The sequence below is a fragment of the Comamonas koreensis genome, assembly GCF_021026195.1.
Classification (GTDB): Bacteria; Pseudomonadota; Gammaproteobacteria; order Burkholderiales; family Burkholderiaceae_C; genus Comamonas; species Comamonas koreensis.
In genome coordinates, this window is record NZ_JAJNCT010000021.1 from 127,712 (window position 1) to 236,738 (window position 109,027).

At 62.6% G+C, this 109,027-nt stretch carries 119 protein-coding genes, 3 tRNA genes and 2 pseudogenes (1 of these 124 only partly in view); 82 read left to right on the forward strand and 42 right to left on the reverse strand.

Going from position 1 to position 109,027, the window contains the following annotated elements; all coding sequences use genetic code 11:
* Positions 1 to 229 precede the first annotated feature (229 nt).
* The 3 genes from LPW39_RS16655 to plsY all read left to right on the forward strand — a co-directional run bounded on the left by LPW39_RS16655 (position 230) and on the right by plsY (position 2,649).
* Complete coding sequence (locus tag LPW39_RS16655; RefSeq protein WP_230777778.1) at positions 230 to 1,291, forward strand: aldo/keto reductase; 1,062 nt, start codon at positions 230 to 232, stop codon at positions 1,289 to 1,291.
* Between the two features lie 166 nt (positions 1,292 to 1,457).
* Positions 1,458 to 1,949, forward strand: a complete 492-nt coding sequence (gene ybaK, locus LPW39_RS16660; RefSeq protein ID WP_230777779.1) for a Cys-tRNA(Pro) deacylase — start codon at positions 1,458 to 1,460, stop codon at positions 1,947 to 1,949.
* Positions 1,950 to 2,016: 67 nt separating this feature from the next.
* Positions 2,017 to 2,649 (forward strand): glycerol-3-phosphate 1-O-acyltransferase PlsY, encoded by a 633-nt coding sequence (gene plsY, locus LPW39_RS16665; protein ID WP_230777781.1) that lies wholly within the window; start codon positions 2,017 to 2,019, stop codon positions 2,647 to 2,649.
* A gap of 96 nt (positions 2,650 to 2,745) precedes the next feature.
* Here the strand turns inward: plsY and LPW39_RS16670 are convergent, their stop codons facing one another.
* Positions 2,746 to 3,456 (reverse strand): retropepsin-like aspartic protease family protein, encoded by a 711-nt coding sequence (locus tag LPW39_RS16670; protein ID WP_230777787.1) that lies wholly within the window; start codon positions 3,454 to 3,456, stop codon positions 2,746 to 2,748.
* A 273-nt stretch (positions 3,457 to 3,729) separates the two neighbouring features.
* Here LPW39_RS16670 and LPW39_RS16675 point away from each other — a divergent pair, with 273 nt between their 5' ends.
* Positions 3,730 to 5,871 carry a TonB-dependent receptor gene (locus LPW39_RS16675; RefSeq protein WP_230777790.1) on the forward strand — a complete coding sequence of 714 codons (2,142 nt, stop codon included), beginning with the start codon at positions 3,730 to 3,732 and terminating at the stop codon, positions 5,869 to 5,871.
* Positions 5,872 to 5,946: 75 nt separating this feature from the next.
* Here the strand turns inward: LPW39_RS16675 and LPW39_RS16680 are convergent, their stop codons facing one another.
* Complete coding sequence (locus LPW39_RS16680; RefSeq protein ID WP_230777793.1) at positions 5,947 to 6,432, reverse strand: YajQ family cyclic di-GMP-binding protein; 486 nt, start codon at positions 6,430 to 6,432, stop codon at positions 5,947 to 5,949.
* A gap of 65 nt (positions 6,433 to 6,497) precedes the next feature.
* Here LPW39_RS16680 and murB point away from each other — a divergent pair, with 65 nt between their 5' ends.
* On the forward strand, positions 6,498 to 7,598 hold the full coding sequence (gene murB, locus LPW39_RS16685; protein WP_230777795.1) for a UDP-N-acetylmuramate dehydrogenase: 1,101 nt from the start codon (positions 6,498 to 6,500) through the stop codon (positions 7,596 to 7,598).
* Between the two features lie 24 nt (positions 7,599 to 7,622).
* Here murB and LPW39_RS16690 read toward each other — a convergent pair whose 3' ends face one another.
* From LPW39_RS16690 to LPW39_RS16715, 6 genes are all read right to left on the reverse strand, one after another.
* Positions 7,623 to 8,852 (reverse strand): MFS transporter, encoded by a 1,230-nt coding sequence (locus LPW39_RS16690; protein ID WP_230777798.1) that lies wholly within the window; start codon positions 8,850 to 8,852, stop codon positions 7,623 to 7,625.
* A gap of 161 nt (positions 8,853 to 9,013) precedes the next feature.
* Complete coding sequence (locus LPW39_RS16695) at positions 9,014 to 9,790, reverse strand: ABC transporter ATP-binding protein (RefSeq protein ID WP_230777801.1); 777 nt, start codon at positions 9,788 to 9,790, stop codon at positions 9,014 to 9,016.
* A 19-nt stretch (positions 9,791 to 9,809) separates the two neighbouring features.
* On the reverse strand, positions 9,810 to 10,523 hold the full coding sequence (locus LPW39_RS16700) for an ABC transporter permease (protein ID WP_230777804.1): 714 nt from the start codon (positions 10,521 to 10,523) through the stop codon (positions 9,810 to 9,812).
* Positions 10,520 to 11,206 carry an ABC transporter permease gene (locus LPW39_RS16705; RefSeq protein WP_230777807.1) on the reverse strand — a complete coding sequence of 229 codons (687 nt, stop codon included), beginning with the start codon at positions 11,204 to 11,206 and terminating at the stop codon, positions 10,520 to 10,522. Before LPW39_RS16705 ends, LPW39_RS16700 begins: the two co-directional genes overlap by 4 nt.
* Positions 11,207 to 11,400: 194 nt before the next feature.
* A complete protein-coding gene (locus tag LPW39_RS16710) occupies positions 11,401 to 12,162 on the reverse strand; it encodes a transporter substrate-binding domain-containing protein (RefSeq protein ID WP_230777810.1) in 762 nt (253 codons plus the stop codon).
* A 281-nt stretch (positions 12,163 to 12,443) separates the two neighbouring features.
* Entirely contained in the window at positions 12,444 to 12,950 is a 507-nt protein-coding gene (locus LPW39_RS16715) for a hypothetical protein (RefSeq protein WP_230777812.1), read from the reverse strand.
* A gap of 386 nt (positions 12,951 to 13,336) precedes the next feature.
* Between LPW39_RS16715 and LPW39_RS16720 the strand changes: the two genes are divergently transcribed.
* The 3 genes from LPW39_RS16720 (at position 13,337) to LPW39_RS16730 (ending at position 17,764) form a co-directional block, all read left to right on the forward strand.
* Positions 13,337 to 14,881, forward strand: a complete 1,545-nt coding sequence (locus tag LPW39_RS16720) for an acetolactate synthase large subunit (protein ID WP_230778320.1) — start codon at positions 13,337 to 13,339, stop codon at positions 14,879 to 14,881.
* A gap of 49 nt (positions 14,882 to 14,930) precedes the next feature.
* On the forward strand, positions 14,931 to 15,368 hold the full coding sequence (locus LPW39_RS16725) for a hypothetical protein (protein ID WP_230777813.1): 438 nt from the start codon (positions 14,931 to 14,933) through the stop codon (positions 15,366 to 15,368).
* A 212-nt stretch (positions 15,369 to 15,580) separates the two neighbouring features.
* Positions 15,581 to 17,764, forward strand: a complete 2,184-nt coding sequence (locus LPW39_RS16730; protein WP_230777815.1) for a TonB-dependent copper receptor — start codon at positions 15,581 to 15,583, stop codon at positions 17,762 to 17,764.
* A 57-nt stretch (positions 17,765 to 17,821) separates the two neighbouring features.
* Here the strand turns inward: LPW39_RS16730 and LPW39_RS16735 are convergent, their stop codons facing one another.
* On the reverse strand, positions 17,822 to 18,292 hold the full coding sequence (locus LPW39_RS16735; RefSeq protein ID WP_230777817.1) for a CopD family protein: 471 nt from the start codon (positions 18,290 to 18,292) through the stop codon (positions 17,822 to 17,824).
* A 75-nt stretch (positions 18,293 to 18,367) separates the two neighbouring features.
* Positions 18,368 to 18,865: a flavodoxin family protein gene (locus LPW39_RS16740; RefSeq protein WP_230777819.1), complete on the reverse strand. Its 498-nt coding sequence runs from the start codon at positions 18,863 to 18,865 to the stop codon at positions 18,368 to 18,370.
* 120 nt (positions 18,866 to 18,985) lie between these two features.
* Here LPW39_RS16740 and LPW39_RS16745 point away from each other — a divergent pair, with 120 nt between their 5' ends.
* The gene (locus tag LPW39_RS16745) at positions 18,986 to 19,411 is read left to right on the forward strand and encodes a PaaI family thioesterase (RefSeq protein ID WP_230777821.1); all 426 of its coding nucleotides are present in this window, start codon (positions 18,986 to 18,988) and stop codon (positions 19,409 to 19,411) included.
* A gap of 57 nt (positions 19,412 to 19,468) precedes the next feature.
* Here LPW39_RS16745 and LPW39_RS16750 read toward each other — a convergent pair whose 3' ends face one another.
* Together LPW39_RS16750 and LPW39_RS16755 are read right to left on the reverse strand one after the other, a co-directional pair.
* Positions 19,469 to 20,257, reverse strand: a complete 789-nt coding sequence (locus LPW39_RS16750) for an enoyl-CoA hydratase/isomerase family protein (protein WP_230777823.1) — start codon at positions 20,255 to 20,257, stop codon at positions 19,469 to 19,471.
* Between the two features lie 56 nt (positions 20,258 to 20,313).
* Complete coding sequence (locus LPW39_RS16755) at positions 20,314 to 21,303, reverse strand: Bug family tripartite tricarboxylate transporter substrate binding protein (protein WP_230777826.1); 990 nt, start codon at positions 21,301 to 21,303, stop codon at positions 20,314 to 20,316.
* Positions 21,304 to 21,512: 209 nt separating this feature from the next.
* Between LPW39_RS16755 and LPW39_RS16760 the strand changes: the two genes are divergently transcribed.
* Positions 21,513 to 22,307 carry a crotonase/enoyl-CoA hydratase family protein gene (locus tag LPW39_RS16760; protein WP_230777829.1) on the forward strand — a complete coding sequence of 265 codons (795 nt, stop codon included), beginning with the start codon at positions 21,513 to 21,515 and terminating at the stop codon, positions 22,305 to 22,307.
* Positions 22,308 to 22,322: 15 nt separating this feature from the next.
* Here the strand turns inward: LPW39_RS16760 and pdxR are convergent, their stop codons facing one another.
* Positions 22,323 to 23,759: a MocR-like pyridoxine biosynthesis transcription factor PdxR gene (pdxR, locus tag LPW39_RS16765; protein WP_230777831.1), complete on the reverse strand. Its 1,437-nt coding sequence runs from the start codon at positions 23,757 to 23,759 to the stop codon at positions 22,323 to 22,325.
* 126 nt (positions 23,760 to 23,885) lie between these two features.
* Between pdxR and LPW39_RS16770 the strand changes: the two genes are divergently transcribed.
* Genes LPW39_RS16770 through LPW39_RS16780 form a run of 3 tightly spaced genes read left to right on the forward strand, consistent with a single transcriptional unit; the run spans position 23,886 to position 25,778 of the window.
* On the forward strand, positions 23,886 to 24,323 hold the full coding sequence (locus LPW39_RS16770; protein ID WP_230777833.1) for a carboxymuconolactone decarboxylase family protein: 438 nt from the start codon (positions 23,886 to 23,888) through the stop codon (positions 24,321 to 24,323).
* Positions 24,324 to 24,356: 33 nt separating this feature from the next.
* Positions 24,357 to 25,082: a Rossmann-fold NAD(P)-binding domain-containing protein gene (locus tag LPW39_RS16775; protein ID WP_230777835.1), complete on the forward strand. Its 726-nt coding sequence runs from the start codon at positions 24,357 to 24,359 to the stop codon at positions 25,080 to 25,082.
* Between the two features lie 60 nt (positions 25,083 to 25,142).
* On the forward strand, positions 25,143 to 25,778 hold the full coding sequence (locus LPW39_RS16780) for an FMN-dependent NADH-azoreductase (RefSeq protein WP_230777837.1): 636 nt from the start codon (positions 25,143 to 25,145) through the stop codon (positions 25,776 to 25,778).
* A 253-nt stretch (positions 25,779 to 26,031) separates the two neighbouring features.
* Here the strand turns inward: LPW39_RS16780 and LPW39_RS16785 are convergent, their stop codons facing one another.
* Positions 26,032 to 26,574: a hypothetical protein gene (locus LPW39_RS16785; protein WP_230777839.1), complete on the reverse strand. Its 543-nt coding sequence runs from the start codon at positions 26,572 to 26,574 to the stop codon at positions 26,032 to 26,034.
* A gap of 144 nt (positions 26,575 to 26,718) precedes the next feature.
* Entirely contained in the window at positions 26,719 to 27,435 is a 717-nt protein-coding gene (gene lexA / locus LPW39_RS16790; protein WP_230777841.1) for a transcriptional repressor LexA, read from the reverse strand.
* Between the two features lie 114 nt (positions 27,436 to 27,549).
* Between lexA and LPW39_RS16795 the strand changes: the two genes are divergently transcribed.
* Entirely contained in the window at positions 27,550 to 28,569 is a 1,020-nt protein-coding gene (locus LPW39_RS16795) for an asparaginase (protein WP_230777844.1), read from the forward strand.
* Positions 28,570 to 28,681: 112 nt separating this feature from the next.
* Here LPW39_RS16795 and adk read toward each other — a convergent pair whose 3' ends face one another.
* The 7 genes from adk to LPW39_RS16830 form a co-directional block, all read right to left on the reverse strand.
* Positions 28,682 to 29,338 (reverse strand): adenylate kinase, encoded by a 657-nt coding sequence (adk, locus tag LPW39_RS16800; RefSeq protein WP_230777847.1) that lies wholly within the window; start codon positions 29,336 to 29,338, stop codon positions 28,682 to 28,684.
* Between the two features lie 216 nt (positions 29,339 to 29,554).
* Positions 29,555 to 30,349: a 3-deoxy-manno-octulosonate cytidylyltransferase gene (gene kdsB, locus LPW39_RS16805; protein ID WP_230777849.1), complete on the reverse strand. Its 795-nt coding sequence runs from the start codon at positions 30,347 to 30,349 to the stop codon at positions 29,555 to 29,557.
* Between the two features lie 112 nt (positions 30,350 to 30,461).
* Complete coding sequence (locus LPW39_RS16810; RefSeq protein WP_230777852.1) at positions 30,462 to 31,064, reverse strand: hypothetical protein; 603 nt, start codon at positions 31,062 to 31,064, stop codon at positions 30,462 to 30,464.
* A 189-nt stretch (positions 31,065 to 31,253) separates the two neighbouring features.
* Positions 31,254 to 31,451, reverse strand: coding sequence for a Trm112 family protein (locus LPW39_RS16815; RefSeq protein WP_133858927.1), 198 nt, complete (start codon positions 31,449 to 31,451; stop codon positions 31,254 to 31,256).
* Positions 31,452 to 31,459: 8 nt separating this feature from the next.
* Positions 31,460 to 32,581, reverse strand: a complete 1,122-nt coding sequence (gene lpxK / locus LPW39_RS16820) for a tetraacyldisaccharide 4'-kinase (RefSeq protein ID WP_230777854.1) — start codon at positions 32,579 to 32,581, stop codon at positions 31,460 to 31,462.
* Positions 32,582 to 32,623: 42 nt separating this feature from the next.
* Positions 32,624 to 33,040 carry an ExbD/TolR family protein gene (locus tag LPW39_RS16825; RefSeq protein WP_230777856.1) on the reverse strand — a complete coding sequence of 139 codons (417 nt, stop codon included), beginning with the start codon at positions 33,038 to 33,040 and terminating at the stop codon, positions 32,624 to 32,626.
* 19 nt (positions 33,041 to 33,059) lie between these two features.
* On the reverse strand, positions 33,060 to 33,680 hold the full coding sequence (locus tag LPW39_RS16830) for a MotA/TolQ/ExbB proton channel family protein (RefSeq protein ID WP_230777858.1): 621 nt from the start codon (positions 33,678 to 33,680) through the stop codon (positions 33,060 to 33,062).
* Positions 33,681 to 33,974: 294 nt separating this feature from the next.
* Between LPW39_RS16830 and LPW39_RS16835 the strand changes: the two genes are divergently transcribed.
* The 14 genes and pseudogenes from LPW39_RS16835 to LPW39_RS16900 all read left to right on the forward strand — a co-directional run bounded on the left by LPW39_RS16835 (position 33,975) and on the right by LPW39_RS16900 (position 49,862).
* Positions 33,975 to 34,118 carry a hypothetical protein gene (locus tag LPW39_RS16835; RefSeq protein WP_230777860.1) on the forward strand — a complete coding sequence of 48 codons (144 nt, stop codon included), beginning with the start codon at positions 33,975 to 33,977 and terminating at the stop codon, positions 34,116 to 34,118.
* Positions 34,119 to 34,295: 177 nt separating this feature from the next.
* Positions 34,296 to 35,651, forward strand: coding sequence for an exodeoxyribonuclease VII large subunit (xseA, locus tag LPW39_RS16840; protein ID WP_230777862.1), 1,356 nt, complete (start codon positions 34,296 to 34,298; stop codon positions 35,649 to 35,651).
* A gap of 224 nt (positions 35,652 to 35,875) precedes the next feature.
* A complete protein-coding gene (locus LPW39_RS16845) occupies positions 35,876 to 36,457 on the forward strand; it encodes a superoxide dismutase (RefSeq protein ID WP_230777864.1) in 582 nt (193 codons plus the stop codon).
* A 230-nt stretch (positions 36,458 to 36,687) separates the two neighbouring features.
* A complete protein-coding gene (locus LPW39_RS16850; protein ID WP_230777867.1) occupies positions 36,688 to 38,940 on the forward strand; it encodes a TonB-dependent receptor in 2,253 nt (750 codons plus the stop codon).
* Positions 38,941 to 39,012: 72 nt separating this feature from the next.
* Positions 39,013 to 39,135: pseudogene (locus LPW39_RS16855) on the forward strand (sigma factor); the annotation flags it as partial.
* Positions 39,136 to 39,313: 178 nt separating this feature from the next.
* Complete coding sequence (locus tag LPW39_RS16860) at positions 39,314 to 39,949, forward strand: RNA polymerase sigma factor (RefSeq protein ID WP_230777870.1); 636 nt, start codon at positions 39,314 to 39,316, stop codon at positions 39,947 to 39,949.
* Positions 39,946 to 41,016: a FecR family protein gene (locus LPW39_RS16865; RefSeq protein WP_230777872.1), complete on the forward strand. Its 1,071-nt coding sequence runs from the start codon at positions 39,946 to 39,948 to the stop codon at positions 41,014 to 41,016. Before LPW39_RS16860 ends, LPW39_RS16865 begins: the two co-directional genes overlap by 4 nt.
* A gap of 368 nt (positions 41,017 to 41,384) precedes the next feature.
* Positions 41,385 to 43,748, forward strand: a complete 2,364-nt coding sequence (locus tag LPW39_RS16870) for a TonB-dependent siderophore receptor (RefSeq protein WP_230777887.1) — start codon at positions 41,385 to 41,387, stop codon at positions 43,746 to 43,748.
* Positions 43,749 to 44,374: 626 nt separating this feature from the next.
* On the forward strand, positions 44,375 to 44,950 hold the full coding sequence (locus LPW39_RS16875) for a hypothetical protein (protein WP_230777889.1): 576 nt from the start codon (positions 44,375 to 44,377) through the stop codon (positions 44,948 to 44,950).
* A gap of 284 nt (positions 44,951 to 45,234) precedes the next feature.
* A complete protein-coding gene (gene msrP / locus LPW39_RS16880) occupies positions 45,235 to 46,215 on the forward strand; it encodes a protein-methionine-sulfoxide reductase catalytic subunit MsrP (protein WP_230777891.1) in 981 nt (326 codons plus the stop codon).
* A gap of 9 nt (positions 46,216 to 46,224) precedes the next feature.
* On the forward strand, positions 46,225 to 46,863 hold the full coding sequence (locus tag LPW39_RS16885) for a protein-methionine-sulfoxide reductase heme-binding subunit MsrQ (protein WP_230777893.1): 639 nt from the start codon (positions 46,225 to 46,227) through the stop codon (positions 46,861 to 46,863).
* Between the two features lie 115 nt (positions 46,864 to 46,978).
* Positions 46,979 to 47,689, forward strand: a complete 711-nt coding sequence (locus LPW39_RS16890; RefSeq protein WP_230777895.1) for a response regulator transcription factor — start codon at positions 46,979 to 46,981, stop codon at positions 47,687 to 47,689.
* A complete protein-coding gene (locus LPW39_RS16895; RefSeq protein WP_230777897.1) occupies positions 47,686 to 49,170 on the forward strand; it encodes a sensor histidine kinase in 1,485 nt (494 codons plus the stop codon). Before LPW39_RS16890 ends, LPW39_RS16895 begins: the two co-directional genes overlap by 4 nt.
* A 362-nt stretch (positions 49,171 to 49,532) precedes the next feature.
* Complete coding sequence (locus LPW39_RS16900) at positions 49,533 to 49,862, forward strand: hypothetical protein (protein ID WP_230777899.1); 330 nt, start codon at positions 49,533 to 49,535, stop codon at positions 49,860 to 49,862.
* 450 nt (positions 49,863 to 50,312) lie between these two features.
* Here the strand turns inward: LPW39_RS16900 and LPW39_RS16905 are convergent, their stop codons facing one another.
* Together LPW39_RS16905 and LPW39_RS16910 are read right to left on the reverse strand one after the other, a co-directional pair.
* Positions 50,313 to 51,386, reverse strand: a complete 1,074-nt coding sequence (locus LPW39_RS16905; protein WP_230777902.1) for a phage portal protein — start codon at positions 51,384 to 51,386, stop codon at positions 50,313 to 50,315.
* Positions 51,386 to 53,371: a terminase large subunit domain-containing protein gene (locus tag LPW39_RS16910; RefSeq protein WP_230777905.1), complete on the reverse strand. Its 1,986-nt coding sequence runs from the start codon at positions 53,369 to 53,371 to the stop codon at positions 51,386 to 51,388. The genes LPW39_RS16905 and LPW39_RS16910 overlap by 1 nt, the downstream gene beginning before the upstream one ends.
* Positions 53,372 to 53,512: 141 nt before the next feature.
* Between LPW39_RS16910 and LPW39_RS16915 the strand changes: the two genes are divergently transcribed.
* From LPW39_RS16915 to LPW39_RS17055, 29 genes are all read left to right on the forward strand, one after another.
* Positions 53,513 to 54,340 carry a GPO family capsid scaffolding protein gene (locus LPW39_RS16915; RefSeq protein ID WP_230777908.1) on the forward strand — a complete coding sequence of 276 codons (828 nt, stop codon included), beginning with the start codon at positions 53,513 to 53,515 and terminating at the stop codon, positions 54,338 to 54,340.
* 67 nt (positions 54,341 to 54,407) lie between these two features.
* Positions 54,408 to 55,439: a phage major capsid protein, P2 family gene (locus LPW39_RS16920; RefSeq protein ID WP_230777911.1), complete on the forward strand. Its 1,032-nt coding sequence runs from the start codon at positions 54,408 to 54,410 to the stop codon at positions 55,437 to 55,439.
* 92 nt (positions 55,440 to 55,531) lie between these two features.
* Complete coding sequence (gpM, locus tag LPW39_RS16925; protein ID WP_230777914.1) at positions 55,532 to 56,239, forward strand: phage terminase small subunit; 708 nt, start codon at positions 55,532 to 55,534, stop codon at positions 56,237 to 56,239.
* Positions 56,240 to 56,365: 126 nt separating this feature from the next.
* On the forward strand, positions 56,366 to 56,854 hold the full coding sequence (locus LPW39_RS16930) for a head completion/stabilization protein (protein WP_230777916.1): 489 nt from the start codon (positions 56,366 to 56,368) through the stop codon (positions 56,852 to 56,854).
* The gene (locus LPW39_RS16935) at positions 56,851 to 57,072 is read left to right on the forward strand and encodes a tail protein X (RefSeq protein ID WP_269075865.1); all 222 of its coding nucleotides are present in this window, start codon (positions 56,851 to 56,853) and stop codon (positions 57,070 to 57,072) included. The genes LPW39_RS16930 and LPW39_RS16935 overlap by 4 nt, the downstream gene beginning before the upstream one ends.
* 7 nt (positions 57,073 to 57,079) lie before the next feature.
* Positions 57,080 to 57,748 (forward strand): hypothetical protein, encoded by a 669-nt coding sequence (locus LPW39_RS16940; RefSeq protein ID WP_230777918.1) that lies wholly within the window; start codon positions 57,080 to 57,082, stop codon positions 57,746 to 57,748.
* Positions 57,745 to 58,185, forward strand: coding sequence for a hypothetical protein (locus LPW39_RS16945; RefSeq protein ID WP_230777921.1), 441 nt, complete (start codon positions 57,745 to 57,747; stop codon positions 58,183 to 58,185). The genes LPW39_RS16940 and LPW39_RS16945 overlap by 4 nt, the downstream gene beginning before the upstream one ends.
* 19 nt (positions 58,186 to 58,204) lie before the next feature.
* Positions 58,205 to 58,690 carry a glycoside hydrolase family protein gene (locus LPW39_RS16950; protein ID WP_230777924.1) on the forward strand — a complete coding sequence of 162 codons (486 nt, stop codon included), beginning with the start codon at positions 58,205 to 58,207 and terminating at the stop codon, positions 58,688 to 58,690.
* Positions 58,687 to 59,283, forward strand: coding sequence for a lysis system i-spanin subunit Rz (locus tag LPW39_RS16955; protein WP_230777927.1), 597 nt, complete (start codon positions 58,687 to 58,689; stop codon positions 59,281 to 59,283). Before LPW39_RS16950 ends, LPW39_RS16955 begins: the two co-directional genes overlap by 4 nt.
* On the forward strand, positions 59,249 to 59,764 hold the full coding sequence (locus LPW39_RS16960) for a phage tail protein (RefSeq protein ID WP_230777930.1): 516 nt from the start codon (positions 59,249 to 59,251) through the stop codon (positions 59,762 to 59,764). The genes LPW39_RS16955 and LPW39_RS16960 overlap by 35 nt, the downstream gene beginning before the upstream one ends.
* 3 nt (positions 59,765 to 59,767) lie before the next feature.
* Positions 59,768 to 60,244, forward strand: coding sequence for a phage virion morphogenesis protein (locus LPW39_RS16965; protein WP_230777933.1), 477 nt, complete (start codon positions 59,768 to 59,770; stop codon positions 60,242 to 60,244).
* Between the two features lie 85 nt (positions 60,245 to 60,329).
* Positions 60,330 to 60,944 carry a phage baseplate assembly protein V gene (locus tag LPW39_RS16970; RefSeq protein ID WP_230777936.1) on the forward strand — a complete coding sequence of 205 codons (615 nt, stop codon included), beginning with the start codon at positions 60,330 to 60,332 and terminating at the stop codon, positions 60,942 to 60,944.
* Positions 60,941 to 61,300, forward strand: coding sequence for a GPW/gp25 family protein (locus LPW39_RS16975; protein WP_230777938.1), 360 nt, complete (start codon positions 60,941 to 60,943; stop codon positions 61,298 to 61,300). The genes LPW39_RS16970 and LPW39_RS16975 overlap by 4 nt, the downstream gene beginning before the upstream one ends.
* Positions 61,297 to 62,148: a baseplate J/gp47 family protein gene (locus LPW39_RS16980; RefSeq protein ID WP_230777941.1), complete on the forward strand. Its 852-nt coding sequence runs from the start codon at positions 61,297 to 61,299 to the stop codon at positions 62,146 to 62,148. Before LPW39_RS16975 ends, LPW39_RS16980 begins: the two co-directional genes overlap by 4 nt.
* 2 nt (positions 62,149 to 62,150) lie before the next feature.
* Positions 62,151 to 63,113: a phage tail protein gene (locus tag LPW39_RS16985; protein ID WP_230777945.1), complete on the forward strand. Its 963-nt coding sequence runs from the start codon at positions 62,151 to 62,153 to the stop codon at positions 63,111 to 63,113.
* A 5-nt stretch (positions 63,114 to 63,118) separates the two neighbouring features.
* A complete protein-coding gene (locus tag LPW39_RS16990; protein WP_230777947.1) occupies positions 63,119 to 63,616 on the forward strand; it encodes a hypothetical protein in 498 nt (165 codons plus the stop codon).
* A gap of 16 nt (positions 63,617 to 63,632) precedes the next feature.
* Entirely contained in the window at positions 63,633 to 65,804 is a 2,172-nt protein-coding gene (locus tag LPW39_RS16995) for a DUF4815 domain-containing protein (RefSeq protein WP_230777949.1), read from the forward strand.
* Positions 65,794 to 66,843, forward strand: coding sequence for a virulence-associated protein (locus LPW39_RS17000; RefSeq protein WP_230777951.1), 1,050 nt, complete (start codon positions 65,794 to 65,796; stop codon positions 66,841 to 66,843). Before LPW39_RS16995 ends, LPW39_RS17000 begins: the two co-directional genes overlap by 11 nt.
* A gap of 9 nt (positions 66,844 to 66,852) precedes the next feature.
* A complete protein-coding gene (locus tag LPW39_RS17005; RefSeq protein ID WP_230777953.1) occupies positions 66,853 to 67,326 on the forward strand; it encodes a hypothetical protein in 474 nt (157 codons plus the stop codon).
* Between the two features lie 2 nt (positions 67,327 to 67,328).
* Complete coding sequence (locus LPW39_RS17010) at positions 67,329 to 67,847, forward strand: hypothetical protein (RefSeq protein ID WP_230777955.1); 519 nt, start codon at positions 67,329 to 67,331, stop codon at positions 67,845 to 67,847.
* Complete coding sequence (locus LPW39_RS17015; RefSeq protein WP_230777957.1) at positions 67,847 to 68,380, forward strand: hypothetical protein; 534 nt, start codon at positions 67,847 to 67,849, stop codon at positions 68,378 to 68,380. The genes LPW39_RS17010 and LPW39_RS17015 overlap by 1 nt, the downstream gene beginning before the upstream one ends.
* Positions 68,381 to 68,555: 175 nt before the next feature.
* Complete coding sequence (locus tag LPW39_RS17020) at positions 68,556 to 69,761, forward strand: phage tail sheath protein (RefSeq protein ID WP_230777960.1); 1,206 nt, start codon at positions 68,556 to 68,558, stop codon at positions 69,759 to 69,761.
* 39 nt (positions 69,762 to 69,800) lie between these two features.
* Positions 69,801 to 70,310: a phage major tail tube protein gene (locus tag LPW39_RS17025; RefSeq protein WP_230777963.1), complete on the forward strand. Its 510-nt coding sequence runs from the start codon at positions 69,801 to 69,803 to the stop codon at positions 70,308 to 70,310.
* Positions 70,311 to 70,435: 125 nt separating this feature from the next.
* Positions 70,436 to 70,807 (forward strand): phage tail assembly protein, encoded by a 372-nt coding sequence (locus tag LPW39_RS17030; protein ID WP_230777964.1) that lies wholly within the window; start codon positions 70,436 to 70,438, stop codon positions 70,805 to 70,807.
* A 26-nt stretch (positions 70,808 to 70,833) separates the two neighbouring features.
* Positions 70,834 to 70,962: a GpE family phage tail protein gene (locus tag LPW39_RS17035; RefSeq protein ID WP_330166620.1), complete on the forward strand. Its 129-nt coding sequence runs from the start codon at positions 70,834 to 70,836 to the stop codon at positions 70,960 to 70,962.
* 20 nt (positions 70,963 to 70,982) lie between these two features.
* Entirely contained in the window at positions 70,983 to 71,243 is a 261-nt protein-coding gene (locus LPW39_RS17040; RefSeq protein ID WP_230777966.1) for a hypothetical protein, read from the forward strand.
* A 27-nt stretch (positions 71,244 to 71,270) separates the two neighbouring features.
* Entirely contained in the window at positions 71,271 to 73,835 is a 2,565-nt protein-coding gene (locus LPW39_RS17045) for a phage tail tape measure protein (RefSeq protein WP_230777968.1), read from the forward strand.
* Positions 73,836 to 73,847: 12 nt separating this feature from the next.
* Positions 73,848 to 74,342, forward strand: coding sequence for a phage tail protein (locus LPW39_RS17050; protein WP_230777971.1), 495 nt, complete (start codon positions 73,848 to 73,850; stop codon positions 74,340 to 74,342).
* Between the two features lie 3 nt (positions 74,343 to 74,345).
* Positions 74,346 to 75,431, forward strand: a complete 1,086-nt coding sequence (locus LPW39_RS17055; RefSeq protein WP_230777974.1) for a contractile injection system protein, VgrG/Pvc8 family — start codon at positions 74,346 to 74,348, stop codon at positions 75,429 to 75,431.
* Between the two features lie 44 nt (positions 75,432 to 75,475).
* Here LPW39_RS17055 and LPW39_RS17060 read toward each other — a convergent pair whose 3' ends face one another.
* Genes LPW39_RS17060 through LPW39_RS17075 form a run of 4 tightly spaced genes read right to left on the reverse strand, consistent with a single transcriptional unit; the run spans position 75,476 to position 77,325 of the window.
* Complete coding sequence (locus LPW39_RS17060; protein ID WP_230777976.1) at positions 75,476 to 75,829, reverse strand: hypothetical protein; 354 nt, start codon at positions 75,827 to 75,829, stop codon at positions 75,476 to 75,478.
* Positions 75,826 to 76,056 (reverse strand): hypothetical protein, encoded by a 231-nt coding sequence (locus LPW39_RS17065; protein ID WP_230777979.1) that lies wholly within the window; start codon positions 76,054 to 76,056, stop codon positions 75,826 to 75,828. The genes LPW39_RS17060 and LPW39_RS17065 overlap by 4 nt, the downstream gene beginning before the upstream one ends.
* Positions 76,057 to 76,059: 3 nt before the next feature.
* Entirely contained in the window at positions 76,060 to 76,542 is a 483-nt protein-coding gene (locus LPW39_RS17070; protein WP_230777983.1) for a hypothetical protein, read from the reverse strand.
* Between the two features lie 33 nt (positions 76,543 to 76,575).
* Positions 76,576 to 77,325 (reverse strand): S24 family peptidase, encoded by a 750-nt coding sequence (locus LPW39_RS17075; protein WP_230777985.1) that lies wholly within the window; start codon positions 77,323 to 77,325, stop codon positions 76,576 to 76,578.
* 104 nt (positions 77,326 to 77,429) lie between these two features.
* Between LPW39_RS17075 and LPW39_RS17080 the strand changes: the two genes are divergently transcribed.
* The 16 genes from LPW39_RS17080 (at position 77,430) to LPW39_RS17155 (ending at position 86,104) form a co-directional block, all read left to right on the forward strand.
* On the forward strand, positions 77,430 to 77,645 hold the full coding sequence (locus LPW39_RS17080; protein ID WP_230777987.1) for a hypothetical protein: 216 nt from the start codon (positions 77,430 to 77,432) through the stop codon (positions 77,643 to 77,645).
* A 36-nt stretch (positions 77,646 to 77,681) separates the two neighbouring features.
* Positions 77,682 to 77,918 carry a hypothetical protein gene (locus LPW39_RS17085; RefSeq protein WP_230777989.1) on the forward strand — a complete coding sequence of 79 codons (237 nt, stop codon included), beginning with the start codon at positions 77,682 to 77,684 and terminating at the stop codon, positions 77,916 to 77,918.
* Entirely contained in the window at positions 77,893 to 78,363 is a 471-nt protein-coding gene (locus LPW39_RS17090) for a hypothetical protein (protein WP_230777991.1), read from the forward strand. The genes LPW39_RS17085 and LPW39_RS17090 overlap by 26 nt, the downstream gene beginning before the upstream one ends.
* 52 nt (positions 78,364 to 78,415) lie before the next feature.
* Positions 78,416 to 78,853: an ogr/Delta-like zinc finger family protein gene (locus LPW39_RS17095; protein WP_230777992.1), complete on the forward strand. Its 438-nt coding sequence runs from the start codon at positions 78,416 to 78,418 to the stop codon at positions 78,851 to 78,853.
* A gap of 110 nt (positions 78,854 to 78,963) precedes the next feature.
* Complete coding sequence (locus LPW39_RS17100) at positions 78,964 to 79,116, forward strand: hypothetical protein (RefSeq protein WP_230777994.1); 153 nt, start codon at positions 78,964 to 78,966, stop codon at positions 79,114 to 79,116.
* 10 nt (positions 79,117 to 79,126) lie between these two features.
* A complete protein-coding gene (locus tag LPW39_RS17105) occupies positions 79,127 to 79,591 on the forward strand; it encodes a hypothetical protein (RefSeq protein WP_230777996.1) in 465 nt (154 codons plus the stop codon).
* Between the two features lie 73 nt (positions 79,592 to 79,664).
* Positions 79,665 to 81,578, forward strand: a complete 1,914-nt coding sequence (locus tag LPW39_RS17110) for a replication endonuclease (protein WP_230777999.1) — start codon at positions 79,665 to 79,667, stop codon at positions 81,576 to 81,578.
* A complete protein-coding gene (locus tag LPW39_RS17115) occupies positions 81,575 to 81,841 on the forward strand; it encodes a hypothetical protein (protein ID WP_230778002.1) in 267 nt (88 codons plus the stop codon). Before LPW39_RS17110 ends, LPW39_RS17115 begins: the two co-directional genes overlap by 4 nt.
* 5 nt (positions 81,842 to 81,846) lie before the next feature.
* Entirely contained in the window at positions 81,847 to 82,068 is a 222-nt protein-coding gene (locus LPW39_RS17120) for a hypothetical protein (RefSeq protein WP_230778005.1), read from the forward strand.
* Positions 82,069 to 82,072: 4 nt separating this feature from the next.
* Positions 82,073 to 83,212: a DNA cytosine methyltransferase gene (locus tag LPW39_RS17125; protein ID WP_230778007.1), complete on the forward strand. Its 1,140-nt coding sequence runs from the start codon at positions 82,073 to 82,075 to the stop codon at positions 83,210 to 83,212.
* Between the two features lie 21 nt (positions 83,213 to 83,233).
* The gene (locus LPW39_RS17130) at positions 83,234 to 83,440 is read left to right on the forward strand and encodes a hypothetical protein (protein ID WP_230778009.1); all 207 of its coding nucleotides are present in this window, start codon (positions 83,234 to 83,236) and stop codon (positions 83,438 to 83,440) included.
* Between the two features lie 3 nt (positions 83,441 to 83,443).
* On the forward strand, positions 83,444 to 84,409 hold the full coding sequence (locus LPW39_RS17135; protein WP_230778012.1) for a phosphoadenosine phosphosulfate reductase domain-containing protein: 966 nt from the start codon (positions 83,444 to 83,446) through the stop codon (positions 84,407 to 84,409).
* 14 nt (positions 84,410 to 84,423) lie between these two features.
* Positions 84,424 to 84,915: an adenine nucleotide alpha hydrolase family protein gene (locus tag LPW39_RS17140; RefSeq protein WP_230778014.1), complete on the forward strand. Its 492-nt coding sequence runs from the start codon at positions 84,424 to 84,426 to the stop codon at positions 84,913 to 84,915.
* Complete coding sequence (locus LPW39_RS17145; RefSeq protein ID WP_230778016.1) at positions 84,912 to 85,391, forward strand: hypothetical protein; 480 nt, start codon at positions 84,912 to 84,914, stop codon at positions 85,389 to 85,391. Before LPW39_RS17140 ends, LPW39_RS17145 begins: the two co-directional genes overlap by 4 nt.
* A 72-nt stretch (positions 85,392 to 85,463) precedes the next feature.
* Positions 85,464 to 85,691, forward strand: a complete 228-nt coding sequence (locus LPW39_RS17150; protein ID WP_230778019.1) for a helix-turn-helix transcriptional regulator — start codon at positions 85,464 to 85,466, stop codon at positions 85,689 to 85,691.
* 29 nt (positions 85,692 to 85,720) lie between these two features.
* Positions 85,721 to 86,104 (forward strand): hypothetical protein, encoded by a 384-nt coding sequence (locus tag LPW39_RS17155; RefSeq protein ID WP_230778021.1) that lies wholly within the window; start codon positions 85,721 to 85,723, stop codon positions 86,102 to 86,104.
* On the opposite strand, the gene LPW39_RS17160 is transcribed toward LPW39_RS17155, so the two are convergent.
* The 5 genes from LPW39_RS17160 to LPW39_RS17180 all read right to left on the reverse strand — a co-directional run bounded on the left by LPW39_RS17160 (position 86,094) and on the right by LPW39_RS17180 (position 89,417).
* Positions 86,094 to 87,305 (reverse strand): tyrosine-type recombinase/integrase, encoded by a 1,212-nt coding sequence (locus LPW39_RS17160; RefSeq protein ID WP_230778024.1) that lies wholly within the window; start codon positions 87,303 to 87,305, stop codon positions 86,094 to 86,096. The genes LPW39_RS17155 and LPW39_RS17160 overlap by 11 nt on opposite strands.
* Positions 87,306 to 87,483: 178 nt before the next feature.
* Positions 87,484 to 87,574: transfer RNA gene (locus LPW39_RS17165), tRNA-Ser, on the reverse strand.
* A gap of 87 nt (positions 87,575 to 87,661) precedes the next feature.
* A tRNA-Ser gene (locus tag LPW39_RS17170) sits at positions 87,662 to 87,752 on the reverse strand.
* Between the two features lie 119 nt (positions 87,753 to 87,871).
* Positions 87,872 to 88,786: an SPFH domain-containing protein gene (locus LPW39_RS17175; RefSeq protein ID WP_230778027.1), complete on the reverse strand. Its 915-nt coding sequence runs from the start codon at positions 88,784 to 88,786 to the stop codon at positions 87,872 to 87,874.
* Between the two features lie 190 nt (positions 88,787 to 88,976).
* Positions 88,977 to 89,417: an NfeD family protein gene (locus tag LPW39_RS17180; protein ID WP_230778029.1), complete on the reverse strand. Its 441-nt coding sequence runs from the start codon at positions 89,415 to 89,417 to the stop codon at positions 88,977 to 88,979.
* A 158-nt stretch (positions 89,418 to 89,575) separates the two neighbouring features.
* Between LPW39_RS17180 and LPW39_RS17185 the strand changes: the two genes are divergently transcribed.
* Positions 89,576 to 92,134 carry an arginine/lysine/ornithine decarboxylase gene (locus LPW39_RS17185; RefSeq protein ID WP_230778031.1) on the forward strand — a complete coding sequence of 853 codons (2,559 nt, stop codon included), beginning with the start codon at positions 89,576 to 89,578 and terminating at the stop codon, positions 92,132 to 92,134.
* Positions 92,135 to 92,244: 110 nt separating this feature from the next.
* Here the strand turns inward: LPW39_RS17185 and LPW39_RS17190 are convergent, their stop codons facing one another.
* Entirely contained in the window at positions 92,245 to 93,141 is an 897-nt protein-coding gene (locus LPW39_RS17190) for a DNA ligase (protein WP_230778033.1), read from the reverse strand.
* Between the two features lie 132 nt (positions 93,142 to 93,273).
* Positions 93,274 to 95,094 carry a lipid A export permease/ATP-binding protein MsbA gene (gene msbA, locus LPW39_RS17195; RefSeq protein ID WP_407928865.1) on the reverse strand — a complete coding sequence of 607 codons (1,821 nt, stop codon included), beginning with the start codon at positions 95,092 to 95,094 and terminating at the stop codon, positions 93,274 to 93,276.
* 121 nt (positions 95,095 to 95,215) lie between these two features.
* Between msbA and tolB the strand changes: the two genes are divergently transcribed.
* From tolB to LPW39_RS17220, 5 genes are all read left to right on the forward strand, one after another.
* Positions 95,216 to 96,529, forward strand: a complete 1,314-nt coding sequence (tolB, locus tag LPW39_RS17200) for a Tol-Pal system beta propeller repeat protein TolB (protein WP_230778035.1) — start codon at positions 95,216 to 95,218, stop codon at positions 96,527 to 96,529.
* Positions 96,530 to 96,587: 58 nt separating this feature from the next.
* Positions 96,588 to 97,124, forward strand: a complete 537-nt coding sequence (gene pal, locus LPW39_RS17205; protein WP_133859074.1) for a peptidoglycan-associated lipoprotein Pal — start codon at positions 96,588 to 96,590, stop codon at positions 97,122 to 97,124.
* A 9-nt stretch (positions 97,125 to 97,133) separates the two neighbouring features.
* Positions 97,134 to 97,895 (forward strand): tol-pal system protein YbgF, encoded by a 762-nt coding sequence (gene ybgF / locus LPW39_RS17210; RefSeq protein ID WP_230778037.1) that lies wholly within the window; start codon positions 97,134 to 97,136, stop codon positions 97,893 to 97,895.
* Between the two features lies 1 nt (position 97,896).
* Positions 97,897 to 98,697: a tRNA threonylcarbamoyladenosine dehydratase gene (locus LPW39_RS17215; protein ID WP_230778039.1), complete on the forward strand. Its 801-nt coding sequence runs from the start codon at positions 97,897 to 97,899 to the stop codon at positions 98,695 to 98,697.
* 74 nt (positions 98,698 to 98,771) lie between these two features.
* Positions 98,772 to 98,847: transfer RNA gene (locus LPW39_RS17220), tRNA-Lys, on the forward strand.
* A gap of 494 nt (positions 98,848 to 99,341) precedes the next feature.
* Here the strand turns inward: LPW39_RS17220 and LPW39_RS17225 are convergent.
* Genes LPW39_RS17225 through LPW39_RS17235 form a run of 3 tightly spaced genes read right to left on the reverse strand, consistent with a single transcriptional unit; the run spans position 99,342 to position 105,254 of the window.
* The gene (locus LPW39_RS17225) at positions 99,342 to 100,811 is read right to left on the reverse strand and encodes an efflux transporter outer membrane subunit (protein WP_230778041.1); all 1,470 of its coding nucleotides are present in this window, start codon (positions 100,809 to 100,811) and stop codon (positions 99,342 to 99,344) included.
* On the reverse strand, positions 100,804 to 104,007 hold the full coding sequence (locus tag LPW39_RS17230; RefSeq protein WP_230778328.1) for an efflux RND transporter permease subunit: 3,204 nt from the start codon (positions 104,005 to 104,007) through the stop codon (positions 100,804 to 100,806). The genes LPW39_RS17225 and LPW39_RS17230 overlap by 8 nt, the downstream gene beginning before the upstream one ends.
* An 11-nt stretch (positions 104,008 to 104,018) precedes the next feature.
* Positions 104,019 to 105,254 (reverse strand): efflux RND transporter periplasmic adaptor subunit, encoded by a 1,236-nt coding sequence (locus LPW39_RS17235; RefSeq protein ID WP_230778043.1) that lies wholly within the window; start codon positions 105,252 to 105,254, stop codon positions 104,019 to 104,021.
* A 167-nt stretch (positions 105,255 to 105,421) separates the two neighbouring features.
* Between LPW39_RS17235 and soxR the strand changes: the two genes are divergently transcribed.
* A complete protein-coding gene (gene soxR / locus LPW39_RS17240) occupies positions 105,422 to 105,892 on the forward strand; it encodes a redox-sensitive transcriptional activator SoxR (protein ID WP_230778046.1) in 471 nt (156 codons plus the stop codon).
* A gap of 136 nt (positions 105,893 to 106,028) precedes the next feature.
* Here the strand turns inward: soxR and LPW39_RS17245 are convergent, their stop codons facing one another.
* Both LPW39_RS17245 and LPW39_RS17250 read right to left on the reverse strand, forming a co-directional pair.
* Positions 106,029 to 106,352: a hypothetical protein gene (locus LPW39_RS17245; protein ID WP_230778048.1), complete on the reverse strand. Its 324-nt coding sequence runs from the start codon at positions 106,350 to 106,352 to the stop codon at positions 106,029 to 106,031.
* 439 nt (positions 106,353 to 106,791) lie between these two features.
* Complete coding sequence (locus LPW39_RS17250) at positions 106,792 to 107,232, reverse strand: hypothetical protein (RefSeq protein WP_230778050.1); 441 nt, start codon at positions 107,230 to 107,232, stop codon at positions 106,792 to 106,794.
* A 223-nt stretch (positions 107,233 to 107,455) separates the two neighbouring features.
* Here LPW39_RS17250 and LPW39_RS23625 point away from each other — a divergent pair.
* Positions 107,456 to 107,554, forward strand: a pseudogene (locus LPW39_RS23625) (hypothetical protein); the annotation flags it as partial.
* Between the two features lie 556 nt (positions 107,555 to 108,110).
* On the opposite strand, the gene LPW39_RS17255 reads toward LPW39_RS23625, so the two are convergent.
* Positions 108,111 to 108,329 carry a hypothetical protein gene (locus tag LPW39_RS17255; protein ID WP_230778052.1) on the reverse strand — a complete coding sequence of 73 codons (219 nt, stop codon included), beginning with the start codon at positions 108,327 to 108,329 and terminating at the stop codon, positions 108,111 to 108,113.
* A 388-nt stretch (positions 108,330 to 108,717) separates the two neighbouring features.
* Here LPW39_RS17255 and LPW39_RS17260 point away from each other — a divergent pair, with 388 nt between their 5' ends.
* Complete coding sequence (locus LPW39_RS17260; protein WP_230778054.1) at positions 108,718 to 108,948, forward strand: hypothetical protein; 231 nt, start codon at positions 108,718 to 108,720, stop codon at positions 108,946 to 108,948.
* Between the two features lie 69 nt (positions 108,949 to 109,017).
* On the opposite strand, the gene LPW39_RS17265 is transcribed toward LPW39_RS17260, so the two are convergent.
* Positions 109,018 to 109,027, reverse strand: partial view of a hypothetical protein gene (locus tag LPW39_RS17265; RefSeq protein WP_230778056.1) — the 3' portion only. The gene runs 200 nt beyond the window's last position; the window shows 10 of its 210 coding nt (coding positions 201-210); its start codon lies beyond the right edge, outside the window; its stop codon occupies positions 109,018 to 109,020.

Genomic DNA, 109,027 nt, shown 5'->3' on the forward strand with positions numbered 1-109,027 from the left:
AAAAGGTGAAGCTTCTATAGAACTTACGGGCGGTTGGCGGCTGATGTAGATCAAAAGAGGGCTGAATGGTGCTTGACAGCTGTTGGGGTAGTTGCAAGGTGCAAGATGGGCGGGGGTAGCATCAGCGGTAGTGCGCCCCGGGGCCGCCGCAGATGGTGGCCATGGCCAGCAAGGTGTCAAAAAATGCTTTTACACTTGGTTTTTTGACCGACTTCGCCGAATTTTTCTTATGCAAGACATCCTCCTTGGCCGCAGTGATTTGAAGGTTTCGCCCATTTGCCTGGGCACGATGACGTTTGGCGAGCAAGTCAGCGAAGCCGATGCCCATGCGATGCTCAGCCATTCGCTGGAGCGCGGCGTGTATTTCTGGGACACGGCGGAGATGTATTCGGTGCCCGCCCGCGCCGAAACCTATGGCGCCACCGAGACCATCATCGGCAACTGGTTCAAGGCCAATCCGGGCCTGCGTGACAAGGTGGTGCTGGCCAGCAAGGTGGCCGGCCCGTCGCGCGGCATGCCTTGGGTGCGTGAGGGCAAGGGCATGACGGCGGCCGACATCGTGGCCTCCTGTGACGCTAGCCTGCGCCGCCTGCAGACCGATGTGATCGACCTCTACCAGATCCACTGGCCCGAGCGCCATGTGCCGGCCTTTGGCAATCTCTACTACGACCCCAAAAAGGAAACCAGCGAGACGACGATTGGCGAGCAGCTGCAGGCGCTGGCCGGCCTGGTGAAGGCGGGCAAGATCCGCCACATTGGTCTGTCCAACGAAACGCCTTACGGCGTGCACGAATTTGTGCGCCTAGCCGAGCAGCATGGCCTGCCGCGCGTGGCCAGCGTGCAAAACCCGTACTGCCTCATCAACCGCAGCTGGGAAAACGGCCTGGATGAGACCTGCGACCGCCTGGGCGTGTCGCTGCTGGCGTATTCGCCGCTGGCCTTTGGCCTGCTGACTGGCAAGTACGACGACAGCGGCATCACCGGCCCGCAGGCGCCCCAGGGCGCACGCATTGCCAGCTATGAATCGGTGCGCAAGCAGCGCTGGGGCCGCCCTGAGGCACTGGACGCTGCCAAGCGCTACAACCTGCTGGCCCGCGACCATGGCCTGACCCCCGCCGCGCTGGCCCTGGCGTTTTGCTACAGCAAATGGCAGGTGGGCAGCACCATCATCGGTGTGCGCACCATGGAGCAGCTGGACGAGGACCTCAATGTCTGGGGCACGCAGCTGTCCGAGGCCTTGCTGCAAGAGATCGACGCACTGCGCTGGGCGCTGGGCGATCCGGCGCAGTAAGCTAGACGGTCCCCTAACGGGCTGTTGACGGCTATGACCCGCAGGCCCTGGTGCAAACCAGGGCCTTTGGCGTTGCGAAGGCCGCTAGGCTGGGCAGCGCTCCCGCCCATTTTTTCGAGACAATAGGGGCAGATTTTGAAGGGCGCCTGCCGCCATCCAGTGAGCTATGAGCAAAAAAAACCATATCAGCGAAACGCCGGCCACCCAGTTCTTGAAGGCGCACAAGGTGGCGTTTACCGAGCATCCCTACGACTATGTGGAGCACGGCGGCACATCCGAGTCGGCCCGCCAGTTGGGGCTGGATGAGCATGTGGTCGTCAAGACCCTGGTGATGCAGAACCAGGATGCCAAGCCGCTGATCGTGCTGATGCATGGCGACTGCAAGGTGTCGACCAAGAGCCTGGCGCGCCAGATTGGCGCCAAGAGTATTGAGCCCTGCACGCCCGAGGTGGCCAGCCGCCACAGCGGCTACCTGGTGGGCGGTACCTCGCCGTTTGGCCTGCGCAAGGCCATGCCGGTCTATATCCAGGAGACGATTCTGGCGCTGCCGCGTATCGCCATCAACGGCGGGCGGCGTGGTTTTTTGGTGCAGATCGACCCCAAAGCATGCGTTGAGGTGCTGGGTGCCCAGCCGGTGCAATGCGCGCTGGCAGAATAATGCCTGTTTTTGACCTAGATACACCAGTGCGCGCCGGCCGCCCAGGCGCGCAGACAAGGGGAGCAATTTGAGTACCGTTTATTCCATCCTGGCCACCATCCTGGCCTACCTCATCGGTTCGCTGTCATTTGCGGTGATCGTCAGCCGCACCATGGGCTTGAGTGACCCGCGCACCTATGGCAGCAAAAACCCGGGCGCCACCAATGTGCTGCGCTCGGGCAGCAAGGCGGCTGCCGTGGTGACCTTGCTGCTGGATGCCGCCAAGGGTTGGCTGCCGGTGGCGCTGGTGGCCTGGTTTGGCAAGCCTTATGGGCTGGAAGAGGGCACCATCGCGCTGGTGGGTATTGCGGCATTCTTGGGCCATCTCTGGCCGGTGTTCTTCAAGTTCGAGGGTGGCAAGGGCGTGGCCACTGCGCTGGGCGTGCTGCTGGGCTTTAGCGGCTGGCTAGGTTTGCTGACCCTGCTGGCCTGGGTGGCGGTAGCCGCCATCTGGCGTTATTCGTCGCTGTCGTCGCTGGTGGCGGCGGTGCTGGCGCCCGTGTTCTACATCCTCATCGGTGGCGAGCTCTGGGATTTTCATGCCGAGATCTTTGTCGCGATTCTGGCCATGTCGGCCTTGCTGGTCTACCGCCACAAGCTCAACATCCAGCGCCTGGTGGAAGGCAAGGAATCCAAGCTGGGCCAGAAGAAAACCAAGTGATGCAACGCGCTGCCCACGGGCAGACAGCAGAAGGGCTGAACACCATCGCGGGTTCAGCCCTTTTGTTTTGCCGAGGTTCAGCGCGGCGGTCCGGCGCTATTTGATCCGGTCCAAGGTCATCTGCGGGCCGGCGCGCTTCATCTCAAAGGCATTCAGAAAACTGTTGCCCAGCAGCACATAAGGCATGTTGGCGGAGGTCACCACGGCATCCACATTGCGCAGCTCCACATCGGAGATGCGCACGCTGCTCAGCTGGAGATACCAGCCGTTGCTGACGCCATTGGCGGTGCCCATGCGCACCGCGCGGCCCTGTTTGTAGTCAATGCCCAGCTTGAGTGCTTCGCTCATCCCCAGGCTGACCGTCGTGGCGCCGGTATCGACCAGAAAGCGCGTGGCCTTGCCATTGATCATGCCGGCCGTCATGAAGTGCCCGCTGGCATCGGCCGCCAAAACAATGCGGCCGGTGTTGCTGACGGGCAGCGCCGCATCGGCCACGCTGACGGGCGATTCGCCCATGCGCAGGCTATGCGCGACGCCGGCAATGCTGACCTGTGCCTGCCCATCTTGGACCTTGAGGACCTGCACCTGCTGGTAGCTGCTGCCGGCAGCCACGGCCTTGGGCGCCCGGCCATCAATGACGAGCAAGGCCTTGTCGCCCAGAATGCCGGCGAGCGCCACCGAGCGGGGGCCTTCGGCTGCATCTTGGGCATGGGCTGCCCAGCTCGCGCTGCCACACAGGGCCCATGCCAGCAGCCAGCGGTGCAGGCGGGCGGGCGCGGGGCGGGCTGGGGAGAACAAAGGCTTCATGGGTGGCGGGACAGACGTGTGGGTGTAGGCGCTCGGGCAGTGCCGAGTCCCATGGCGGCCATCGGCGGGCCGACGGCTTTACATCGTAAACGAAGCGGCATGGTCCATGACCCGAGATTTATTTTTTGACCCAAGGACTAGACCGTTGTTTTTTGGAAAAGTAACTGTGGGCAGAAGGTTAATGCATTGCTATTGATAATCGTTATCATTAGCATCCCTGACTCAAATTTACAGGCCGTTAACCAAGCGGAATTATTGTTTCAGGAGTTTTCAATGATCCAAGCCCTTCGCAGCGAGACGCTCGCGCGTACAAGAGGCGAGCGCGCCGGCCTGTCGGTCGCCGCGCTGTTGATGCTGGCAGCGATGCCGGCCATGGCGCAAGAGCACACCTTGCCAACGGTCCAGGTGTCCGCCGACCAGTTCGATCCCGATGATGTACGCCCCGAAGGCGTGACCACGGCGACCAAGACCTATATGGCGCCCAAGGACATCCCCCAGACCATCGACACCTTGGAAGTCAACAAGTACAAGAGCTACGGCATCAATGACCTGTCCGTCATGCTCGATGGCGTGCCGGGTGTCAACACCAGCTATGACATGCGTGGCGAGGGGGTGATGATCCGGGGCTTCAATGCCGACAGCGGTGACATCTACCGCGACGGGGTGCGCGAATCCGGCCAGGTGCGCCGCAGCACCGCCAATGTGGAGCGCATCGAGATTCTGAAAGGCCCCGCCTCGGTGCTGTACGGCCGTGGCGCCGGCGGCGGTGTGGTCAACATGGTCAGCAAGCAGGCGCGCTTTGATGGCGTCAGCAGCGTCACACTGCGCGGTGGCTCCTGGGAGAATGTGGGCGGCACCATCGACATCAACCGGGTGATCAGCCCCAACGTGGTCATGCGGCTGACGGCCGACCGCGAGCAGGCGCACAGCTTTCGCAGCGGCATCCGCAACCGCAACGAGATGGTCTCGCCCAGCATCCTGGTGGATACGCGCACGGGCCTGCGCTGGACGGGCCAGTACACCTATGACAACGTCTGGCGCGTGCCGGACCGGGGGCCTTCCTACGACCAGATGCCGCCGGGCATGTCGCTGCGCCAGGGCTTTGCCCAGCCGGGCGACTTTGTCGAGGACCGCTTGCGCGTGCTGCGCTCGGACCTGTCCTATGAGTTCAACAAGGCCTGGAGCGTGCGCTGGGTGGCCAGCAAGCGAGAAGCCAGCCAGGACTTTGACCACTACTTTGCCGGCACCTACTGCAACCCCCAGGGCCTGACCCCAGCGGGCGCCAAGTGTGCCAACCCCGGCCTGCTGCGCCAAAGCTATGCCTGGCAGCAAACCGAGAACCGCACCACCACCCACACCGTGGACCTGACCGGCAAGCTGGACCTGGCCGGCATGCGCCATGAGCTGTTGCTGGGCGTGGAGCACAGCGAGGAAGAGCGCGCGCCGCGCCTCTTCAGCACCGCCAGCAGCAATGGCTATGTCGACCCAAACAACCCGGTGTTCGATGCCGTGCGCCCGCCCCAAGGCGCGCCATCGCAGCACAACCTGCACAAAGGCACGGCCCGCGCGCTGTATGTGCAGGATCTGATCAGCCTGAGCGACCAGTGGAAGCTGCTGCTGGGTGCGCGCTATGACAACTTTGACTTCAACAGCAGCAACCAGCTGAACAACGCCAGCCGCAGTACCGACGGCAACTCGGTCAGCCCCCGCGCCGGCCTGGTCTGGCAGCCGGTGCGCGAGCACAGCCTGTATGCGTCCTGGAGCCGCAGCTTCTCACCCTATGGCGGGCGCGGCATGCTGTTGGTCGATACTGCTCCTGGCGCGGTGCTGGACGATGAACCCCAGCATTCGCAGCAGTTCGAGATGGGTGTGAAGAGCGATTGGCTCGATGGCGCGCTGTCCACACAGCTGGCCGTCTACCAGCTGGAGCACTACAACATCCGCTACCGCCCCGATCCGGACAACGACCCCTTCACCTGGGCGGTGCGTGGCAAGGAGCGCTCGCGCGGTATCGAGTTCAGCGCGGCCGGCCGTGTCGCACCGTTCTGGTATGTGCGTGGCGGCGTCGGCATCATGGCCGCCAAGGTCACCGAGAACAAGGCCAACCCGGCGCTGGAGGGCAACTACCTGGCCAACACCGCGCGCCGCAATGGCAATGTCTTTCTGCGCTATGCGCCCGCAGGCAACTGGTACGCCGAGCTGGGTGTGACCCACACCAGCGCGCGCTATACCAACGACGCCAACACCAGCCGCGTGCCCGGCTACACCCGCTGGGATGGCCTGGTGGGCTGGCGCGCCGCGCCATGGACCGTCACCCTGGCGGTGTCCAACCTGACCAACAAGGAATACTGGCGCAGCAGCAGCATGCCCGGCACGCCGCGTGGTGCTTTGCTAAGCGCGAACTACCAGTTCTAAAAGGCTAGACGCCATAAAAACAGGCCGCGCTGCATGATTTGCAGCGCGGCCTGTTTGTTTTTGATCGAAGGTGGATCAGTCGCGGAAGTTGTTGAACGACAGTGGCACGTCGTTCACGTCCTTCTTCAGCAGCGCCATTGCCGCTTGCAGATCGTCGCGCTTGGCGCCGGTGATGCGCACGGCATCGCCCTGGATGGCGGCCTGCACCTTCATCTTGCTGTCCTTGATGAGCTTCTGGATCTTCTTGGCCAGCTCCTGCTCGATGCCGTTGCGCACCTTGATCACTTGCTTGACCTTGTCGCCGCCGACCTTTTGCACATCGCCCTTGTCCAAAAAGCGCACATCCACATTGCGCTTGGTCAGCTTGTTGCGCAGGATGTCTTCGACCTGCACCAGCTGGAAGTCGGCATCGCCGTACATGATGATCTCTTTGTCCTTGAGCTCGATCCCGGCCGACGTTCCCTTGAAGTCGAAACGGGTGCCAATTTCCTTGGCGGAATTCTCAACAGCGTTTTTCACCTCGACGAAGTCGGCTTCGCAAACCGTGTCAAACGATGGCATAAATACTCTCCTTGCAGGCCAGGCTGAGCGCCTGAGTGGGTCGCGACAAGTGCGACAATCTAGCGATGTTAGTCGAGAAAAATGCCCCGCTGCAGCAATACAACACCTTTGGCATCATGGCGCGGGCCATGAACCTGGTGCGCGTGCAGGCCCCGCAGGATATCCGTGATTTTCTGGCCCAGCCCCCGTTGGGCGCCAGCCGCCAGGTGGTGGTGCTGGGAGGCGGCAGCAATATCGTCATCACGGGTGATGTCGAGCCCACCGTCTTCAAGATGGAAATCATGGGCAAGCGCCTGGTCGAAGAGACCGACAAGCACTACATCATTGAGGTCGGTGCCGGTGAAGTCTGGCACGAGGTGGTCGCCTGGAGCCTGGCCCAGGGCTACCCCGGGCTGGAGAACCTGGCACTGATCCCCGGCACCGCAGGCGCGGCGCCCGTGCAGAACATTGGCGCCTATGGCGTGGAGCTGCAAGACCGCTTTGACTCGCTCGATGCCATCGACCTGAGCAATGGCGAACACTTCAGCCTGCAGGCCGCGCAGTGCGCGTTTGGCTACCGGGATTCGGTGTTCAAGCATGCGCCGGCCGAGACCATGTCGCTGACCATGATTGCCCGCGCCACCGGCGTGGCCGAGCCCCGTGGCATGGGCCTGGCGGGCCGCGCGGTGATCACCCACGTACGCCTGCGCCTGGCCAAGGATTGGAAGCCCGAGCTGGGCTACCTGGACCTGGCCCGCAAGCAGGCCGAAAAAGGCATTGCGCAGCCCACGGCCCAGGATATTTTTGACTGGGTGGTGGAGATACGCCGCGCAAAGCTGCCCGATCCGGCGCAGATCGGCAATGCCGGCAGCTTTTTCAAGAACCCCCAGGTAACGGCCGACCAGTGCGAGGACATCATCGCGCGCGAGCCCAAAATCGTGCACTACCCGATGCTCGATGGCAGCATCAAGCTGGCTGCGGGCTGGATGATCGATGCCTGCGGCTGGCGCGGCAAAAGCATTGGCAAGGCCGGTGTCTATGACCGCCAGGCGCTGGTGCTCGTCAACCTGGGCGCGGGGGAGGGCAGCGTTACCGGTGGCGAGGTGGTGACCTTGGCGCGCGCGATCCAGACCAGCGTCTATGAGCGCTTTGGGATACAGCTGGAGCCGGAACCCGTCGTCTGGTAGCTGCGTTAGCGCGGGCTCGATGGCTCAGCGCTTGGCCGGCGGTATCCAGCGCGCCAGTGCGGCGGCCGCACCCCAGGCCAGCAGGCCAATGCAGGCAATGCCGCTGGCCAGCGACAGGCTCCCCGCCAGAAACGACAGCAGCGCTGGCCCCAGCGATGAGCCCAGATCTGCCGCCAGGCGCCACAGCCCCAGAAAATGCGCGCGCGCATGGCGCGGTGCGTGGTCGGCGCCCAAGGTCATGATCAGGCCCGAGCCGATGCCATTGCCAAAGCCCAGCGCCATCGCGGCCAGCAGCAAGGTCGTCACGCTGCCCGTCAGCGGCATCAACAGCATGGCGGTTCCCATCACCAGCATCGACGGCACGGCCACCCAGCGCCGGCCTTTCAGATCCATCAGCTTGCCCGCAGGGTAGAAGACCAGCATGTCGATGGCGCCGGCCAGCCCGTACACCAGCGATGCGGCTGCAGGCGCCAGGGCCAGATGGTCGGCCCACAGCGGAATGACCACCTGGCGCGAGGCGCGGACGGCGCTGACCAGCAGCACGCCCATGCCCAGGGTGAGAAACAGCCGGTGGTGGTCACGCAGAATGCCGGCGATAGACGGTGCCTCGGTCGGCAGCGGCTGGCCCGGCAGTGCCGCGGGGGCCGCCAGATCAGGCACACGCAGCCCAATGGCCGCCGCGCAGAGCACGCCCACAATGCCCACCGCAAAGGCCGCATGCAGGCCCCAAGCATGCATGGCCCAGGCGCCAATAAAGGGGCCGATGAACATGCCGATGCGCATCACCCCGCCCAGGGTGGACAGCGCTCGTGCGCGGTAGGACACGGGCACCGCCTCGGTCAGATAGCTTTGCCGCGCCAGGTTGTAGACCGCCTGCGACATGCCCACCATCAGGCAGCCCAGCGCAAACAGCCAGAGCTGGTGGGTGGCCAGGCAGATGGCCATGCCGATGGCGCTCCACAGGCCTGCGGCCACAATCGCCCAGCGCTCGCCCCAGCGGGCAGTGATCAGCGATGCCGGGATATTGCTCAGCAATGAGCCAATGCTGACCAGCCCCACCACCAGCGCTGCGATGGGCACCGAGGCGCCCAGATCGCGCGCCATCAGCACAATCACCGGCAGCACCGCACCTTCGCCAATGCCAAACAGCAGCGAGGGGCCAAAAGCCGCCACGGCAATGCCGCGCAGCGAGAATGCTGCGTCGCTGTCTGCAACCCGATCGGATGCGGGAGGAGGAGAGCTGGGCGTGCCCATGTTGGGGAGGAGGGGGAGCGAATCTGCGCTGACGGGCCGGTAGGTAATGGGTGCTGCTGAAAACCTACTCCAGGTTCTCGGCGGCACCGGGCCCTATTTTGCGCCTGCCCGGTGCTGGGGTGTCGCTGATGCTGTCGCGGGCAGAACTCGGCCCGCGCCGCTTATTTCAGGCTTCCCGAGAGGAAGCGTGCCAGGCGCTCGCTCTTGGGGTTGGCCAGCACCTCGCGCGGCGGGCCTTGCTCTTCGATCAGGCCCTGGTGCAGGAAGATCACGTGGTTGGAGACCTCGCGGGCAAAGCCCATCTCATGGGTGACGACCAGCATGGTGCGGCCTTCCTGGGCGAGGACCTGCATCACGCGCAGCACTTCACCGACCAGCTCGGGGTCGAGGGCCGAGGTGGGCTCGTCAAACAGCATCACCTCGGGCTCCACCGCCAGCGCGCGGGCAATGGCCACGCGCTGCTGCTGGCCGCCGCTCATGTGGTTGGGGTAGCTGTCTTCCTTGCCTTCCAGGCCCACCAGTTGGAGGTACTTGCGGGCGCGGGCGACGGCCTCGTCCTTGCTGATGCCCAGCACATGCACCGGTACTTCGATGATGTTCTGCATCACCGTCATGTGGGCCCAGAGATTGAAGTGCTGGAACACCATGGCCAGTTTGCTGCGCAGGCGCTGGAGCTGCTTGGGGTCGACCGCGTCCAGCGCGCCATTGCGGCCGGTGCGCAGCTGCAGCGCTTCGCCTGCGACGATGATCTGGCCCTGCTGTGGTTGCTCCAGCAGGTTGATGCAGCGCAGGAAGGTGCTCTTGCCCGAGCCAGAGCTGCCGATGATGCTGATCACGTCGCCAGCACAGGCATTGAGCGAGACGCCCTTGAGCACCTGGTTGCTGCCATAGCTCTTGTGGATGTCCAGTGCCTGCAGTTTGTAGTTGGATGCGTTCATATCTCGATGCTCAAATGTCTTAGGCCTTGCGCGGGGCCAGGTAGCCCAGGAAGCGGCGCTCCGCCAGGCGGAAGATGCCAATCAGGATGAAGGTGATGCACAGGTAGATCACCGCTGCGGCGATATAGGCTTCAAAGGGCAGGTAGTAGTCCGAGTACACCCGGCTGGCGGCGCCGGTCAGGTCCACCAGCGACGGTACGGTCGATGCCAGGCTGGTCGAGTGCAGCATCATCACCACTTCATTGCTGTAAGCGGGCAGCGTGCGGCGGATGGCGCTGGGCAGCACGATGCGGCGCATCAGCTGCCAGCGGCTCATGCCCATCGCGCGGGCCGCTTCCACTTCGCCCTTGTAGGTTTCGCGGATCGAGCCGGCCAGCATCTCGGCCGTGTAGGCGGCCGTGTTCAAGGTGAAGGCCAGGAAGGCGCAGAAGAAGGGCTCTTTGAAATAGGTCCAGGGCCAGACCGCATCCCAGCGCGCCTGCACCCATTCGAGCTGCGAGAAGCCGTAGTAGATCAGGTAGACCTGGATCAGCAACGGCGTGCCGCGCATGAAATAGGTGAAGGCGCCCACGGTTTTGCGCAGCAGCCAGGAGCGGCTGACCAGGGCGAGCGCGCCCAGCAAGGCCAGCACCGCACCAATGGCCAGGCTGGAGAGCAGCAGCTTGAGGGTGGTGACCAGGCCCTCGCCGTACAGCGCAAGGGTGTCCGGCTGAAAAATGACTTCCCAGTTCATAGCTGCACCTTTTCGGTTCCCAGGCTGTAGCGGGCATTGAGGCGGCCCAGCGCCCACAGCGATACCGACGTGTAGATCAGGTACAGCGCAGCGGTGAACAGGAAGAAGATGAAGGGCTCGCGCGCAGCGGCGCTGGCCTGCTTGGCCAAATAGGTCATGTCTTGCAGGCCGATCAGGCTGACCAGCGCGGTGGCCTTGATCAGCACCAGCCAGTTATTGGTAAAGCCAGGCAGCGCATAGCGCACCATTTGCGGCAGGGTGATGCGAAAGAAGGTCTTGACCGGGCTCATGCCGAAGGCCCAGGCCGCTTCCATCTGGCCCTTGGGGATGGCCAGGATCGCGCCCCGGAAAGTTTCGGTCATGTAGGCGCCGTAGATAAAGCCGATCGTGAAGGAGCCGGCGACAAAGGGGTTGAGGTCGACGGAGCTTTCGCTGCCCATCTTCTCCAGCAAGGTATTGAGGCCGATGGCGCCGCCGTAGAAGATCAGCAGCATCATCACCAGCTCGGGGATACCGCGCACGATGGAGGTGTAGACGGTTGCCAGCACCACCAGCGGGCGCCGCCCTGAGAGCTTGGCACTGGCGCCCAGCAGCCCCAGCACGGTGGCAATGGCAGCCGATGCCAGCGAGACCGCCACAGTGAGCAGCGAGCCCATCAGGATCGATTGAAAGTAATCACTCATAGTTTTTGGCCTTAGGCGCAACGATTGCGGTGCGCAATCGGGCCCATGGATGGCCTGGTGTTTGCCTCAGGAAGGCGCTGCAAATAGGCCTGGCACCATGGAATTGCGGCGCGATTCATCCAGTATGAAGACTCTGGAGCAGCGCGCCGCTTGGTGTTAGCCCTGAGCAAAGGCGCCTGGGCGCCTTGCCAAGATCAGTTGCCGTAGGGGTCGAAATCGAAGTACTTCTTCGCAATCGTGGCATAGGTGCCATTGCTGCGGATGGTCTTGATCGCTTCGTTGATCTGCTTTTTCAGATCGCCCTGGTTCTTGCGCATCGCAATGCCGATGCCGTCACCGTAGTACTTGGTTTCGTACTGGTCCGGGCCCTTGTAGCCGTAGTCGGCACCTTCGGGCTTGCGCAGGAAACCGCCATTGACTTCCACCTTGTCGGCCACGGTGCCGTCGAGGCGACCGGACTTGATGTCCAGGTAAACCTGGTCCTGGGCTTCATAAGGCACGATGGTCGCACCTGCAGGCTTGAGCTCGCCGTTGGCCCACTTCTCTTGGGTGGAGCCTTTGAGCACGCCAATCTTCAGGCCCTTGGCAGAAGCGGGGCCCTTGTATTCCACGCTCTTCTTCAGCACCACGGCGCTGGGAGTCTTGTAGTAGCGGTCGCTGAAGTCCACCACGCGGCGGCGCTCGTCGGTCATCGACATGGAGCTGACGATGACGTCATATTTCTTGGCTTGCAGGCCGGGGATCATGCTGTCCCAGACTTGCTCGACAAAGACGCACTTGCGCTTGATCTGCTCGCACACCGCCTTGGCGATGTCCACATCAAAACCGGTGACTTCGCCTTGTGGCGTTTTGAAGGTGAACGGTTCGTAGGTCGGGTCGACAGCTACTTTCAGGTCTGCAGCAAAGGCAGGGGCTGCGATAGCGGCCACTGCCAATGCGATCAAGGTTTTACGCATAGTGAATCCTCGGATCCTAATGTTGATAAGGTGGCTAGCATGCTAGTGCTTTTGCTGCCCGCCGTCGGGGTCTCAAATCGGCTTGTGGCGACCCGGCGACAGCCCTGCGCCGTGCTTTCAGGCAAAGCGGCGAGCTTGTGCGCATTATCACCAGCCTAAATGGCCATTGAGCGCAAAAATCGACGTTGAAGCGTCAATTTTTACGCCCTATCCAGGGAAACACTAATAAGTATTTGTTGTGACTGCCGTTTTGATGGCGTATTTTGCCGAAACGTTCGTGCTTACTTCTTCCAGTAGCCGGGGCGGATCAGCAGGCTGTGGACGCGGTAGGGCGCCTTTTCCTCGATGCCGATGTCCATCGGCACATAGGCCTTGTCACACTGCAGCAGGTAGCTGGTGATGTAGGGCGTGGGGCTGGTCATCTGGGCGCCGACCTTGCAGCTGCCAACGCTTTGGTGCACATCGTTGAACACCTGCTTCATCTGATCGGCCGTGACCTGCTTGTTGAAGTCTTCGGTAAAGGTTTTGGAATCAGGAACGGCGGCCTTGCCTTCAAACGCGGCCAACAGCGCCTGGAAGCGCTGGGCCAGGGCCTTTTCTGCGGCCGGGTTGGGCGCGGGCGCCTGGGGTGCTGCCTCAGCGGCGGGCGGTGCGGCCGCAGGCGCTGGGCTGGCCGCCTCCTGGCTGCTCTGGGCCTGGGCAGCCAAAGCGGCGCAGGCCAAAGTGGTGGACAACAGGGCGTGGCGGGACATACGGTGCATGCGGTTTTCCTTGGTGTGGTTTTGCATCGGGCCATCCTAGGCGCTACAGCAGCGCTGGTGGTAACACTTGGTGTTCAGATGCAGGGGGATGAACGGGGGCGCAGAAGGCCTTTTCGAGGCTGGTCCTGCAGTCTTAACGGGCGAGCAGCCAATCGGGTGCACAAGTCGATCTGCGCGGTCTCTCCACTGTGCACCTTCATCACTGCAATCGCGCGCCGTCCAACGCCGTAACACAGACTGAGAATTGGCCTACATAGTCAGTCGATGCAAAACCGGGCCAGGCCAGCATCCATGCGCTTTTGCGGCGCACGCATGCGGCTTGGCGCGGCCCGCTTTCATCTTGGCGACCCGGTTTGGGCGGGCTTGCGGCTAAGGTGTCGCGCAATGATATGCAAACCCTGAAGGACATCGAGATGAATGGCGCACACAGTCTGGTCAAGACCTTGCTGGCGGCAGGTGTGGACACCTGCTTTGCAAACCCCGGCACCAGCGAGATGCACTTTGTAGCAGCTTTGGACCAGATACCGGGCATGCACTGCGTGCTGGGCCTGCAGGAAAACGTGGTGACCGGCATGGCCGATGGCTACTACCGCATCGCGCGCAAGCCCGCCTGCACCTTGCTGCACTGCGGCCCGGGCTTGGCCAATGGCCTAGCCAACCTGCACAATGCCCGGCGCGCGCGCAGCGGCATCGTCAATATCGTCGGCGACCAGGCCACCTACCACCGGCCTTTTGATGCGCCGCTGACGGCCGACACCGATGGCCTGGCCCGCACGGTATCGGCCTGGGTGCATACCAGCACCCACAGTGCGGACCTTGGCCAGGATGCCGCGATGGCGGTGCGTGCCGCCTCGGCCTTTCCCGGCCAGATCGCCAGCCTGATCCTGCCGGCCAATGTCTCATGGGACGAGGGCGGCGTGGTGGCCCAGCCGCTGCCGGTGCCTGCGCCGCCAGCGGTGGATGGCCAGGTGATTGATGGTGTAGCAAGGGTGCTGCGCCAGGCCGGCGGCAAGGCCTTGATTTTGCTGTCTGGCGCGGCAGTATTTGCGCCGGCCCAGGCGCTGGTGTGGCGGCTGGCGCAGGCCAGCGGCGCGGCCGTGCTGGCCGAGTACGGCGCATCGCACCTGCAGCGCGGCCAAGGCCGCATGGCGCTGGAGCGGGTGCCCTATGGCATGGAGGCCGCGATCAAGACCCTGGCCCGGTTTGAGCACATCATCCTGGTGGGGGCCAAGCCGCCGGTGGGCTTTTTTGCCTACCCGGGCATGCCATCCACCCAGTACCCGGACAGCGCCCAGCTGCATGTGCTGACGCGCCCCGAGCAGGAGCCAATGACGGCATTGCAGGCCCTGGTTGATGCACTGCAGGCGCCGCAGGCCGCCATACCCGATGCCGGCCCACGGCCCGAGGCGGCCACCGGCGCGCCCACGCCCGAGGGCCTGGCACGCACCGTGGCGGCGCTGATGCCCGAGGGCGCCATCGTCTCGGACGAGAGCATCTCGTACGGCCGGGGCTTTTACCCGCACACCCATGCCGCAGCGGCGCATGACTGGCTGCACCTGGCGGGCGGCGCGATTGGTGATGGCATGCCGGTCGCGACGGGCGCCGCCATTGGCGCGGGCAAACAGCGCCGGGTGATCAACTTGCAGGCCGATGGCTCTGCTATGTATTCGCTGCAATCGCTGTGGACGCAGGCGCGCGAGCAGCTGCCTGTCACCACCATCGTGCTGAACAACAGCCGCTACAACATCCTGATTGGCGAATACAAGGGCGTGGGCGCCACGCCGGGCGCCACCGCCATGCAGATGCTGGACCTGGGCAACCCATCGATCTGCTGGGTGAAACTGGCCGGCGGCATGGGCGTGGAAGCGGCGCGGGCCACCAGCATGGAAGAGTGCGCCAGGCTGATGCGGGCCAGCTTTGCCCAACCCGGCCCTTTTTTGATTGAACTGATAATTTAATTAATTCTGAAAGTTCAACTTTGGATCTCACCTACACTGCTGCCTGACCATGCTCCAACGCCTGCGCAGCCGCCCCCGCTTTTCCGCCCTGATTACGGCGGTTTTTGCGTTGCTGCTGCTGGTGGCATCGGTAGCGGGTGTGCAGGTGCGCGTGCTGGCGCAGCCGATTACGGCGGCGCTGGCGGCCGATGTCTGTAGCGTCAATGCGCCGGCGCTGGATCTGGCGCTGGCCCAGGCCGACCACCTGGCTCCGGATGATCTTCTGCCCGATGGCAGCGACAGCCATGCCAACCACAGCGCGCACGGTGCCCATGGCGCCGATTGCGTGCTCTGTATCGCCATGGCGCTGCCGCAGGCCTTTGCCCCCGATGTGCACCGGCCAGCGGCCCCTGCCTTCCACCACCAGTGGCAGGCCCAGACAGCGCACAGCCTCCACGCGCCGGGCGCGCCACTGCCTGCGCGCGGACCACCACCTGTCCTCGTCTAAGTGTTGATGCCGCAGTGATGCTGCCGCTGCCACCTCTGCGCTTTGCGTGCGGAGGGCAGTGCTTCAGCCTCTGCGGCCCATGGGCCTTTTCGCCATGCTTTTGATGCCTGCTTGGACTGCCTTGGCTGCAGCCGGCTGGGCATGGCTGCGAGCGCCCCCACCACATTTCTGCAAGCCGCTGCGCCCTGCAGCGCTTGCTGCGAGAGACCTTGATGACTTCCTACTTTTTGGAGGCAGCGCCCAATCTGCGCCTGCCTGCCCCACCGCGCGCCCGTTTGCAGCGACCGCAGATGGCGTTATCCGTACTGATGCTGGCTAGCAGTGCTGCCTGGGCGCAGACGCCAGATGCGGCCGATGCCCCCGTGCTTGCTGTGGCCAGCGCGCCTGAGATCAGCCTGCAGGAGACCGTGGTGACTGCGGTGCATGAGCATTCGCCGCTGCAGGTGGTGGCCGACCCCAAGCAGCCGCGCCAACCGGTGCCGGCCAGTGATGCGGCCGACTACCTCAAAAGCATTCCGGGCTTTTCGGCGATCCGCAGCGGTGGCTCCAACAGCGATCCGGTGTTCCGGGGCCAGTTTGGCTCGCGCCTGCCGATCCTGACCAATGGGCAGACCTTGCTGGGCGCATGCCCGGCGCGCATGGATTCGCCCAGCTCCTATATATCGCCGGAGACCTACGATGTGCTGACGGTGGTCAAGGGCCCGCAGACGGTGATCTGGGGGCCGGGCGCATCGGCAGGGGTGGTGCGCTTTGACCGCGAACGGCCTGCGTTGGACAGCGGCCAGGTGCGCCTGTCTGCCAGCCTGCAAGGCGGCACGGCCGCGCGCAGCGACCAGAACATCGACCTGCTGGCCGGCAATGCCGAGTACTACGTTCGCCTCACGGCCAACCATTCGCAAAGCAAGGACTACCGCGATGGCGATGGCCAGCGCGTGCCCTCGCACTGGGACAAATGGAACACCGATGTGGCGATTGGCTGGACGCCCGATGCCAACACCTGGCTGGAGCTGAGCGCCGGCCAAGGCGATGGCGAGGCGCGCTATGGCGGCCGGGGCATGGATGGCTCCCAGTTCAAGCGCGAAAGCTATGGCCTGCGGCTGGAGAAAAAGAACCTGAGCGAGCGATTGACCAAGCTGGAAGCGCAGCTGTACTACCACCGCGCCGACCATGTGATGGACAACTTCAGCCTGCGGCCCTTTGTGCCGGAGGGAGGCATGTCCATGCCGATGGCGGCCAATGTGCGGCGCACCACCACCGGCATGCGGGTAGCGACCACCTGGCAGCTGGGCCCGCACACCGAAGCGGTGCTGGGCGTGGATGCGATGGGCAGCCCGCATGACAGCCGCTCGGGCACGGAGATGCAGTCCTACCGCTACAAGCCCTGGGCGCGGGATGCCAAGTTCAGCAACCAGGGTCTGTTTGCGCAGGCCACGCAGCACCTGGGCAGCGAGGACAAACTGGTGGCCGGCCTGCGGCTGGACCGGGCACAGGCCTGGCGCTACCCCAGCGGCAGCGGCATGGGCGGCATGGATGGTATGGGCGATATGGGCGGTATGGGGGGCATGCAGGCCATGGCCGGCATGGATGGCCGCATGCCCGCCACGGCCAGCAACCACCGCGAACGCAGCGCCATGCCCAGTGGCTTTCTGCGCTGGGAGCGCGCCCGCGCCGACGGCAGCACGCTCTATGCCGGCATTGGCCATGTGCAGCGCTTTCCGGATTACTGGGAGCTGGTATCGCCCAGCAACAGCGCCGCTGACCAGGGTGATGCCTTCAACCGCCTGCGGCCGGAGAAAACCACGCAGATCGATGTGGGCGCAAGCTGGAAGGGCGCGGACTGGTTGCTCTGGACCTCCGCCTATGTCGGCCAGGTGCAGGACTATCTGCTGTTTGACTATGCCGGCATGGCCGCCAACGTGCGCAATGTGCAGGCGCGCACCGCTGGTGCCGAGCTGGGTGGCAGCTACCAACTGAGCCCCGGCCTGACCGCCCAGGCCACCATGGCCTACAGCTGGGCCCGCAACCGCAGCGATGGCAAGCCCTTGCCACAGGTGCCGCCGCTGGAGGCCAAGCTGGGCCTGGACTACCGGCAAGGCCCCTGGAGCGCTGGCGCGCTGTGGCGCCTGGTTGCCGCGCAGCACCGCTATGCCATGGGCCAGGGCAATGTCGTGGGCCAGGATCTGGGGCCCAGCGCTGGGTTTGGGGTGCTGTCGCTCCATGCGGGCTACAAGATCAACGAGCAGCTGCGCCTGACTGCCGGTATCGACAACGTCTTTGGCAAGACCTATGCCGAGCACCTGAACCTGGCTGGCAATGCGGGCTTTGGCTTCCCAGGTGGGATGCGCATCAACGAGCCGGGGCGTACCTTGTGGCTGCGGGGCGACTTCAAGTTCTGATGCAGGCCTGCGCCGCTGCCTGCTAGGTTCTGGTGGCGGCGCGCGGCTTTGTACCAGTTACAGCGGCACGCGCAAGAAAAGCACAATCACGACGCCCAGCGCCAGGTTCAGCGCAACGAGCTGGCGGATCTGGCCCAGGGCCTTGCCGCCTGCGGGCCAGTCCTTGGCGTTGACGGCCTGGTCCAGCCGTTTGAACAGCGCAAAACGGATATGGCCAAACACGGCCATCATCGCCAGGCCCAGCACGGCCATCACCATCCAGGAGACGGGCATGCTGAATTGGGCACCGGCCTGCGCGGCCATGGAATGGACCAGGCCCATCATCGCGATGCCCGACAGCAGCACGGCGGCGATGATGACCAGCACCACGGCAAAAAAGCGCTGGAGCACATCGCGCATCAGCACCAGGCGCTGGGGCGGCTCCAGCTGTTGCAGGGCGGGGCGCAGAAAGAAATGCGCAAAGGCCATGCCGCCCAGCCAGACGATGATGGACAGCAGGTGCACGGTTTTGAGAATGATGTAGAGCATCGGGGGCGGAATATTGTGGTGTGGGGATGCCCTATGGTACGCGCCAAGCCGCCCCGGCTGGGGTGCGGGCCTGCTTTAAAAAATACCCATGCTGATGCCTGCGGCCATGGCCTCGCCCAGCTCGCGGCAGCGCTGCAGATCGTCTGCGCCAATCTGTTTGGTCGCCGCAATGGCCTCGGGCGTTTGGGCATGGGTGCAAACAATCAGCGGCTCTGCGATGGGCTTGAGCCGCCAGCCGGTGGCGATGCGGGCGATCTGCCTTGCCGCATTGCTGCCATCGCTGCCGGCGCAGACAAGGCTGGCATAGGGGCGGCCCTGGATGCGATCGAGCGCCGGGTAGTAGCTGCGGTCAAAAAAGTCCTTCATCAGCCCGCTCATAGCAGCCAGGTTCTCGGGGCAGACAAACAGGTAGCCACTGGCGGCCAGCAGGTCGGCCGGCCCGGCATCGGGTGCGCAGAGCAGGCGCACCTGCACACCTGCCTGGCTGGTGGCCGCCGCGCGCGCGGCCTCGGCCATCTGGCGGCTGCCGTCCGTGTGGCTGTGGTAGACGATCAGGAGTTGGGGGCTGTCCATGGCCGCAAGCATAGTGGCAAAGGCGGCTGTCATGTGCAGGACGCGGGGCCATGCCAGGGGCTGCGCTGCATGCTAGATTGGCTGATCGCTATTCGAGGCTTGGCCACAAGGCATACGACCATGAACGACCTGTTTGAACGCATCTCCACCAGCTTCCATGCCCAAGGGCTGATGCAGACCCTGGGCGCGAGCCTGCTGTCCGTGCAGCCGGGGGAGGTGCAGATTGCGCTGCCCTACCAAAAGGCGCTGTCGCAGCAGCATGGCTTTTTGCATGCCGGCGCCGTCAGCAGCGTGGTGGACAGCGCGGCGGGCTATGCAGCGCTGACGGTGGCGGCCGAGGGCTATGAGGTGGTCACGGCCGAGTTCAAGATCAACCTGATGCGCCCGGCGATTGGCGAGCGCTTTGTCGCCATCGGCAAGGTGGTGAATGCCGGCAAGCTGCTGACGGTGTGCAGCGGCGAGGTGCTGGCCTACGGCGCAGATGCGGCAGTGCCACCCAAGGTGGTGGCGCTGCTGCAGGCGACGATTGTCAATGTGAAGTACTAATGCCGCCCGCCCGCCAGCAAGGCCCTGGCGGGTTACGGGTGGGGCCTCAGCCTGCGCTCAATCCTGCCACTGGAACAGCGGCGGCTGCTTGCCGACAAAGCGGGCAATGGCCTCCTGGTGGAAGGCGCTTTCACGGCACAGCGTCTGGGCCAGTGCTTCTTGCTGGTAGATCTCGTCACGCTGGGTCTCAAACGCGCGGTTCATCACACGTTTGGTGTAGCCCATGGCCTCGGTCGGTGCGCTGGCAAAGCGCTCGGCAAAGGCCAGCGCGTCGGCCAGCACGTCTTCGCTGCCGATCTTGTAGACCATGCCCATCTGCTGCGCCTCGGGGGCGGCCACGACGCGGGCGGTAAAGGCCAGCTCCTTGGCGGCCTGCAGGCCGACCAGGCGCGGCAGCAGATACATGCCGGCCAGGTCAGGCACAAAGCCGATCTTGGCAAACACGCAGCAGAACTTGGCAGAGGGCGCTGCCAGCACAAAATCACCCGCCAGCGCCAGCGACAGGCCGGCGCCAAAGGCGCTGCCTTGCACGGCGGTGATGACGGGCTTTTCCATGTCCAGCAACTCATCAAACCAGCGGTGCAGACCCAGCATGCGGTTGCGGCTGTCAAACACATCCTGCTTGCCGGCGACAGTGGCCTGCATGCTCTTGATGTCGCCACCGGCGCAGAAATGGCCACCGGCACCCGTCAGCACCACGGCCTTGATGGCGCGGTCATCGCGCACCTGGGGGATCAGGCGGCTGAAGTCTTCGCGCATCTGCTCGTCGAGCGCATTGCGGGCCTGGGGGCGGTTCATCGTCAGCACGGCGGTGGTGCCATGCATGCTCAGGGTCAGGGCGGTCATATCAGTCGGTTTTCAAAATAAAGCGGTAAGGCGGGCCAGCGGCGGGAGCGGGGGTTTTATTCGGCACGGATGCCCAGTTTCTGGGCCACCGGGATCCAGCGTTCGCGCTCCGAGGCCACAAACTGCCCCCATTCTGCGGTGCTGGCTGCCATCGGCTGCGCACCTATGCGACGCAGGCGCTCCTGCGCCTCAGGCTTGGCGAGGGACTGGTGGATGGCGCGGGCCATGCGCGCGACCGCATCGGCCGGCGTACCGCTGCGCGCCACCACGCCAAACCAGGCGCTGGCCTCGGTATCGCCAAAGCCCAGCTCGGCCAGGGTGGGCACCTGGGGCAGCGCTGCGAAACGCTGCTTGTCCAGAATCGCCAGCGGCACAATGCGCCCGCCAATCGCCTGCTGCATGCAGGAGGGCAGCGCGTCGAACATGATGTCCACATTGCCGCCCATCATGCTGGTGATGGCCGGTGCACTGCCAGAGAACGGCACATGGGTGACCTGGAAGCCCATGCGCTCGCTGGCGTATTCGCCCGCCAGATGGGTGATGTTGCCGCTGCCGGCCGAGCCCATGCTGAGCGTCTTGCCCTGGCGCTGTGCCTGCTGGGCCAGCGCGATGAGGGTGCGCAGATCGCTGGCGCCCAGGTCCTTGCGGGTGACCAGCAGCAAAGGCGCCTTGCCCAGGCCCGCGACGGGCACAAAATCCTTGACCGGGTCGTAGCCCATCTTGGCGTAGATGGCGCTGTTGATGACCAGTGGCGCATTGGAGCCGACAAAGAAGGTGAGCCCATCGGCGGGGGCGCGCAATGTCGTCTCGGCCGCAATCATGCCGGCTGCCCCGGCCTTGTTCTCGATGACGATGGGCTGGCCCGTGCTCTGGCCCACATCCTGGGCGACGATGCGCGTGATCTGGTCGGCAGCACCGCCTGCGGGGTAGGGCACGACCCAGCGCAAGGGGGCATCGGCTGCGCGTGCCAGCCAGGGGCTGACCAGGCTGGCGGCTGCGCCCCATTGCACAAGACGGTGGTGGAACTGGCGTCGGGATACGGGCATCAACTGTCTCCTAGGCAGCATCTAGTTATGGGCATGTGGGGCGCTGCCTGCCCCAGCATCCATGCAGGCTAGGGCCGTTTTTGGGCAGCGTCCAATACCAAATTGCACTCAGCTGATATGCAGTCGCATGCGGCCTTTACCCGTATGCTGGCCCGTGATGCGCACAGCGCTGACTGCATCGAGACCTACCGGAACCAGGAGCCCTTTCCATGACTGCATTTTTGAATTACGAACAGCAAGGCCATGTCGTCACCCTGACGATGTGCCAGCCCGAGCGCCGCAACCCGCTGACCGGCAACACGGCGGTGGCCGAGATCCTGGCCGCCTGCGAGAAGATCGCGGCCGACAGCAGCGTGCGTGCGGTCATCCTGACGGGCGAGGGCCCGGCGTTCTCGTCGGGGGGCGATATCAAGACCATGCAGCAGCAGTCCTTTGGCGATGTGGATGGCATGCGCATCCGCGATGACTACCGCAGCGGCATCCAGCGCCTGCCGTTGGCGCTGTTCAATCTGGAGGTGCCGACCATCGCGGCCATCAATGGCGCGGCGGTGGGCGCGGGCCTGGACCTGGCCTGCATGTGCGATCTGCGCGTGGCCTCGGACAAGGCCAAGTTTGCCGAGAGCTTTGTGAAGATGGGCATCATCCCCGGCGACGGCGGTGCCTGGCTGCTGCCCCGGGTGATTGGCATGGCGCGCGCGGCCGAGCTGTCGCTGACCGGCCGCATGATCGATGCCGCCACCGCCTTGCAGTGGGGCCTGGTGTCGCAGGTGGTGCCGCCCGAGGAGCTGCTGAACGCCGCGAACGCCTTGGCCAGCGAAATTGCCGCCAACCCGCCCCAGGTCACCCGCATGACCAAGAGGCTGATGCGCGAAGGCATGCACCAGAGCCTGGCTTCGTTGCTGGAGCTGTCGGCTGCCTACCAGGCGCTGGCGCACCAGACGGCCGACCACCGTGAAGCCGTGAGTGCCTTTTTGGAAAAGCGCACGCCTGAGTTCAAGGGCTAAGTCGCCCTTCGCCCGCTAGCCAAAAGCCTGTTGGATCTGCCGAGCCAGCTGCAGGGCCTGCGCCTCGCTGCTGATATTGGCAAAACCCATCAACAGGCCTTGGCGCGGCGCGGCATCGATATACCAGCGCGACAGCGGATGTGTGGCCAGGCCTAAAACTCGGGCGCGCTGGGCCACCAGGCTGTCGTTGTCGCCGTCCTGGATCTGGCCGAGCAAGTGCAGACCGCCGGGCTGCAAGTCAATGCGCAGGCGATCGCCCAGCACATGCTGAAAACTGCGCTGCGCCACCGCACGGCGCTCGGCATACAGCAGCCGCATCTTCTTGAGGTGGCGCGCAAAGTGGCCCTGGGCCATGAAGTCGGCCACGCTGGCCTGCAGCAGATAGGGGCAGCCGGCATTGAGGTTGGAGCTGACGGCCTGAAAGCGCGGCACCACCTCCAGCGGCACCACGGCGTAGGCCAAGCGCAAGCCGGGAAACATCACCTTGCTGAAGGTGCCGGCATAGATCACGCGGTCCTGCCGGTCCAGGCTTTTGAGGGCGGGCAGGGGCCGGCCCTGGTAGCGGAACTCGCTGTCGTAGTCGTCTTCGATGATCCAGCTGCCGGCCTCACGCGCCCAGTCCAGCAGCGCCATGCGCCGCTCCAGCGACAGGGTCACGCCCAGCGGGCTTTGGTGCGAAGGCGTCACCATCGCAAACCGGGCATAGGGGCTCAGCTGCCGGCCCGCTTCCACCTGCATGCCCTGGGCATCCACCGGCACCGGCACGATCTGCACGGCGGCATTCTGCAAAAAGGGGCGTGCCAGGATATAGCCCGGGTCCTCAAACCAGAACGCATCGCCGGGGCTGGCCAGGCTGCGCAGGCTTAGCTCCAAGGTGTTGCGCAGGCCCGTGGTGATAAACACCTGCTCGGGCACGCAGGTGACGCCACGCGAGACCGCCAAGTAGGCTGCTATGCGCTGGCGCAGCTCCTCATCGCCCTGCGGGTTGGGGTAGGCCAGGCGGTAAGGCTCGCTGCTGCGCAGCCGGTGGGTGACCAGCCGGTTCCAGACCTTGCGCGGAAAAGCATCGATCGCTGGCAGCCCCAGCTGCAGCGGGCGGGGTTGCAAGCCGTCGTGGTCCACGATATCGGCGGCCGGTGGCTGGGCGATGGCTTGTGGCGCAGGGGCCGTAGCGGCTTGGGGCAGGTTCGGGGAGATAACCGTGCCCGCCGCCCCGCGTACCTGGAAATAGCCTTCATCGGCCAGGATGCGGTAGGCCAGATCGACGGTGCCGCGCGACAGGTTGAGCTCGGTCGCCAGCGCCCGTGCCGCAGGCACCCGGTCGCCCGCACGCAGATGGCCTTGTGCAATGGCGGTCTTGAAGCGCTGGCAGATCTGCAGGTACATGGGCAGCTGCAGGCTGCGGTCTACCTGCAGCTGCAGCGCGTTTACGGGGAGGGTGGGGTCGGACATGCAGGCACTCCTACTATCTTGGCCTAGTCATTTTTGCATTTCTTGGCTCTTTTGGCTTGGCCAAGACCATCGCATACTGGCTACCAGCAAGGGAATTCACCGACGCAACCCTGGATGGAGATAGATATGCAAACCCGACTCGACTTCTACACCGCTGACCCCGCCATCATGAAAGCGCTGCTGGGCGTGGAAAACCAGATTGCAAAAGGCAGCCTGGACATTCTGCTCAAGGAGCTGGTACGCCTGCGCGCCTCGCAGATCAATGGCTGTGCCTTTTGCCTGGACATGCATGTGACCGATGCGGTAAAGGCCGGCGAATCCAGCCGCCGCCTGGCGACCGTTGCCGCTTGGCGCGAGACCCCTTTCTTCAGCGACCGTGAGCGCGCTGCGCTGGCGTGGACCGAGGCGCTGACCCTTGTCTCGCACGACCATGTGCCCGATGCTGTCTGGGAAGCCGTGCGCCCCCACTTCAGCGATGCCGAGCTGATGGAACTGACCGCCGTGATCACCTCGATCAACAGCTGGAACCGCTTTGCGATCGCCTTCCGCAAGATGCCCGTTTAAAAAGCGGGCTCCCGGCACGGCGCAAGGCGGCCTATGAAAGTCCTGGTTCTGGGCGGCTGCCAGCCACTGGGTGCGAAGGTGGTGGGCAATCTGCGGCAGCTGGGCTACCCGGTGGTCGCCGATGCAGACCCCAGGCTGCCAGCAGCGCTGCATGGCATTGAAGTGCTGATCGATCTGCGCGAGCCGCCTGTGGTGGATACGGCCGATGCGCTGGAGGATTGGGCGCGCGCATGCCGGCAGCTGAATGCCGCCATCGCTGCTGCCGCTGTGGCGCACCATATTGCGCTGTCTGCCTTGGGTGTGCCACGCTTGCAGAGCAGCAATTACTACCAGGCCCTGGCGCTGCGAGAGCAGCTGATCCAGGCAGGCAGTACGCCTTTTACCGTGTTGCGTGCGGCACCCTTGTACGAAAGCCTGGCGCAGCTGGCACACAACGGCGCAGCCGCTGCCGAGCTAACGATACCCGTGGCGCAGATGCAGCCAATGGCGGCAGAGGATTTGGCGATGCTGGTGGTCGATGCCGCGCTGGCGCGGCCCTTGGCGGGCTGCATGGACGTGGCCGGCCCCCAGAAGATGGCGATGGCCGACTGGGTGCAGCAGTACCTGCGCTTGCAAGGCGATCCTCGCGTGGTGCTGGGCGATGCCGATGTGCCTTACCAGGGTGCGCTGCTGGACGATGACTGCCTGGTTCCGGCGGGGCCCGCACGCCTGGGGCGGACCACGCTCGCCGCCTGGATCTGCAAATCCCGGGCGGTTTGATGCCGCACAAATTGCGGCTCAAGCCAACTTTGCCTAACTATTCAAACGATTGGACAAACCATGACCCGTACCTTGCTCTTGAACTGTGGCCCACATGGCCAGGCCAGCCATGGCTACCAACTGGCGACCGACATGCTGGCTGAGCTGGGACTTGCGCAGCAGCCGCTGCTGGAGCGCGATCTGGTGGCGACCCCCATACCGCCCATCAGCCGTGACTATGCGCTGGCGATCACCTCGAATGCGAGCGCCGATGCGCCCGCGCTGGCCTGGTCGGAAACATTGATTAAAGAGCTGGAAGACAGCGATCTGCTGATGATCCTGACCCCCATGCACAACTTTGCGGTGCCGGCCACGCTCAAGCTCTGGCTAGACCAGGTGATCCGCATCCACCGCAGCTTTGCATCGACGCCCGAAGGCAAGGTCGGCTTGATGAAGGACAGGCCTACCTTGGTGCTGGTGAGCTCCGGCGGCTTCCATGCAGGTCCCCGGGCGCGTCAGGAGGACTTTTTGACGCCTTATCTGCGTTATGCGCTGGCCTCCATCGGCATCCGCAATGTGCATTTTGTGTTGCTGCAAGGCCTGGTGTTTGGGCCCGATGCGGTGGCTGCTGCAGTGGATGGCGCGAGGGATGCCTTGCGCGAGCAGCTGACGCCTTTCAAACAGCTGGCGTTGGAGGCTGCTGCTGCCGCGCGTTGAGCGAACGGCAGACGAGAAAAAGCCGCCGGCAGTGCGGCGGCTGTCATCGCTTAGTGGCCGTAAGCAGCTGGTTGAAGGCTGAGCGCCGAAGGCGCCGGGTTGGCGCATGGTCCAGTAGGGCGATAACGACCAATGCGCTCAGCGCCTACCTTGCCGCAGCATGCCAATCTTGCTGCTCCCCCATGCCATCACCAGCAGCCATGCAACTGCCAGCAGGCTGGTCACAACGCACCAGCCCGGGCTTGGCACCGGCTTACACCGCGTGCAGATGTTCCAGCCGTTCCAGGCGTTCAAGCTCGGCACAGATATCGGCCATGCTGCCCGACATGGCCCAGCGCATGCCCTTTTGGCGGTGCAGGCTGGCCGGTTGGGCCCAGTACATCTTGATGGGGGCATCGTTGGCGGCCTGGGCGCTGCAGCGCTGTACCGACAAGAACGGGCGGTTATGGGACTGGGCGGCTACCGAGAGGCGGCGGCGCGCAGCGGGTTTGCGCGGCAGGCGGATGCGGTCGATGGGGCGCTGTACGGGGGCCTCATCGGCAGGGCTGTCCACCCCTGGCTGAGCGTTGGGGCCATCGAGCAGGCTCAGTTGCTGCACGGCACCGCGCTGTGCTGCAGCACTGGAGGCGGTGGCAAAGCAATGCACCTGGGCGGCAAGCTGGCCGTCATTGGCGGCGCCATGGCCTGGGCGACGGCGGCTGTTGCGCACGATGGCGCGTTGGATGGACTGGAACCAGGGCAGGCCAGCGACGAGGGAAAAGGGCGCAAGTGCGCGCAATGCATCTGCTACGAGCATGGGAGACTCCTTGGTGTACGGCTGACAGCAGGATTGCGCAAGGCGAGCGCACTCCCCAGGGTTGTGGGCCGGGTGCCCACAACGCCCGCTACCTGGGGTTGCGCAGAAAGGGAAGGGCCGAAGTGGCCGAAGGGGCCGCTAGGCCTAGTTCAGCATCGTGTTGCGGATCAGGCCGACAGCGATGCCTTCGATTTCGAAGGGCTCGCCCGGCTGCACGATGATGGGCAGGTAATCCGGGTTTTCGGCCAGCAGCTCAATGCCATCCTTGGTGCGCTGCAGGCGCTTGACGGTGACGTCATCGCCCAGGCGCGCGACGATGATCTGGCCATTGCGGGCCTCGCGGGTGGCTTTGACGGCCAGCAGGTCGCCATCGATGATGCCGATATCGCGCATCGACATACCGCGCACCTTGAGCAGGTAATCAGGCTGCTGCTGGAACAGGCCGCCTTCAACCGTATAGGTTTGGTCGACATGCTCTTGCGCCAGGATGGGCGAGCCAGCAGAGACGCGGCCGATCAGCGGCAGGGCCAGCTGGGCCAGCTCTTGCACCACACGGCCCAGGCCGGCAGTGGCGTTGGACACGCCACCCAGCGGCGACGAAAAACGCGTGCCGCGCGCCGCATTGATGGAGCGCACGGTATCGCTTTGCAGGCGAATCCCACGGGAGGTACCGCTGACCAGCTCGATCACGCCCTTGCGGGCCAGCGCCTTGAGGTGGTCTTCTGCCGAATTGGCCGATTTGAAGCCCAGCTTGCTGGCGATCTCGGCGCGCGTTGGCGGGGCGCCGGTGCGCGAAATGGCGGTCTGGATCAGGTCCAGAATTTCTTGTTGGCGCGCGGTCAGTTTGGGATGGTCTCGCATAAGATCTCCGTGTGATCTGCGGTGCGGGGCAGAAGCCGAGCTACTGTGCATCCCAACACCTGTATATCAATCCAGTACCTGTATTTTTAACCAGTTTTTTGCAGGAGGCAAGCCTTGCAGCCAAAAATTTTGATCATCGGCACCGGCGGCACCATCGCCGGCATGGCCGATGACGCCGAGAAACCCGGCCAATACCGCGCAGCCCAGCTGTCCATTGCGGCCTTGCTGGCGGGTGTGAGCGGCATTGAGACAGCTGCGGCAGGCCCGCTGGACGCCGTACAGATAGCGCAAATTGATAGCAAGGATATGAACGACGAGGTCTGGCATGTGTTGCTCAAGACCTGCGATGCCGCGATGCGCGATGAGACGGTGCGTGCTGTTGTTATCACCCACGGAACCGACACGCTCGAAGAGACCGCCTGGTTCCTGCACTGCGTTTTAGGGCGCCTGGCCAAGCCCGTGGTGCTGACCTGTGCGATGCGCCCGGCCAATGCCTTGATGCCCGATGGCCCGCAAAACCTCAAGGATGCCGTGGCCGCTGCAGCGGCACTGGATGCGGATGGCCAACCGCTGCTGCGTGAGGTGGTCGCCGTGACCGGCGGGGGCGAGCTGCACAGCGCGCGCTGGTTGCAAAAGCTGCACCCGCACCGCTTGCTGGCCTTTTCATCGGGCGAGCAGGGCCCGCTGGGTTGGGTGGATGGCACGACCGTGCGCCTGCGCCATGGCTATGCGCCCCAGGCAGCAGATACTGCGGGCGACTACAGCGGCAGCGCCTGGCTGGCTGCCTTGCCCGCGCCGGCCAGCACGCCATGGCCTTGGGTGGAAATCGTGACCAGCCATGCCGGTGTGCGCCCCGGCATGGTGGAGGCTTTGCAGGCCCAGGGCCTGGATGGCCTGGTGGTGGCAACCACCGGCAATGGCACCGTGCATGAGGTGCTGCTGGATGCCATGGCGCGCGCACGCCAGCAAGGCCTGCCCGTGTGGCGCAGCAGCCGCTGCAGCGATGGCCTGATCAGCGATGCGGTGTTGCCCGGGGTGGCTGACCTGGACAAAGACCTGGCGGTGGCCTTGACGCCCTACAAATGCCGGGTCAGCTTGCAGTTGGCGCTGGTGCAGGCTAAAGCCAAGGTCTGAGTATTGGCATGGGTGACGGCGGTAGTTGCCTATCCGCTTATTAATCAATAGACAGGCATAAAAAAGCCACTGTCGCAAGACAGTGGCTTAGTAGATTAGGCAGGGTTGCTTATCAGGCCTGCAGGGCGGCAATCGCGCGCTGCGTGATCTCTTCGACCGAGCCCATGCCGCTGATGGCGCGATACTTGGGGGCAGCGGCCGGGTCTTGTGCAGCCCAGTTGCTGTAGTAATCGACGAGGGGGCGGGTCTGGTTGCTGTAGACGTCCAGGCGCTTCTTGACGGTTTCTTCCTTGTCGTCTTCGCGCTGCACCAGGGGCTCGCCAGTCACATCGTCCAGGCCTTCGGTCTTGGGCGGGTTGAACTTGACGTGGTAGGTACGGCCCGATGCGGGGTGGCTGCGGCGGCCGCTCATGCGCTCGATGATGGCTTCAAACGGCACATCGATTTCCAGCACGTAGTCGAGCTTGACGCCGGCCGCCTTCATGGCGTCGGCCTGGGGGATCGTGCGGGGGAAACCGTCAAACAGGAAGCCATTGGCGCAGTCGGCCTGGGCAATGCGTTCTTTGACCAGGTTGATGATCAGATCGTCGCTGACCAACTGACCGGCATCCATCACGGCCTTCGCTTGCAGGCCCAGCGGCGTGCCAGCCTTGACCGCTGCGCGCAGCATGTCGCCGGTGGAAATCTGGGGAATACCGTATTTTTGGCAGATGAAGGCAGCTTGCGTACCTTTGCCGGCGCCGGGTGCTCCCAAAAGAATTAATTTCATGGCGGTCCTTGGAGAATAAAAAACTTGCACGGCAAAAGCGGGCATCAAAGCCCGCTTTTACACAAAAAACTGGGCTTGAGCATATCACGCATCGGGGGAGAGCCAGCCGACTGCAAGGCAATGCGCTGTCTCGGGGGCGCAATCTGGCATCCTGCGCCTTTTAGCTTACGGAGCGCTTGCAGTGGATCCAGTGGGAAGAGGGCCATCTGCGCCCGCCTACATGGTTGCGCCGAGCAGCTGTCGCACACGCACCAGGTCCTCGGGGGTGTCAACCCCGGAGCCCGGTATTTGCCGCGTCACATGCACAGCAATGCGGTAGCCATGCCAGATCGCGCGCAGTTGCTCGAGCATCTCGATCTGCTCGGTAGGCGCCTGGCTGAGCGTGGGGAAGGTATGCAAAAACTGGGCGCGGTAGCTGTAGATGCCCATATGGTGCAACGGCGCAAAACCGGGCGTGCCGGTGGTGCCGGGGTTCTTCCACCAGGCCATATTGACAAAATCACGGCCCCACGGGATAGGCGCGCGGCTGAAATAGCTGGCTAGGCCCTGGGCATCGAGCACCACCTTGACCACGTTGGGGCTGAGCAGCGATTCCAGATCGGCCATCGGATGGGCGACGGTGCCCATGCTGGCCTCGGGCCGCTCGCTGAGCAGCGCGGCGACCGCATCGATCAGCGCTGGCGCGATCAAGGGCTCGTCCCCTTGCACATTGACCACGATGTCATCGCCACCCAGTTGCAGCAGGCTGCAGGCCTCGGCCAGGCGGTCGCTGCCGCTGGGGTGGCTGGGCGAGGTCATCACCGCTTGCACGCCATGCTTTTTGCAGGCATCGATGATGCGCTCGTCATCGGCAGCCACCACCACGCGCTGGGCAGCGCTTTCTTGTGCGCGCTTGGCCACGCGCACCACCATGGGCAGGCCGGCAATATCGACCAGCGGCTTATTGGGCAGGCGCGAGGAGGCCATGCGCGAAGGAATCAGGACGGTGAACGGCGCGGGTGCGGATGCCATGGTGGGAAAGGTGAAGAGAGTGGAGCCGGCTGGAATTGTAGCGAGCCAGCGCGGTGGGCCGGGCGCAAGCGATCCAGGCGGGTAGCGACTGTGTTGGTGGCGGTGCCGGGGCTCAGGGCGCAGGTTTGACGGGGGTGTTGGACTCGCTGCTGCCAAACAGAATGGCCTCGATGGGGCGCAGTTTCTTGGCGTCGATCACCTCGCGCAGCTTAGGCAGGATGGCGACCAGGCCGTCATAGCCCTGGGCTTTTTCCAGCTGCAATTGCAGGCGGAAGCCCTTGAGGCCCAGGCCGCTGACCAGCTGGCTGGCTGCGGCATAGGCCTTGATATAGCGTTCGCTGTGGTTGCTGATGGCAGCGGCTGCGGGGGCGTTGCTGGCGGTGGCTGGCGCGGCAACCGGTGCAACTGCGGCGGCTGGCGGTGGCATGGGCGCTGGCACGGCCAGGCTGTCGATGATGTCGCTGGCGTTGGAGGGCGGCTGGCCCGCATCGCTGGGACGCAAAAGCTCGAGCAGGCCTTGCTGCAGCAGCTGCTTGATGTCTTCCAGCACCTGCAATTGTCCGCCCGCCGAGGGCGCCAGGGCCATCACCTGTTCAATGCTTTTTTGGCCATCAAACATGATGAAGGCCGGGCGCATGCGATGGGGGAGGGAAGGATCCCGGGCGCGCAGCGCCTCCATGCCTTTGTCGGTTTTTTTGAGGATCAAGCTTTGCATGGCAACTCGCTGAAATAGATGGATGCAATCCAACAGGCCAGCCCTGGGCAACATGTCTTCCGAACATGCGATGCAGGACAAATGCCTAAAAATTCAGCAAATTGTGTCTGTTTTTTACAAAGCTGCTATTGGGGTTTGCCTGTGCGGCCCGCCATGCGGCCCCTTTTTGGGGCGCAACTTCATCCATCTTTAATCTGCCGCAGCCAAGGCTTCGATTTCTTCGTCGCTGAGCGGGCGTGCTTCGCCTTCGAGCATGATGGGCATGCCATCGCGCACCGGATAGGCCAGGCGCGCGCTGCGCGAGACCAGCTCCTGGCGCTCGCGGTCATAGCGCAGGGGGCCTTTGGTGACGGGGCAAACCAGCAGTTCGAGCAGTTTCGGGTCCATAGCGGCAATCAGTCTTTCTTAACAGGGGGCGATGCGGGCTGGCGCTGGCGCAGCAGTGCGTCGGCATGCTGGCCAAAGGCGGGGTCGATGGCGACCTCCAAGGGCACAGCCAGTGCATGCGGGGCAATGCGCCAGAGCTTGTGCGCATCCTTTTCGGTGCACAGCAGCACGGGGGCATCCGGTGCGTCTATTGTAGGTGCGCCGGTCGCTGCAATCCCCAGCCTGGCCAGCCAGGCCGGGTCGTCCAGCGGTGCATGGTCGGGCAGCGCATCGCTGCGGGCCAGCTGCAGGCCCTGGGCTTGCAGCATCGCAAAAAACTCTTGGGGGTAGGCAATGGCGGCCAGCGCATGCACCGGCCGGCCACGCAAATCGGCCAGATCAAGGCGGCGGCCATCCTGACCAACGGCATAGCGGGCCAGGCTGCGCTGCAGCGGCCAGGCGGCAGCGCCGCTGGCTGCCAACTGCTGGGGCGGTGGGCCGGCGTAGAGCACGATATCCAGCGGCCTGGGCCAGGGCTCGCGCAGCGGCCCGGCTGGCAACTGCCAGCCATTGCCAATGCCTTGGGCGTTGAAGACGGCAATCTCCACATCGCGGGCCAGCGCCAGGTGCTGCAGGCCATCATCGCAGACCAGCACATCCACATCGGGGTGGGCCTGCAAGGCGGCCTGGGCGGCGGTGGCGCGCAGCGCAGCCACATACACCGGCACGCCACTGCGCTGGGCGATCAGCAAGGGCTCGTCGCCCACCAGGCGCGGATCGCTGCCGGGGCTGACGGCGATAGCCTTGGGATCTTTGCTGTTGTCGCGCCCATAGCCGCGCGAGATGACAGCGGGCCGCCAGCCCTGGGCTTGCAAGGCCTGCACCAAGTGCAAAGTGACGGGCGTTTTGCCGGCGCCGCCAGCAATCACATTGCCGACCACCACCACCGGCACTGGCGCGCGGTAGGCTTTGCAAAGGCCGGTGCGGTAAAGGGCGCGGCGCAGCCCGCCCAGTGCCGCATAGCACCAGGACAGCGGCAGCAGCGCCACGGCCAGTGGGCCTTTGCGCTGCCAGGCATCGGTAATGCCTGCCGAGCGGGGGCGCGTGGCAGCAGCAGAGGGCGCGGGATGGGGAGGGGGCGGGACGGTCATGCAGGCTGCATGCTAGCACTGCCCAGGCGCGGGGCCTGGGCTTTACTGTGCGGCCGTCTGGGTGGCGAAGGTGATCTGCTGCAGGCCCACGCGGCGGGCTGCTTCCATCACCGAGACCACCGACTGGTGCGGTGCCAGCGCATCGGCGCTGATGATGATCACGCTGTCCTTGCCGGCAGTGGCGGCATTGCGCAGCGCTTCGGCCATGTCGGCCACGGTCTTGCCTTCCAGCGCGACCTTGCCCACGGCATAGCGGCCATCGGCAGCCACGGAGACGATGATTTCCTTGGGCCGGTCGCGCAGCTGCTCGGCATTGGCGGTTGGCAAGGTCAGCTGCAGCTCGGTGAATTTGCTGTAGGTGGTCGAGAGCATCAGGAAGATGATCACGACCAGCAGCACATCAATGAACGGGATCAGGTTGATCTCGGGATCCGTTGTGTTGCGGGGGCGAAAGTTCATGCTGGCTCCTGCCCGGCGATCAGCTGCGGCGCAGCTTGTTCAGGTGGCGCAGGAACTGCTCGGCCGACAGCTCCAGGGTGAGCAGATAGCCATCGACCCGGCTGCGGAAGTAGCGCCAGAAGATCAGCGCAGGGATGGCCACCATCAGGCCGAAGGCGGTGTTGTACAGCGCGATCGAGATGCCATGGGCCAGCATGCTGGGATTGTTGCCGCCACCGCTTTGCGAGCCAAAGATCTCGATCATGCCGATCACCGTGCCCAGCAGGCCCAGCAGAGGGGCAGCGGATGCGATGGTGGCCAGCGCGGTGAGGTATTTCTCGAGCTTTTGCGCTTCGCGGCGGCCGGTGCTCTCCAAGGTGGCGCGCAGATCGGCTTCAGAGATACGGGGCTCCAGGGTGATGGTGCGCAGGCCGCTGGCCAGCACTTCACCCAGCGACGAGTTCTGGCCGAGCTGGTTCACGACTTCGGCGCTGGGTACGCCATTGGCGGAGACGGAAATGGCTTCCTGGAGCAGGTTGGCCGGGGCGACTTTGGCAGTCTTCAGGGCCACAAAGCGTTCAACGATCAATGCCAGGGCCAGGATGGAGCAGGCAATCAAGGGCCAGATGGGCCAGCCTGCTGCTTGGATGATGGAAAACAAGATTCTCTCTCCGCTCTTTCTTTTTTCAGCGGCCATTATGGCCCAAGGCCACTGCCGATCCGCCTAAAATCAGGCCAGGCGCTGCGTCCAGCCCACAGTCCCCGGATGCCGGAATGGCCGAGTCATCCACAAAAAATGTGGATAACTTTGTGGGTAATGTGTCATCAGCCGGAAAAATTGCCCAATTTACGGGGTTTTTCTTAGATTGCTTAAAAAATAAGCTGATAAAAATATTGAAAAATCAAAAGCTTGTACGTAGGTTCAATATTTTGTGCTACAGAGTATGACGTATGCATGACGCTGTCACAGAGCCGCTTTCTTGTGGACTACTGGCCGTTTGGGGTGTGGGAAAAGGCGATTTTTGAGCGGCTGCACGGCGTCTATGTCGTTGTTGTGACGGGAGAAAATACCCCTGCGAGTGGTTGCTTTGGCAGCTAATTGGCAGCCCGTTGGATAGCGGATTGGCAGCATCTGGCGGCTGATGGCCAGCCCGCTGTGTCGCTGGCGCAAGTGCCAGCCGCTACCATGTCTGCTGGATGCCGCACTGCGGCGCAACCAACACCCACCTCTCCTGATTTCTGCCGCGCCGAGCTTGCCGCTCAGCCGGCCATTTTTATGGACACCACACACTACCCGCCCAGCACCGCTGCCAACGCCGCCCCCAGCCCCCGCATCTGGGAGGTGGGCGCGCTGTGCCGGGCAGTAGCCGATGCGCTGGCGGCGCGCTTCAACCCGGTGGAGGTGCGCGGGGAGCTCAGCGGTTTCTCGCGGGCGGCCAGCGGGCACTGCTACTTCAACCTCAAGGATGCCAATGGCCAGGTGCGTTGCGCGATGTTCCGCCGCTCCGCGCAGGCGCTGGACTTCAATCCCCGCGATGGCGAGCTGGTCGAGGTGGTGGGCAAGCTGGGGGTCTATGAGCAGCGCGGCGATCTGCAGCTGATTGTGGAAGGCATGCGCCGGGCCGGGCAGGGGGCTTTGTTCGAGCAGTTCCTGCGCCTCAAGGCACAGCTGGAATCCGAGGGCCTGTTTGACAGCGAGCGCAAGCGGCAGCTGCCTTTGATGCCGCGTGGTATCGGCATCGTCACCTCGCTGGGCGCGGCGGCGCTGCATGATGTGGTGACCGCTTTGCGCCGCCGCGTGCCGCAGCTGCCGGTGGTGCTGGTTCCTGCTTTGGTGCAGGGCGCGCAGGCCGCGCCGTCGATGGTGGCGGCGCTGCAAAAGCTCTACCGCCTGGCGGAAGCCCAGATCGCCTATGACGCCCGCCTGAGCATTGACGCGCCGGCGGTCGCCATCGACACCATCTTGCTGGTGCGCGGAGGTGGTTCCCTGGAGGACCTGTGGGCCTTCAACGATGAACAGCTGGCCCGCACCGTGGTGCAAAGCCCGGTGCCGCTGGTAAGCGGCGTGGGGCATGAGACCGACTTCACGATTGCTGATTTCTGCGCTGATCTGCGCGCGCCCACGCCGACTGCTGCCGCCGAGCTGGTCTGCCAGCCGCGCGATGTCTGGCTGGGTGCGCTGCAACTTGCGGAGCAGCGCCTGGTCGATGGCGTCGAGCGCCACCTGGACCGCCAGCAGCAGCGCCTGGACATGGCAGCACGCCAGATTGGCAGGCCATCCGCCTTGGTGCACGGCCAGCAGCAGATGCTGGACCGGCTTGGCCGCCGCCTGCAAAGCGCTGCGCAAAGCCAGTTGCATGGGCAGGACAAGCGGGTGCAGCAGCTGGCCAGCGTGTTCCCGACGGTGGCCGGGCGCCATCTGGAGCGCAGCGAGCAGCGCCTGGCGCAGCTGCATGCGCGGCTGGAGCTGCTCAACCCGCGCCAGGTGCTGTCACGGGGCTATGCCTTGCTGACCGACATGCAAGGCCAGGTGGTGAGCTCGGTAACGCAGGCGACACCGGGCAAGGCCATGCATGCCGAGCTGGCCGATGGCAGTGTCGATGTGGTGGCGACCCAGCGCTTGCTGGTCTAAGCCGCTGCGGCATGCCGGCGGGTAGGAAATCGATTGGCGGTGCATTCTGACGCCGTGCCGTCTGGCTCGCATGCTATCGTCGTCATAGTAAATTGGCTGAACCCGTATTCATAAACGGGTCGATTTTCCTTTTTACAATCGACCACTGAGGCTGCAGGCTGGCCGGTGTTTCGCAATACCGCCTCGCCCGGCTTTGAAACCATACCAACCACGAGGAAACCACGATGGAACGCACTCTGCCACCACTGCCCTATGCGATTGATGCGCTGGCCCCTGCTTACAGCCAGGAAACGCTGGAATACCACCACGGCAAGCACCACAAGGCCTACGTGGACAAGCTCAATGAGCTGCAAAAGGGCACCGAGTTCGAGAACCTGGAACTGGAAGCCGTGATCAAGAAGGCCTCCGGTGGTATCTACAACCAGGCCGCGCAAATCTGGAACCACACCTTCTTCTGGAACTGCATGACCCCCGGCGGCGGCGCTGAGCCAAGCGGCGCGCTGGCCGATGCCATCAACAAGAAGTGGGGCAGCTACGCCGAGTTCAAGAAGGCCTTCCAGGCGTCGGCCGTTGGCAACTTCGGTTCCGGCTGGACCTGGCTGGTCAAGAAGCCTGATGGCTCGGTGGACATCGTCAACACCGGTGCCGCTGGCACCCCGCTGACCACCGACGACAAGGCACTGCTGACCGTCGACGTCTGGGAACACGCTTACTACATCGACTACCGCAATGCCCGTCCCAAGTTTGTCGAAACCTTCTTCGACAAGCTGGTGAACTGGAAGTTTGCCGAAAGCAATTTCGCCTGATCGTCGCTGCCCGGCCTGTTGCCGGGCATAGGCGATCAGACAAAGGCCGGACGGTGCGCTGCACCGCATCCGGCCTTTTGCTTTTGGGGGAGGGCAGCGCAACCGCGCCAAAGTTGTCACCTACAGGTAACACTTGCCTCTGGCAAAGCCCCTGGTTTGCGCCAGTTTGCCGGGGCGCTCAGGTGCATGATTGATAATCAGTCTCATTTGCTTCTTGGCTGGTTGTCTGTATGTTTTTTGCTTCCCGTTTTGCGCTCCACCCGGTGGCTGGCGCAGTTGCCCTGCTGGTGTCTTTTGCTGGCGCCCCCGCTTTGGCCCAAACCCAGGAGGGTGCTGCTGACACAGCCCCCGCCACCGCCGCAGCGGCCCCAACTGCCAGCGGAGACACCGTCTTGCCGACGGTCACCGTCAACGCCAGTGCCGATGCCTCGGCGCAGGGCCTGTCCAAGGCCTATGCTGGCGGCCAGGTGGCGCGCGGCGGCCGCGTGGGCATTCTGGGCACCGAAGACATCATGAACACGCCGTTCTCGACGACGGCCTATACCCAGGATCTGATCCGCGACCAGCAGGCCCGCAGCGTGGGCGATGTGCTGCAAAACGATGCCTCGGTGCGGGTGTCGCGCGGTTTTGGCAACTTCCAGGAATCGTATTTTGTGCGCGGCTTTGTGCTGGGCTCGGACAGCATTGCCTACAACGGCCTCTACGGCTTGCTGCCGCGCCAGTACGTGTCGGCCGAGCTGTTTGAGCGCGTGGAGCTGCTGCGCGGTGCCAGCGGCTTTTTGAATGGTGCCTCGCCCGCCGGTGACAGCATTGGTGGCGCCTTGAACCTGCTGCCCAAGCGTGCGTCGAACGAGCCGCTGACGCGGGTCAGCGTGGGGGGCTCCAGCGGCGCGCAAGGCTATGCTGCGGCCGACATCAGCCGCCGCTTTGGCCCCGACCAGGCCACCGGCCTGCGCCTGAATGTGGCCAAGCGCAAGGGCGATACCACGATTGATGACGAAGGCGTGGATCTGAGTGTGGTCTCCCTGGGCATGGACTGGCGCTCCAGCAATCTGCGTCTGTCGGCCGATGTGGGCTACCAAAGCCACAAGCTGACCACGCCACGCCCCAATGTGACCCTGGGCGCAGCGGTGACCCAGGTGCCCAGCGCTCCGGACAACAGCCGCAACTTTGCCCAGCCCTGGACCTATTCGAACGAGCGCGACAGCTTTGGCTCGGTGCGCGCCGAGTACGACATCAACAGCCAGCTCACGGCCTGGGTGGCCGGCGGTGCACGCTTTGGCCGCGAACGCAATTCGCTCGCCAGCCTGACCCTGAACAACGGCAGCACCGGCAGCGGCACCCAAGGGCGCTTTGACAATACCCGCGCCGATGACATCTTCACCGGCGAAGTGGGCCTGCGCGGCAAGCTGACGACGGGCAGTATCGGCCACAGCCTGGTGCTGGCGGCCTCAGCCTTCTCGGACAAGCGCAAGAACGCTTTCTACTCGCAGCCGGCAGCCGGCGCGCTGGCCACCAATCTCTACAACCCCGTCTATGGCGCTGCCCCGCCTTTGGGTACCAGCTCCAATGATCTGGACGACCCGGCCGTGCAGGCCCGCATCAAGCTGTCGAGCCTGGCACTGTCGGACACGCTGTCGATGTTCGACGAGCGCCTGCTGCTCACCCTGGGTGTGCGCCACCAGACCATCGAGACGCAGACCTTTGCCTACAACACCGGCATTGCCGCGCCCAAGGTGGACAAGAGCCGCACCAGCCCGATGGCTGCGGTCGTGTTCAAGCCGGCAGGGCGGGTATCGGTCTATGCCAACTACATCGAAGGCCTGACCCCGGGCGAGATTGCACCGGCGCTGTCTTCGGGCCTGCCGGTGGCCAATGCTGGCGCGGCGCTGGCACCCTATGTCTCCAAGCAAAAGGAAGTAGGCCTGAAGTGGGACGGAGGCGATATCGGCGCCGGCCTGGCCTGGTTCACCACCGACAAGCCGCGTGTGTTCCGCAACTCCATCTCGGGCGTTTATGGCCCTGAAGGCATGGACCGCCACCGTGGCCTGGAGCTGAATGTGTTTGGCCAGGTCACACGCGGCCTGCGTGTGCTGGGCGGTGTCACCTGGCTGGATGCCAAGCAGCTGGCCGATGGCCACAACCCCAATGCCGGCAAGCGCGTGATTGGCGTGCCCCGCCAGCAAGGCAATCTGGGCCTGGAATGGGATGTGCCGGGCGTGCGTGGCCTGACCCTGGATGGCCGCGCCGTGGCCACCGGCAGCAGCTATGCCAATGCGACCAATACCTTGCAGGTGGCAGGCTGGACCCGCTTTGACCTGGGTGCGCGCTACCTGACCGAAATCGATGGCCGCCTGGTGACCCTGCGTGCCCGCGTGGAAAACGCAGCCAACCGCAACTTCTGGGCCTCGGTCGGTTCCACCGGCTACCTGGTGCTGTCCAACCCGCGCACCTTCACGGTTAGCGCCAGTGTGGACTTCTAAGCGCTGACAGCCGGACGGCGGTGTGCGACCATGACTGCGACCAGCCCCGTGCCCCTCAGCCCTGCAGCGGCCATGCCGGATATGGCCGCGCTGTATGTGGCGCACCATGGCTGGCTGCAAGCCTGGCTGCGCCGCCGGCTGGGTGATGCCCACCAGGCGGCGGACCTGGCGCAAGACACCTTTGTGCGTCTGCTGAGCCCCGTTGCGGGCGGCACGGCCCTGCCGCCGCTGACGGGCATGAGCAAGGAAATTGGCATCAAGGGCGCGCTGCTCGATGGCAAGCTCAACACCTCGTTCGCGCTGTTCCAGACCCAGCAGGACAATGCGGCCCAGTTCAGCGCGGGCGAGTATGCATGGGCCTACGTGGTGCCGTATGCGGCCTGATTGGTTGCCCCGTGGCGAGGCCGGTGCGCCGGAGTCCGCTGGCGGGCACCTGGCGAGCCTGTACCAGCGCTGGCGCACACCGGTGATGCGCATGCTGCGGCGCCATTTTGGCAATGCCGCCGATGTAGAGGATGCCACCCAGGAAGTGTTTGCGCGGGTGGCCGCCACCGGCAAGGTGCTGCAGCCCGACGAAGAGCAGCCCTATTTGCGCAAGACCTTGCAAAGCGTGGCTGCGCGCGATTGGCAGCACAGCCCGCAGGCCCAGGGGCTGGAGCTGGTATCGGGCGATGAACACCCGCAGGCGCTGGAGGCCCAACTGCACAGCAGTGCCGAGGAGGTGAACCAGCAGGCGGCCCAGCAGCAGCGGCTGCGCCGTTTGCACCAAGCCATCCAGGAGCTGCCCGAACGCCAGCGCCAGGCCTTTGTGCTGCACCGGGTCGAAGGCCATACCGTGCAGCAGACGGCCGAGCAGATGGGCATCTCGCTGCGCATGGTGGTCAAACACCTGGCGCGTGCCGTCGCCTATTGCGAGACCCGCGTGCAATTTGCCAGTGCACAGCAGATGCAGCAGCTGCAAGCCCAGCAACTGGCGCTGAGCGCTGCCGATGAGGAGCCACACGTATGAGCGCAACGCAGACGCCCCGATCGCTGCAGAGCCTGACACCTGCGCAGCTGCTGGCGCTGAACCATGCCGCCGGCGACTGGCATGTGCGCCGCCTGCAGTCCGACTGGACGGGAGCCGATGAACGGGCCTTGAACGCCTGGCTGGCCGAGGATGCGCTGCATGCGCAGGCCTTGGCGAGCATCGCCCAGACCTGGCAGGATGCGCAGGCGCTGCAGCAGATGTTTCCAGCTTCTTATGCCGCAGGCCAGACTGCGGCGCCGGACACGAAGGGCAAAGCCGCTGCAGTCGTGCAGCGCCCACGGCAAGCCACTGCGCAGGGCGCCAGCCTGGGCTGGCGCTGGCCGGCCCAGGCCTTGCTGGCGTCCTTGCTGCTGCTGGTGATGGCCGGCATGGGCTGGCAGCACTGGTGCAACACGGCTTACTACAGCCTGGAGGCTGCGACTGGCACCGGCGAGCTGCGCGATCTGGCCTTGCCCGATGGCAGCCAGGTGGCGCTGAACGCCAACAGCCGCTTGCAGGTGCATTACTACCCCTACCGGCGCGAGACGGTGCTGGACAAGGGCGAGGCATTTTTCAAAGTGGCGCCCGATGCGAACAAGCCCTTTACGGTAACCAGCGGGCACAGCGAGGTCCGCGTGGTGGGCACGGCCTTCAATGTGCGGGCTGCGCCGCCGGAGGTGGTGGTGCAGGTGCAAGAGGGGCGGGTGGCGCTGCGCTCCACGCTCCCGGGCAGCCCGCAGCCGGTGACGCTGACGGCGGGTATGGCCATGGCGCTGGAGCCCGCCAGCGGCCATTACCGCCAGTTGCTGGTGAAGGCCGACGACGTGGCCGAATGGCGTACCGGCCAGGTGTATTTTCAGCGCCGGCCGCTGGCGCAGGTGGCGCAGGAGCTGGCCCGTTACCTCGATGCTCCCGTCGAGGTGGCTGATCCGGCGATCCGTGCGATCCCCATCTCTGGCCTGCTGGCCTTGGCCGATCCGGAGCGCTTTTTGCTCGCCTTGCCCAGCGTGGCCGAGGTGCGGGTGCAGCGCTTGCCCGAAGGGGGCTGGCGCATTCGCCGGCAATAAACACAATTTGTTTCATTTGCCTGGGTTCCATGTTTTGGGCCTTTTGTGCTTCTTCATAAGGTGGGCGCCAGAGATCTGAGCGCCACACGGGCTGCCAGCCACGGATCCAAGCCTTTCGCTTTGTTATTCCCAGCCAATGGCCGCAAACCACAGCGGCCCCTGGTGCAAGCGCCCGCTCCAAGCCTGTCCACTCGGGCCTGGAGCGGGAAAGCTGCCCGGGCAGGGCCGTTGTCATTGATGCTGGAATACACAGGAGTGCGAGAGCCATGGGATGCGAGATGTTGATGGGGGAAGAGGGCGGGTGCCCGTTGAAGAAGGCGGTGCGCGGGAACGCGCAGGCCCCGGTGCTGCGGCCACGATGGCTGGCCGTGTTAGTAGCAGCTGCAATGGCGGGTGTCAGCGTGCTGCCCGCCGCTGCCCAGGCGCAAGCCGCTGCGCAGGCGGCACGCCAGCGTTTCAATCTGCCGGCCCAGCCGCTGATTGATGGACTCAAGGCCTTTGGCCGGCAAACCCAGCAGCAGGTGCTGTTTGACGATGCGCTGGTGCAGAGCTTGCGGGCAGCGGCCGTCAGCGGCAATCTGACGGCGCAAGAGGCGCTGGCGCGCATGCTGACAGGGACGGGCTTGACGGCAGTGAGCACGCAGCCGGGCAGCTTTACGTTGCAGCGCATGCCCACAACGCCCCAGTCGATGACCCTGGAGACCGTGACGGTGACTGCCGATGCGCTGCAGGATGGCCGCACAGAAGACACCGGCAGCTACACGCAGCGCGGGCCGAGCGCCACAGCCACCGGCCTGGCATTGACCTTGCGCCAGACGCCGCAGTCGGTCAGTGTGATGACACGCCAGCGCATGGATGACTTCAAGCTGCAGACCTTGACCGACGTGATGGAGCAGACCCCCGGTGTGACGGTGGACCGCCAGGGTGATGGCAACAACTTCATGGTGCGGGGCGACAACGTCAACCTGCAGATCGATGGCCTGCGCCAGATGGCCAGCGGCTGGTATGCCAATACCCAGATGCTCTACACCATGGACGACATGGCCGAGATCGACCGCATCGAGGTGCTCAAGGGCTCGTCCGGCCTGACCAATGGCGATGGCAAGTATGGCGCGACGGTAAACATGATCCGCAAGCGCCCGACGCAGGAGTTCCGCGCCAGTGTGGGCGCAGGCGTAGGCAGCTGGGACAACTACCGCGCCGATGTCGATGTGGGTGGCCCGCTCAATGGCAGTGGCAGCCTGCGCGGCCGCCTGGTGGCCGCTGCATCGGATGGCCATGACTTCCGTGACAACGTCAAGCGCAGCAACCAGACCTTGTACGGCACCCTGGACCTGGACCTGAGCCGCGATACCTTGCTCAACATCGGCTTTGTGCACCGCCACCGCGAGTACTATGGCGCGGGCAGCACGAGCATGATCCAGGCCTATGCCGCCAATGGCGACTTCCTGGGCCTGCAGCCGCGCTCCTTCAACATCGGCGCGCCCTGGTCGGGTTATGAGCAGGACACCGATACCTTGTTTGCCAGCCTGGAGCACCGTTTTGACAACGGCTGGACGGCCAAGCTGCGGGCCAGTACCGAAAAAACCAAGATGCCGTACGGCGAAACCGGCTCCTGGTTTACGGCATCGCCCCAGGTGGTGGACCTGAGCCGCGCCGAGGACCATGCCAACCGCAACCGCAGCATCGCGGCCGATCTGCGTGGCCCCTTCGAGCTGCTGGGCCGCAGCCATGCGCTGATGCTGGGCGCCGATACCGCCCGCACCAGCTCGGACACTTACTCGGCCAACAAGCGCTTCACCAATCTGGGCCTGGACTACAGCGATGGCGGCAGCGCGATAGTGCGGCCCGATGACATCGTGAACTATCCCGTCGACAACCACAGCTATTTCAGCTCCAGGCGCAGCTCGGTTTATGGCGCGGTGCGCCTGGATGTGGCCGATCCCGTCAAAGTGATTGGCGGCGCCCGCATCACCAACTACGAGCAGTACGACCTGACGCCGTACGCCTACTCGAACTACGACTTCAAGAAGAACAATGTCGTCACCCCTTACCTGGGGCTGGTGGTGGATGTGCATGAGCAGGTCTCGCTCTACGGCAGCTATGCCAGCATCTTCAAGCCGCAAAGCGCGCTGGATGCCAGCGGCAAGACCTTGGACCCGGAAGAGGGTCAGACCTACGAGATTGGCGCCAAGGGCGAGTTTGTGGACAAGCGCCTGAACGCCAGCCTGGCCTATTTCTGGATGAAGACCGACAACGTGGCCGACGCCACGGGCGAAACCATGCCCGATGGCACGCCCATCTACCGCTCGGTCTCTGGTGTCAGCAAGCGCGGCTATGAGCTGGAACTGTCGGGCGAGCTGGCCCCCGGCTGGCAGGCACAGGGCAGCTATGTGCTCAACAGCACCAGCCTGAGCAACAGCAACTACCTGCCCCGCAACCAGCTCAAGCTGGGCAGCACCTACCGCATGGGCGGCACGCTCAGCGGCCTCACCATTGGCGCCGCTACCCGCTGGCAAAGCAAGACCTCCGCCGGCCCCTTGCTGCAGCCGGCCTTCTGGGTGCTGGATCTGATGGCGCGCTACCAGGTCAACCAAAAGCTCAGCGTCAACCTGAACATCCGCAATGCGCTGGACAAAAGCTACTTTGCTGGCATGCGCGATTTTGGCCGGGTGCAGTACACCTGGGGCGCGCCGCGCAGTGTGACGGCGAGTGTGCGTTACGACTTCTGAGTAGCGTTCTCATAGGTTCCAGAGATAAGCCAGGGCCTGTTCCAAGTTCAAGCCCTGGCTTGCAGCGGCCCGGTGATATTGCGGCGACTTGGATTAGAGGTATTTGCTAGGCGTATTTGTTTATACGTTTAGATTTGGTTGAGTCTTTGGGGTTTGAATAGCCACTTGGTTGATGGTGTCTAATATCTAAAATTATAAGTAACCAATTTTTTTATATTTCTTCGGCGTTTTAATTTACGCTTGTCAGAAATAGCTGCAATGCTAGAGCTTGGTTTCTTGTGATGTTGTTGAATGTTATAGAAATTTCTTTTGATTTTTCAATGCAATAAGTTGCTGAGGATAGATATATAAATTAATCATTTAAGAATATTGATGAATTTTATGCTGTGATTAATGTCGTTTTATAGGTCAGATGGCTGATGATTGCGGGAGCTTTCATTTTTCAACAAATGCGATGAAGATAATCAAGGCCAATCGTTTATTATTTAAATGCCCCGCGTGATAATCACTAAGGGTATTTGTAAATGTCATGGTTATAAAGGAGTAAATGTATGTTTATCCGATCCATCACTACGACCGCGATACTGTTGGCATGCAGTGCTGCCCACGCACAAGCAGCAGGCCCCATGTCTGATGCAGCTCTCAACAATGTTTTCGCCGATCCAAGCTACGAATTCCCGGTGGCCGAGGCTATGCCTGACGTGAAGTGGCCCAATGCCTTCGCACAGCCCAATGCGTTGGAAGAACGTCCGCGTGACGAGCGCGGGTACCGTCAGGGTTGGGAAGAAATATCCAAGCTGCCTGGCGCTGCGATGCCGCCGCTGTGGATGGGGCGCGAGGCTGATCAGAACTACAAAGAGTTCTATGTCAATGCCGATACGAACATGGCGCATCCATCAATGACCCGTTATTACGACCAGCGATGGGACGCCCCAGCCCATGCGACGCCCCTGGACCTTCCGCCGGAAACGCAGTCCCATGCAGATCCTCGATCCCAAGGCGATCCGCGCATGGGTGTGGCGATGCCTGAGAACTTCCAAGCCAAGGTAAACCCCCTCGGTCCCGCCTATGCACCGATGCGATCATGGGATATGTCGTTCGCTGAGGATCGCAATGCATGGTCGTGCATCGCTTTCAACGGGCAGGCCTGTCCGCCTAGCATGCACCGCGTAGCTCTGGCATTTTGGCCGCAGTGGGCATAAAAGGGGATTGCAGCTATCAGTGCTTGTCTGATAGCTTTAGCCGCCCGGCCATCCCAGAATGGGGTGGCCTCTTACCGTGCGGTGTGCGCTGCTTAGGCCTTAGGCGCTGTTGAGCCGCCGGGGGCATCATCAGACCTCCCTCTCTGACCATTTATAACTTTTTGTTTAACAAATACTGAGCAGCGCTTGACATCTTTGCGCTGCAGATGGTGTCTATTAGAGGTAACCGAGGCAGGCCCGCCGGCCTGCCTCATCTGCATCTACCGACTTCAGGAGCGATACCCATGCTGATACGTACCAACAACGCGGGCTTTGACCACGGAACCAGCAGCGACATCACGCCTCAGCACCTGTATTTGAGCCGTCGCGACCTGCTCAAATTTGGGGCCGCTGGCGGCACGGCTCTGGCCGCAGGGGGGGCCTGGGCGCAAGCGGCCAAGTCCGATGGCACGCAGCCGATCAGCACCGTTCGCTCTACGGTGCCGGGCGCGATATCTATGGAGACGCCTACCTCCTTCCAGGATGCCAGCACCTACAACAACTACTACGAGTTCGGCCTCGACAAAAGCGACCCCGCGCGCTATGCCCACACCTTGCAGACAAGACCCTGGACGGTGCGGGTCGAAGGCCTGGTCAACAAACCCAAGACCTTTGATATTGAAGAGCTGCTCAAGCTCAGCGCCCAGGAAGAGCGCATCTACCGGCTGCGCTGTGTGGAGGGCTGGTCGATGGTGATTCCGTGGGTAGGCTATTCGCTGTCCAAGTTGCTGGCGCAGGTGGAGCCGCAGGGCAGTGCCAAGTATGTGGAGTTTGTGACCCTGGCCGACCGCAAGATGATGCCCGGCCTGAACAGCAGCGTGCTGGATTGGCCTTACACCGAGGGCCTGCGCATGGACGAGGCCATGCACCCGCTGAGCCTGCTGGCCTTTGGCATGTACGGCAAGACCTTGACCCCACAAAACGGCGCGCCGGTGCGCCTGGTGCTGCCTTGGAAATACGGCTTCAAAAGCGCCAAGAGCATTGTGACTATCCGCGTGGTGGAGAAGCAGCCCGGCACCGCTTGGAACAAGGCGGCGCGCAATGAGTACGGCTTTTACTCCAACGTGAACCCCGAGGTGCCGCACCCGCGCTGGAGCCAGGCAACCGAGCGCCGCATTGGCGAAGGCGGCCTCTTTGCCAAGCGCCACAAGACCCTGCTGTTCAACGGCTACGAGGCCCAAGTGGGGCAGCTGTACGCCGGTATGGATCTGCGCAAAGACTACTGATACCTGCCCATGCCCAACACCTCGCGTTTCTCGGTCAAGTCCGTACAGCGGCTGCTGCTGCACCTGTTGTGCCTGGTCCCCGCTGCCTGGCTTTTTTACCTCGCGGCAACAGATGGGCTCGGGGCAAATCCAGCTGAGGCATTGCTGCGCTCGCTGGGGGATTGGGCCATCCGCTTTATCTGCATTGCGCTGGCCGTTACGCCGTTGCGCCAATGGCTGCGCTGGAACGGGCTGGCAGCCTACCGCCGCATGCTGGGCCTCTATGCCTTCTTCTATGCCAGCCTGCACTGGCTGGCCTATGTGGTGTTCGACATGGGCGTGGATTGGTCCGCGATCGTCGACGACCTGATCAAGCGCCCCTTCATCCTTGTGGGCACCTTGGCCTGGCTGATCCTGCTGGCGCTGGCCGTCACTTCGGTCCCCAGGATCATCCGGCGCATGGGCGGCAAGCGCTGGCAGATGCTGCACCGCGCCGTGTATGGCGCGGCTGCATTGGCGGTGCTGCACTTCTGGTGGATGCGTTCCGGCAAGAACAACTTTGCCGAGGTGTGGTTGTACGGGCTCATCCTGGCCGGTTTGCTGGCGGCGCGCTGGGTGTTCCAGAAGCGCAAGCAGATGCAGGCGGCGGCCAAGGCCGCTCGGGCTTGACCAGCGACAGTCCGCTTAACACCTTCTTCGCAGCGGCTGCCTGCAGCCATGATGGCCTGGCTTGCAGCCGGCTGCCGATGCCAGCAGGCCATCGCCCGTACCGCACAATGACAGCATGAATCCCAGCAAACGTATCTTGATCGTGGAAGACGATGCCCCCATCGCGGAGCTGCTGCAGTTGCACCTGCGCGATGAAGGCTATGAGGTGGTGCACATGGCTGACGGCGATGCGGGCATGCAGGCCTTGGAGCGGGGCGGTTGGGATGCGCTGGTGCTGGATTTGATGCTGCCCGGGGTGGATGGCCTGGAGATCTGCCGGCGTGCCCGCGCGATGGCTTATTACGTGCCCATCATCATCACCAGTGCCCGCTCCAGCGAGATGCACCGCATCCTGGGGCTGGAGCTGGGCGCGGACGATTACCTGGCCAAGCCGTTCTCGGTACTAGAGTTGGTGGCGCGGGTGCGCGCGCTGCTGCGCCGCAGCCAGGCCCTGGCGCAAAACGCCCGGCTGGATGCGGGTGTGCTGGTGCTCGGCAATCTCGAGATCGACCCGATATCGCGGGAGGTAAAGGTGGATGGCGCCCAGGTGGAGCTGACGCCGCGAGAGTTTGACCTGCTGCATTTTTTTGTGCGCAACCCCGGCAAGGTGTTCTCCCGGTTTGACCTGCTCAACCAGGTCTGGGGCTACCGCCATGATGGCTATGAGCACACGGTCAACACCCATATCAACCGCCTCCGGACCAAGATCGAAGCCGATCCTGGCAGCCCCAGGCGCATCTTGACGGTCTGGGGCCATGGCTACAAATGGGCGGAGGAGACGCCATGAAGCGCGCATCCACCACCCTGGCGCAGCGCCTGAGCGCGGTCTTTGTGCTGCTGCTGTTGGCCTGCAGTGCGGCCACAGTCTGGCTGCAGATGCGGGTATCCGACCAGCGCGAGCAAGAGGTAGTGCAGCGCCTGTCGCAGGATCTGGCCGCGCGCATTGCCCGCTACCCGGAGCTGATGCGTGCCGATGGCCTGAACGCTGGCGCCAGCCGCGAGCTGTTTGGCAAGCTGATGCAGGTCAACCCGAGCGTGGAGGTCTACCTGCTCGACGACAGCGGCGCCATCCAGGCCTACGATGCGCCGCAAGAAAAGATACTGCGCCAAAAGGTCGATCTGGAGCCCTTGCAGCGTTTGTTCAGCGGCGCTGCGCTGCCGGTATTGGGTGACGACCCCCGCAGCATGACCGAGCGCAAGGTGTTCAGCGCAGCGCCTTTGATGCAGGGCGGCCAGCGCTCAGGCTATGTCTATGTGATCCTGCAAGGCCAGGGCCGTGACAGCCTGGCAGCGCGCGTCAGCAGTGACGGCGCGCTCCGCACATTGCTCTGGTCGCTGCTGGTCGTCGTGGTGCTGGGCGCAGTCGCAGCAGCCGTGGCCTTTGGCATGATCACCCGGCCGCTGCGGCGCCTGACGGCAGCCGTGCAAGAGCTGCAAACCGACGGCCTGGCCGATCTGCCCCAAGCCCAGGCCAAGCTGCGGCAGGCAGCGCACGGCGGTGCCGATATCGCTGTGCTCAGCCAGGCCTTTGCACAGCTGGCGCAACGCACCTGGGAGCAATGGCAAAAGCTGCGCACGCAAGACCAGCAGCGGCGCGAGCTCTTCGCCAATATCTCCCACGACCTGCGCACGCCTTTGACCTCCTTGCATGGCTATCTGGAAACCTTGCAACTCAAGGCCGATGTGCTGTCGACCGACGAGCGCCGCCGCTACCTGGGCATTGCGCTGGACCAAAGCCGCAAGGTCGGCGACCTGGCGCAAAAGCTGTTTGAGCTGGCGCGGCTGGAATACGGCGTGGTCAAGCCCGAGCCCGAGCGCTTCTTTCTGCCCGATCTGCTGCAGGACGTGTTCCAGAAGTTTGAGCTTGCCGCCGAGGCCAAGGCGCAGCGCCTGCACGCCGTGATCGACCCGGATTTGCCCCCCGTCACCGCTGATCTGGGCATGCTGGAACGCGTCCTTGTCAACCTGATCGACAACGCCATCCGCGCCACGCAGCAAGGCGGTGATATACAGGTAGAGCTGCGTGCCGCAGAGCAGGGCCGCATCAGCGTGACCGTGCAGGACAATGGCCCAGGCATCCCTCCCGCGCTGCGCGACAGCCTGTTCGAACGCCCCACCTTGAGCCGCATGCACAGCCGCAGCGATGGCCGCTCTGGCGGCTTGGGCTTGATGATCGTGCACCGCATTCTGCAGCTGCATGACAGCTCGATTGAGCTGTTGAGTGGGGCGGGGGATGTGGGCGCGCGGTTTAGGTTTTATTTGCGCTAGGGCTACCGAAAAGCGTCACGCTAGAAACAAGAAAGGCTGCAAACCGAAATTTGCAGCCTTTGTTTTGTGCGCTATCTGGTAGCGCTGGATTCGAAAGCCTTTACGTTCTTTTGAACCGATCATTTGTGGCGGAGAAGGCGGCCGCCGCGTTATGGCTAAAAATAAGGCTTTTACGCAATTTTAAAGCTCTACAGGCCAACGAACAGGCCAACCTTTTTCAGCCTCGTCGGGCATGAGTTCCCGCGCTTTTGTTGTGCAAAAACCATAGGCCAGTTGAGAGTTGCGAAGGAAGAATTCTGTTAGTGCGCACTTCGGGGACTTCGGAAATACTGTATAAATAAACAGTGTTACAGGAGGCCATCATGAAGCTTGAGAAACAGTACTTTTGGAAGATCCAGGTCTTTGGGAAGTGGAAGACAACCCGATTCCGCTGCACAGAAGAACACATCAAAGACGAACACCCAGAAGCGATATGCATACCTGGGTCGCTTGTTGAGCTGTCGGTGCCGGAGACAGAAGAAGAGATGTGGGAGCGGTACCGGACAAGCTCGACCGGCAACGCGCTGATGAACCACCTACCGTCTATTTCGCAGACTGAGCCACCCGAAGCACGGCCGGCGCATGGCCTGAAGACCTCGATTGGCATACCCGCTGACCTGCTTGCATCGTTGGAAAAGGATGTGCCGTTCTAGTCCGCGCGACGCCTTTCTTCCCGCATTACGAAACCCGACGTTTCCCGACACTTAAACAGGGGGTAAAAATGCCCCGCCAGGCCCCGCCAGTGCTGGAAAGCGGCCTGGTCGGCGGTGCCGACGATTGCGACCTATTAAGCGAGCGGGCGCGGCGGGGTCTCGACCGCGCGCAGCGGGGGTATGCAGGGGGTGGGCGGGCAGGGCGGGCGGGGGCGGGGGTGCCCCTGGGGTGCGTGCGTGGGCCAGGGGCCGCGCCTGCGGGCCGCTGTGGGGCTGCGTGCGCTGGGGCAAGGGGTGGGGCGCCCATGCAAAGGCCCGCGCTGTGGCGGGCCTGTGGTGCAGGGGCGTGGGGGCGGGCTGGGCGTGCAGCGCGGGCTGGCCCCTGGTGCCGGGCCTGGGCGCGGCCTAGTGCGGGGGCCGCGCTGTGCTGGGTGGCGTGTGGAGCTGGGGCTACTCGGCGGCCTGGCCCTCGTCCAGCTTGTAGGGCTTGAAGCGCACCACCTCCCGGCCGGCCTGTTCGTTGATCGACCCGGCTATGTCGCTTTGCAGGGTGGTGATCTCATTGCGCGCAAAAACCGTTGCAGCCTTTTCCACATCGCCGAAGCCGCCCGTATTGTTTGGCAGCATGCCGATCAGCTGCGGCGGAACCCGGTGCGCGGCCAGCACATCGTCGCGGCTGCTGTTCTTGATGTTCAAGAAGTCATCTTTGGCGGCCACCTCACTGATGGGGATCAGCTGCAGGCCGTCTTTCTTGCCGCCTGGCGCGTAGAAGAACACGTTGCGGAAGTTGCCGCCGTTCTTTGTCTGGGTCAGCTGCTTGCGCAAGGCGTCAATGTCCCCCTGGCTTTGGGCCGGGTCAGTCGCGTAAAGGATGAAGCCTGCGTGCGATCCGTTGTTGTAGTAGCGGCGGCGGAACAGCGTTGCGCTTTCGTTGAGCTGGGCCGACTGCATGGCGCCCAGGTAGCCCGGCACGCCGTAAATTTCCTGATGCAGATCGGGCTCGCGCAGGTGCAGGATAGATCCGGCTTTGAATTCGTGCGGCGACTGCAGATCTGTCACGAAAAAGAACCGCCCAGGCTCGATGCCCACCCGCATGTATTTGGCCAGGGCGTGGCGCAGTACCAGCTTGTCGCCCAGCTGGTTTTCGCGCCATTCCAGATAGCCGTTGCCCAGCACGCAAAAGTTAAACGCCATGGCCTTGAAGTCGGCGGCGCTGAGCCACTGGGTGGGAATGAATGTGCTGGCCAGGATGTTGACCTTGCAGCGCAGGGCAGATTCATGGTGCGCACCCACGCGCAGCAGGCGGGCCAGGGCGGCCAGGCTGACGGGTGGCTCGTACCAATCGCCGTTCTGCACACACTCGGCATACTCCATCAGCGCGCTGATGCCGCCTATCACCGGCTCGGGATCGCCAAAGCTGAACGCCTGAACATTGGATGACTCGCCCGCCTGGGTGGCAGGCGCGGGCGATGGGGCGGCCATTGCTGCCGTGCGCTGGGGCTGCGCGGGTTTGCGTTTTCTCATTAGGAATAGACCTCGATAAAGGATTGCGTCTGCGGCGTGGCCAGGCCGGTGCCGACTTCCAGCGCTTCGTTGCTGAGCGCGTTCATGCACGCCCATGCCAGATCGGCGTGGCCGGTATCTTTGCTGCGGCCCGCCGCGTAAGTCACGCTGCGGCCGCTGGCCGTCATCTCGCGCTTGATGGCCATGAATGAGGCGGCCAGTTCTTTGTTGCCGGCGTCCCACTGCAGGCGCTGGGCCTTGATAACTTGCTGAGCTTTCATCACCAGCAGTGTTTTGCTTTCCACGCTGTAGTTGATGCCCCGGGCGGCCGGGAAGAACTTCACCACCAGCTGGTAGACGGCATTGCCGATGCTGGTCTGATCGATGGTGAGCTGCTGCACGTTGTAGGTGTCGCAGACCTTCTTTATCTCGGCCGCCTGTGCTTCAAAGTCCAGCCCGCGCAGCTGGCGGGTGTACAGCACGCGCAGCGGGCCGCCCGGTGTCTCGGGCGGGGCCAGCACTACCAATCCCGCGCTGTCGCCGTTCAGGCTGGGGTCATAGCCCACCCATACTGGCTGCCAGCCAAAGGGCCGCTGGGTGAATGCTTTGAAGTCTTTCCAAATCTCCCAGCTGTCAACCATGCAGGGCTGCAGATTGGTCAGCGGGAACACGCTAAACGAGTCATCCACAAAGCCGCACATCAGCAGGTTCTCAAACTCCGGGTCGGAGTACTCCAGCCGCAGTTCGTCCAGGTCGAAAAGATCGCAGCCCCCGGCCTCGGCGTCCAAGATGTTGACGATGTGGCGCCAAACCTTGTCTTCGCCCGTGAAGCCGCCCGCCAGCTTGCCGTGGGTAATGTCGACATCGGTGTTGAACTTGCGCGCAAACTTCTTCGCGCTCCACAGGTCATAGGCCGCGTGCTGGATGCTCGATGGGGTGCTGAAATAGGTTTTGCGCCACTTCTTGTGAATGGCCATGCCGCTGGCCACCTTGTTTAGGCGCTCGAAGTCGGTTGTCCAAAAATACTCATCGAAGTAGAAATTGCCGTGGTAGCCCTGGGCTGTGCGCGCATTGCTGCCCAGGAAGTGCAGCTGCGCGCCGTTCGCCAGAATGATCGGTTCGCCTTTCAGCTCCACCTGGCAGACCTCAAAGACAAACGCCTGGATGTACTGCTTGAAGATGTGCGCCTGGGCCTTGCTGGCAGACAGGAAAATCTGATTGCGGCCCGTCTCCAGCGCATCAATCAACGCTTCGCGGGCAAAGTACCAGGTGGCGCCGATCTGGCGGCTTTTGAGAATCTGGCGTGTGCGCTGGTGGCTGTTCTGCCACCAGGTGAGCTGGTACTTAAAGCACGATTCAATGAAGGCATCGCGCAGCTGCTCGATCTGTTCCTGCGATAGGAAGTTTTTGACAGGCTGCTTTTTGGCGGCTGCGTTGCGCGCATCGATGTTGGGATTTAGATCGCGCTCGCGGCCCGACTGGCGGTAGTTGCTGATGCGCGCGAAGCGCTCCATTTGCCGCCCGAGTAGGTCAATTTCCTTGTAATCGCTGCCCGTCTTCTCCACCTTGGCCACCAGCTGCGCGTAGCGCGTCTCCGTCACGCCTTCGGCGCGCTGCGTGGGGCTGGCCTCTGCCCAGCGCTCGGCCTTGTGCCAGCCGTGCAGGGTGGCGCGGGCCACGCCCAGCTTTTCCGCAATGTGGGTCAGCTTCCAGCCCTGCCAATACAGGTCACGGGCCTGGCGCCGCTGGCCGGCACCGCCATCGGTGACGGCGCTGCACTCGCCAGCGGGCAAGCCGTCAAGCGCGAAGGGCAGACCCTTCCCCTCGGGCGATATCTCTTTGAGAGCAGCAGCGGTAAACGCCTGCTCGGGCGTAACTGTGGTGATGTGCGGCCCGCATTTGCTGCGCGACTTGGCAAGGCGTTTGACGGCGCGCGCCGGCGCGCCGCCGTCGGCGGTGCCGGTGGGCGCTGGGCTGGTTGGCGGCTTTCGCGGTGCTACTTTCATTCCGCCAGTGTCTGCCGCGCGCGCGCGGAAATCGACAAGTGCAAACTGTCCGAAACGCAGCCACAGCGCGCGGTGATTGCTACAAAAACAGGGTGAGCGGAACATAGCGATAGATCAACAACCGCTTAACCGAGCCGCACCATGCCAAGCAAATTCTTTCGAGTTGCCACAGAAGGCGCTACCACCGATGGCCGCACCATCCAGCGCAGCTGGATCGAACAGGCTGCCGCCAACTACAACACCGGTAAATACCAGGCCCGTGTCTGGCTGGAACACATTCGCGGCGTGATGGCCGACAGCGCCTTTGCGGCGCTGGGCGATGTGACTGCGCTCAAGGCTGTGGCCAATGCCGAGGGCAAGATGGAGCTGTTTGCCCAGGTGGAAGCACTGCCCGCGCTGGTGGCCATGAACAAGGCCAAGCAAAAGATCTTCACCAGCATTGAAATCGACCCCGACTTTGCGAAATCCGGCCAGGCCTACATGGTCGGACTGGCTGTCACGGACAGCCCCGCAAGCCTGGGGACTGAGGTGCTCGCATTTTCTGCTGCACACCCCGATGCCAATCCATTCGCCAAGCGCAAAACCAACCCGTCCACCTTGTTCACTGCTGCCCTGGAAACCGATCTGGGCCTGGAAGGTGACGCCGAGGGGATCGCCAGCGCGATGCTGCAGAGGTTCAACGATGTGATCGACAGCATCAAGGGCCTGGCAGCCACTAAGCCCGCAGCCGGCGATACCAGCTTTGCAACCAAGGTCATGGAAGCAATGAGCGTGACCGGTACAGCGCTGCAGAACATGGCCACGGAAAACGCCGAACTGCGGGGCAAGTTCAATGCCCAGGGCACTGAGCTGGCTGGACTCAAAAAGGACTTTGCCACCCTGAAAGCCAAGCTCGAAGGCACTGAGAGCCACAGCGGCCAGCGCCCAGCAGCCACCGGCAAGGATGCCTCGGAGCTGGCCGACTGCTAAGCCAGTTACAGCCGCTCAATAGCCGCTCTCACCAACAACCGACACCAGTTTTTATAGGGACGCAATCATGCGCAACGAAACCCGCCTGAAATTCACCGCCTACGTCGCACAGCAGGCCGCGCTGTCCAACGTGGCATCCGCTGCCGTCAAGTTCGCCATCGCGCCCAGCGTGCAGCAAACCCTGGAGCAGCGCATTCAAGAGTCCAGCTCGTTCCTGGGCAAGATCAATATCGCCCCCGTGGATGAAATGATGGGCGAGCGCTTGGGCCTGGGCGTGAACGGCCCCATTGCCAGCCGTACCGACACCAGCGGCAACGATGAGCGCAAGCCCACCGATGTGTCGGACATGAACAGCCATAAATACATGGCAGTGCAAACCAACTACGACACCGCCATTCGCTATGCCAAGCTGGATATGTGGGCCAAGTTCCCGAACTTCCAAAAGCTGCTGTCGGGCGCCATCATCCAGCAGTGCGCGCTTGATCGCATCATGATTGGCTTCAACGGCATCAGCGCGGCAGCTAACACCAACCGTGCAGCCAATCCCCTGCTGCAGGACGTAAACAAGGGCTGGCTGCAAGACCTGCGCGAGAATCGCCCCGAAGGTGTGATGAAGGCTGGCCAGACGGCGGGCAAGGTCAAGATTGGCATGGATGCTGCCGGCCAGAAGCTGGCCGATGCGGACTACGCAAGCCTGGACGGCTTGGTGTACGACGCCCGCCATGCGCTGATCTCGCCCATCTTTTCCGAAGGCGCTGACCTCGTGGCCATCGTGGGCCGCGACCTGATGCATGACAAGCTGTTCCCCATCGTGGACGGCCAAAGCGCACCCACTGAGATGATCGCCGGTAGCCTGGTGGTCAGCCAAAAGCGCCTGGGCGGCCTGCAGGCTGTCACGGTGCCATTCTTCCCGCCCAACGCCGTGCTGATCACCAGCCTGGACAACCTGTCCATCTACTACCAGGCCAGCGCACGCCGGCGCATGGTCAAAGACCAGCCGGAAAAAGACCGCATCGCCACGTTTGAATCGTCTAACGATGCATTCGTGATCGAGAACCTGGAAAAGGCTTGCCTGGTCGAAAACATCGAACTGGCCTAAGCCCAAGCGCACCGGCCTGCCATCGGCGGCTAAAAAAATAGGCCGCTCTTTAGCGGGCCGGTGCCCACCAACACCAAGCGGGGAACATCCACATGCGACAGACACCAGCCCAAGCGCACTACATGCGCACCATGGCTGCCCTGGCGGCCAGCGCTGGCAGTGCCGCCGACGCCCATGGCCAAACCATCGGCACCGCCTACGAGCTGCAGCTTATCCAGCTGCACCAACACCGCATTGCGCTGAAGGACTTCAAGAGCAATGAGCGCAAGGCCGAGGCCAAGCGCGCCATGCTGCCCGAATACGACGCCTACCTGGCCGGGGTGTTTGACACCAAGCCAGGCACGCAGGACGAAGTGGTAGCGACCATCCTGATCTGGGCCATTGACGCGGGCGACTACGTGCGCGCCATGCCTCTTGCCGAATATGCCCTGGCCAGCGGCATCAACCCTCCAGACGACTACAAGCGCGACATGGCCAGCGTGGTGGCAGAGGAAATCGCAGACGCCGTTCTGGTTGGCCGCTTGACGGATCAGGACGCCATCGCAGTCACCCAGCGCGTGCTGGAGCTGACCGCCGAGGCCGATATGCATGACCAGATCAAGGCCAAGCTGAACAAGGCCGCAGGCTGGGCGCTGCTGGGCAAGACCAACAGCCAAGACATTGCCATGGATGCCAAGGGCCGCACCTTGCAGGTGTGCAGCGCGGCCCTGCCGTACCTGCAACGCGCTATGGAGCTTGATCCAGCGCGCGCAGGCGTCAAAAAAGACATTGAGCGATTGGAAGCGCGCCTTAAAAAGTAGCGCCCCCGTCGCCGCACCAGTCGCACCCCGCGAGCCGTGGCGGCCCCAGGGCAAAGGCAGCATTGATTTGCCACCGCCTGACGCCCTGGGCCACCGCCACACCTAACACCCTGAAAGCCTAACGCCGTGAGTTCGCCCTTTGTCGCTGTCGCCAACCCGCCTATCAAGGGCACCGAAGCATCGGTGGTTAATGACGGCTGGTGGCCCGATGTGAACTGCGAGAAGCTGCGCGAAGACGCCCGGCTCGATGGCACCGTGACGCCACCCCGCCTGCTGCTGGCCGTGGAAGAAGCCATGCTCAGTGTCAACAGAGAGCTGGCCGACTGGCAGGCCGCCCAGGTGGCGGCGGGCTATGCGAGCTTGGCCGATGTGCCCGCCACCCAGCTGGGCGGCCAGAGCGTGAAGCTCAAGCACTACCTGCGTGCCATCCAATCGCATGTGCAGTCGCAGCTGGCCAGCGCCTACCGCGACATTGACACGCTGCCAGATGGCGCGGGCAAAGAAAGCCGGGTGCGCAGCGCGCTGGAGATCCGGCAGGACAGCCTCGACACCCGCACCCGCCATGCCATTGCCGACCTGCAGGGCCTGCCCCGCGTGATTGCAGAGCTGCTATGACCGGCACGCAAAACACCATCACCGTGCGGGCGCTGCAAAGCGATGTGCTCGATGCGCTGGTAAATCGCCATCTGGGCAGCACAGCGGGCCACGTAGAGGCCACGCTTGCCGCAAACCCGGGCCTGGCCAAGGTGGCCATGGATATTCCCATGGGCATGCCCGTGCGCCTGGTCAAGGCCGCGCAGCCCGTACAAGACCGCATCAACCTTTGGGACTGACAACACCATGAACAAGCTGCAAACCTATTTGACCGAAGCCGGTGTACCGGCTGAGCTGCATGCCCAGGCCCTGGCCAGCCTGCAAAGCGCGCGCAAGCCCGCACTGATCCGCTTTTGGGTGGGCCTGACCGCGCCCATCGTCTGGGCGTTCATTGCAGCACTTCTGCCCCGCGAGGCCGAGCAGCTGCCGCGCTGGCTGCGCTGGTACGACAACAACATCAGCATCAACGGCGACCGCTCTGACTGGGCGCTGATTGATGGGCGTCATGTGCGCATGCCGGCGCCCGATGAAGATGTGGTGCATGACGATGGCCAGCATGTGAGCTACTGGCCGCCGTACAGCCCGCGCAGCTTCTTGCCGCGCTGGAATTTCAACGGCATCCGCAACCGCTGCGGCTGGCTGGCCAAGAAGTGGGGCATGCCCCTGGAAAACATCGCCTATCGCGCCGGGCTGCCGGTGCTGGATGGCGAATGGGGCAACCCAGAAATTGGCCGCCAGGTGATGGGCATCCGCGTGGCTTGCGCTGGCGGCGTGTGGCAGCTGGTGCGCACCAGCAAGCTGTGGGGCGGCACCAAGACCGAGAACTACGGGTTTGAAGTTCTGAACGCCAACACCATCGACCGTTTTGCGACTTGCACATGGACGGCATGGAGCTGGAAGGGGCCCAAAAAATGAGCCTCAAAGCCCTTTGGGTGGAAAGCCGCACCTTTGTTGTTGGGCGCATCAGCGCAGGCGCTACCTATGTTTTCGGAAGCCTCACGACGGCAGGTGGCGCGGCCAAAGCCGCCACCGACGCCAACGTGGCGCCGGCGTGGTTTCCTTCTTTCACGGTGGACACAGTGCTTTTACTTATCGGCGCAGCTATGACGGTGGCTACCGGCCTGGTATCCATTTGGGCGCAGCGCCAGGGCGTGAAAGCCAAGCGTGCTGAAAAGCGTCGCAGCGACCGGGCCGAAGAGCGCAACCGCATGGCCTGGGTGATGGAAATGCTGGAAAAGCACGGCGAAGAAAAGATGGTGGTCGCTTTTGGCGCGAACTGGCGCGAGCGTGAGATTCAGATTCAACGCCACCCCGGCAATGCCGCTACTGACTTCGGAGCGCTCGATGAATAAACGCAGGCCCGCCGCCGCGATGGCCGTTACTTCTGCAATCCTGGCCGCTTGGATGTTGGCCGAGGGCTTCAGTGCCGAACCCATCATCCCCACCAAGGGTGATGTGCCCACCATCGGCCACGGTGCTACGCATTACGAAGACGGCACCCGTGTGCGCATGGATGATCCGCCCATTACCAGGCAGCGGGCCTATGACCTGGCCTACAACATCCTCGATAAGACCTATGCCGCATGCGTGCGCAAGTCGCTGGGGGAAACGCTGGTATTGCCGGAGGAGTTCGGCATCGCTGTGGACTTTGCCGGCCAATATGGGTGTGCCAAATGGAACAGCAGCAGCATGCGCAAGAAAACCCAGGAAGGGGACTACAAGGGCGCCTGTCATAGCTACCCACTCTATAAATTTTCCGCAGGCTACGACTGCAGCACGCCAGGGAATAAGCGATGCGGTGGCGTGTGGGCGCGCAGCCTCAAGCGCGAGGCCGACTGTTTGAAGGCCCAGCCATGAAAAGGCAAACCGGCGTCATCGACTGGCTGACCGTCATCGCGTGCGCCGCGCTGCTGGCGGGGCTATGGGTGGGCCATGGCTGGGCATACCGCAAGGGCTATGCAGCACGTGACCAGATCGCCCAGCAGGACGATGCCAAGCGCCAAGCAGCCGAGCGCACCGAGGCCACCCGCCAGGGCGAGGCCAACCGCACGGCAGACAACCAGCTGCGCGACCAGGCCGCAACCCTTGCCCGTGAACTACAGGAGAGCAAAGACCATGCAAAAACTATTGAAGCTGAGCGCGACCGCGCTTTGCGTGCTGGCCGTCAGCGGCTGTCAGTCCGCACCACCAGCTGCCCCGCCCCCGCAGTACCTGCTGAGCGAGCCACCCAGCATGCCGGCGTTGGGCCTCAAGAAGCGCGAGCTGAACTACTGGCAGAGGATGCAGCCGATATTGCAGCCATCACCGCCGACGCCGAAGACGCCACCCGCGAACTGAACAGCTGCATAGACCAGTACAACGCGGCCAAGCAGGCGCTGGACGATTGGAAAAACACCATCTGGAAAGGCGCCAAGCATGTGGAAGCTGCAAAGCCTGCGCAACCTCATTGAGGCCGCAGTCCCCGACCTCAAAGCTAACCCCGAGAACCTCATAGTCCTGGCCAGCGCAGGCCGGGCTGTATCGGCCATGGGCAAAAGCCTGTCGTTTGAGTACGCCTACACCATCGAAGTGTCGGTGCTGGACTTTACCGGCCACACCGATGCGTTGTTTGTGCCGCTGATCGCCTGGCTGCGGGTCCACCAGCCTGAGCTGCTGCTTAACCCTACCAGCCAGGCCACCGGCCTGCAGTTTCAGGTGGAGCTGCTCAACACTGCAGGCGCCGATATCGGCATACGTGTGCCCGTCACCGAGCGCGTGATTGTCACCCCCGACCCTGACCACCCCACACGCCTGATTTGCGACCACCCCGCAGAGCCCCAGGTGATTGGAACCAACCGCCTGCCCGAGCATTGGCAGCTGTGGCTCAAAGACCAGCTGCTGGCCGAATGGGACATTCCCACCCCGCCAGAAGAAGCGCGGTTTGTGCTGTAGCCCATGGCAGACTTTCGCGCCATTGAAGACTGGGCCGGCCACCTGCTGGCCAAGCTGGACGGCACCGCGCGCCGGCGCCTGGCCGTGGACATTGCGCGCAAGCTGCGCACGGCCAACACCCAGCGCATGCGCGCCCAGACTGACCCCGATGGCAACGCCTGGACACCCCGCAAGGCCCCCAGCGGCGCACTGCGCAGCAAGCGCGCCCAGGTGCGCCAACAGGCCCAGCAGCGCAAGCCCATGTTTGCCAAGCTGCGCATGCAGCGCAACATCCGGGCGCGCAGCGACGGCGGCAACGCGGCAGTAGTGGAGTTTGTCGGCCGCGCCCAGCGCATCGCCCGCGTGCACCACTACGGCGAAACCGATCTGGTGAATCCAGGCGGGCCGAGCTACGACTACCCAGCCCGCGAGCTGATCGGCATCAGCAAAGACGACACCGATTGGCTGCGCGAATACCTGCTGGACTACCTGAGCAAGTAGCAGCCACACGCTGCAAAAATTGTGTGAGGCGCAGCCACAGTGCCCGCTGCTGGCCTTCCGCGCGCGCGCGGCCGACACTGGCCGCATGCCCCCAAACACCAGCCCAGAAACCAACCCGCTAGAGCTGTCGCGCCAACTGGCCAACGTGGCCCGCATGGGCACGGTTGCGGCTGTTGACCTGGCCGCCGCGCGCTGTCGCGTCAAGACCGGCGACAACGAAACCGATTGGCTGCCATGGTTTACGGGCCGCGCCGCAGGCGAGAAGGGCAGCCAGTGGTGGCCGCCCGTCAAGGGTGAACAGTGCATGGTGCTGGCCACGGGCGGCGACCTGGGCCAGGGATGCGTACTGCTGGGCGTGTACAGCGACCGCATGGCCGCCCCCAGCAAGCAGGCAGACACCTGCCGCGACCAGTTCAGCGAAAAGGACTACAGCGAAACTGCCAAGGGCGAACACCTGCTGCACATGGACAAGCGCGTGCGCTTTGAAGTGGCAGAGGGCTGCAGCATCACCATGGAGTCGGACAAAATCACCCTGCAGGCCGGTGGTGCCACGCTCACCATCGGCCCGGGCGAAATCACGGCCAACGTCAATGTGGTGGGTGATGCCGATGTGATCGCCTCGGGCATCAGCCTGGTGAGCCACCCGCACAAGGGCGTCCAAAAGGGTCAGGCATTGACGGAAGGCCCGGTGCCAGCATGATGAACGCCCAGACCGGCACCCGCATGGATGCCATCAGCCACCTGCGCCAATCGGTGATGGACATCCTGACCACGCCCATCGGCAGCCGCGTGATGCGCCGCGACTATGGCAGCCTGCTGCAGGCGCTGGTCGACCAGCCCGACAACCTGCTTGCGCAGACCCGCGTTTTCTCCGCCATCCAATCGGCGCTGATGCGCTGGGAGCCGCGCATTGAGGTCAAGCAGATCAAAAGCCTGCGCGACCCTAGCCGCCCCGGCTATGCCGAGTATCAGATTTTGGGCACCTACAACAGCGACTTTGGCGCAAGCCAGCCGCTGCGCCTGTCGGTGCCCATTGCGTGGGGGGCCTCCGCATGATCGACCTGGCCACACTGCCCGCGCCTGATGTTGTCGAAGCCCTCAACTACGAAACGATTCTGGCCACCAGCAAAACCGACCTGGCTAACCTGCTGCGCCCACACCTGCCCGCCGTAGACGATGTGCTGGCCCTGGAGAGTGAGCCACTCACCAAGCTGCTGGAATCCTTTGCCATGCGCGAAATGGCATACCGTGCGCGCGTCAACGACGCCGCCCGCGCCCACCTGCTGGCCTTTGCCCGGGGTGCCGACCTTGACCACCTTGCGGCCCTGGTGGGCGTCACGCGCATGGATGGCGAGGCAGACACCCGACTGCGCACCCGTGTGCAGCTGCGCATTGCGGCGCTGTCCAGCCAGGGAACGCGGGAGTACTACGAGTACCAGGCGATGACCGCCAGCCTGAACGTGCGCGCGGCCATGGCCACCAGCCCGACCGCAGGCAGGGTGCAGCTGATGCTGTGGTGCGTTGACCAGGCGCAGGCGACGGCCACCCAGCAGGCTGTTGACGCGCTGGTAAACAGCGACGGCGGGCGCATGCTCGGGGTGCCCATCACCGTGGCCGTGGCTCAGCCCATGGCCATCAACATCACCGCCAACATCTACCGCGCGCGCACCGCACCGGCCAACCTGCTGCAGCTGCTCAATAGCCGGCTGCAGACTGCCTTTGCCGGCATGGCTGATTTGTCCGCAGCGGTGGGCCGCAGCTACATCACCACGCTGCTGCATGTGGAGGGGGTTGCGCGGGTGGAATACCCAGACAGCACGGCGCCTGCCGAGGTGACCGCCATCCCGGTGGGATACTTCCCGACCCTGGGCCAGGTGCTGCTGGTGGACATGGGGGTGGCATAGCCATGGCCGGTCCCAAAGTCTCCCAGCGTCACCGCAGTGTGCTGCCGCCCAATGCCAGCTTGCTGGAGCGGGCTATTGATGGCAATTTCCCAGCCGACTGGGGCAGCCTGGCCGACCAGGCCGAGCCCGCCGCCGACCCTGATGTGCTGCAGCCTTGGGTGGTTGCACATTGGCAGCTCAGCCAGTTTGACCGCTACTTTGCTGACCCGCGCGAGCTGCTGGCCAAGGGGCTGCCCTGGCTGCGTGAGCGCGGCAGCGCGGCCGCTGTGCGCCGGGCTATGGGCTGGCTGGGCTATCGCGGGGTCAAGATCGAAGAAGACGGTGCGCTGTTGCACATCGATCCGGGCCGCGAAATCACCGCCGCCGACCTGCGCTACCTGGCGCATGTGGTCAAGGCCAGTCTGCCGCTGCATGTGCGCTTCTACCGGGTGTTCCACCGCCTGGACCGGCGTGTGCTGCGCACCAACAGCCGCCCGGGCCTGAACCATGGCCTGCTGCAGGCCGACAGCGGCACGCCGATGGATGCGGGCGACGGCACCACCATCATCGTGAGCCAGGGGGCATTCAACGGTGGCACCGCGCCGCGCCTGACGGGGGCGCGGATACCGGGCGGGCATTGCACCGCCAAGGGTGGCCGCATGCGCCGCACTGACTGGCCCTTGCTCAACCTCTACCGCCTGGGCAGCCCGGTGCGCAAGCCATTGGCAGGCACAGCTGCAGCCACCCATGGCGGCGCAGCGCCTGCCTATGTGCGCCTGGCGTGCTATGGCGACACCACCCCCCGCAGCGCGCCCAGCAACGCCATTGCATCGCCGCTGGGCCAGCCCCTGGGCGCAGCAGCCAGCCAGGCGGGCCGCGACCTACCCCGCACGGTGCCAGACCGCACCTGGGAGACGGGCGGCTGGGACGGCGACACCTGGCAGACCACCGACATTGCCGGTGGAAACATCGTTATTCAGGAGTGACAGACATGATCGTTTTGCAAGACACGGGCCGCATTGCCCTGGCCAAGGCCCTGGCGGCCATGCCCGCCTACTTTGCGTGGGGCCGGGGTGATGGCGCTTGGCAAGAGCCGCCCGCCGTGCCCATTGCTGGCCAAATGCGCGATGAGATCGGCCGCAGCCTGGCCACCATCGTGGAATACGTGGTGCCGGCTACGGAGGCCGATTACGACTACATGGCCCCCGAGGGCGTGGGCGACAACATCCTCTATTACAAGAAAAGCGCCGAGCCATCGCAGTGGCTGTACCTGCAGGCGAACTTTGGCTTTTTTGATGCAGACGGCGAGACGGTGCGCGAATGCGCGCTGTTCTTTGGCACCACGGTAACGCCCGACACCCCGCCAGGTCACCGCTACATCACCGCCGACCAGGTGGCAACGCCTGGCGATATGTACACGCTGGAGTACCGCAAGCCATCGCCACGCGAGCGCAAGCAAGAAACCGAATTCCTGATCCTGCCGCTGTGAGGGGAGCAACCAGAAAATGAACGACAAGAATTACACCGGCCTGCAATTTCGCCTGGGCCGCCCCGTGCAGGCCCGTGAGCTGGACGAGGTGCAGGACAATGCGGCGAGCGCCCTGCGCGGCGTGGCCGATGTGCTGTTTGCCGAAGGCGACATTGCGGCCGGCGCTGCCTGCGCAGTCAGTAGCACCGGCGCTTGCACCCTGGACGCTGGCCGCATCTACTTGGCGGGCCAGGTTCGCGACGTGCCCGCCGCCAGCTTGGTGGTGGCGATGGTGGGCGAAGTCAGCGTGGGCGTCTACCTGCTGCAGGAAACGGTCACCGCACTGCAAGACCCTGACCTCTATGACAATGAGCTGGCCAGCCCGACGCGCGGCGAGGCGGGCGCAGACCGCACCCGCACCACCTGCACCTGGGGCCAGGCGGGCAGCGGCGAGGCGGGCGACTTTTACCCCGTGTGGCAGATCATTGATGGGGTGGTAACGCCCCGCGAGGCCGCGCCGCAGCTGGCAGCCACCACCAAGGCCATCGAGAACTATGACCGTGAAAGCACGGGCGGCGGCTACTACGTGATCGAGGGCATGGAAACCACCATGCTCGACGATGACGCCGAAGGCCGCCAGGTGTTCAGCCTGTCTGCCGGCGCGGCGCGCGTGGGTGGCGTGGCGGTGCGCAGTGGCGCCGCGCGCCGGCTGGTGTTTGCGGCGGTGCCCGATGTGATGCAGATCAGCAGCGAGCCGCACAGCAGCGCAACCCTGGACACCCAGCGCGTGCGCTTTAACCGCACCCCCGTGCTGCAACAGGCCACGGTGCGGGTGCAACGCCGCCGAACGGTGGAGCTGACCCACGGCCCCTTCGCAGGCGCGGCGGATGTGCTGCCAGAAAACAGCGTGGTCAAAATCAACAGCGTCACGCAAGGCGCAACCACCTACACCCAGGGGGTGGATTACAAGCTCAACGCGGGCCAAGTCGATTGGAGCCTGCCAGGCGCCGAGGTGGCACCGGGCAGCAAATACATGTGCGACTTTGAGTACATGAGCACCGAGCCGGCGCAAGACCAGACCACCTATGACTTTGCGGTCACTGGCGCCGTCAAAGACACCACCATGCTGGTGGACTACACCCCGGCGCTGCGCCGTATTGATGTCATCGTGATCGATGCCAAGGGCGCGCTGAACGTGGTAAAGGGCGTGCCTGCGCAGTGGAACCCGGTTGCGCCATCGGTGCCCGCTGGCTTGCTGGCCCTGGCCAATATCTGGCAAAGCTGGGACAGCACGCGCGGCGTGATCGTGGACCAAGTGCGCCAGGTGAGCATGGCCACCTTGCAGGGCTACCAGCGGCAGCACAACCAGCACAAGCTGGAGCTGGCCGAGCTGCGCCTGGCGGTGGATGTGTCGGGCCGCTATGCGGGACTCAAGCGCGGCAGCTTCGCCGATCCGATGCTGGACAACAGCATGCGCGACCAAGGCATGGAGCAAACCGCGCTGATCGCAGGCGGCGCGCTGCAGCTGGCCGAGCCGATGGAGGCCATGCCGCTGGACGATGGGGCCACCACCCACACGATGGCGCACAGCCTGGTAACGCTGTGGGCGCAGCTGGCCACCAGCGAGGCCACCACCGTGGCCGCGCCGGCGCCCGTGGTGCCCAACCCGCCGCCACCCACCCCCATGCCTGCCAAGGTGGTGCTGTCCCCCAGCGTTGACCGATGGATCAACGAAACCGAGCGCACTTATCCGGGTGGCTACTACTACAACATTCTGGGCATGACGCCAGGCGACCAGGTACTCAAAGCCCGCGATGAAGCGCGTGACAAGTTCCTGGAAAGCCTTGACCTGTCCAAGCTGAGCGGAGGCGCCATCTTTATGCGCAGCATCCCGGTGCAGTTCACCATCGACGGCTTTGCCCCTGGGGAGCTGCTCACCACCTTGGGCTTTGATGGCATTGCCCTGCAGCCGCTGCCCGTGCCGGGCGGCAGCCTGGTGGCCGATGCGGCGGGCCAGATTCGCGGCACCTTCACCGTGCCCGCCAACCTGCCACCCGGCAAAAAGATGGTGGGTTTCTCTGGCAACCAGGGAGGCTCATGCATGACCACATTCACGGGCGAAGTGCAACTGCAAATCCGCGTCAATACCACCTACTCCGGGCTCAATGGCCGGGGGTTTGGCCCCGAGGTAATCACCCATGTCGTTTAACACTCTTTTCCAGACCTTCAAAAGCCCGGCCACGCACCAGGACGGTGGCGTAAAGCTCTATTTCTCTGCGGTGGGTAGCAAGGCCATTGCCTACCTGACCAAGGTGGACGGCGCGACGGGCGGACCCGGTGAAGTGCTGGCCGAATGCCATATTGAAAAAGACGCCATCCCGACCAACGGCCAGGCCGTGAAGGCGGTGTGGCCCGCACCGGTGCTGCTGACCGAGGGCATGGAATATGCCATTTGCGTGCAGTGCAACGATACCGGCACCGCGCTGCACACCGCCCAGGTGGGCAAGGCCAACACCGCCAGCGCGGGCCAGCTGGTGACCGCATCCCCAGCGCTGGGGCAGCTGGCCCGCATCACCCCCGCCGGCGCCGTGGCGCCCATCGCGGGCAGCATGCTGCGCTTTGAGCTGCTGGCCGTGCAATATGCGCAGCCATCGCAAACCATCGTGCTGGGCACGGAGGAGGTGGAGGGCGCCACCATGCTGGCCATTAACGCCGGTGCCGCCTCGCCCGAGGCATCGGCCCGCATCACCTACCTGTTGGAGCTGATCGACCCGATCAAATCGGAAGTGGTGGACAGCTACAGCGTGGACGCCATGCAGCCCGTGGGGCTCAACACTGCGTTCACTGGCCAGGTGCGGGTAAGCGCAACCCTGCGCGTGGGCGATACCGGGCTGGGCGCTGTGCTGGAGCCGGGCACCATGCTGCTGGTGGGCGTGCTGCAAAGCAGCGGCACCTGCATCTATCCGGCCATCAGCACCAACGGCGGCACCGAGCTGCGGGTGATCTACGAGGCGGATATGCCCAGCGGCGCAGCCTGCCCGGTGCATATGCAGATCGACGGCCAATCCAACTGGGTGGAGGTGCCCATTGATGCGGCGGCCAGCGGCACCAACAGCGTGGGGGTGGTGGAGATTCACCACAAGCTCACCGGCATCAACGCGGCAGCGCTGCGCGTGCGGCTGACCCCCACCGGCACGCCCACAGCGCGGCCCTATATCCGCAACCTGCGCGCCGTGGTGCTGCAGTAGGGGTAGAACATGGCGCAAGACATCAGCGTTATCACCAAGAACTTTGGCTTTCCGCTGCCCAGCCCGGGCAACAAGCTGCGCGCCGATGTGCAGCGCCTGGCTGACCTGGGCGCCGGCGTCGATGAAGAACTGTTTGAGCTGCTGCAGGCTCTGGAGGGCCAGCGGCAGAAGATCAACGAATTAACCGCCGACAAGGTGGAAACGGTCAACGGCAAGACCGGCCCCGATATCACGTTGCGGCGCGAGGATCTGGCCCTGGGGCCTGCCAACGGCGCCACATCGGTGGCCTTTGTCTACAACGCCCAAGGCCAGGTTGAAAAGGTGACCGAAACCATCGACGGCAATGCCGCCGTGGCCAACTACACCTACAACTCCGAAGGCACGGTCAAGACCATTGCCACCACCTACAAGGGCCGCACCCGCACCGAAACCTTTGAGTACGAAGGCGGGCGCATCAAGGCCATCACTGCCAGCGAGGTTTGACTATGAGTGGAAGTTTAGGAGCCGTCATCTACGGCGAGCTGCGGGCGGTCGCCACCCAGGTGGCCACCGCCATTGCCAACATCGCCGCCGTGAAAGCCGATATCGCCACGGCGCGCGGCGAGGCCACGGCCAACCGCGACAGCATCAACGGCAACACCAATGCGGCGCGCGACAACATCAATGCGGTAACCAACGCGGCCCGCGATAACGTCAAGGCGCATGTGTCGGCTGCGGTTGCAGGCGTGGGCGGCATCCGCAACGTGCAACATGCGGTGGGCACCAATGCGAACTGGACAAACGGGGATGAGGGGACGGGTACGGCCAGATATCTGGACGTTCCGATTTCTGCGGTCAATCCGGCAAAAACTTTCATCATTCCCATCCGCACAGTTTGGATGGGCGGGGCCGGCCCTGTGCCTATGTCCTATCGGCTGATAAATGCATCGACAGTGCGGTGCTTGGCCTATAGCAACGGCAACAACCCCGGTGCTTATGGATTTTGTGTAGTGGAGGGTGTCTGATGGCGAAATATGCATTCATTGACGCGGCCGGCGTATGCGGTGGGGAGGGCAGCTATATGCCCGCCCTCGATCCTGTGCCAGATAACGCGATTCCGATTGGCGATGACGACAGCCGCCTGGGCCAGCGCTGGACGGGCAAAAAGTGGGTGAGCGTGCCCAAGTCCAGCGATGTGCAACCCACCATCGTGCTGGAGAGCATTACCGCTGACCACGCCCACGACACCCAGACCATCGTGGCCGACACCATGAGCGAGGTGCGCACGGTGGTGGGCGCCACGCTGACCCTGGCCGTGCGCATGGATGTGGCGGGCCAGCTGTACCCGGTCAATGAGTCGTTTGACCTGCCCCTGAGCAGCAGCGATGGCCGCGTGCGCCCGGTGCGGGTGATGTTTGAAGATGGCCGCGCACTGTTTCCGGTGGCCATGACCGAAGCCCGCATTTGGAACGTCAGCCAAGAAATGATCAACAGCGGCCTGCCCCCTGAAAAGCACATGCACTTCGCCGGCCTGCGCGTGGTGGCCGCCGAGATTTAGGGGCGCTTCCCATCCCATTGACAACCCGCCCAGGCGGGTTTTTTTGTGCCTGCCGCAGCCACAGCGCCCGCTGCTGGAGTTTCGCGCGCGCGCGGCAGACACTGACGGCTACAGAGAAATCAAGCGCGCCCATGCAACGGCTTGCGCACCCATTCACCCTTTGGAGTATCCGAATATGGCGACAGGAAACCTGGCCAATTACCACCACGGCGTGCGCGTAGTCGAAGTCTCGGGCGGCACCGCTGAACTGCGCATTCCATCGACCGCGGTTATCGGCATGATGGTCACCGCCCCAGATGCAGACCCGGCTGTTTACCCGCTGGACAAGCCGGTGCTGTTCACCAGCATCAGCAAGGCCCAGGCAGCAGCTGGCAGCACTGGAACGTTGCCCCTGGCGCTGGCCACCATCGCCGATCAGGTGCGCCCGATCATCATCATCGTGCGCGTTGCCGAGGGCGTAGGAGAGACTGAGGAAGAAAGGATTGCCGACCAGACCAGCAAGGTGGTGGGCGACTACATCAATGGCAAACGCACCGGCATTCAAGCGCTGCTCGATGCACAGTCCCAGCTCAAGGTAAAGCCGCGCATCCTGGGCGCGCCAGGCCTGGACACCAAGCCTGTGGCCGAGGCGCTGACCGCAGCCGCTGAGAAGCTGCGCGCCATGGCCTATGTGTATTGCGATGGGTGTAAGGATGTGAGCGAAGCGCTCGAATATGCGGACGGTTTCGGCAAACGCGAAACCATGCTGATCTGGCCGAACGTGATGCGCTGGGACTCGGCCGCCAAGGCCAACGTGGTGGCGCCTGCTGTGGCATTCGCGCTGGGCGCCCGCGCCAAGATCGACACCGAGCAAGGCTGGCACAAAACCATCTCCAATGTGCCGCTCAACGGTATCACCGGCCTGGAGCATGCCGTCTTTTTTGACCTGCAAAGCACGGCCACCGATACCGATCTGCTCAACGAAGGCAAGGTAACTACCTGGATCGCGCAGGATGGCTATCGCCTGTGGGGCAGCCGCACCTGCTCGATTGAGCCCGAATTCACCTTTGAAAGCGCGGTGCGTACCGCGCATGTGCTGGCCGACACCATGGCCGAGGGCCATTTCTGGGCGGTGGACAAGCCCATGCATCCGAGCTTGGCCAAGGACATCATCGAAGGCATCAACAGCCGCCTGCGCAGCCTCAAGAATCTGGGCTACATCCTGGGCGGCTCTGCCTGGCTCGATACCGAGGTGAACACTACCGAAACCCTCAAGTTCGGCAAGCTCACCATCGACTACGACTACACGCCAATTCCACCGTTGGAGGATTTGGGCTTTATCCAGCGCATCTCTGACAAGTATTGGGGCGACTTTGCCCAGCGCGTGGCCTCGGGCCTGTAAGCGCATCACCAACGCCACCACGCATAAGGACGCAACACCATGGCATTGCCCCGCAAACTCAAAAACTTTGCCGTCTTCAAAGACGGTATCAGCTACCTGGGCCAGGTGCCCGAGCTAACCCCAGCGGTGCTCACCCGCAAGATGGAGGACTACCAAGCTGGTGGCATGGGCGGCCCGGTTAAACAAGACTTTGGCATGGACGCGTTGTCCATGGAATACAAGATGGCCGGCTGGGCCGATGGTAGCCACAGCGGCTTCGGTGCTGTGCGCCACGATGCCACCATGCTGCGCTTCTCTGGCGCCATCGATAACGAGGACACCGGTCAGGTGGATGTGGCGGAGATCGTTGCACGCGGCCGCATCAGCGAAATCGACAAGGGCTCGGCCAAGGTAGGGGAGGCCACCGAGCACACCTACAAGATCGAGCTGAGTTACTACAAGGAAGTGCTCAACGGCCAAACCATCGTCGAAATCGACTTTGTGAACATGATCGAAGTGATCGACGGCGTAGACAACCAGGCCGCCGTGCGTGCCGCGCTGGGCGTTTAAACCGCCAACCCTACGCAGCTTTGCCAAGCTGCTGGGCGTACCCCGGAGCAGGGCCGCCCAGTTCCAACAGCGGGCCGCGCATCACACCGTGCGCCCGCTGTCTTTTTGATAACCCGGAGAAGAACATGCAAACAGCTGAGCAAAACCACCAGGCCGATGAAATTCTGACGGCCGAAGACGCGATCAATCAGGCATTGGGGGAAGAAGTCGTCATCAACGGCCGCCCTGCGCGGCCGGTGGAGCTGCAGGAACCTATCAAGCGTGGTGAGCAGGTGATCGACAAGGTGCATGTGCGCAAGCCACGAAGCGGAGAGCTGCGCGGCGTCTACATGGAAGAGCTGCTCAGGGCCAAGACCGATGAAATCTTGAAGGTGTTGCCCAGGGTGACGGTGCCGCCGCTGCTCAAGCATGAGGTCGAAAACCTTGATCCCTACGACCTGGTCGTGTTTGGGATGGCGTTGGTAAATTTTTTCGCACCGAAGACGGAGATGCCGTAGCGATACCCCCAACCGTAGAAGACGCCATCGCAGATGTTGCCTACCTTTTTCACTGGCCCTTAGAGAGTTTGGAACGCATGGATCTGGCGGATTTGATGCGCTGGCACGGCCTGGCCGTGCAGCGGCATAACGCAGCACACGCCCTTCCAGAATGAAAGCGTTAAGATGCACCCCTATGGATACCCTCATCACCGTTTCACTCGCAGCCCTGGGCTTGTCAGCCGTGGCCGCCGCTGTGGTCATGGCCTTGCGACTGGCGGGCATGTTGGGCGGTGCAATAGTGGGGCGTTCGATGCGCAACAGTGGATCCACCTGTGCGCCCTTGAATGCGCCCACAACGCTGCCCACGCCAGAGCAGCAAACAGCGCTGGCCGAGATAGAGCGCATCAACGCTGCAGTGCGCCGCTACGACGAGGCCATGGCCGCCAAACCCTAAGCGCGCAGCCGGCGCAGGTGGTGCGCCATGGCTGAGAAATTACGCCTAGAGGTACTGCTGGCAGCCGTTGACAAAATCTCTGGCCCGCTACGCAATATCGCCACCGGCAGCAAGGCCACGGCGCAGGCTGTGGGAGCGACAGAGCTAGCCATAAAGAAAATGCAGGCCCAGCAGCAAATGCTGCAGCGCCTGCAAAATGCCGCCCCGGCCGTCAACCGCCAGCGCCAAGTATTGCGGGTGATGAAGGAAGAACTCGCCTTGATGCAGAAATCAGGGCAGGCCTCCACCAAGCAGATTGCAGACCAAGAGCGTGCTATCACCAAGCAGACGGCCGCCTATGAGCGGCAGCGCGCTGCCGTGATGCGCCTGCGCTCGGACGTGAGCGCGCTGGGCCTGGGCAAAGTATCTCAGGCGCAAGCCACCCTGGCCACCAACATAGCCAGCGCCAATGCGCAGATCGACGCGCAGCGCCGCAAGATGGAGCAGCAGCGCAAGGTGGAAGAGCGGCTGGTAGCTCTCAAAGAAAAGCACGCAAAAAGCATGAAGCATGGCGCCATGGTCACCGCTGCCGGCGCCGGCGGGCTTTATGCGGGGCAGCGCATGGCGAGCCGTTCCTTTGAATCCATGAAGGCCGGCGCCGACTTTGAGCAGACGCTCAGCAAGGTGCAGGCGCTGACCGGGCTTGACAAGGCCTCTGAGCAAATGCAGGCCATCCGCATGCAGGCGCGCAGGCTGGGCGCCGAGACCATGTTCAGCGCCACCCAGGCCGCAGAGGGGCAGGCGTTTTTAGGCATGGCCGGGTTCAAGCCTGATCAAATCATGGCGGCCATGCCTGGTGTGCTGGACATGGCCAAGGCGGGTGACTTGGAGATTGCGCGGGCGGCAGACATCTCGTCCAACATCTTGCAAGCCTTTCGGATGCAGGCCGAAGAGATGGGCCGCGTGTCCGATGTGTTGACCAAAGGGTTCACCAGCTCCAACGTGACCCTGGAGATGCTGGGCAACACCATGACCTACGTGGCCCCCATCGCTACCGAGTTTGGGGCCAGCATTGAAGACGCCACCGCCATGGCGGGGCTGCTGGGCAATGCCGGTATCCAAGGCGAGAAAGCGGGCACCGCCTTGCGCTCTGCCTTTACCCGCTTGGCCAAGCCTCCAAAAGATGCCGCTAAGGCGCTTGACGCCTTGGGCGTCAAAACCATGGACAGCGCGGGCAATATGCGCCCCATGGTGGAGATCCTGGGCGAAGTGGCCAAGCGCACCGAGAAGCTGGGCAACGGCAAGCGGCTGGGAATCATTGCCGAGATTTTTGGGTTGGAGGCTGCATCGGGTGGTGCATCGCTGTTGAAAGAAGCCACCGGCGGCAACATCGAAAAGTACACCGACATTCTGAAAAACTCGCAGGGCGCCGCCGCCAAAACCGCCAAGACCATGGCGGACAACTGGCGCGGCAGCATGGACGAAATGTCCAGCGCCTGGGACGATGTGAAGATTGGCCTGTTTGAGCAAAACGCCGATAGCCTGCGCGCCCTCACCGATACCGTTACGGAGAAAATCCGCGCAGTAGGCAGCTTTCTCAGCCAAAACCCCATGCTGGGCAAAGCCATCTTTTGGGCAGCCATATCTGTCACGGTGCTGACCACGGCGGTGGGCGCCTTGCTGGTGCCCGTGGGCCTGTTCTTGGCCAAAGGCTTTTTGCTGCGCTTTTTGCTGGCCCGCTTGGGGCTCAGTTTTGCCGGCATGGCCTTGGCCGGTGGCAAAGCCAGCGGTGTCATGGGGTTGCTGGCCCGAAGTGGTGGCGCCGTAGCCAGCATGTGGGGCTTGGCAGGCAGGGCCGTGGGCGGCGCGCTGGGCTGGTTTACGAGGATCGGGCAATGGGTGGGTAGTTTGAGCGCCTACATTCCTACCGTGTTGCGCTTTGGTGCCACCTTTGCGCGGCTGCTTGGCCCCATTGGCCTGGTGATCACTGCAGCCACCATGCTCTACCAGCGCTGGGACGATGTAGTGGGCGGCGCAAAGCTGCTTTGGGAAGACCTGACCTCTGCCATTGGCAGCGGCCTGCAGGCTGTCATGGGGCTGACCAGCCAGTTTTTTAACGCAGGCGCCAACATCATTCAGGGCCTGGTCAGCGGTATTACCAGCCGCGTTGCGGCCGTGCGCGATGCCGTGGGCGAAGTGGCCAGCAGCAGCATTGGCTGGTTTAAAGAAAAGCTGGGCATCCACAGCCCGAGCCGCGTGTTTGCGGAGCTGGGCGGCTATGTGGGTGAGGGCGCAGCGCAAGGTATTACTGGCAGCTCTAGCTTGGTGCGCACTGCGGCGCTGGGCATGGCGGCGGCCACTCTGGTGCCGATGGGTGCCATGGCGTTGCCGATGGGCGGCATGCTTCCCATGCTCCATATGGCGAGCATGGCGGCTGCGTCTCCGGCCGGTGGGGCTGCTGCTGGCAGCGGCGCCAGTAGCTACACCATCAACATCACCGTGCAGGGTAACGCCAAGGGCGATGAGATTGCCACCGCCGTGCGGGCGGAGCTTGAGCGCTTCGAGCGGCAAAAGGCCGCCCGCCGAGGCAGCAGGCTGACGGACATTGACTAGGAGTAAGCAACCATGATGGCAGCCCTTGGCCAATTTGTATTTGGCCTCTCGACCCTGGCCTACAACGATCTGCAACGCAGCCAGGAATGGCGCCACCCCAGCAGCAGCCGGGTGGGCGACCGGCCGGCGCGCCAGTATGTGGGGCCAGGCGATGACAAGATCACGTTGACCGGCCTGCAGGTGCCCGAGTTCATGGGCGACCGCAAGGCCCTTGACCGTTTGGCCGACATGGCCGATGCAGGCAAAGCCTACAACCTGTGCACCGGTACCGGCGAGGCGCTGGGCGCATGGGTGATTGAAAGCCTCAACACGACACGCAGCGTTTTCATCCGCGAAGGTGCCTCGCGCAAGATCGAGTTCACGCTGTCCCTGGCCCGAGTGGATGCGCAGCAGGTTGACCCGTCTGGCGGCCTGGACACCGGGCCGGACGGTGGCGCAGGTGACAATGATTGGTACGGCGGCGATCCCTGGGATTGGTGGCTGAATGGTGACGGGGAATGGTGGTAGCCCATGGCAGACGCAACCCAACAACCCGAAGCACTGGACGCCGGCAGCGAATACCGCCAGCCCACCTACCTGCTGACCATCAACGGCCAGGACATCACGCCCAAAATCAATGGCCGCTTGATCCGCATCGCGTTGACAGAGAGCCGGGGCGAAGAAGCCGACCAGCTCGATGTGGAGCTGAGCGACCATGACGGAAAGCTGGCCATTCCGCCCAAGGGCGCCACTGTGGCCCTGCGTTGGGGCTGGGTGGGCCACGGCCTGGTGGACAAGGGCGAATACACCGTGGACGAAGTGGGCCACGACGGCGCGCCGGATGTGCTGAGCTTCCGCGCCCGCAGTGCGAACCTGGGCAAGGGTCTGCGCAGCCGCACCAGCCGCAGCTGGCACGGCACTACCCTGGGCCAGATCGTGCAAGACGTTGCCAAGGCCAATGGGCTAGAGGCCAAGGTGGGCGCAAGCCTGGCCAGCAAGCCCGTGCAGCACATCGACCAGACCAACGAAAGCCCGGTGCATTTTCTGACCCGCATAGGCCGCCAGCATGATGCAGTGGCCACGGTCAAAATGGGCGTGCTGCTGTTCCTGCCAATCAACGGCGCAGCGACTGCCAGCGGCAAGGCCATGCCCGCCGTTGTGCTGACCCGCCGCGCCGGCGACCGGCACAACTACAGCAGCTCGGAGCGCGATAGTTACAGCGGCGTGCGGGCGTACTGGGGCGACACCAACAACAGCCAGCGCCGGGCAGCAATCGCGGGCACTGAAACCAATTTGAAAACCCTTAAAGACACCTATGCCACTGAGGCCGACGCGCTGGCGGCCGCGCAGGCCGAGATGGGCCGTATCGTGCGCGGCAAGGCTACGCTGCAGATTAGCCTGGCTATCGGCCAGCCGGCGCTGGCGGTGCAAACGCCCGTCAAGGTCAGCGGCTTCAAACCCGAGATCGATGGGGAGGATTGGTTGATTAAGACGGTGACCAGCGAGCTGAGCGGGGACGGAGGGTTTACCACCGAGCTGGAGATGGAGCGGAACGGGGAGGGGGATGCACCAACGCGCACAAATGACCCTGATGATGTTTCCGCCGATGACGAATAGCAAGACAAGAAAAAAGCCACTTTAGAGTGGCTTTTTCCGGTAGCTTATGGCGTGGGGCCTAGAATTTTAGGCAGCCAAGTGGCGAGCACGGGGATAAGTTGGCTGAAAACGACAGCACCAACTACCCATTTAATGATGGTGGATGTTGAGGTAGCTACGGTAGTCTTGACGGCCTCAACGTCAGCCTTGGTGGCAAAGTGGCGGGCGAACTCTTCTTGCTTTTGCAAGATAAGTGCCGAGCTTTTCTCAAGCGCAACAAGTCGCTCGCTAGTCTTCTCGGCAAGGGTTTCAAGTTTGGCTACGCGTTGCTCCATATCCCCATTATCTGGGGGCTCAGTGCCCGAAGGCAAGGAGTCCTTGAAGCGATCAAAGAGGGGATGAACGTTGTTACCGCTCATGTAAGATCCTTAAGCGTTTTCAAGTATTCCGAAATGTAGCGCATGCCCTCTGCATTATCGACGTCGCCAATTGAGGACATGACTTGAGAGAAATACTCTTCACGTGATAGCACGCCTTTATCAAACAACATTTTTAGCATAGTGCCTTGCGCACTAGCTACAACTGCAAAGTGGGCAGCAATGAATACCTTCATCTGCATGTCGTAATCATCGGAGTCTGTTGTCATTTTTTAGTCCAATATGGAGTCGTACAAAACGCCGGATTCGAGTAGTTCAGGAAGATGCGTCTCCGATACGATGTAGCAGCCCTGTACTCTGGCCTTAGCCACTTTAGCAGGGCCTGCATTGGGGCCTGCACACACGAACACCAATCGCTGAGTAACAGTTTTAACCACAGCGAGGCCTGCGGCAGCGGTAGCGGTTTCGAGCTCAGCCCGGCGAGCAGCGCCGAAGCCGGTAAACAAAATTTGCGGCTTGTTCGCTTCTGGGGCTGATATGTCCGGCTTGGGAGGTGGATGTTGGAACGGATCGGAAAGCAATGCCTCGCACCCATTCAGGTACCGGGCGATGCGATCTTTACGAAAGGTGCGGGGAGCACCGTTGGCTGCAACATCGTAGCCGGTGATGTAGTGACCTTCTTCAGCCCAGCGATCCAGCGCTCGTGCTTTGCTTTCACCCGATGAATTGACGTAGACGAACTCCAAGAATTGCATGATTCCCCTCTGAGTGGTTTGCTTGGATGCGGGTTAAAAGCGCCGACCATTCCACCCGTAAACCACCATGCCGCAGATCCGCACCTCGTGGCCGCCGTTCAGAATGTCGGTCTGCTTGATCGCCGGGTTGTCGCTGCTGATCTCGTACCTGCCGTCAATGCGCTGTCTCACTCGCTTGATGAACAAGCGTTGGTGCGCCTCCAGGACATACACCCCATCGGCGTCAACTGAATGGATATCGGTATCCACAAGGGCAAAGTCACCGCTTTCCAGGGTGCCGCGCATGCTATCGCCGTAGGCATGCACCAGGCGCAACGCTTCGGGCCGGCTGCGCGGCAGGTTCATCTGCACCCAGGTTAAGGACACGGGCACATCACCCATCACCACATCTGCGGCCAGCGCTTCGCTGCCTGGGCCCATGCTGCCGGTGGCGCTGAGCAGCGGAATGTAGAGGGTGTCTTCTGAATGTGCCGGTGTCGGGGCTGGGCCGGTGAGGGCGTGACGACTGGAAGCTAAAACATCCTGGCCTTCTGCTGCCCGCTTGCCGGTGATGATGAATTGAACATCCATCCCGGCATCAGCTGCATGAGACAGAAATGCAGCAGGGGGAGAGTTGTCCCCCCTCGCCCAGGCATAGATGGTGCCTTTCGCGTAACCCTTGCCAATGTCAGAAAAATAATCGGCCTTGAGGCTAAGGCGCTCAAGTTCGGTTCGTAATCTTGAACCGATTCCTTTAGCTAGGCCGGAATCCTCAACTGATTCAGTTTCTTTTTTTGAATTCATTGTTGCTTTGTTCGGAATTCTGAACTATCATTCAGCCGTAACACCAAATTACGTCCTGTAGAGGGATGGTACACGACACCGCCGTAGGCGGGGAGGCTTGGCAGATGGCATACAAGAACCCGGATCACGCACGCACGGCCAAGAAGACCGTGCGGTTTCGCCCAGAGGATTGGGCCATGTTGGAAGTGATGGCCCTGCGCCTGAAAACCGAACCGGCCACGCTTGTCTACGACATGACCATGCGCCGGGTGGACACCGAGCTGGAGGCCTTGGGCCTGGGCGACATGCACCACCAACACAGCGCCGGGGCCGCCTGCTAATTGGCGGCACCCGCACAACAAGAGCGGCAATGTTCCATGCAGCTTCCCATCGAGCAGATCGGCTACAGCCCAGAACAGCTTGCAAAGCTGGAGCGGTACCGCCACGCGATGCAGCTGCCAAGCATTGAAGCGGCTATAGAGCAGCTCAACCGCAGGCAGTTAGACACCATGGTGGCGGCCATGACCGGCAAGCGGCCAGGCCCGCAGCTGGCAATCAACAACACAACGGCAAAAGCCGGGAGCGCAGATGACAACAGCAACAATCCAACGTGAGCGCCTGACGCAACTGGCGCGCGGCCGCAAGCCGGGCGCCCTGGTGGCCAAGGCAGAGCAGCCCGTCAAGAAATTGACCAGCATGCGCCTGTTCGAGCGCGAAATGCAGGAGGCCGACGCGCTGGCCGGCGTCAAGTGCTGGAACCGTGGCTTTTTCCTGCGCACCGTGTTTTTGATGGGCTGGCAAAAGCTGCAGGCCCAGGAAGACCAGCTGCAGTATTTCTTCGCTAGCGGCGTTGACGAGAAGCCCCCAGGTGAAGCGGCCAAGCACCCCAACGTGCTGGCCGGTCTGCGCATTTTCCCGTCTGAGCAACAGAAGGCCATGCAGATGGCCCACAGCCTGGGCCTGGAGCATGCAGCGCCGTTCCTGCGCTTTGTCTACCTGCTGGGCCTGCAGCAATACAAGCAGCAGCGCGGCCAGGTGCAATTTTTTGCCAAGCAGTGAGCGGCTATTGAGCGGCTCAAAAGTGGCTATATCGACTGCACAAAGGCACACCATGATGCACACCACAGCAGAACAAAAGGCATTGCACAAGGCGGTGCTGAAAACGGCCGAGGCCCGCAAGCCACGCGGCAACCACACGGGCCGCCGCCTGCGCATGGAGGGCACCCGCATGGAGTGCCCCCACTGCAAGGCAACCTGCGAAATCCGCACCAGCAAGCCGGTCAGCGCCACGATGCGCGAAACCATCTACCAATGCACCAACGTGGAATGCGGCCACACCTTTGTGGCCACCACCGAGATTGTGCGCACGCTGAGCCCCAGCGCCACGCCTGACCCCACTGTCAACCTGCCGCTGTCCACGCATGTGCGCCGCGACATGATGCGCGTGGTACTCGACAACGCAGGCGAGGCGGCCCATGACGCGCTGTACACCCAGCCGGTGACCGGCGATCTGTTTGCAGGCGACAAGCCGGCAGGCGCTAGCAGCTAGCGCCCGAGCCGCTCAATAGCGGCCACCCCCACCACCAACCCCAACCAATTTTTGCAAGGCCTGCGGGCCTGGCAGGGGCTTTTTTTGCCAAAAAAACCTTGGATCACCAAATGCGTACCTTCCAAATGACCTACCTAAAAGACGGCGAGCAAAAGGCCCGCTGCATTCTGGCTTCCGGCATTGGTGCCGCCTACGACCGCGCATTCGATTACTTTGAGCGCATTGGCTGCCAGCGTGGCGGCTGCACCGTGTATTTGGCTTGAGGTCAGCGGAATGAAGCAAGACAAGGCCGAAGCCAGCGCAGTGGCAGCCGCATTGCCCTATGGCCTGCGCAAGCTGCCTGTGCGTGATGTGCGGCAGATGCAGTACCTTGCGCCTGAGCTTGACCTGTTCCCCAAGGCGCCTGCGCGCGCCGAATTCGTCGGCCCACCTGAAAAGGGCATTCCACGGCGTGAACGTGCGCGCTTTATGAAGAACCGGGACTTCTTTGTGGAGAAGGCCAGCCGGGGCATGTACGCCGGCGCGGACCATGCCGAGTGGGCAAGCATCCCCGTGTCATGGCGCGTCATGATGTTGATGGCGGGCGGCATGGGCGACATGAACACCATCGACTACCTGGCTGGCCGCAGCTGGCAGGAGATTCCGCCCGCTGAGCGCGAGGCAGTGAAGTTCTTCATTCGTGAGGCGAAGCGCCTATTTGGCAGACTGCACGCGCTGACCTTGCGCACGGTGGAGTAAGCGCACCATGCCGGCAATCCTGCGCACCCTGCCCACTGCTGGCCTCTCTGATTGGGAGGCCAACAAGCCGCGCATGCAAATGGTTCAACACCACCTGCAGCGCGTGCTGGAGGCCGCGCCGAAGAGCTGGCAACAGGCTATCCGCACCCAGCTGGGTGGCGGCATGTTGGTCGATGAAAGCCTGGAGGCCCCGCCCGAGTGGGCACAAGCTTGGGACAAGCTGCAGCAGATCGCTGGCTTTGATGCGCGCTATGGGAATGCATCGCGTCTGAATCTCAGCGATTTTGAGATCTGCACCTGGGCCAAGCGTCTATCGGGTGCCGTTGGCGAGTTCCTGGCCAGCTGCCAAGCTGCCGGCATGGCCACGGGTGCCCGTGAACAGTACCAAGCCCTGGTGGTGATGCTGCGTGGTACGGGTGCGCTGTCCGATGAAGACCTGGATAGCCTATTTAAATTTCAGCATTCGGACACGCAAGAGGATTGGGAAAAGAAGGTAGCTGCGGCTATCGAGCGAGCCTGTGATGGCGCATGGTGGCGCCGCAAGCTGCGCCGCCATGTGGCGCGCGTGGTGGAGGCAGGCGCCATTCGCCTGGGTCTGGTCAATGTGGCCAGGGGCCGTTACATCAGCCACGACGGCCTGCAGCGCCGCCAAGCCCAGATCAAGCGCAACATCGATGTGCTGACTCGCAGCCTGTACCGCAATGAGGCGGGCCAGGTGTACACACTGGCCGAGCTGGCGGCCCTGGGCACTGCCAACCCCACTGTGCGCGGCGGAGAGCTGATGACACGCATTCGCGGGGCCGAGGAGTACGCCGACAGCCATGGCCACTTCGGTCTGTTCATTACCCTGACGCTGCCCAGCAAGTACCACCCCGTGGCATTCAGTGGCGGCAAGACTAGGCCCAACGAAAAGTACCAGGGCGCCACGCCGCGCGATGGCCAGCAGTGGCTTTGCAACACCTGGGCCAAGGCCCGTGCCCAGCTGGGCCGCAAGGGCATCAAGATTTATGGTTTGCGCGTGGCAGAGCCGCACCACGACGGCACACCACATTGGCATGCCTTGCTGTGGACTGAATCCCTGGAAGATGCGCAGCAGCTCGAAAGCACGCTGCGCCGCTACTGGCTCAAGGAAGACGGAAACGAGCGCGGCGCCCAAGAGTACCGGGTGTGCATCAAGCGCATGGACAAGGGCGGTGCGGCGGGCTACGTGGCCAAGTACATCGCCAAGAGCGTTGGCCACATTGCTTTGGCAGACCACCAAGACCTGGTAAGCGGCGAGCAGATCGCCATGAACTTCGGCGCCGAAGAAAGCCAGGGCCACCAGCGCGTGGACGCATGGGCTGCCTGCTGGGGTATTCGCCAGTTCCAAACCATTGGCATGCCGAGTGTGACGGCCTGGCGCGAGCTGCGCCGCGTCAGCCATGACCAGCTGGAGCTGTTCGCCAAAGAAGGTGACCAGTTGACCATGCGCGCATACCGCGCCTGCCACCGCCATGGCGATATCAAGGCTGATTGGCGCGTGTTCATGGAGGCCATGGGCGGCCACGCCCGCCGCCGCGACGATTGGCACCTAAAAACCGTCAACCGCATGGTCGAAGACGGCCAGGTCAACAAATACGGCGAAGAAGTAAAGGTGGGTCGCATCGTCGGCCTGACGCCGCGCAAGGGCCGCATGTCGGGCCGCTGGCTGGTGAGCCGCCGCATTGCCTGGGTGCCTGTTGCTGGTGAGTCCAGCACGCATGCATCCCATGACTTTGACGCCGCCAAAAACGGCGATGCAGCAGAACAAGCGCAGGGCACTGGCATGGCAGGTGCCCGCGCGCCGCAGGCGCGCGCTTGGACTGGTTTCAATAACTGTACGGCCCGCATCACCGGCGAGCTGCGCCGGGCCATTTTGGGCGTCAGCGAGCGCGAAAAAGCGCCTACCTATCCCCAGGAAACCATCGACTACTTCCGCCGCCTACGGCAAATGGAGGCCCAGCAGTGAAAACCACCACCGCCAAACCCACCCAGGCGGGCCGTCGCATGCGCGCCGTCAGCCCAATGCTGCAGCAGGCCCTGGATGCAGGCCGCCGCGTGTGCGACGACATGCAGGACGGCCCAGAGGCCCGCCAAGCCATGAAGCGCGAGATTTTGGAGATTGCCGACACCGACGAGCGCCTGCTTGTTGGCTTGGTCGCAGGCCTGACCCACCCGCGCCTAAAGCGAGCCGATTTTTCCACCACCACAACCCAGCAACCAAAGGAGTAAGTGCCATGAACGCAAAACGCACCGAGCCCCGCACCCACACCTACCAGCGCAAGCCTGGCGCCTATGTGGGCACCGGCCACGACGCCAGCCATCTGGCCGCAGTCTTCGCGGCCGAGCGCGAGCGCCTGGCCACCGAAGCAGCCAAGGTCAAGCGCCGCCGCAAGCCCAAGGCCGAAGCCTTGGCTAACCCCGACGAGAACCCCAACCAGCTGCGTCTGGTGGGCTGAACACATGTTGATCAAGCCCGCCTACTACAACGAAATCGACAAATTTGCCGCGCAGACGCTGCGCAATCTCATCGCTGCGGGCCACATCGCCCCCGGTGATGTGGACGAAAGGAGTATTGAAGATGTTCACCCCGATGACCTCAAGCCCTACACCCAATGCCACTTCTTCGCAGGCGTTGGTGTTTGGTCCTACGCCCTCCGCGCCGCTGGCTGGCCAGATGACCGATCTGTTTGGACCGGTTCCTGTCCTTGCCAACCTTTCAGCCAGGCAGGCCAAGGCTCTGCGTTTGATGACGAGCGGCACTTGTGGCCAGCCTTCCACCACCTCATCAGCGAGTGCCGCCCTGCAGCAATCTATGGAGAGCAGGTTGCAAGCAAGGATGCAGACCCTTGGCTCGACCTTGTACACACTGACATGGAAGCCCTGGGTTATGCCTTCGGGGCGGTTGCGTTCCCGTCTGCGGGCGTCGGTGCGCCGCACATCCGCGACCGAACCTACTGGATCGCAGTGCGTGGAGCTGGGCGGCGTTTGGGTGCCGGTGGTGCTGCTGTCGGGCTGGCGTACACCCAACACAGTGGACGCGAAATTGGGCAACCGCCTAGGGCCGGGGCAAGTGCAGCTTTGTCATCAGGTGCTGCTGTCCGGCTGGCCAACAGCCACCAGCACGGACGGGCTGCGTTGTCCCTCGATCGAGGCCACGACCAAGAACATCACCTTGAACCATGCAGCCAACTTGGCGGGCTGGCCCACGCCTCAGGCACGCGACCACAAAGGCGCGAATCTGCCGGGGAACGATCTGGCGCACAACTCCAGACCGCTGAACGAAGTGGCGCGACTTGCGGGCTGGACAACCCCGAGCGCCTCGGACTCGACCAGATCGGGGAGGGGGATAACGGCGGGAATGACGGGCAGCTCCCTGGCCCAGCAATGCAAGGAAGCGCAGGGCCCGGCCCGGTTAACGGCCTCTGGCGAGCTGCTGATTGGCTGCTCTGCCGGGATGGAAAGTGGCGGCCAGTTGAACCCGGCACATTCCCGCTGGCTCATGGGGCTGCCGCCCGAGTGGGACGCCTGCGCGCCTACGGAAATGCCATCAACGCGCAAGCCGCGCAAACCTTCATTGAAGTCACGCAAGACCTGATCTGACCACCATCGAAAGAACAAACCATGATTCAAGCAACCAACATCCAACCCATGCGCAGCTACCGCGCATTCGTCTATCCCGTAACGGCCAGCACCTGGGACTTGGAAGGCGAGGAAGGCAACAAGCTGCTGCAGTTCGTGCAGCTCAAGGCCGCCAACAGCGAAGACGCTGAGGCGAAGGCCATGTGGGTGACCGGCATGAACGTCTACACCGTTGAGCGTAAGGACTGAGCCATGCCAAAAACCATGCATGTGATTTCTGTGAGCGGCGGCAAGGACAGCACAGCTGTGTTGCTGCTCGCTCTTGAGCGGTGCCCACCGGGCAGTGTTCTGCCGATCTTCTGTGACACCGGCAACGAACACCAGGCCGTCTATGACTACCTGGACTATCTGGAATTGGCGCTGGGGGTGAGCATCACCCGCTTGCGCGCAGACTTTAGCCGTCAGCTGATGGCCAAGCGGCTTTTTATCGCTCGGGATGTGCGCACCGGCCGCGACAAGGCAGGGCGTCGGTTGCGTTGGTCTAACAAGGCAAAGCGCCGCGCCTTGTCCGTCATGTTCCCGAGTGGCAACCCTTTCCTCGATCTGTGCATGTGGAAGGGGCGATTCCCCAGCCGCATGGCTCAGTTCTGTACCGAAGAACTCAAACGCAACATGGCGGTTGGCTTTCAGCTCGATTTGATGGAGGCCGGGCACCGGGTTATCAGCTGGCAGGGAGTTCGCCGGGATGAATCAGCGCGCCGCAGTAATGCGAAGAAGGCCGAGCGCGTAGCACCGGCTCTGCGGATCTTCCGACCCATCGTTGAGTGGACTGCGGCCCAGGTGTTTGAGCTGGCCGCTTCCAGGTCGGTACAACCTAACCCGCTCTACCTGCAAGGAATGGGCCGCGTGGGTTGCATGCCATGCATCAACTGCCAGAAGGATGAACTTCGCCAGATTGCTGTGCGCTGGCCAGCGCATCTTGAGCGAGTGGCCGAGTGGGAGCGCAAGGTGAGTATGTGCTCTAAGCGCGGGTTCTCTACCTTTATGGCTGATGCCCATGGCGCACGCGACAGGCGCGAGATTTTCAGCGACCTGAATATCTGGGCGCGCGTTGAGTGGGCCAGGACAACCCGAGGCGGCAAGCAGTTTGACCTGCTCGCCCAGCTGGATGAACCAAACACCTGCGCATCGGCATATGGCCTGTGCGACCAAGCCTGATAGGAGACAGCAAGATGCAGAAAATCACCATTCAGCCACGCAGTGCCGGCAAAACATCCAGCATCCGCGCCGCCATGAGCGCAGCTGCGCGCTTGCTGCGCAAAGCCGGTTACACCTGGGAAAACGGAGAGTGGAAGGCACCAGCACGCCGATTAATCACGATCTGGGCGCGCAATAGCGGCTTCGACCTGATGAGTTTTCGTGATGAATGGGCGCGTGCCATGGCGGTAGACAGTCGAATGCCAGGCCTGCGCCTGATCGACCTGGCAGAGGTTCAGGCTGAGTCGGTGCCAAACCTAACCCCGAGTGCAATCGCTGCAGCTGTTTGCCAGCGAGTGGCTGAACTCGATGACCGCAGTAGCCCGGCAGATTGGCCAGAGGCAATGCTGGTAACGGCAGAAGAACTGCAGGCGATCCTGCTCGAGGAACTTGCAGCAGCCTTGCCAGTCCCCCAGGCCAAGCCCGCTGATGCGCTGGATGCAGCCCAGGAAGGCAGCAAGCAATGACGAAACTGCACAGCCGCGCCATGAAGAGTGGCCTCTACCGCAAGGCGGCGCCGATGATGGCGCTGATGGTGCGCAAGAACATGGAGGCCGAATACACCAGCGTTGGGCTGCACTGCGTGCAGGCCGATCACCAGTCAAACCAGACCGAGCTGCTTGCCCGCCTGGCCTACCTGCTTGGGATAGGCGCAGAGATTGCGCGAGCCATCCCGGTGGCCGGAGACAACCGGCCAGGCCTGCACCAGGCGCTGGCCACCGTGGTGGGCATGGCGGTCGACGGGCACCGCTGGGATTCCAGCTGGGGCGCCCAGTTGTCGCATGCCGTCGATATCAGCATTGATCTGTTCTGTAGCTACCGCAACCTGGCAAGCCAGTTTGAGCCTGGAGCGCGGATGCTGGCGGACGATGTGATTGCGGGGAAGGTGCGGGCCGATGTGATCCGGCCCTTGGAATTCCCGAACGGGAATGAAATGGCATAAGTGGTGGGCCTGGCCGCTGAATATTCCCGCTCGGGAATACCAGCGGAATCAACGAAGCGTAAACAGGGAGATATGGCCATGGGCATTTACCGCATGAACAAAGAAGAAGTACTGGCAGAAATGGACGTGGCCGAAATGACGCTGCGCAACCTGATCGAGAATCACGGATTCCCACACCCGCGCAAGGCTGGGCCGCAAAAGCTGTTTTGGCTGGTCAGTGAAATTGTGACCTGGCTGGAGAGCTGTCCTAAAGCTTGGGGCGGGGATGCCGGCGAGAGTTCTCTCACGAAGCCTGCATAATCGATCAACACTTTAGTGGAACGGATCAAATGACAGTGATTGATGAAGTTCGCAATTTGACTGATCGCCAGCTGTTGGCGCTTGTTGCTGACGCATGCGGCGCTAGCCGATATCCAGAGACTGGCGATTGGGAATACTTCTACATCAGGCAATCGCAGGAGCGAGGGGGTGATGGGTTGGAATTTGAGGCGTGGAACCCGCTGGAGGATGATGGCGACGCGCTGCGGCTAGCTGTTGGCTTGAATATTCACATTGAACAAAATACAGCATTCAGCCGTGCATGCGCGCTCTGGTATGGGCAGGGAGTCTTGCGCGATGAGTTGTTTGAACCATGGGGCAATGATAAGTTTGCAGCGACCAGGCGCGCCATAGTGCTTGCTGCCGCTGCAATCCAGAGCCAGGCTACGAGTTAGCCAAAACCATCTGCACCGGGGCCGCATAGTCGGCCCACTCTTGCATAATCACCGCCCTTTTTTCCAGCATATCGCCGCGTCTATACGCGGCTTCTGTTTTTGTGTCGATGGCATGCGCCAAGCACAGCTCTATCGCATCGCGTGGATGGTGCGTGCATTCCCCGGCCCAATCGCGGAATGTGGAGCGGAAACCATGCGGCACGGCCTCGGGGTAGTGCCGGCGCATCACCGCAGTAAGGGACATATCGGATAGCATGCCGCCGCGATTGGAAACAAACACCAGGTCATCCGGCTCGCCTGGCTTCAATTGGCTCAGCATGGCAAGTGCCTGCGCAGGCAAAGGCACGCGGTGAAGGCGTTTGCTTTTCATGCGTTCAGCGGGCACAAGCCATAGGCCAGCAGATAGATCTAGTTCTCCCCAGCGCATGCCGCGCAGTTCACCGGATCGTGTCGACGTCAGGATGAGCATCTGCAGCGCGCGGGCGCTTTGGCCTTTCACACTGCAAAGGCGCTGGTAAAAATCAGGCAGGGCGGCGTAAGGCACGGCGGGGTGGTGCTGAACGGGTGCCACCTTGTTGGGGTTCGCTAGAACGTGTTCTAGCAAGCCCTTCCATTTGGCAGGGTTAGGCCCGCTGCGGTGACCGTGGACGGTTGACCAATCAAGGATTTGCTCGATGCGCCCGCGCACTCGCGTGGCTGTTTCCGTCTTAGTCTTCCAAATTGGCGACAGGACACGCAGCACATGCGCCTGTTCAATGTCTGCCACGTTCAGATGGCCAATGACGGGGAAAGCGTAGGTTGCCAGTGTGCTGCGCCACTGGTTGACGTGCTTTAGATTGCGCCATGTACTCTCATGCTCTTTGATAAATTTCTCTGCTGCCTGCTCGAATGGCATCTGGTAGGAGGCTGCAAGGCGGGCGGCCTCACGTTCAGCGGCCCGCGCACGCAAGGGATCAACGCCAGTGTTCCGCAAGGTGAGGGCTGATCGGGCGGCATCTCTGGCAGCTGCCAGCCCCACAGCGGGATAGCTGCCCAAGCCCATGCGCTTACGCGCCCGGTGGTGTGTGTACCGATAGACCCATGAACGAGAACCGCCGATGATCTGCAGATACAGCCCGGTTACCCCTCCAACTGCGTGTGCACCTTCTTCGCGTAGGCGAGAGACTTCCAAGGCAGTTTTTTCGAGAATGCGTTTGGGCATAGGACAGTTCCACAGGCCATCAGATGGGCCATAAAAATTTAGATTGGGGTAGTTAGGCGTTCCAGATAAATACTGTATATAACACCAGTGAACTGAGCGTAACACGTTGGAGAATATAGAGCAATAGGCCGCGAATGGGCATAAAAAAAGCACCCTCAAGGGGTGCTTTTCAGTGTTCTGGCGGAGAAGGCGGGATTCGAACCCGCGGTGGGCTATTAACCCACACACGCTTTCCAGGCGTGCGACTTAAACCACTCATCCACCTCTCCGCATGTTTTGTACGTTTTACGTCCTGTGGTGGCCAGGAAATAAAAAGCCAAGCGTGGACAGCTTGGCTGACAATTTCACCTGTTGACTGGCGGAGAGGGCGGGATTCGAACCCGCGGTGGGCTATTAACCCACACACGCTTTCCAGGCGTGCGACTTAAACCACTCATCCACCTCTCCAGTCGGTGAAGCGTGTATTCTAGCCTGAAATTTGGCGGCTTCCTGCAAAGAGGGTGGATGTTTGGAAAAAATGCAGCGCCGCCCGATGGGCGGCGCTGCAGGCAGGCCGGCCAAGCGGTTTACTGGCCCTTGCCGGTCTGGATCATGCGCATGGCCGAGGTGATCAGGCTGGAGACCTCGGTCATGTTGCTGGGGACGACCAAGGTGGTGGTCGCGTCGCTGGCCAGCTTGCCGTAGGCATCGACGGCTTGCTCGGCCACCTTCAGCTGCACGGCTTGCTCGCCGCCTGGCTGGCGGATGGCGGAGGCGATGCGCTCCAGCGCTTGCGCGGTTGCATCGGCCACGGCGGTGATCGATGCGGCCTCACCCTGTGCCTTGTTGATGGCGGCTTGCTTCTCACCTTCGGAGCGGGCGATGAAGGCTTCGCGTTCACCGGTGGCAATATTGATCTGCTCCTGGCGGCGGCCTTCGGATGCGGCGATCAGCGCGCGCTTCTCACGCTCGGCGGTGATCTGGGCTTGCATGGAGCGCAGGATTTCTGCCGGTGGCGTCAGATCCTTGATTTCATAGCGCAGCACCTTGACGCCCCAGTTCAGCGCAGCCTCGTCGATCGCCGAGACGATCTGGGCATTGATCATGTCGCGCTCTTCAAAGGTCTTGTCCAGCTCAAGCTTACCGATCACGCTGCGCAGCGAGGTCTGTGCCAGCTGGGTGACGGCCATGATGTAGTTGGACGAGCCGTAGCTGGCGCGCATCGGGTCGGTCACCTGGAAATACAGGATGCCGTCCACCTGCAGCTGCGTGTTGTCGCGGGTAATACAGATCTGGCTGGGCACATCCAGCGGGATTTCCTTCAGGCTGTGCTTGTAGGCCACTTTGTCGACAAAGGGGATGATGAAGCGTGGGCCGGGGGCCAGTGTGCCGGCGTAGCGGCCCAGGCGCTCTTTGATCCAGGCGTGCTGCTGGGGCACGATCTTGACGGACATCGCGATGAAGATGATGGCGATGACAAATATGATGATGGCGACTTCCATGGGCTCTCCTCGTGTGGGCGCAAGCGTTGAGGCATGCGCCGGTTTTAGCAGTGATGGGCTGGGGGCGGGCCCCTGGCTCAAAGGGCCTGGCCATTACACCATGCAGGTGTGACGGACCAAGCGGGGGTGGCGGGGCATGGGTTGGGCAACGCCTGTTATGTTGGTATGCCCCAGTGATTGCAAGTGGCTCTTAGTGTGCGGCGGGGCCTGCGGGTTCCACCAGCAGGCGGTTGCCTTCCAGTCGTACCACGCGGTAGGCGCCGGGCAGTGCCGGGTGCTGGCCCAGCAGGGTGGCCGTCCAGGGCGCACCACGGTAGCGTACCTGGGTGGTGCGGTCGGCATCCCAGTGCTCGATCTCGAGCTGCTCGCCAATGTCCAGATGCATGTCCTGCTCGCGCTCACCGGAGAGCAGCGACCCACGGCGCTTTTGTCGCATGTAGCAGGCCAGCACGGTGGCGGCGCCCACGATGGCGGCGATGAGGATCTGCGCCACTTCGCTGGCACCCAGGTGCGCAGCGATGGCAGCGGCGGCCATGCCGATCGCGACCATCAGCAAATACAGTGTGCCGGTGAGCAGCTCGGCGACGACGGCCAGGCCAGTCAGCAGCCACCACACGGTTGAAATCTCCATAAGTCCCCCTCGTTGGATTAGGTTTGTAGGCCGATTGTGCGATATGCCGACCAATTTTGCGGCAATTGACGCAGGATACATAAAAAGGGCGTGCAAATTCCGTACACTTCGCGGCTGTTTCGATTGTTTTAGTGAGGCCCGCCCGTGCGGGAACGCCCATGAAGTTTCGCTTTCCCATCGTCATCATTGACGAGGACTTTCGCTCGGAAAACACTTCCGGCCTGAGCATTCGCGATCTGGCGCATGCCATCGAGGAAGAGGGCTTTGAGGTGCTGGGCGTGACCAGCTATGGTGACCTGAGCCAGTTTGCGCAGCAGCAAAGCCGCGCCAGTGCCTTCATCCTGTCGATCGACGACGAGGAGTTCCAGCTGGGCGGTGGTGATGACCCCATCATTCACAACCTGCGTGACTTCATCACCGAAGTGCGCCGCAAGAACCCGGATGTGCCGATCTACATCTACGGCGAAACCAAGACCAGCCGCCACCTGCCCAACGACATCCTGCGCGAGCTGCACGGCTTCATCCACATGTTCGAGGACACGCCTGAGTTCGTGGCCAAGCACATCCTGCGCGAAGCCAAGAACTACCTCGAAGGCATCCAGCCGCCTTTCTTCAAGGCGCTGCTGGACTACGCCGAAGACGGCTCCTACAGCTGGCACTGCCCCGGTCACGGCGGCGGTGTGGCCTTCTTGAAGAGCCCGATTGGCCAGATGTACCACCAGTTCTATGGTGAGAACATGCTGCGCTCCGACGTCTGCAACGCCGTGGAAGAACTGGGCCAGTTGTTGGACCACAATGGCGCGATTGGCGAGAGCGAGCGCAATGCGGCGCGTATCTTTAATGCCGACCACTGCTTCTTTGTGACCAACGGCACCTCGACCTCGAACAAGATGGTCTGGCACCACACCGTGGCGCCAGGCGATGTGGTGGTGGTGGACCGCAACTGCCACAAGTCCATCCTGCACTCCATCATCATGACGGGTGCGATTCCGGTGTTCTTGAAGCCTACGCGCAACCACTTCGGCATCATCGGCCCGATCCATGAGAGCGAGTTCTCGCCCAAGACCATCGAGGCCAAGATTGCTGCGAACCCGCTGCTCAAAGGGGTCGATCCAAAAACGGTCAAGCCCCGTGTGCTGACCCTGACGCAATCGACCTACGACGGCGTGCTCTACAACACCGAGACCATCAAGCAAAAGCTCGATGGATATGTCGACAACCTGCACTTTGACGAAGCCTGGTTGCCGCATGCGGCCTTCCACCCCTTCTATGGCAGCTACCACGCCATGGGCAAAAAACGCGCGCGCCCGAAGCATTCGGTGGTGTACGCGACCCAGTCCATCCACAAGCTGCTGGCCGGCATCAGCCAGGCATCGCACGTGTTGGTGCAGGACAGCCAGACCCAAAAGCTGGACTTCAACCTGTTCAACGAGGCGTACCTGATGCACACCTCGACCAGCCCGCAGTACAGCATCATCGCCAGCTGCGATGTGGCCGCTGCGATGATGGAGCCGCCGGGCGGTACCGCGCTGGTAGAAGAGTCGATCCTGGAAGCGCTGGACTTCCGCCGTGCGATGCGCAAGGTGGACGAGGAATTTGGCGAGGACGACTGGTGGTTCCAGGTCTGGGGCCCGGAAGCCCTGGCCGACGAAGGCGTGGGCTCGGCCCAGGACTGGATCATTCGTGGCCCGGATGCATCGCGCAAGACCAAGGGCAAGAACGGCAAGGAATTCGACAACTGGCACGGCTTTGGCGATCTGGCCGATGGCTTCAACATGCTGGACCCGATCAAGTCCACCATCGTGACGCCCGGTCTGGACCTGGACGGCGACTTTGACGAGACCGGCATCCCCGCGTCCATCGTCACCAAGTACCTGGCCGAGCACGGTGTGGTGGTCGAGAAGACAGGCCTGTACTCTTTCTTCATCATGTTCACCATCGGCATCACCAAGGGCCGCTGGAACACCATGCTGACGGCGCTGCAGCAGTTCAAGGACGACTACGAGAAGAACCAGCCGATGTGGCGCATCCTTCCCGAGTTCTGCCAGCAGCACAAGCGTTACGAGCGCATGGGCCTGAAGGACCTGTGCCAGCACGTGCACAAGCTCTACGCCAAGTACGACATCGCCCGGCTGACGACGGAGATGTACCTGTCGGACCTGACGCCTGCGATGAAGCCATCGGACGCGTTTGCGCACATCGCGCGCCGCAAGACCGAGCGTGTGGAGATCGACCATCTGGAAGGCCGCGTTACCGTCGGTCTGGTCACGCCATACCCACCCGGCATTCCGCTGTTGATCCCTGGCGAAGTCTTCAACAAGAAGATCGTGGACTACCTCATGTTCGCGCGTGAGTTCTCCAAGCTCTGCCCAGGCTTTGAGACCGATATCCACGGCCTGGTCGAACTGGTGGACGAAGAGAGTGGCGAAGTGCGTTACTACGCCGACTGCGTGGCGATGGATGCCAGCGACCAAGCGATGCAAACCCAGGTGGTGTCCGCGCCCGTGGCTTCGTCCAAGAAGCGCAGCCCCATGCTGGAAGGCAAGGCGCCCGCATCGTCGGCCAAGAAGCGCACAACTGCTGCGATGAAGAAATCCCTCAAGGCAGAAAAGCCTCTGGGTGATGCCAGCGGCGGTGTTGTGTCGCCCGTGGCCAAGACGCCACAAGCAGCGCCCAAGCCACGTCGTGTGGCCAAGCCGCGCTCGCCCAAGGTCTGATCGGGCAGGTGGGTAGTGGCGGGGGATGCAGAGTCCCCTGCGTCACTCCCACATCACCACAAAAGCAGCGCATAGGCGCTGCTTTTTTATGCCCGTTTATCGCGCATGGCTCATGGCGTGCTTGCCAATTCCGCCGCTGGGGAGGGCGGCATGCCTTCTTCACGTACGCGCCAAAAGCTGGCAAAGCGCGGCTTGCCGCTGTCGTGCAGGCCCCGGTAGCGGTAGGTGACCCAGCTGCCGATGGCGGGTGGATCACGGCGCTGCGCATCACTCAAGCCACTGCCAAGTTTGAAGTCGATGCCATCGACCGTGCGGACCAGCAAGGCGCCAGTCATGCCTTCGTATTTGCCACGCCCCGGTGCATAGCCTAGCACCTGGGCTTCGGCATCTTCATGGGGTTTGAGCTTGAGCACATCGCCGCTGCGACCACTGCGGTAGATGGCGCTGGCCTTGTGCAGCATCAGCCCTTCGCCACCTTCGCGCACCATGCGCCGCATCTGCGCCATCAGGCGGGCTTCGTCGGTCTCTCGCCATTGCGGTGTGGCCTGTACCCAGGGCTGCTGCACAGCGGCTACAAACTGCGCAATCGCCTGCAGGCGCTCGGTAAAACTGCCGGGTGTGGCAGGCGCATCAAACACCATAAAGCGCAGGGCCTGCCAGTCTGCATCCACCGGCGTGGCTTTGCTGGTGATGGACTGGGCACGCGCAAACTGGCCGCGCCCGGCCCATAGCTCGCCCTCCATCGGCGTGGCCGGCCAACCAGCGGTGTACCAGGCCGGGGCGGCAATCGCAGTGCCTTGGCGGGTCCACAAGGCTTGGCCATCCCAGTAGCCGCGCACACCGTCGTATTTCTCACTCACCCAGTACTGCTGCAGGTCCAGGCCACCGGGGTATTTTTGCGCAAGCCACAAGGCGGGTTTGTTGCTGGCCTGGGCCAGTGCCGCCCAGCAGCAGAGCAAGGCGGCCAGCCAGAGCTGGCGCCATCTGGGTGAGATATGGATATGCATGCAGCCCCCTCCAATAGCGACCGGGATGGTCGTCTATCTGCATGCTAGCGGCGATAGCGCAAGGCTGTCACCCGCCGCTGTGGTTCTGCGCGGTAAGCAGATGTTGGGGCATTGTACTGAGGCCCCCTCGGATCAGTGGGGCCGCGATTGCAGGCGCGCATACAGCCCGCCCAAGTCGATCAGTTGCTGGTGCGTGCCTTGCTCCACGACCTGGCCGCGCTCCATCACCACCACGCGGTCGGCGTGCTCGATGGTGGACAGGCGGTGGGCGATGACCAGGGTGGTGCGGCCTTGCATCAGGCGCGACAGGGCTTCTTGCACCAGGCGCTCGGATTCGGTGTCGAGCGCCGAGGTCGCTTCATCCAGGATCAGGATCGGCGCATTTTTGTACAGCGCGCGGGCAATGGCCAGGCGCTGGCGCTGGCCGCCCGACAGCTGGTTGGCATTGTGGCCAACGATGCTGTGGATGCCCTGCGGCTGGCGTTCGACAAAGTCCGTCAGATTGGCTGCAGCCAGGCATTCGAGCAGGCGTTTTTCGTCCACATCCTGGCCCAGCGCCACATTGGCGGCGATGGTGTCGTTGAACATCACCACATCCTGGCTCACCATTGCAAACTGGTTGCGCAGGCTGTGCAGGTCCCAATCAGACAAGGCCACGCCATCGATGCTGATCTGGCCTTCGCTGGGCTCCACAAAGCGCGGCAGCAGGTTGACCAGGGTGGTCTTGCCAGCGCCGGAGGGGCCCACCAAGGCCACCACTTCACCGGGGTGGATGGTCAGGCTGAGGTGGCGCAATGCAGGGGCCTTGTCTTCGCCAAAGCCCACGCTGACATCCTGCAGCGCAATGGCGCCACGTGCCTGCTCTGTCTTGTAGCCACCGCCTTGTTCGGGCGGGATTTCTTCGAGCAGGCCCAGGCCACGTTCCAACGCAGCAACGCCCCGGGTCAGTGGGTTGGCCACATCGGCCAAGCGGCGGATCGGGGCAATCAGCATCAGCATCGCGGAGATAAAGGCGACAAAGCCGCCGACGGTCACATCCTTGGCATTGATGCCGGTGGTGCGGCTTTGCCACAGCGCGATGCAGATCACTGCAGACAGCGCAACGGCGGCCAGCAGCTGGGTGAGTGGCGTCATCGCCGCCGATGCGATGGTGGCCTTGATGGCCAACTGGCGCAGCTTGCGGCTCAGAATCTGGAAGCGGCCCGACTGGCTGGCCTGGGCGGCGTGGATGCGCACCATGCGGTGTGCCAGCACGTTTTCTTCGACCACATAGGCCAGCTCATCGGTGGCTTGCTGGCTGGCCTTGGTGATGTGGTAGAGGCGCTTGGAGAGCTTCTTCATGATCCACGACACGCTGGGCAGCAGCACGGCGACGATCAGGGTCAGCTGCCAGTTGAGGTAGAGCAAATACATCAGCAGCGCGATGACGGTGAAGCCATCGCGTGAGAGCATCAGCAAGGCCTGCACGATGAGGGTGGAGCCGTTCTGCACCTCATACACCACGGTGTTGGACAGCGCACTGGCCGACTGCTTGGTGAAGAGACCCAGGTGCGCATCCAGCACACGGCCGAAGAGGTTCTCGCGCAGGCGCATCATGCCGTCATTAGCGATGCGCGCCAGTGCATATTGGTTGATGAACTGGGCCAGGCCGCGGATGAAAAAGACGCCGACGATGGTCACCGGCACGGCCCACAGCGGCAGGGTGCCGCCGGTAAAACCTTGGTCCAGCAGGGGCTTGAGCAAGGCCGGGATGGCGGGCTCGGTGCCTGCTACGACGATGGTGGCAAGGATGGCGAGCACCCAGGTCCAGCGTTGGTAGCCAAAGTAGGGCGCCAGGCGCGACAGGCGTGCGCGCAGTGGCATCTGCGCAACGCTGCCAGCCGGTTTGTTGCCTTCGGTGCTGGCAGGTGCCTCCGATGCACGCGAAGAAGATGGTTTTTCAGTTGTGGACATGTAGAGGTGATTCTAAAATGCACGGCTGTCGGCGTTGGACGATAATAAAGAATTTGTGGGGTGTGTAACATCCTGCAGCCTTCAAGGCTTGTCATGCATAGCGCATTTATGATGGTCGGTAATGACTAAAACACGCTTCCCATCTCTCATCTCGGAGGCGGCCAAGCCGCTATTCCATCGTCGTCACGTTCTGGGTGCTGCGCTTGCGGCCCCTGCAGTTCCCGCCCTGGCGCAGTTCCGGGTTGAGATCAGCGGCGTTGGCATTCGCCAAATCCCCATTGCCTTGCCCAAGTTCCGGGGCGAAGATGCGTCTCCGCAAAAGATCTCTGCCATCGTGCAGGCCGATCTGATTCGCAGCGGTCTCTTCAAGCCCGTCGATGCATCGGGCGAACAGTTGGACGAAAGCTCGCGCCCCGATGTCGCCAAGTGGTCGGCCGCTGGTGCGGAGTACCTGTCGGTTGGCAGTGTGACGCGTGGCGCCAACGGCTTTGATGTGCGCTTTCGCTTGTGGGATGCCGTCAAGGGCGCCGATATGGGCGGTCAGAGCTACAGCGTGCCGCAGGCCGATCTGCGTTTGGTAGCGCACAAGATCTCGGACTACATCTACGAAAAGATCACCGGCGAAAAGGGCGTGTTCTCGACCCGCATCGCCTACGTGACCAAGGCCGGCCCCCGCTACACCTTGTGGGTGGCGGATTCGGATGGTGAGAATGCACAGTCGGCACTGGCCAGCCCAGAGCCCATCATCTCGCCCACCTGGTCGCCTGCTGGCACGCAATTGGCCTATGTGTCGTTTGAGTCGCGCAAGCCTGTGGTCTATGTGCACGAGGTCTCGTCTGGCCGCCGCCGCCTGATCGCCAACTTCCGTGGCTCCAACAGCGCGCCGGCCTGGTCGCCGGATGGCAGCACCTTGGCCGTCACCCTGAGCCGCGATGGCGGCTCGCAGCTCTACACCATCCCATCGAGCGGTGGTGAGCCTCGCCGTCTGATGCAAAGCAGCGGCATTGACACCGAGCCTACCTACTCCAAGGATGGCCGCTATATCTACTTCGTCAGCGACCGTGGCGGTGCGCCACAGATCTACCGTGTAGGTGCGCAAGGCGGCAGCGCTGAACGTGTAACGTTTAGCGGGTCCTACAACATTTCTCCTTCCATCAGTCCTGATGGCAAGACACTTGCTTACATCACCCGCGCCGGTGGTGGATATAAATTGCAGGTCATGGATCTGGCTTCCGGAACTCCAGTGTCGGTCACAGACACTACGAGTGATGAAAGCCCCAGTTTTGCTCCGAACAGCCGACTCATCGTCTATGCAACCCGCGAAGGCGGTCGTGAAGCCCTCATGACCACGACGCTGGACGGCAAGATCAAAGCACGACTGGCAGGGCAGAGCGGAGACATACGGGAGCCCGATTGGGGCCCATACCAGCCCTAAGATTGGTTTTGGCGAGTCAATTATTTTTATACGAGAAAATCGTTTCGGAGAGTTTTACATGTTGTCATTGAAGAAAGCTTCGTTGGCCCTGGTGGCCGCTGCCGTGTTGGCTGGTTGCAGCTCTGCACCTCCCCTGGATAACGCACCTGTCGAAGACAAGGGTGCTGCTACCGCCGGTCAAGGCGCTGGCGCAGGTGGTGCTGGTCAAAGCACCGTGGGTGGTGTGGACCTGAACAACAGCGCAGCCAACGGCCAAGGCCCTGTCGGCGTTGCACGCATTGTGTACTTTGACTTCGACAGCTACTCGGTCAAAGCTGATGCGCAATCGATGCTGGATGCACATGCACGCTTCCTGAAGGCCAACCCATCGCGCAAGGTCATGCTGGAAGGCAACACCGACAACCGCGGTGGCCGCGAGTACAACCTGGCCCTGGGCCAAAAGCGTGCTGAAGCCGTGCGCCGTTCGCTGACCGTGCTGGGCGTGAGCGACAGCCAACTGGAAGCCGTGTCTTTCGGTAAGGAAAAGCTGGCTGCTGAAGGTAACTCGGAAGATGCGCACGCCCAAAACCGCCGCGTTGAACTGAACTACCGTTAATAAGGCTCCATGAACCTCACTCGCAGTACTCCCCGTTGGATTGCACTGGCCGCCTTGATGGCCTGTGCAAGCACCTCCCAAGCCGCTTTGTTTGAAGATGGTGACGCGCGTCGCGCCATCCTTGAACTGCGTCAGCGTGTTGATCAGCTGACGCAGGGCAACAACCAAAATGGTGAGGACACCTCGCAAGTGCGTCGCAGCCTGCTGGATTTTCAATCGCAGATTGAATCCATGCGTGGCGAGATGAACAAGCTGCGCGGTGAAAACGAGACCCTGCGACGTGAGGTTGCCGATCTGAAGCGTGGTCAGACTGATTTGGCCAAGGGCGTTGAAGCCCGACTCCAGCAGTTTGAACCCGTTTCTGTCACCGTAGATGGGCAGGAGTTCAAAGCCGATCCTGCTGAAAAGCGTGATTTTGAAGCCGCCCTGGGCGTCTTCCGCACCGGCAAGTTTGCCGATGCCGCCGGCGTGTTCAGCAGCTTCATCCAGCGCTATCCCAAGAGTGGCTATGTGCCATCGGCACGTTTTTGGTTGGGCAATGCGTACTACGCCACCCGCGACTACAAGCCCGCCATTGATAATTTCAAGCTGATCCTGGCCCAGGCGCCCGAGCATATGCGTGCGCCTGATTCAGCACTGTCGATTGCCAATTGCCAGATCGAGCTCAAGGAAACCAAGGCTGCCCGTAAGACCTTGGAAGACCTGATTGCAGCCTACCCGCAAAGCGATGCGGCGACCGCTGCCAAAGAGCGCCTTTCCAAACTGAAGTGATATGAGTGCACCGTTTCCATCGGCGCCCGATCGGCAGGACGCCGAGGCGGACGTTGACACGCAAAGGCGCTTTAGCGGCCTGGACCGCCTGTTTGGCGTAGCGCCTGCCGCGCAAATGCGCGCAAGCTGTATTGCAGTCATCGGCATCGGGGGCGTGGGCTCCTGGACTGCCGAGGCCCTGGCCCGCAGTGGGGTTGCACGCCTGCGTTTGATCGACCTGGACAATGTGGCCGAGTCCAACATCAACCGCCAGATCCACGCACTGACCGACACGATTGGCATGGCCAAGGTCGATGCGATGCGCGAGCGCATCCGCCAGATCAATCCCCATTGTGAAGTCGAGGTGGTAGAGGACTTCCTCACCGCCGAAAACTGTGCCGAACTACTTGATGGCGTGGACGGTTTTGTCGATGCCTGCGACCAGGTGCGTGCCAAGGCCGCGATGGCCAACTGGGGGCGGCGCAACCAGCGGCCTTTTGTCTGCATCGGTGCTGCTGGCGGCAAACGCCTGGCCTGGAAAGTGGAGCAGGCCGACCTGTCGCAAACCACACACGATCCCTTGCTGGCCCAGGTGCGTTACCGTCTGCGCAAAGAATATGGCGCCCCCAAGGATGGCAAGAAGATGAACGTGGCCTGCATCTACAGCCAGGAAGCCGTTGCAGGCCCAGATCCCTCTTGCGCGGTCGACGGTGACGGCTCGCTGAACTGCCATGGCTATGGCTCATCGGTAGCGGTCACCGCGACCTTTGGCATGTGCGCCGCCAGCTGGATTCTGGAAAAATTGGCGCATTCCCCAAAATGACAAAAAACCTACGCTATAATCTAAGTCTGTTGTGAGCAAGACCTCTTCTTAGGAATTTGTCAAGCAAACGCGGCGGGTCTTTAGCTCAGTCGGTAGAGCAGCGGACTTTTAATCCGTTGGTCGCGAGTTCGAATCTCGCAGGACCCACCAAACATTATTTATATGAATCAAGCCCTTGCGCAAATCGTGCAAGGGCTTTTTTCTTGTTTGCTTTTCCGTAATTGTCGGGATTATTCTGCAATTTGTCGGCTGGCTTTGCCGCTGAGCGAGAGATTTGACTGAAAAAAAAGCCACCGGTGAGGGTGGCTTAAATGCCCGCAGGGTACGGGCGGGAGGGATCTCTGCAAAGGGCTGATTCGTCAGCAATGCCAATGACTTGCGATGATCGTATGCAAGCATTTGGGTAGGAGTTTGTCTTTCCTGTGAAGCTCTATGTAACTCTTTGAAACTAAGCCGTTGGCCCGAACTCAAGGCTTCCAGCCTAGCGGCTTGAGCTCTCGCAAAGGGTACTTCTGCTGCCGCGCTGTTCATGCCTTCCGTTCGAGCGCGACCGCGCCATTTCATCAGCATGTTTCCATGGCCGGTCATGGCGGAGACAGGGCACTTTGCTGTGGGACACAAGCGTCCCGTGCCCCGTCTCACCGTTATTGAGCGGTGATTTTCTCTGCTGGCTGTGGCAGCTCCGTCCACCCACCGGCCAGTGCTTTGTACAGCGCAATGCTCGAACGTACGCCAGCGATCTGGCTTTGGGCTCGGGCATCCTGCGCCGCCAGCTGCTCACGCTGTGCATCCAGCACTTCATACAAGCCGATGGAGCCGCCTCGGTACATGCGCTGGGCCAGGCGCTCAGCCTGGTCCCGTTGGGCCTGCGCCTCCTTCAAGGCGGTGAGCTCGTCGCGGTTGCGATGCAGCGTTGCCAATGCGTTCTCGGTTTCTTCCAACGCCAGCAGCACACTTTGCTGGTACAGCGACAGGGCCTCGGCGGCATCTGCCTGGCTCGCTGCAATGCGGGCGCGCACGCGGCCCACATCCAGGAACGACCAGTCGATGCCGAGAAAGGCTGCGCTTTGCAGGGTGTCACCCGCAAAAAGATGGCGGCCGGCCAGCGTGGTGCTGCCCAGCACAGCGCCCAGCGAGAGGCGGGGGAACAAGTCTGCGGTCGCGACACCGATGCGCGCCGTGGCGGCATGGAGGCGCGATTCTGCTGCAGCGATGTCAGGCCTGCGCCGCAGCAGATGGGCGGGCGCCCCCGGGTCCAGCTCTGGTGGAATGGTTGGCAACGCAGCTGTGTTGGAGAGCTGAGCTGACAAGCGATCCGGCGAAATTCCCAGCAGCACCGCCAGGCGATGCTGTTGAACCGCCATCTGCGTCTGCCATCCGGGAACCCGCGCCTGCGTGTTCAGCCACTGAGCCCTGGCTCGGGCGGCATCCAGATCGGTGCTGCTGCCTGCCTGCAAGCGCCGCTCGACAAGCCTCAGGGTGCTGCGCTGGTTTTTCTCCGCAGCCTGTGCAATCTGCAGGCGCAGCTGGGCGCCGCGCAATTGGGTATAGGCGTCAGCCACCTGCGCTGCGATGATGATTTGCAGTCCCGCGACATCGGCCCGCGTCGCTTGCATGCTGGCCTGCGCAGCCTCCAGCGACCGCGAGATGCGGCCCAGAAAGTCCAGCTCCCATTGTGCTGTGATGCCGCTGCTGTAGAGATATGCCGACCGTGGCTGCCCTGGGCTGGTTTGCGCAGCACTGAGCTTTTGCTGCCGGCCCTCGGCGTTCATCGTCACTGTGGGGAAACGATCCCATCCTGATTGCCGGAAAAGCGCCTCAGCGGATTGCAGCCTTGCCAGGGCCGCGCCCAGGTCGTTGTTGTTCTGCAGCGCTTGCTGCACCAACTGCCTCAGTTGTGGGTCGCCAAACTGGCTCCAGAATTGGGCATCGTTGACGTCGGTGGACGGCAACTGCGGGGCGTTTGGCTGGGCAAAGTTTTGCTGCTGCGCAAACCGGGTGGGCAGGTCGTTTTCTGCGAGCGGCGGATGAAAATCAGGCCCCACCGCGCTGCAGCCTGACAAGCTGATGCACCAGGCGGCGGCGATGCTTCGCAGATGGAAGTATTTAGTCATGTGTTGGCTCCTTGGCGATTGCAGGTGCTGCATGGCCGGGCTTCAATGCCTCTGCAGTGTCGGGTGTATGCAGCTGGGTGCCACTGAGCTTGCGCAAAGTCACATAGAACACCGGTGTGAGGAACAGCCCAAAGAGCGTGACACCCAGCATGCCGGAGAAGACTGTCACGCCCGTGGCCGCACGTACTTCGGCGCCCGCGCCCTGGCCGATCAGCAGCGGCACGGCGCCGGCAATGAAGGCAATGGATGTCATGACGATGGGGCGCAGGCGGAGCCTGCATGCTTCGCGTGCGGCATCCCAGGTGCTGGCGCCTTGCATCTCGCGTTCGCGGGCGAATTCCACAATGAGGATGGCGTTCTTGCAGGCCAGGCCCATCAACACCACCAGGCCGACCTGGACAAAGACATTGTTATCGCCACCTGACAGCCAAACGCCAAACAGCGCCGCACAAATGCAGACCGGCACGATCAGAATCACGGCCAACGGCATGGTCCAGCTTTCGTACAGCGCGGCAAGCACCAGGAACACCAGCATCACTGCCAGCGTGAATACGATGGCTGCGGCATGGCTTTGCTCGACTTGCTGGTAGCTCATGTCCGTCCAGGCCAGCTCAATGCCGGGTGGCAAGGTCTTGTCCGCAATCTCACGCAGCTTCACGAGTGTCTCGGACGACGACAGAACGGCAGGATCGGCATCGCCGATGAGGTCGGCAGCCGGAAAGCCGTTGTAGCGCAAAACCGGATCGGGCCCGTAGCTGGGCACGATGGATACCATGGAGGCCAGCGGCACCATGTCGCCCCGGCTATTGCGGGTCTGCAGTTTTCCGATGTCCTCTGCCGCCTGGCGGTGGCTGGCGTCGGCCTGCAGCACGACGCGGTAGACGCGGCCCAGCGCATTGAAGTCGTTCACATAGACCGAACCCAGGTAGGCCTGCAGGGTCTGGAAAAGATCGCTCAATGCGACGCCCTGGGCCTTCGCCTTGGCGCGATCCACCTTCACTTCAAGCTGCGGAATATTGGACTGGTAGGCGCTGACCGGGTAGTGCATGCCCGGGGTCTTGGCAATCTCCGCCTGGAACGCCACCAGCGCTTGCTGCAAGGCTGCATAGCCAAGGCCTGCGCGGTCTTCCAGAAACAGCGAATAGCCCGATCCATTGCCCAAGCCTTGGATTGGCGGCGGCATCAGCGCATAGCCATAGCCGCCTTCCATGCCCGCGAGCTTTTGGTTGAGCGCCGTGCTGATTTCCGTCGCGCTGCGCTGGCGCTCCGCAAAGGGCTTGAGAATCACATAGGCGCTGGTGAGATTGGGGGTGTTGGTTCCCTGCAGCGCATTCATTCCTGCAAAAGCGGGCACCGATTCCACCCCGTCGATGGCCAGGGCGTGGCGCGTGAGCTCTTGTGTGACTGCATCGGTGCGTTGCAGCGATGCACCCTCGGGCAATTTGGCGCCGGCAAAAAGGTATAGCTTGTCCTGCATCGGGATAAAGCCACCGGGCACCTGGTTGAACAGCAGGGCGGTGGCACCCAGCAGCGCCAGGTAGATGGCAAACACCAAGCCGCGCCCCTGGAATGAGCGCGCCACCGCATGTTCATAGCGCTGCGCGCTGCGGTCAAACAAGCGGTTAAAGCGCCTGAAGAACCAGCCCAGCCCCGTATCCATGCTGCGCGCCAGCCAGTCTTTGCGCGCGCCGTGGCCCTGCAGCAGCTTGGCCGCAAGGGCGGGCGACAAGGTGAGCGAATTGATGGCCGAGATGACGGTCGAGATGGCAATCGTCACCGCGAACTGCTTGTAGAACTGGCCAGTGATGCCATCGAGAAACGCCATGGGCACAAACACGGCGCACAGCACCAGCGCAATGGCGATGATGGGGCCTGACACCTCCTGCATGGCCAGGTGCGCGGCATCGCGCGGGCTGTGGCCTTTTTCGATGAAGCGTTCCACATTCTCGACGACCACGATGGCGTCGTCGACAACGATCCCGATCGCCAGCACCAGTCCGAACAAGGTCAGGGTATTGATCGAGTAGCCCAGCAGGTACAGCCAGGCAAAGGAGCCGACAATCGATACCGGCACCGCGAGCAGCGGGATGATGGAGGCGCGCCAGGTCTGCAGAAAGACAATGACCACCAGGACGACCAGGACCACGGCTTCGATCAAGGTGTGCTGTACCGCCTTGATGGAATCCCGCACAAAGACGGTCGGGTCCCACAGGTACTTGAACGCGGTGTCGGGCGGCAGCTCGCCGGACAGGCGATCCAGCGTCTTGTACACCTCTTGGGCCACGCCCAGTGCATTGGCGCCCGGCGTCAGAAAGATACCGATGGCGGCCATGGGCTTGTTATCCAGCGAGGCTCGCAGTGTGTAGTCGCTGGCACCCAGCTCCAGGCGGGCTACATCGGACAGGCGCACCAGTTGCCCATCGGCGCCTGTCTTCAAGACGATGCTGCCGAACTCTTCTTCGCTTTGCAGACGGCCTTGCACATTGATGGACAGCAAGGTATCCGTGGCGCGGCCACTGGGCTCGGCGCCGAGCTGGCCTGCGGATACCTGGACGTTCTGTTCGCGCACTGCGGCAATGACCTGGTCGGTGGTCAGCTGGCGGGCGGCAACCTTGTCCGGATCCAGCCATATGCGCATGGCATAGTCACCAGCGCCATAAACGCCGACGTCGCCAATGCCGGGGAGGCGCGCGAGTTCATCCTTGACCCTCAAGCTGACGTAGTTGCGCAGATAGAGCGTGTCGAGCTTGCCGGTGGTGGAGACCAGGCCGACATACATCAGCGGCGTGGCCGATTGCTTTTGCGTGGTGATGCCGTATTGGCGCACCTCTTCGGGCAGGCGGCTTTGGGCCTGGCTCACCCGGTTTTGTACCCGCACTGCAGCGGCGTCGGGGTCGGTGCCCGGGCGGAAAGTGGACACCACCTGCAGGCTCCCATCCGAGGCCGCGACGGACTTCATGTACATCAGCCCTTCGACGCCATTGATCGCCTCTTCCAGCGGCACTGCCGCCGATTCGGCGATTTCCTTGGGGTTGGCGCCGGGGTAGGTCGCGCGCACCACCACGCTGGGGGGAACGACTTCGGGGTATTCGCCAGACGGCAGCTGAGGAATCGCAATCAGTCCAACGGCGAAAATGATGACCGACAGAACGATCGCGAAGATGGGCCGGTCGATGAAGAATTTGGAGAAGTCCATGTGTCCTTTGCTCATGGCTGCGCTTTCTGGGCTGGTTTCTGCGTTGCAGGCAGCGCGGCGCCGGCGGCTTGGCTGTCCAACATCTGGGGCGCCAGTGGCATGCCCGGATAGAAAATACGCTGCATACCGGCTACCACCAATTGCTCGCCAGGCTCAAGCCCAGACTCCACGATGCGTTTGCCGTCCACCATCCTTCCCAGCTGCAGATCGCGCCTTTGCGCACGCTGGGCAACGTCTACCACATAGACGTACTTGCGGCTCTGGTCGGTGAGCACGGCCTTGTCGTCAATCAGCACGGCCGTGGCCGAGCTGCGCTCCTGCATTTGCACCCGCGCAAACATGCCTGGCTTGAGCAGTCCTTGGTCGTTGTTCAACGTGGCGCGCAGCGCCACCGTGCCCGTCTGTGGATCCAGGCGGTTGTCGGTGAAGCCCACGCGGCCCGTGTGCGGAAAGCCTTCATCGCTGACCAGGCCAACACGCACCATCGCTTCGCCCATGGTCGCGCTGCTGTTTTGCATGCCACGCAGCAGGCTTTGCTCATCTGCGTCGAAATTCACATACACAGGATTTTGAGAAACCACGGTCACCAGCACAGTCTCATCGGCGCGCGCGAGGTTGCCGGTCGTCAGCAGCGCTCGTCCCGCTATGCCTGCAATGGGGGCGCGCACCTCGGTGAAGCCCAGATCCAGCTGTGCGGCGGCCACGGTGGCTTGGGCCGCCGCGACCTGGGCTCGGGCTTGCGCCAGTGTTCCTGCACGGTTGTCGGCTTCTTCGGCGGCGATGGCGCGGTCCAGCATCAAGTCGCGTGCACGCCGGTCCAGCGTGGCAGCCAGCTCCATCGCCGCTTTGGCGCGCTGCAGTTGGGCTTGTGCGCTGGCCAGCGTGGCTTGGTAGGGGCGGGCATCAATGCTGAACAGCAGTTGGCCCTTGCGCACGGGCTGCCCCTCGCGGAAGTGCACACGATCGATATAGCCCGCCACGCGGGCGCGGATCTCCACGGTTTCCTGCGCAGCAATCCGGCCGTTGAACTGGTTCCAGAGCTGCACCGGCTCAGCGCGCACCGCAGCCGTCGTGACAGTGGCTGGGGCGGGTTCGCCCTTAGCATTGCTGCCCTCTGGAGGCTTGGATGGTTCGCAGGCGGTGAGGGCGGCGGACAGCGCAAGCGGTAGCGCGACCAAGCGCAGCGCAGATGCGATCGCAGAAGCTGTGCCAGCAGCAGTTGCCTGCGGGCAGATCTCTAATCTCATGTTGGAATTCCTTTTCTTGAAGACTCGGGCGTCTACCGTCCTGAGCGGCAAGCGACGGGGACGCAGAAGGGCTCAATGACTTGCGAGAAAAAATTTCCCTGGTCATTGCCGGAGCGGATTCTTCAAGTTAAAGTTAACTTTAAGTCAAGTAAAAAGGAAGAGGCACTATGGCTCCTGGGGATGATGAACTGCTGCCCATTGGAAACATCGCAAAGCGCAGTGGCGTCAACGCGTCGGCGCTGCGTTACTACGAATCACTGGGATTGATCGAATCGGTACGAAGCGCATCGGGGCATCGCCGCTACCGGCGTTCAGCGCTGCGCCGTGTGGCCTATATCGTGTTCGCACAGCGGCTGGGCTTTCAGCTCGAAGAGATTGCTGCGCAATTGGAGGGCCTGCCCAAGCACCATGCGCCCTCGGGAGAGGAATGGAGTGGCCTGTCAAAGACCTGGATGGCGCGGGTGGATGACCGCATTCAGGAGCTGACGCATCTGCGCAAAAGCCTGGAAAACTGCATCGGCTGTGGCTGCCTGTCCATGAAGGTGTGCCACGTGTTCAACCAGGCCGACTACATTGGCAAACAGGGTGCGGGTCCCCGGTTATGGTTGGGCGATACGCTGAAAGCCGCAGAGGATTGATGTTGGGCGCGGCGGTATGCCTTGGTGCGCCCATGCTGCAGGAAACTCGTGATGACGAATCTCCTGAATTGGTTCAATGCGATGGCTGGTGGACCAGGATGGCTGGGCTTGCTGGTCATTCAACAGACAGCAGTCGTTACCTGAGGTCGTGCCGTCTCAGTGCATTCTGGGTTCGTCGGAAAAAGGGAAGGGTTTTGGATGTCTGGTCCAGATCGGAATGCGCGGCTACCTCCGGCTGTGGCGGTGCATAGCGCATGCCTGGAAACAGGCTTTCTTCGATTTTTCTAAAGGTTGTGGGGCCTACGCTGGGCATCAGCAGCAGCTTTTCTGGGTAGCTCTGGGCTGCTTGTTCAATGGTCGTAATGCCATTTCTTGCCAGCACCCTCCACAGGTGCGGAGGCAGCAAGCCTTGCAGGGTAGGGGCCGCATGGAACGATGGGTGTGCAGTGCTGGTATTCATCTCTAGCCATCCAACAATATGGAACTGAAACTCAGCAACCCCGGTTGGGCGGTTAAGCGAGGAGCTGCTGAGTTATAAGCATAGAGAGGCTGAGTAATAATTGGTATCACTGAAAATAGTGATTCTGTCAGCGTTTACACAGCACAACGCGAGGCTGCAATATTCCAGATCCAAAAGCCTGAATCGCCAAACACGTCGCAGTGTTCTCCAAGAGCAAAGAGCCTCTGAATTAAGGCCAGACACGATATGCAGCTATCCGGTGCAAGCACCCTGCATATGGGGCCGGTGGCCGGCGAACAAGGTTCCGGAGCAGTTCCACTTCATTCAATGCCGTCTTTGCCAAGCGGATGGCGGGAGTGAGAGTATCCAGCCAAACGCATGTGAAGATGTGCGCACCTGAGATATGCCAGCTGCCCAGTAGTGCGGGCATGCCTATGGCTTATTCCAATTCCAGATCCAGGCGCTGCTTCGCCATGCTCAGGTTGTTTTCCAATGCGGAGAAGCGTAGCGAGTAGTCGTATTTTGTCTCTCCAGCCTTGGCATTTATGCCGTCCAGAAAAGTCATGAAGGCCACCTGGTAGTCCTTGAGGGCCTTTTTGGCATCGCTTCCCTTGGCTTTGCCGAGCACCTTTTTATAGACCTCCTTGGATGCTTTCGACACAGCGCCTCTGCAGCCCAGAAAATCGCTGTAAGCCTGCTGCAGAGTCGTTTCGCCCTGGCCAACCTTCAACAAATCAATCATATATTCCTCCTTGCAGATCATGGCCTTGATTTTCAAGGTCTCGTATGCAGAGGCTTCTAGCGATGCAGGGCTGGCGTGTGCCAGACCTGCGCATACCAATAAAATACAGCTGAGTGAAACCGTGAAGCGGGACAACATAGAAAACGCCTTGTGTGCTTGGGATGGAGGCCGTTTAACGGCCAGTCGAGCAGTGGTCCGTGTTTGGTGTCGCCAGGCGACATTTTCAGCAGAAGCTCTCTGCCCTTTCTACGTGCGTGTTTTTGCGCATCCATATGAATTCAACCTTCATGCCGCTGACCGGCAGTGCTAAGCGTCCGGCAGCGTCTGTTCCACTGCTGGGCATGGCTATCCTCCATCTGTATATGGCGTACAGCATGTAGGCACGTCACCTCTCCAGTCTTCAGCGAGCGGGGAACGAAGCATCTGCAAGCTGCCCGATGGACGGGTAATGGACGAATGAACATGCGACAGGCGGGATCTTCACTAAATGGCTACCTCCCGAGCCAAAAAAAGGCCACCCGAAGGTGGCCTGAGGCGCTGAAGAAAAGCCGTTCCTGATCACTCAGGCATGTTCATGCAAATATAGAGAGGGAGGGAGGATGGTGCATGAATCCGGCAAAACCATTAGATATATTCTATAGATTTATGCAAATTGATTTTGCAAGGGTATTCCCTAGATCTGAAAAATAACAGCTTGCGGTCTACAGGCTTTGTGTCTAGTCAATGTTGCCCTCGGTTCACGCAACTCCAATGCCGGCAAAAGCCGAGGCTGACGATCTCAGGAGGGTCACCGTCACGTCATATGTGCCTGAGTGGAATTTGAGGATGGCAAATGGATGGCGGCAGGCTATCGCATAGTTGCAACGCCCCCGTGCCCTCCAGTCGGGCGTGTGGTTTGAGTCCGCAGTGGGGCCAGACCAGGCTTCGATTCCTAGCGAATGACCGCGTATACAAAGCTTGCCCTCAGCGCAGAGACCCTAAGCTATTGAGCGCACGCGTCGAGTTGCCCGAAGAAGTCAGCCCAGTAGCAAGCTACCGGCATCCAGCGAAGGGGGGCGTAAAAGATCATCGTTGACGCCCATCGCCAGGCTGGCACGCTCAATGGCCTGCCAAAGATTGGGGGGCATTTGCAGAATTTCTTCGGGGGTCGTGGACTGGTCGATCCAGGCGCTGATCTCACCATGTTGGTCGTGGGTGAGCAGGTCCAGGCTCAGCATTTCGTCGATGGTTTTCATAAGGCTCAAGCGGTGTGCGTGGCGTGCTGGCTCAAGGTCAGCTGCCAACGGCAATCGAAAGGAAATCTCGGCGACGAGGAGATGAGGCTTATGCCTGCTGGGCGCGTAGGGGAGTAGGAGCTGTTACCGGCTGGTCCCTATGTGCTTGTTTAACTGGGCTGCGGTGGCGCTGCGCGTTGGTGACCATAGGATCCTCCTTGTGGTATGCCCCACTGTAACCGGTTCCTGAGGGTGTTTAAGGAAATTGGCGGCCATGCAACAAGGTCCGTAGACATGGTCTGACAGAAGGTGTTGCGATGGCTGTTGGAGGGGAATGCGCAGGGGCCCAACCACGTATGGCTAGGAGTTTCGCCAGACAATAATGGTTCTTGAAAAACAAGGACACGTTGTGACCCATTCCTCTGAACATGCCGAATTATTAGCGAATTACCAAAAGCTGGTGGCCGAGGTCGACAAGAAAACGGCCCTGGTACGGGTTGCTTCGCAAAAAGGACCTCAGGCCATGCGTGCTGCCATGGCTACTGCTGAAAAAGCTGAGCGTAGACGGGACGTAATGGCATCGAAGTTGGCTGCGCTCGGTGTGGATCTGAGTGTCTTGTCTCAACCAGGGCCCATGTAGACCTGGCGCGGAAGGCAACATAAGGGATCACCCGCACCGGCTGGCGTCGCCCACGGATTCACGCAACGCTCAGGCAGGC

Excerpts from the sequence above, each read along its gene's own strand:
- LPW39_RS17075 (WP_230777985.1), bottom strand. The coding sequence starts at position 77,325 with ATGAATTCAAAAAAAGAAACTGAATCAGTTGAGGATTCCGGCCTAGCT.
- LPW39_RS17100 (WP_230777994.1), top strand. The coding sequence starts at position 78,964 with ATGCGTACCTTCCAAATGACCTACCTAAAAGACGGCGAGCAAAAGGCC.
- LPW39_RS16845 (WP_230777864.1), top strand. The coding sequence starts at position 35,876 with ATGGAACGCACTCTGCCACCACTGCCCTATGCGATTGATGCGCTGGCC.
- LPW39_RS17020 (WP_230777960.1), top strand. The coding sequence starts at position 68,556 with ATGGCGACAGGAAACCTGGCCAATTACCACCACGGCGTGCGCGTAGTC.
- LPW39_RS16910 (WP_230777905.1), bottom strand. The coding sequence starts at position 53,371 with ATGAAAGTAGCACCGCGAAAGCCGCCAACCAGCCCAGCGCCCACCGGC.
- LPW39_RS17110 (WP_230777999.1), top strand. The coding sequence starts at position 79,665 with ATGCAAATGGTTCAACACCACCTGCAGCGCGTGCTGGAGGCCGCGCCG.
- LPW39_RS16960 (WP_230777930.1), top strand. The coding sequence starts at position 59,249 with ATGTGGAAGCTGCAAAGCCTGCGCAACCTCATTGAGGCCGCAGTCCCC.
- LPW39_RS16760 (WP_230777829.1), top strand. The coding sequence starts at position 21,513 with ATGACTGCATTTTTGAATTACGAACAGCAAGGCCATGTCGTCACCCTG.
- LPW39_RS17010 (WP_230777955.1), top strand. The coding sequence starts at position 67,329 with ATGAGTGGAAGTTTAGGAGCCGTCATCTACGGCGAGCTGCGGGCGGTC.
- LPW39_RS16730 (WP_230777815.1), top strand. The coding sequence starts at position 15,581 with ATGACTTCCTACTTTTTGGAGGCAGCGCCCAATCTGCGCCTGCCTGCC.
- LPW39_RS17030 (WP_230777964.1), top strand. The coding sequence starts at position 70,436 with ATGCAAACAGCTGAGCAAAACCACCAGGCCGATGAAATTCTGACGGCC.
- LPW39_RS16815 (WP_133858927.1), bottom strand. The coding sequence starts at position 31,451 with ATGGACCCGAAACTGCTCGAACTGCTGGTTTGCCCCGTCACCAAAGGC.
- LPW39_RS16895 (WP_230777897.1), top strand. The coding sequence starts at position 47,686 with ATGAAGCGCGCATCCACCACCCTGGCGCAGCGCCTGAGCGCGGTCTTT.
- tolB (WP_230778035.1), top strand. The coding sequence starts at position 95,216 with ATGACTAAAACACGCTTCCCATCTCTCATCTCGGAGGCGGCCAAGCCG.
- LPW39_RS17050 (WP_230777971.1), top strand. The coding sequence starts at position 73,848 with ATGATGGCAGCCCTTGGCCAATTTGTATTTGGCCTCTCGACCCTGGCC.
- LPW39_RS17015 (WP_230777957.1), top strand. The coding sequence starts at position 67,847 with ATGGCGAAATATGCATTCATTGACGCGGCCGGCGTATGCGGTGGGGAG.
- LPW39_RS16890 (WP_230777895.1), top strand. The coding sequence starts at position 46,979 with ATGAATCCCAGCAAACGTATCTTGATCGTGGAAGACGATGCCCCCATC.
- LPW39_RS17070 (WP_230777983.1), bottom strand. The coding sequence starts at position 76,542 with ATGCAATTCTTGGAGTTCGTCTACGTCAATTCATCGGGTGAAAGCAAA.
- LPW39_RS16980 (WP_230777941.1), top strand. The coding sequence starts at position 61,297 with ATGATCGACCTGGCCACACTGCCCGCGCCTGATGTTGTCGAAGCCCTC.
- LPW39_RS17095 (WP_230777992.1), top strand. The coding sequence starts at position 78,416 with ATGATGCACACCACAGCAGAACAAAAGGCATTGCACAAGGCGGTGCTG.
- LPW39_RS16850 (WP_230777867.1), top strand. The coding sequence starts at position 36,688 with ATGTTTTTTGCTTCCCGTTTTGCGCTCCACCCGGTGGCTGGCGCAGTT.
- LPW39_RS16720 (WP_230778320.1), top strand. The coding sequence starts at position 13,337 with ATGAATGGCGCACACAGTCTGGTCAAGACCTTGCTGGCGGCAGGTGTG.
- LPW39_RS16690 (WP_230777798.1), bottom strand. The coding sequence starts at position 8,852 with ATGGGCACGCCCAGCTCTCCTCCTCCCGCATCCGATCGGGTTGCAGAC.
- pal (WP_133859074.1), top strand. The coding sequence starts at position 96,588 with ATGTTGTCATTGAAGAAAGCTTCGTTGGCCCTGGTGGCCGCTGCCGTG.
- LPW39_RS16825 (WP_230777856.1), bottom strand. The coding sequence starts at position 33,040 with ATGAACTTTCGCCCCCGCAACACAACGGATCCCGAGATCAACCTGATC.
- LPW39_RS16915 (WP_230777908.1), top strand. The coding sequence starts at position 53,513 with ATGCCAAGCAAATTCTTTCGAGTTGCCACAGAAGGCGCTACCACCGAT.
- LPW39_RS16775 (WP_230777835.1), top strand. The coding sequence starts at position 24,357 with ATGAAAGTCCTGGTTCTGGGCGGCTGCCAGCCACTGGGTGCGAAGGTG.
- xseA (WP_230777862.1), top strand. The coding sequence starts at position 34,296 with ATGGACACCACACACTACCCGCCCAGCACCGCTGCCAACGCCGCCCCC.
- LPW39_RS16695 (WP_230777801.1), bottom strand. The coding sequence starts at position 9,790 with ATGAACGCATCCAACTACAAACTGCAGGCACTGGACATCCACAAGAGC.
- LPW39_RS17185 (WP_230778031.1), top strand. The coding sequence starts at position 89,576 with ATGAAGTTTCGCTTTCCCATCGTCATCATTGACGAGGACTTTCGCTCG.
- LPW39_RS16860 (WP_230777870.1), top strand. The coding sequence starts at position 39,314 with ATGCGGCCTGATTGGTTGCCCCGTGGCGAGGCCGGTGCGCCGGAGTCC.
- LPW39_RS17180 (WP_230778029.1), bottom strand. The coding sequence starts at position 89,417 with ATGGAGATTTCAACCGTGTGGTGGCTGCTGACTGGCCTGGCCGTCGTC.
- LPW39_RS16955 (WP_230777927.1), top strand. The coding sequence starts at position 58,687 with ATGAAAAGGCAAACCGGCGTCATCGACTGGCTGACCGTCATCGCGTGC.
- LPW39_RS16655 (WP_230777778.1), top strand. The coding sequence starts at position 230 with ATGCAAGACATCCTCCTTGGCCGCAGTGATTTGAAGGTTTCGCCCATT.
- pdxR (WP_230777831.1), bottom strand. The coding sequence starts at position 23,759 with ATGTCCGACCCCACCCTCCCCGTAAACGCGCTGCAGCTGCAGGTAGAC.
- murB (WP_230777795.1), top strand. The coding sequence starts at position 6,498 with ATGTTAGTCGAGAAAAATGCCCCGCTGCAGCAATACAACACCTTTGGC.
- LPW39_RS16950 (WP_230777924.1), top strand. The coding sequence starts at position 58,205 with ATGGCCGTTACTTCTGCAATCCTGGCCGCTTGGATGTTGGCCGAGGGC.
- LPW39_RS16885 (WP_230777893.1), top strand. The coding sequence starts at position 46,225 with ATGCCCAACACCTCGCGTTTCTCGGTCAAGTCCGTACAGCGGCTGCTG.
- LPW39_RS17060 (WP_230777976.1), bottom strand. The coding sequence starts at position 75,829 with ATGAGCGGTAACAACGTTCATCCCCTCTTTGATCGCTTCAAGGACTCC.
- LPW39_RS16905 (WP_230777902.1), bottom strand. The coding sequence starts at position 51,386 with ATGAGAAAACGCAAACCCGCGCAGCCCCAGCGCACGGCAGCAATGGCC.
- LPW39_RS16975 (WP_230777938.1), top strand. The coding sequence starts at position 60,941 with ATGATGAACGCCCAGACCGGCACCCGCATGGATGCCATCAGCCACCTG.
- LPW39_RS17080 (WP_230777987.1), top strand. The coding sequence starts at position 77,430 with ATGGCATACAAGAACCCGGATCACGCACGCACGGCCAAGAAGACCGTG.
- LPW39_RS16940 (WP_230777918.1), top strand. The coding sequence starts at position 57,080 with ATGAACAAGCTGCAAACCTATTTGACCGAAGCCGGTGTACCGGCTGAG.
- LPW39_RS17085 (WP_230777989.1), top strand. The coding sequence starts at position 77,682 with ATGCAGCTTCCCATCGAGCAGATCGGCTACAGCCCAGAACAGCTTGCA.
- LPW39_RS17045 (WP_230777968.1), top strand. The coding sequence starts at position 71,271 with ATGGCTGAGAAATTACGCCTAGAGGTACTGCTGGCAGCCGTTGACAAA.
- LPW39_RS16900 (WP_230777899.1), top strand. The coding sequence starts at position 49,533 with ATGAAGCTTGAGAAACAGTACTTTTGGAAGATCCAGGTCTTTGGGAAG.
- LPW39_RS17055 (WP_230777974.1), top strand. The coding sequence starts at position 74,346 with ATGGCAGACGCAACCCAACAACCCGAAGCACTGGACGCCGGCAGCGAA.
- LPW39_RS16680 (WP_230777793.1), bottom strand. The coding sequence starts at position 6,432 with ATGCCATCGTTTGACACGGTTTGCGAAGCCGACTTCGTCGAGGTGAAA.
- LPW39_RS16705 (WP_230777807.1), bottom strand. The coding sequence starts at position 11,206 with ATGAGTGATTACTTTCAATCGATCCTGATGGGCTCGCTGCTCACTGTG.
- LPW39_RS17160 (WP_230778024.1), bottom strand. The coding sequence starts at position 87,305 with ATGCCCAAACGCATTCTCGAAAAAACTGCCTTGGAAGTCTCTCGCCTA.
- LPW39_RS17120 (WP_230778005.1), top strand. The coding sequence starts at position 81,847 with ATGAACGCAAAACGCACCGAGCCCCGCACCCACACCTACCAGCGCAAG.
- LPW39_RS16990 (WP_230777947.1), top strand. The coding sequence starts at position 63,119 with ATGATCGTTTTGCAAGACACGGGCCGCATTGCCCTGGCCAAGGCCCTG.
- kdsB (WP_230777849.1), bottom strand. The coding sequence starts at position 30,349 with ATGGCATCCGCACCCGCGCCGTTCACCGTCCTGATTCCTTCGCGCATG.
- LPW39_RS16785 (WP_230777839.1), bottom strand. The coding sequence starts at position 26,574 with ATGCTCGTAGCAGATGCATTGCGCGCACTTGCGCCCTTTTCCCTCGTC.
- LPW39_RS16740 (WP_230777819.1), bottom strand. The coding sequence starts at position 18,865 with ATGGACAGCCCCCAACTCCTGATCGTCTACCACAGCCACACGGACGGC.
- LPW39_RS16735 (WP_230777817.1), bottom strand. The coding sequence starts at position 18,292 with ATGCTCTACATCATTCTCAAAACCGTGCACCTGCTGTCCATCATCGTC.
- soxR (WP_230778046.1), top strand. The coding sequence starts at position 105,422 with ATGGCTCCTGGGGATGATGAACTGCTGCCCATTGGAAACATCGCAAAG.
- LPW39_RS16985 (WP_230777945.1), top strand. The coding sequence starts at position 62,151 with ATGGCCGGTCCCAAAGTCTCCCAGCGTCACCGCAGTGTGCTGCCGCCC.
- LPW39_RS16755 (WP_230777826.1), bottom strand. The coding sequence starts at position 21,303 with ATGCCCGTATCCCGACGCCAGTTCCACCACCGTCTTGTGCAATGGGGC.
- LPW39_RS16750 (WP_230777823.1), bottom strand. The coding sequence starts at position 20,257 with ATGACCGCCCTGACCCTGAGCATGCATGGCACCACCGCCGTGCTGACG.
- LPW39_RS17065 (WP_230777979.1), bottom strand. The coding sequence starts at position 76,056 with ATGACAACAGACTCCGATGATTACGACATGCAGATGAAGGTATTCATT.
- LPW39_RS17230 (WP_230778328.1), bottom strand. The coding sequence starts at position 104,007 with ATGGACTTCTCCAAATTCTTCATCGACCGGCCCATCTTCGCGATCGTT.
- LPW39_RS17255 (WP_230778052.1), bottom strand. The coding sequence starts at position 108,329 with ATGAAAACCATCGACGAAATGCTGAGCCTGGACCTGCTCACCCACGAC.
- ybaK (WP_230777779.1), top strand. The coding sequence starts at position 1,458 with ATGAGCAAAAAAAACCATATCAGCGAAACGCCGGCCACCCAGTTCTTG.
- LPW39_RS17155 (WP_230778021.1), top strand. The coding sequence starts at position 85,721 with ATGACAGTGATTGATGAAGTTCGCAATTTGACTGATCGCCAGCTGTTG.
- LPW39_RS16745 (WP_230777821.1), top strand. The coding sequence starts at position 18,986 with ATGAACGACCTGTTTGAACGCATCTCCACCAGCTTCCATGCCCAAGGG.
- LPW39_RS17250 (WP_230778050.1), bottom strand. The coding sequence starts at position 107,232 with ATGTTGTCCCGCTTCACGGTTTCACTCAGCTGTATTTTATTGGTATGC.
- LPW39_RS16995 (WP_230777949.1), top strand. The coding sequence starts at position 63,633 with ATGAACGACAAGAATTACACCGGCCTGCAATTTCGCCTGGGCCGCCCC.
- lpxK (WP_230777854.1), bottom strand. The coding sequence starts at position 32,581 with ATGACCGTCCCGCCCCCTCCCCATCCCGCGCCCTCTGCTGCTGCCACG.
- LPW39_RS17215 (WP_230778039.1), top strand. The coding sequence starts at position 97,897 with ATGAGTGCACCGTTTCCATCGGCGCCCGATCGGCAGGACGCCGAGGCG.
- LPW39_RS16770 (WP_230777833.1), top strand. The coding sequence starts at position 23,886 with ATGCAAACCCGACTCGACTTCTACACCGCTGACCCCGCCATCATGAAA.
- LPW39_RS16835 (WP_230777860.1), top strand. The coding sequence starts at position 33,975 with ATGACGCTGTCACAGAGCCGCTTTCTTGTGGACTACTGGCCGTTTGGG.
- LPW39_RS17090 (WP_230777991.1), top strand. The coding sequence starts at position 77,893 with ATGACAACAGCAACAATCCAACGTGAGCGCCTGACGCAACTGGCGCGC.
- LPW39_RS17130 (WP_230778009.1), top strand. The coding sequence starts at position 83,234 with ATGATTCAAGCAACCAACATCCAACCCATGCGCAGCTACCGCGCATTC.
- LPW39_RS16920 (WP_230777911.1), top strand. The coding sequence starts at position 54,408 with ATGCGCAACGAAACCCGCCTGAAATTCACCGCCTACGTCGCACAGCAG.
- LPW39_RS17190 (WP_230778033.1), bottom strand. The coding sequence starts at position 93,141 with ATGCATATCCATATCTCACCCAGATGGCGCCAGCTCTGGCTGGCCGCC.
- LPW39_RS16935 (WP_269075865.1), top strand. The coding sequence starts at position 56,851 with ATGACCGGCACGCAAAACACCATCACCGTGCGGGCGCTGCAAAGCGAT.
- LPW39_RS16810 (WP_230777852.1), bottom strand. The coding sequence starts at position 31,064 with ATGCAAAGCTTGATCCTCAAAAAAACCGACAAAGGCATGGAGGCGCTG.
- lexA (WP_230777841.1), bottom strand. The coding sequence starts at position 27,435 with ATGCGAGACCATCCCAAACTGACCGCGCGCCAACAAGAAATTCTGGAC.
- LPW39_RS16675 (WP_230777790.1), top strand. The coding sequence starts at position 3,730 with ATGATCCAAGCCCTTCGCAGCGAGACGCTCGCGCGTACAAGAGGCGAG.
- LPW39_RS16780 (WP_230777837.1), top strand. The coding sequence starts at position 25,143 with ATGACCCGTACCTTGCTCTTGAACTGTGGCCCACATGGCCAGGCCAGC.
- LPW39_RS17025 (WP_230777963.1), top strand. The coding sequence starts at position 69,801 with ATGGCATTGCCCCGCAAACTCAAAAACTTTGCCGTCTTCAAAGACGGT.
- LPW39_RS17145 (WP_230778016.1), top strand. The coding sequence starts at position 84,912 with ATGACGAAACTGCACAGCCGCGCCATGAAGAGTGGCCTCTACCGCAAG.
- LPW39_RS16725 (WP_230777813.1), top strand. The coding sequence starts at position 14,931 with ATGCTCCAACGCCTGCGCAGCCGCCCCCGCTTTTCCGCCCTGATTACG.
- LPW39_RS16965 (WP_230777933.1), top strand. The coding sequence starts at position 59,768 with ATGGCAGACTTTCGCGCCATTGAAGACTGGGCCGGCCACCTGCTGGCC.
- LPW39_RS17245 (WP_230778048.1), bottom strand. The coding sequence starts at position 106,352 with ATGAATACCAGCACTGCACACCCATCGTTCCATGCGGCCCCTACCCTG.
- LPW39_RS17125 (WP_230778007.1), top strand. The coding sequence starts at position 82,073 with ATGTTGATCAAGCCCGCCTACTACAACGAAATCGACAAATTTGCCGCG.
- ybgF (WP_230778037.1), top strand. The coding sequence starts at position 97,134 with ATGAACCTCACTCGCAGTACTCCCCGTTGGATTGCACTGGCCGCCTTG.
- msbA (WP_407928865.1), bottom strand. The coding sequence starts at position 95,094 with ATGTCCACAACTGAAAAACCATCTTCTTCGCGTGCATCGGAGGCACCT.
- adk (WP_230777847.1), bottom strand. The coding sequence starts at position 29,338 with ATGAAATTAATTCTTTTGGGAGCACCCGGCGCCGGCAAAGGTACGCAA.
- LPW39_RS17000 (WP_230777951.1), top strand. The coding sequence starts at position 65,794 with ATGTCGTTTAACACTCTTTTCCAGACCTTCAAAAGCCCGGCCACGCAC.
- msrP (WP_230777891.1), top strand. The coding sequence starts at position 45,235 with ATGCTGATACGTACCAACAACGCGGGCTTTGACCACGGAACCAGCAGC.
- LPW39_RS17135 (WP_230778012.1), top strand. The coding sequence starts at position 83,444 with ATGCCAAAAACCATGCATGTGATTTCTGTGAGCGGCGGCAAGGACAGC.
- gpM (WP_230777914.1), top strand. The coding sequence starts at position 55,532 with ATGCGACAGACACCAGCCCAAGCGCACTACATGCGCACCATGGCTGCC.
- LPW39_RS17140 (WP_230778014.1), top strand. The coding sequence starts at position 84,424 with ATGCAGAAAATCACCATTCAGCCACGCAGTGCCGGCAAAACATCCAGC.
- LPW39_RS16670 (WP_230777787.1), bottom strand. The coding sequence starts at position 3,456 with ATGAAGCCTTTGTTCTCCCCAGCCCGCCCCGCGCCCGCCCGCCTGCAC.
- LPW39_RS17005 (WP_230777953.1), top strand. The coding sequence starts at position 66,853 with ATGGCGCAAGACATCAGCGTTATCACCAAGAACTTTGGCTTTCCGCTG.
- LPW39_RS17175 (WP_230778027.1), bottom strand. The coding sequence starts at position 88,786 with ATGGAAGTCGCCATCATCATATTTGTCATCGCCATCATCTTCATCGCG.
- LPW39_RS16945 (WP_230777921.1), top strand. The coding sequence starts at position 57,745 with ATGAGCCTCAAAGCCCTTTGGGTGGAAAGCCGCACCTTTGTTGTTGGG.
- LPW39_RS17040 (WP_230777966.1), top strand. The coding sequence starts at position 70,983 with ATGGATACCCTCATCACCGTTTCACTCGCAGCCCTGGGCTTGTCAGCC.
- LPW39_RS17225 (WP_230778041.1), bottom strand. The coding sequence starts at position 100,811 with ATGACTAAATACTTCCATCTGCGAAGCATCGCCGCCGCCTGGTGCATC.
- LPW39_RS16710 (WP_230777810.1), bottom strand. The coding sequence starts at position 12,162 with ATGCGTAAAACCTTGATCGCATTGGCAGTGGCCGCTATCGCAGCCCCT.
- LPW39_RS16715 (WP_230777812.1), bottom strand. The coding sequence starts at position 12,950 with ATGCAAAACCACACCAAGGAAAACCGCATGCACCGTATGTCCCGCCAC.
- LPW39_RS16875 (WP_230777889.1), top strand. The coding sequence starts at position 44,375 with ATGTCTGATGCAGCTCTCAACAATGTTTTCGCCGATCCAAGCTACGAA.
- LPW39_RS16865 (WP_230777872.1), top strand. The coding sequence starts at position 39,946 with ATGAGCGCAACGCAGACGCCCCGATCGCTGCAGAGCCTGACACCTGCG.
- LPW39_RS17150 (WP_230778019.1), top strand. The coding sequence starts at position 85,464 with ATGGCCATGGGCATTTACCGCATGAACAAAGAAGAAGTACTGGCAGAA.
- LPW39_RS16970 (WP_230777936.1), top strand. The coding sequence starts at position 60,330 with ATGCCCCCAAACACCAGCCCAGAAACCAACCCGCTAGAGCTGTCGCGC.
- LPW39_RS16700 (WP_230777804.1), bottom strand. The coding sequence starts at position 10,523 with ATGAACTGGGAAGTCATTTTTCAGCCGGACACCCTTGCGCTGTACGGC.
- LPW39_RS17105 (WP_230777996.1), top strand. The coding sequence starts at position 79,127 with ATGAAGCAAGACAAGGCCGAAGCCAGCGCAGTGGCAGCCGCATTGCCC.
- LPW39_RS17235 (WP_230778043.1), bottom strand. The coding sequence starts at position 105,254 with ATGAGATTAGAGATCTGCCCGCAGGCAACTGCTGCTGGCACAGCTTCT.